Annotated in this window: 109 protein-coding genes and 1 pseudogene (1 of these 110 running past the window's edge); 69 read left to right on the top strand and 41 right to left on the bottom strand. The window is 57.2% G+C overall.

Annotated elements, in window-relative coordinates; translation table 11 throughout:
* The 4 genes from CMQ96_RS03035 to CMQ96_RS03020 all read right to left on the bottom strand — a co-directional run.
* Positions 1–117: the beginning of an MFS transporter gene (locus CMQ96_RS03035; protein ID WP_071830661.1), read on the bottom strand. It extends 1260 nt beyond the left edge of the window; only the first 117 of its 1377 coding nucleotides appear in the window; it begins with the start codon at positions 115–117; its stop codon lies off the left edge, out of view.
* Between the two features lie 46 nt (positions 118–163).
* The gene (locus CMQ96_RS03030; protein ID WP_024358039.1) at positions 164–1180 is read right to left on the bottom strand and encodes a Zn-dependent oxidoreductase; all 1017 of its coding nucleotides are present in this window, start codon (positions 1178–1180) and stop codon (positions 164–166) included.
* Positions 1181–1194: 14 nt separating this feature from the next.
* Positions 1195–2409 (bottom strand): starvation-sensing protein RspA, encoded by a 1215-nt coding sequence (gene rspA / locus CMQ96_RS03025; RefSeq protein ID WP_004119717.1) that lies wholly within the window; start codon positions 2407–2409, stop codon positions 1195–1197.
* Between the two features lie 208 nt (positions 2410–2617).
* Positions 2618–2944, bottom strand: coding sequence for a YnfA family protein (locus tag CMQ96_RS03020; protein ID WP_024358038.1), 327 nt, complete (start codon positions 2942–2944; stop codon positions 2618–2620).
* 136 nt (positions 2945–3080) lie between these two features.
* On the opposite strand from CMQ96_RS03020, the gene CMQ96_RS03015 reads away from it, so the two are divergent.
* Both CMQ96_RS03015 and speG read left to right on the top strand, forming a co-directional pair.
* Positions 3081–3422 carry a DUF1283 family protein gene (locus tag CMQ96_RS03015; RefSeq protein ID WP_004135642.1) on the top strand — a complete coding sequence of 114 codons (342 nt, stop codon included), beginning with the start codon at positions 3081–3083 and terminating at the stop codon, positions 3420–3422.
* Between the two features lie 60 nt (positions 3423–3482).
* Positions 3483–4043, top strand: a complete 561-nt coding sequence (gene speG, locus CMQ96_RS03010) for a spermidine N1-acetyltransferase (protein ID WP_024358037.1) — start codon at positions 3483–3485, stop codon at positions 4041–4043.
* Here speG and CMQ96_RS03005 read toward each other — a convergent pair.
* Entirely contained in the window at positions 4037–4747 is a 711-nt protein-coding gene (locus CMQ96_RS03005) for a YnfC family lipoprotein (RefSeq protein ID WP_098065853.1), read from the bottom strand. The genes speG and CMQ96_RS03005 overlap by 7 nt on opposite strands.
* A gap of 102 nt (positions 4748–4849) precedes the next feature.
* On the opposite strand from CMQ96_RS03005, the gene CMQ96_RS03000 reads away from it, so the two are divergent.
* From CMQ96_RS03000 to clcB, 6 genes and pseudogenes are all read left to right on the top strand, one after another.
* Positions 4850–5101, top strand: coding sequence for a DUF1161 domain-containing protein (locus tag CMQ96_RS03000; protein ID WP_004119709.1), 252 nt, complete (start codon positions 4850–4852; stop codon positions 5099–5101).
* A 148-nt stretch (positions 5102–5249) separates the two neighbouring features.
* Positions 5250–7684, top strand: a pseudogene (ynfE, locus tag CMQ96_RS02995) (selenate/tellurate reductase subunit YnfE).
* A 10-nt stretch (positions 7685–7694) separates the two neighbouring features.
* Positions 7695–8312 (top strand): DMSO/selenate family reductase complex B subunit, encoded by a 618-nt coding sequence (locus CMQ96_RS02990; protein ID WP_049103351.1) that lies wholly within the window; start codon positions 7695–7697, stop codon positions 8310–8312.
* A 1-nt stretch (position 8313) separates the two neighbouring features.
* Complete coding sequence (locus CMQ96_RS02985; RefSeq protein WP_004135637.1) at positions 8314–9171, top strand: DmsC/YnfH family molybdoenzyme membrane anchor subunit; 858 nt, start codon at positions 8314–8316, stop codon at positions 9169–9171.
* A 41-nt stretch (positions 9172–9212) separates the two neighbouring features.
* The gene (gene dmsD, locus CMQ96_RS02980) at positions 9213–9821 is read left to right on the top strand and encodes a Tat proofreading chaperone DmsD (protein WP_004135636.1); all 609 of its coding nucleotides are present in this window, start codon (positions 9213–9215) and stop codon (positions 9819–9821) included.
* A gap of 139 nt (positions 9822–9960) precedes the next feature.
* Positions 9961–11256 (top strand): voltage-gated ClC-type chloride channel ClcB, encoded by a 1296-nt coding sequence (gene clcB / locus CMQ96_RS02975; protein WP_024358033.1) that lies wholly within the window; start codon positions 9961–9963, stop codon positions 11254–11256.
* Here clcB and bioD read toward each other — a convergent pair.
* The 3 genes from bioD to CMQ96_RS02960 form a co-directional block, all read right to left on the bottom strand.
* Positions 11209–11904: a dethiobiotin synthase gene (gene bioD / locus CMQ96_RS02970; RefSeq protein ID WP_024358032.1), complete on the bottom strand. Its 696-nt coding sequence runs from the start codon at positions 11902–11904 to the stop codon at positions 11209–11211. The genes clcB and bioD overlap by 48 nt on opposite strands.
* Before the next feature lie 127 nt (positions 11905–12031).
* Positions 12032–13252 carry a sugar metabolism global transcriptional regulator Mlc gene (mlc, locus tag CMQ96_RS02965; RefSeq protein WP_004135633.1) on the bottom strand — a complete coding sequence of 407 codons (1221 nt, stop codon included), beginning with the start codon at positions 13250–13252 and terminating at the stop codon, positions 12032–12034.
* A gap of 133 nt (positions 13253–13385) precedes the next feature.
* Positions 13386–14279: a LysR family transcriptional regulator gene (locus tag CMQ96_RS02960; protein WP_004135628.1), complete on the bottom strand. Its 894-nt coding sequence runs from the start codon at positions 14277–14279 to the stop codon at positions 13386–13388.
* Between the two features lie 118 nt (positions 14280–14397).
* On the opposite strand from CMQ96_RS02960, the gene CMQ96_RS02955 reads away from it, so the two are divergent.
* The gene (locus tag CMQ96_RS02955) at positions 14398–15648 is read left to right on the top strand and encodes an MFS transporter (RefSeq protein ID WP_004135626.1); all 1251 of its coding nucleotides are present in this window, start codon (positions 14398–14400) and stop codon (positions 15646–15648) included.
* A gap of 35 nt (positions 15649–15683) precedes the next feature.
* On the opposite strand, the gene CMQ96_RS28765 is transcribed toward CMQ96_RS02955, so the two are convergent.
* Positions 15684–15776 carry a hypothetical protein gene (locus CMQ96_RS28765; protein ID WP_004119695.1) on the bottom strand — a complete coding sequence of 31 codons (93 nt, stop codon included), beginning with the start codon at positions 15774–15776 and terminating at the stop codon, positions 15684–15686.
* A 291-nt stretch (positions 15777–16067) separates the two neighbouring features.
* Here CMQ96_RS28765 and CMQ96_RS02950 point away from each other — a divergent pair, with 291 nt between their 5' ends.
* From CMQ96_RS02950 to CMQ96_RS02925, 5 genes are all read left to right on the top strand, one after another.
* Positions 16068–17555, top strand: a complete 1488-nt coding sequence (locus tag CMQ96_RS02950; RefSeq protein WP_004135623.1) for a carboxypeptidase M32 — start codon at positions 16068–16070, stop codon at positions 17553–17555.
* 176 nt (positions 17556–17731) lie between these two features.
* Positions 17732–18157, top strand: coding sequence for an acid resistance repetitive basic protein Asr (asr, locus tag CMQ96_RS02945; RefSeq protein ID WP_004135622.1), 426 nt, complete (start codon positions 17732–17734; stop codon positions 18155–18157).
* An 18-nt stretch (positions 18158–18175) separates the two neighbouring features.
* Positions 18176–18310, top strand: a complete 135-nt coding sequence (locus CMQ96_RS28805; RefSeq protein WP_255256974.1) for a hypothetical protein — start codon at positions 18176–18178, stop codon at positions 18308–18310.
* A gap of 246 nt (positions 18311–18556) precedes the next feature.
* Positions 18557–18775 (top strand): hypothetical protein, encoded by a 219-nt coding sequence (locus CMQ96_RS02930; RefSeq protein WP_224257058.1) that lies wholly within the window; start codon positions 18557–18559, stop codon positions 18773–18775.
* Between the two features lie 577 nt (positions 18776–19352).
* The gene (locus CMQ96_RS02925) at positions 19353–20165 is read left to right on the top strand and encodes a serine protease (RefSeq protein ID WP_004135618.1); all 813 of its coding nucleotides are present in this window, start codon (positions 19353–19355) and stop codon (positions 20163–20165) included.
* A gap of 4 nt (positions 20166–20169) precedes the next feature.
* Here CMQ96_RS02925 and CMQ96_RS02920 read toward each other — a convergent pair whose 3' ends face one another.
* The 3 genes from CMQ96_RS02920 to mdtJ all read right to left on the bottom strand — a co-directional run bounded on the left by CMQ96_RS02920 (position 20170) and on the right by mdtJ (position 23110).
* On the bottom strand, positions 20170–22326 hold the full coding sequence (locus CMQ96_RS02920; protein ID WP_049088932.1) for a bifunctional diguanylate cyclase/phosphodiesterase: 2157 nt from the start codon (positions 22324–22326) through the stop codon (positions 20170–20172).
* Between the two features lie 105 nt (positions 22327–22431).
* Positions 22432–22761, bottom strand: a complete 330-nt coding sequence (gene mdtI / locus CMQ96_RS02915) for a multidrug/spermidine efflux SMR transporter subunit MdtI (protein WP_049086380.1) — start codon at positions 22759–22761, stop codon at positions 22432–22434.
* A complete protein-coding gene (mdtJ, locus tag CMQ96_RS02910; RefSeq protein WP_004135616.1) occupies positions 22748–23110 on the bottom strand; it encodes a multidrug/spermidine efflux SMR transporter subunit MdtJ in 363 nt (120 codons plus the stop codon). Before mdtJ ends, mdtI begins: the two co-directional genes overlap by 14 nt.
* A gap of 525 nt (positions 23111–23635) precedes the next feature.
* Between mdtJ and CMQ96_RS02900 the strand changes: the two genes are divergently transcribed.
* From CMQ96_RS02900 to mdcH, 9 genes are all read left to right on the top strand, one after another.
* Complete coding sequence (locus CMQ96_RS02900) at positions 23636–24670, top strand: AI-2E family transporter (RefSeq protein ID WP_004135610.1); 1035 nt, start codon at positions 23636–23638, stop codon at positions 24668–24670.
* A 320-nt stretch (positions 24671–24990) separates the two neighbouring features.
* Complete coding sequence (gene mdcA, locus CMQ96_RS02895) at positions 24991–26646, top strand: malonate decarboxylase subunit alpha (RefSeq protein ID WP_004135607.1); 1656 nt, start codon at positions 24991–24993, stop codon at positions 26644–26646.
* Complete coding sequence (locus tag CMQ96_RS02890; RefSeq protein WP_098065851.1) at positions 26646–27488, top strand: triphosphoribosyl-dephospho-CoA synthase; 843 nt, start codon at positions 26646–26648, stop codon at positions 27486–27488. Before mdcA ends, CMQ96_RS02890 begins: the two co-directional genes overlap by 1 nt.
* A 17-nt stretch (positions 27489–27505) precedes the next feature.
* On the top strand, positions 27506–27805 hold the full coding sequence (mdcC, locus tag CMQ96_RS02885) for a malonate decarboxylase acyl carrier protein (protein ID WP_004135606.1): 300 nt from the start codon (positions 27506–27508) through the stop codon (positions 27803–27805).
* The gene (locus CMQ96_RS02880; RefSeq protein WP_024358027.1) at positions 27798–28631 is read left to right on the top strand and encodes a biotin-independent malonate decarboxylase subunit beta; all 834 of its coding nucleotides are present in this window, start codon (positions 27798–27800) and stop codon (positions 28629–28631) included. The genes mdcC and CMQ96_RS02880 overlap by 8 nt, the downstream gene beginning before the upstream one ends.
* Positions 28631–29431, top strand: coding sequence for a biotin-independent malonate decarboxylase subunit gamma (gene mdcE / locus CMQ96_RS02875; RefSeq protein WP_049086383.1), 801 nt, complete (start codon positions 28631–28633; stop codon positions 29429–29431). The genes CMQ96_RS02880 and mdcE overlap by 1 nt, the downstream gene beginning before the upstream one ends.
* A gap of 129 nt (positions 29432–29560) precedes the next feature.
* Positions 29561–30520 carry an AEC family transporter gene (locus CMQ96_RS02870; protein WP_024358025.1) on the top strand — a complete coding sequence of 320 codons (960 nt, stop codon included), beginning with the start codon at positions 29561–29563 and terminating at the stop codon, positions 30518–30520.
* Between the two features lie 2 nt (positions 30521–30522).
* The gene (locus tag CMQ96_RS02865) at positions 30523–31143 is read left to right on the top strand and encodes a malonate decarboxylase holo-ACP synthase (RefSeq protein WP_024358024.1); all 621 of its coding nucleotides are present in this window, start codon (positions 30523–30525) and stop codon (positions 31141–31143) included.
* Entirely contained in the window at positions 31140–32042 is a 903-nt protein-coding gene (gene mdcH / locus CMQ96_RS02860) for a malonate decarboxylase subunit epsilon (protein WP_064371788.1), read from the top strand. The genes CMQ96_RS02865 and mdcH overlap by 4 nt, the downstream gene beginning before the upstream one ends.
* Here mdcH and CMQ96_RS02855 read toward each other — a convergent pair.
* From CMQ96_RS02855 to CMQ96_RS02840, 4 genes are all read right to left on the bottom strand, one after another.
* Positions 32032–32958, bottom strand: a complete 927-nt coding sequence (locus tag CMQ96_RS02855) for a LysR substrate-binding domain-containing protein (RefSeq protein ID WP_004135593.1) — start codon at positions 32956–32958, stop codon at positions 32032–32034. The genes mdcH and CMQ96_RS02855 overlap by 11 nt on opposite strands.
* A 215-nt stretch (positions 32959–33173) precedes the next feature.
* On the bottom strand, positions 33174–34829 hold the full coding sequence (gene mqo / locus CMQ96_RS02850) for a malate dehydrogenase (quinone) (protein WP_098065849.1): 1656 nt from the start codon (positions 34827–34829) through the stop codon (positions 33174–33176).
* Positions 34830–35114: 285 nt separating this feature from the next.
* Positions 35115–36020: an N-acetylmuramic acid 6-phosphate etherase gene (locus CMQ96_RS02845; protein WP_082237099.1), complete on the bottom strand. Its 906-nt coding sequence runs from the start codon at positions 36018–36020 to the stop codon at positions 35115–35117.
* Between the two features lie 222 nt (positions 36021–36242).
* Positions 36243–36983 carry an SDR family oxidoreductase gene (locus CMQ96_RS02840; protein ID WP_049088930.1) on the bottom strand — a complete coding sequence of 247 codons (741 nt, stop codon included), beginning with the start codon at positions 36981–36983 and terminating at the stop codon, positions 36243–36245.
* Positions 36984–37090: 107 nt separating this feature from the next.
* On the opposite strand from CMQ96_RS02840, the gene CMQ96_RS02835 reads away from it, so the two are divergent.
* The 3 genes from CMQ96_RS02835 to dcuR all read left to right on the top strand — a co-directional run bounded on the left by CMQ96_RS02835 (position 37091) and on the right by dcuR (position 40430).
* Positions 37091–37987, top strand: a complete 897-nt coding sequence (locus CMQ96_RS02835; protein ID WP_098065847.1) for a LysR family transcriptional regulator — start codon at positions 37091–37093, stop codon at positions 37985–37987.
* A gap of 107 nt (positions 37988–38094) precedes the next feature.
* The gene (locus CMQ96_RS02830; protein ID WP_032711022.1) at positions 38095–39714 is read left to right on the top strand and encodes a sensor histidine kinase; all 1620 of its coding nucleotides are present in this window, start codon (positions 38095–38097) and stop codon (positions 39712–39714) included.
* Entirely contained in the window at positions 39711–40430 is a 720-nt protein-coding gene (dcuR, locus tag CMQ96_RS02825; RefSeq protein ID WP_004119659.1) for a two-component system response regulator DcuR, read from the top strand. The genes CMQ96_RS02830 and dcuR overlap by 4 nt, the downstream gene beginning before the upstream one ends.
* Here the strand turns inward: dcuR and CMQ96_RS02820 are convergent.
* Both CMQ96_RS02820 and CMQ96_RS02815 read right to left on the bottom strand, forming a co-directional pair.
* Entirely contained in the window at positions 40411–41361 is a 951-nt protein-coding gene (locus CMQ96_RS02820; RefSeq protein WP_024358018.1) for an FAD:protein FMN transferase, read from the bottom strand. The genes dcuR and CMQ96_RS02820 overlap by 20 nt on opposite strands.
* A 67-nt stretch (positions 41362–41428) precedes the next feature.
* Positions 41429–44206 carry a flavocytochrome c gene (locus CMQ96_RS02815; RefSeq protein WP_098066097.1) on the bottom strand — a complete coding sequence of 926 codons (2778 nt, stop codon included), beginning with the start codon at positions 44204–44206 and terminating at the stop codon, positions 41429–41431.
* Positions 44207–44833: 627 nt separating this feature from the next.
* Between CMQ96_RS02815 and CMQ96_RS02805 the strand changes: the two genes are divergently transcribed.
* On the top strand, positions 44834–46339 hold the full coding sequence (locus CMQ96_RS02805; RefSeq protein ID WP_024358016.1) for an anion permease: 1506 nt from the start codon (positions 44834–44836) through the stop codon (positions 46337–46339).
* Between the two features lie 52 nt (positions 46340–46391).
* Entirely contained in the window at positions 46392–48047 is a 1656-nt protein-coding gene (gene fumA / locus CMQ96_RS02800; RefSeq protein WP_049088928.1) for a class I fumarate hydratase FumA, read from the top strand.
* 83 nt (positions 48048–48130) lie between these two features.
* Here the strand turns inward: fumA (CMQ96_RS02800) and pcaC are convergent, their stop codons facing one another.
* From pcaC to CMQ96_RS02770, 6 genes are read right to left on the bottom strand one after another with little or no spacing between them, the layout of a single operon-like run.
* Positions 48131–48514 carry a 4-carboxymuconolactone decarboxylase gene (pcaC, locus tag CMQ96_RS02795; RefSeq protein WP_004135574.1) on the bottom strand — a complete coding sequence of 128 codons (384 nt, stop codon included), beginning with the start codon at positions 48512–48514 and terminating at the stop codon, positions 48131–48133.
* Entirely contained in the window at positions 48504–49271 is a 768-nt protein-coding gene (pcaD, locus tag CMQ96_RS02790; RefSeq protein ID WP_064371792.1) for a 3-oxoadipate enol-lactonase, read from the bottom strand. The genes pcaC and pcaD overlap by 11 nt, the downstream gene beginning before the upstream one ends.
* Positions 49261–50613 (bottom strand): 3-carboxy-cis,cis-muconate cycloisomerase, encoded by a 1353-nt coding sequence (locus tag CMQ96_RS02785; RefSeq protein WP_098065843.1) that lies wholly within the window; start codon positions 50611–50613, stop codon positions 49261–49263. The genes pcaD and CMQ96_RS02785 overlap by 11 nt, the downstream gene beginning before the upstream one ends.
* Positions 50614–50622: 9 nt before the next feature.
* The gene (pcaF, locus tag CMQ96_RS02780) at positions 50623–51825 is read right to left on the bottom strand and encodes a 3-oxoadipyl-CoA thiolase (protein WP_024358012.1); all 1203 of its coding nucleotides are present in this window, start codon (positions 51823–51825) and stop codon (positions 50623–50625) included.
* A 10-nt stretch (positions 51826–51835) separates the two neighbouring features.
* Positions 51836–52492 (bottom strand): 3-oxoacid CoA-transferase subunit B, encoded by a 657-nt coding sequence (locus CMQ96_RS02775; protein WP_004119648.1) that lies wholly within the window; start codon positions 52490–52492, stop codon positions 51836–51838.
* Positions 52493–52502: 10 nt separating this feature from the next.
* Entirely contained in the window at positions 52503–53189 is a 687-nt protein-coding gene (locus tag CMQ96_RS02770; RefSeq protein ID WP_098065841.1) for a 3-oxoacid CoA-transferase subunit A, read from the bottom strand.
* A gap of 167 nt (positions 53190–53356) precedes the next feature.
* Here CMQ96_RS02770 and CMQ96_RS02765 point away from each other — a divergent pair, with 167 nt between their 5' ends.
* Entirely contained in the window at positions 53357–54163 is an 807-nt protein-coding gene (locus CMQ96_RS02765; RefSeq protein ID WP_004135569.1) for an IclR family transcriptional regulator C-terminal domain-containing protein, read from the top strand.
* Here CMQ96_RS02765 and smrA read toward each other — a convergent pair.
* Together smrA and CMQ96_RS02755 are read right to left on the bottom strand one after the other, a co-directional pair.
* Complete coding sequence (gene smrA, locus CMQ96_RS02760) at positions 54160–54723, bottom strand: DNA endonuclease SmrA (RefSeq protein ID WP_004135568.1); 564 nt, start codon at positions 54721–54723, stop codon at positions 54160–54162. The genes CMQ96_RS02765 and smrA overlap by 4 nt on opposite strands.
* Before the next feature lie 101 nt (positions 54724–54824).
* Positions 54825–55733, bottom strand: a complete 909-nt coding sequence (locus CMQ96_RS02755) for a LysR family transcriptional regulator (protein WP_004135566.1) — start codon at positions 55731–55733, stop codon at positions 54825–54827.
* A 166-nt stretch (positions 55734–55899) separates the two neighbouring features.
* Here CMQ96_RS02755 and CMQ96_RS02750 point away from each other — a divergent pair, with 166 nt between their 5' ends.
* From CMQ96_RS02750 to uspE, 6 genes are all read left to right on the top strand, one after another.
* On the top strand, positions 55900–57210 hold the full coding sequence (locus tag CMQ96_RS02750) for a M20 family metallo-hydrolase (RefSeq protein ID WP_098065839.1): 1311 nt from the start codon (positions 55900–55902) through the stop codon (positions 57208–57210).
* Positions 57210–58655 carry a M20 family metallopeptidase gene (locus tag CMQ96_RS02745; RefSeq protein WP_024358007.1) on the top strand — a complete coding sequence of 482 codons (1446 nt, stop codon included), beginning with the start codon at positions 57210–57212 and terminating at the stop codon, positions 58653–58655. Before CMQ96_RS02750 ends, CMQ96_RS02745 begins: the two co-directional genes overlap by 1 nt.
* Positions 58656–58766: 111 nt before the next feature.
* Positions 58767–60293 carry a p-aminobenzoyl-glutamate transporter gene (gene abgT, locus CMQ96_RS02740; RefSeq protein ID WP_024358006.1) on the top strand — a complete coding sequence of 509 codons (1527 nt, stop codon included), beginning with the start codon at positions 58767–58769 and terminating at the stop codon, positions 60291–60293.
* A gap of 453 nt (positions 60294–60746) precedes the next feature.
* Positions 60747–61262, top strand: a complete 516-nt coding sequence (gene ogt / locus CMQ96_RS02735; protein ID WP_049085798.1) for a methylated-DNA--[protein]-cysteine S-methyltransferase — start codon at positions 60747–60749, stop codon at positions 61260–61262.
* Between the two features lie 194 nt (positions 61263–61456).
* Positions 61457–62209, top strand: a complete 753-nt coding sequence (fnr, locus tag CMQ96_RS02730; RefSeq protein WP_004102577.1) for a fumarate/nitrate reduction transcriptional regulator Fnr — start codon at positions 61457–61459, stop codon at positions 62207–62209.
* A gap of 138 nt (positions 62210–62347) precedes the next feature.
* Entirely contained in the window at positions 62348–63298 is a 951-nt protein-coding gene (gene uspE / locus CMQ96_RS02725) for a universal stress protein UspE (protein ID WP_024358004.1), read from the top strand.
* Between the two features lie 127 nt (positions 63299–63425).
* On the opposite strand, the gene CMQ96_RS02720 is transcribed toward uspE, so the two are convergent.
* From CMQ96_RS02720 to pntA, 3 genes are all read right to left on the bottom strand, one after another.
* Positions 63426–63614 (bottom strand): YdiH family protein, encoded by a 189-nt coding sequence (locus CMQ96_RS02720; RefSeq protein WP_004102581.1) that lies wholly within the window; start codon positions 63612–63614, stop codon positions 63426–63428.
* Between the two features lie 145 nt (positions 63615–63759).
* Positions 63760–65148: a Re/Si-specific NAD(P)(+) transhydrogenase subunit beta gene (pntB, locus tag CMQ96_RS02715; protein WP_024358003.1), complete on the bottom strand. Its 1389-nt coding sequence runs from the start codon at positions 65146–65148 to the stop codon at positions 63760–63762.
* Positions 65149–65158: 10 nt separating this feature from the next.
* Complete coding sequence (gene pntA, locus CMQ96_RS02710; RefSeq protein WP_004119626.1) at positions 65159–66688, bottom strand: Re/Si-specific NAD(P)(+) transhydrogenase subunit alpha; 1530 nt, start codon at positions 66686–66688, stop codon at positions 65159–65161.
* A gap of 522 nt (positions 66689–67210) precedes the next feature.
* On the opposite strand from pntA, the gene ydgH reads away from it, so the two are divergent.
* The 3 genes from ydgH to folM all read left to right on the top strand — a co-directional run bounded on the left by ydgH (position 67211) and on the right by folM (position 70485).
* Positions 67211–68161 carry a DUF1471 family protein YdgH gene (gene ydgH / locus CMQ96_RS02700; protein WP_004134413.1) on the top strand — a complete coding sequence of 317 codons (951 nt, stop codon included), beginning with the start codon at positions 67211–67213 and terminating at the stop codon, positions 68159–68161.
* Positions 68162–68340: 179 nt separating this feature from the next.
* A complete protein-coding gene (locus tag CMQ96_RS02690; protein WP_004134411.1) occupies positions 68341–69723 on the top strand; it encodes an amino acid permease in 1383 nt (460 codons plus the stop codon).
* A 36-nt stretch (positions 69724–69759) separates the two neighbouring features.
* Positions 69760–70485 (top strand): dihydromonapterin reductase, encoded by a 726-nt coding sequence (gene folM / locus CMQ96_RS02685; protein ID WP_004134410.1) that lies wholly within the window; start codon positions 69760–69762, stop codon positions 70483–70485.
* Here folM and CMQ96_RS02680 read toward each other — a convergent pair.
* Positions 70482–70817 carry a GlpM family protein gene (locus CMQ96_RS02680; RefSeq protein WP_004119621.1) on the bottom strand — a complete coding sequence of 112 codons (336 nt, stop codon included), beginning with the start codon at positions 70815–70817 and terminating at the stop codon, positions 70482–70484. The genes folM and CMQ96_RS02680 overlap by 4 nt on opposite strands.
* A gap of 992 nt (positions 70818–71809) precedes the next feature.
* Here CMQ96_RS02680 and iraM point away from each other — a divergent pair.
* The 5 genes from iraM to tus all read left to right on the top strand — a co-directional run bounded on the left by iraM (position 71810) and on the right by tus (position 78024).
* The gene (gene iraM, locus CMQ96_RS02675; protein WP_098065837.1) at positions 71810–72157 is read left to right on the top strand and encodes an anti-adapter protein IraM; all 348 of its coding nucleotides are present in this window, start codon (positions 71810–71812) and stop codon (positions 72155–72157) included.
* 338 nt (positions 72158–72495) lie between these two features.
* A complete protein-coding gene (gene rstA, locus CMQ96_RS02665) occupies positions 72496–73212 on the top strand; it encodes a two-component system response regulator RstA (RefSeq protein ID WP_004134406.1) in 717 nt (238 codons plus the stop codon).
* Positions 73213–73463: 251 nt separating this feature from the next.
* Positions 73464–75236 (top strand): GGDEF and EAL domain-containing protein, encoded by a 1773-nt coding sequence (locus tag CMQ96_RS02660; RefSeq protein WP_098065835.1) that lies wholly within the window; start codon positions 73464–73466, stop codon positions 75234–75236.
* A 479-nt stretch (positions 75237–75715) separates the two neighbouring features.
* Positions 75716–77017: a two-component system sensor histidine kinase RstB gene (gene rstB, locus CMQ96_RS02655; RefSeq protein ID WP_098065833.1), complete on the top strand. Its 1302-nt coding sequence runs from the start codon at positions 75716–75718 to the stop codon at positions 77015–77017.
* Positions 77018–77091: 74 nt separating this feature from the next.
* Positions 77092–78024, top strand: coding sequence for a DNA replication terminus site-binding protein (tus, locus tag CMQ96_RS02650; RefSeq protein WP_098065831.1), 933 nt, complete (start codon positions 77092–77094; stop codon positions 78022–78024).
* Here tus and fumC read toward each other — a convergent pair.
* Positions 78014–79414: a class II fumarate hydratase gene (fumC, locus tag CMQ96_RS02645; RefSeq protein ID WP_098065829.1), complete on the bottom strand. Its 1401-nt coding sequence runs from the start codon at positions 79412–79414 to the stop codon at positions 78014–78016. The genes tus and fumC overlap by 11 nt on opposite strands.
* 142 nt (positions 79415–79556) lie before the next feature.
* Positions 79557–81203, bottom strand: coding sequence for a class I fumarate hydratase FumA (fumA, locus tag CMQ96_RS02640; RefSeq protein WP_024357995.1), 1647 nt, complete (start codon positions 81201–81203; stop codon positions 79557–79559).
* Positions 81204–81400: 197 nt separating this feature from the next.
* Here fumA (CMQ96_RS02640) and manA point away from each other — a divergent pair, with 197 nt between their 5' ends.
* Both manA and CMQ96_RS02630 read left to right on the top strand, forming a co-directional pair.
* Positions 81401–82579: a mannose-6-phosphate isomerase gene (gene manA, locus CMQ96_RS02635; RefSeq protein WP_098065827.1), complete on the top strand. Its 1179-nt coding sequence runs from the start codon at positions 81401–81403 to the stop codon at positions 82577–82579.
* A 98-nt stretch (positions 82580–82677) separates the two neighbouring features.
* Positions 82678–84240, top strand: a complete 1563-nt coding sequence (locus tag CMQ96_RS02630; protein WP_024357993.1) for a YdgA family protein — start codon at positions 82678–82680, stop codon at positions 84238–84240.
* 25 nt (positions 84241–84265) lie between these two features.
* Here CMQ96_RS02630 and CMQ96_RS02625 read toward each other — a convergent pair whose 3' ends face one another.
* On the bottom strand, positions 84266–85294 hold the full coding sequence (locus tag CMQ96_RS02625; RefSeq protein WP_024357992.1) for a Mal regulon transcriptional regulator MalI: 1029 nt from the start codon (positions 85292–85294) through the stop codon (positions 84266–84268).
* Positions 85295–85468: 174 nt separating this feature from the next.
* Between CMQ96_RS02625 and malX the strand changes: the two genes are divergently transcribed.
* From malX to yedF, 5 genes are all read left to right on the top strand, one after another.
* On the top strand, positions 85469–87061 hold the full coding sequence (gene malX / locus CMQ96_RS02620; RefSeq protein ID WP_004134377.1) for a maltose/glucose-specific PTS transporter subunit IIBC: 1593 nt from the start codon (positions 85469–85471) through the stop codon (positions 87059–87061).
* A gap of 48 nt (positions 87062–87109) precedes the next feature.
* Positions 87110–88288, top strand: coding sequence for a MalY/PatB family protein (locus tag CMQ96_RS02615; protein WP_049086486.1), 1179 nt, complete (start codon positions 87110–87112; stop codon positions 88286–88288).
* A gap of 315 nt (positions 88289–88603) precedes the next feature.
* Positions 88604–88807, top strand: a complete 204-nt coding sequence (ydfZ, locus tag CMQ96_RS02610) for a putative selenium delivery protein YdfZ (RefSeq protein WP_004134374.1) — start codon at positions 88604–88606, stop codon at positions 88805–88807.
* 188 nt (positions 88808–88995) lie between these two features.
* Positions 88996–90207, top strand: coding sequence for a selenium metabolism membrane protein YedE/FdhT (yedE, locus tag CMQ96_RS02605; protein ID WP_004134371.1), 1212 nt, complete (start codon positions 88996–88998; stop codon positions 90205–90207).
* Positions 90204–90437 (top strand): sulfurtransferase-like selenium metabolism protein YedF, encoded by a 234-nt coding sequence (yedF, locus tag CMQ96_RS02600; protein WP_004134369.1) that lies wholly within the window; start codon positions 90204–90206, stop codon positions 90435–90437. Before yedE ends, yedF begins: the two co-directional genes overlap by 4 nt.
* A 77-nt stretch (positions 90438–90514) precedes the next feature.
* On the opposite strand, the gene metQ is transcribed toward yedF, so the two are convergent.
* Positions 90515–91327, bottom strand: coding sequence for a methionine ABC transporter substrate-binding lipoprotein MetQ (metQ, locus tag CMQ96_RS02595; protein ID WP_024357990.1), 813 nt, complete (start codon positions 91325–91327; stop codon positions 90515–90517).
* 272 nt (positions 91328–91599) lie between these two features.
* Between metQ and add the strand changes: the two genes are divergently transcribed.
* The gene (gene add, locus CMQ96_RS02590) at positions 91600–92601 is read left to right on the top strand and encodes an adenosine deaminase (RefSeq protein ID WP_098065824.1); all 1002 of its coding nucleotides are present in this window, start codon (positions 91600–91602) and stop codon (positions 92599–92601) included.
* Positions 92602–92657: 56 nt separating this feature from the next.
* On the opposite strand, the gene CMQ96_RS02585 is transcribed toward add, so the two are convergent.
* Complete coding sequence (locus CMQ96_RS02585) at positions 92658–93698, bottom strand: oxidoreductase (protein ID WP_024357988.1); 1041 nt, start codon at positions 93696–93698, stop codon at positions 92658–92660.
* A 177-nt stretch (positions 93699–93875) separates the two neighbouring features.
* Between CMQ96_RS02585 and blr the strand changes: the two genes are divergently transcribed.
* The 13 genes from blr to gstA all read left to right on the top strand — a co-directional run bounded on the left by blr (position 93876) and on the right by gstA (position 105695).
* Positions 93876–94025, top strand: a complete 150-nt coding sequence (gene blr / locus CMQ96_RS02580) for a division septum protein Blr (RefSeq protein WP_004119556.1) — start codon at positions 93876–93878, stop codon at positions 94023–94025.
* 103 nt (positions 94026–94128) lie between these two features.
* Positions 94129–95499, top strand: coding sequence for a GH1 family beta-glucosidase (locus tag CMQ96_RS02575; protein WP_024357987.1), 1371 nt, complete (start codon positions 94129–94131; stop codon positions 95497–95499).
* A gap of 220 nt (positions 95500–95719) precedes the next feature.
* Complete coding sequence (gene ydgT, locus CMQ96_RS02570; protein WP_004134363.1) at positions 95720–95935, top strand: transcription modulator YdgT; 216 nt, start codon at positions 95720–95722, stop codon at positions 95933–95935.
* 79 nt (positions 95936–96014) lie between these two features.
* Positions 96015–96455: a DUF2569 domain-containing protein gene (locus tag CMQ96_RS02565; protein ID WP_024357986.1), complete on the top strand. Its 441-nt coding sequence runs from the start codon at positions 96015–96017 to the stop codon at positions 96453–96455.
* Positions 96456–96532: 77 nt separating this feature from the next.
* Entirely contained in the window at positions 96533–97114 is a 582-nt protein-coding gene (gene rsxA / locus CMQ96_RS02560) for an electron transport complex subunit RsxA (protein WP_004102633.1), read from the top strand.
* Complete coding sequence (gene rsxB, locus CMQ96_RS02555; protein ID WP_024357985.1) at positions 97114–97692, top strand: electron transport complex subunit RsxB; 579 nt, start codon at positions 97114–97116, stop codon at positions 97690–97692. Before rsxA ends, rsxB begins: the two co-directional genes overlap by 1 nt.
* Positions 97685–99856: an electron transport complex subunit RsxC gene (gene rsxC, locus CMQ96_RS02550; protein WP_098065822.1), complete on the top strand. Its 2172-nt coding sequence runs from the start codon at positions 97685–97687 to the stop codon at positions 99854–99856. The genes rsxB and rsxC overlap by 8 nt, the downstream gene beginning before the upstream one ends.
* A complete protein-coding gene (gene rsxD, locus CMQ96_RS02545; protein ID WP_049086142.1) occupies positions 99857–100909 on the top strand; it encodes an electron transport complex subunit RsxD in 1053 nt (350 codons plus the stop codon).
* Positions 100910–100919: 10 nt separating this feature from the next.
* Positions 100920–101540, top strand: coding sequence for an electron transport complex subunit RsxG (rsxG, locus tag CMQ96_RS02540; protein WP_098065820.1), 621 nt, complete (start codon positions 100920–100922; stop codon positions 101538–101540).
* Positions 101541–101543: 3 nt separating this feature from the next.
* Positions 101544–102242 carry an electron transport complex subunit E gene (locus tag CMQ96_RS02535; RefSeq protein WP_004132319.1) on the top strand — a complete coding sequence of 233 codons (699 nt, stop codon included), beginning with the start codon at positions 101544–101546 and terminating at the stop codon, positions 102240–102242.
* A 1-nt stretch (position 102243) separates the two neighbouring features.
* Positions 102244–102879 carry an endonuclease III gene (gene nth / locus CMQ96_RS02530; protein WP_004132317.1) on the top strand — a complete coding sequence of 212 codons (636 nt, stop codon included), beginning with the start codon at positions 102244–102246 and terminating at the stop codon, positions 102877–102879.
* 596 nt (positions 102880–103475) lie between these two features.
* Entirely contained in the window at positions 103476–104981 is a 1506-nt protein-coding gene (gene dtpA / locus CMQ96_RS02525) for a dipeptide/tripeptide permease DtpA (protein ID WP_024357981.1), read from the top strand.
* A gap of 108 nt (positions 104982–105089) precedes the next feature.
* A complete protein-coding gene (gene gstA, locus CMQ96_RS02520; RefSeq protein WP_004136813.1) occupies positions 105090–105695 on the top strand; it encodes a glutathione transferase GstA in 606 nt (201 codons plus the stop codon).
* A 47-nt stretch (positions 105696–105742) separates the two neighbouring features.
* Here gstA and pdxY read toward each other — a convergent pair whose 3' ends face one another.
* The 5 genes from pdxY to anmK all read right to left on the bottom strand — a co-directional run bounded on the left by pdxY (position 105743) and on the right by anmK (position 110447).
* Positions 105743–106603 (bottom strand): pyridoxal kinase PdxY, encoded by an 861-nt coding sequence (pdxY, locus tag CMQ96_RS02515; protein ID WP_004136812.1) that lies wholly within the window; start codon positions 106601–106603, stop codon positions 105743–105745.
* A 61-nt stretch (positions 106604–106664) separates the two neighbouring features.
* Positions 106665–107939: a tyrosine--tRNA ligase gene (gene tyrS, locus CMQ96_RS02510; protein WP_024357979.1), complete on the bottom strand. Its 1275-nt coding sequence runs from the start codon at positions 107937–107939 to the stop codon at positions 106665–106667.
* 253 nt (positions 107940–108192) lie between these two features.
* Positions 108193–108849: a pyridoxamine 5'-phosphate oxidase gene (gene pdxH / locus CMQ96_RS02505; protein WP_098066095.1), complete on the bottom strand. Its 657-nt coding sequence runs from the start codon at positions 108847–108849 to the stop codon at positions 108193–108195.
* A 57-nt stretch (positions 108850–108906) separates the two neighbouring features.
* Positions 108907–109230 (bottom strand): C-type lysozyme inhibitor, encoded by a 324-nt coding sequence (gene mliC / locus CMQ96_RS02500; RefSeq protein ID WP_098066094.1) that lies wholly within the window; start codon positions 109228–109230, stop codon positions 108907–108909.
* Positions 109231–109322: 92 nt separating this feature from the next.
* Complete coding sequence (gene anmK / locus CMQ96_RS02495) at positions 109323–110447, bottom strand: anhydro-N-acetylmuramic acid kinase (RefSeq protein ID WP_004136807.1); 1125 nt, start codon at positions 110445–110447, stop codon at positions 109323–109325.
* 270 nt (positions 110448–110717) lie between these two features.
* Here anmK and slyB point away from each other — a divergent pair, with 270 nt between their 5' ends.
* Both slyB and CMQ96_RS02485 read left to right on the top strand, forming a co-directional pair.
* The gene (gene slyB, locus CMQ96_RS02490; protein ID WP_004851450.1) at positions 110718–111185 is read left to right on the top strand and encodes an outer membrane lipoprotein SlyB; all 468 of its coding nucleotides are present in this window, start codon (positions 110718–110720) and stop codon (positions 111183–111185) included.
* 225 nt (positions 111186–111410) lie between these two features.
* The gene (locus CMQ96_RS02485; protein WP_098065818.1) at positions 111411–112763 is read left to right on the top strand and encodes a GGDEF domain-containing protein; all 1353 of its coding nucleotides are present in this window, start codon (positions 111411–111413) and stop codon (positions 112761–112763) included.
* 41 nt (positions 112764–112804) lie between these two features.
* Here CMQ96_RS02485 and slyA read toward each other — a convergent pair whose 3' ends face one another.
* A complete protein-coding gene (gene slyA / locus CMQ96_RS02480) occupies positions 112805–113245 on the bottom strand; it encodes a transcriptional regulator SlyA (protein ID WP_029669661.1) in 441 nt (146 codons plus the stop codon).
* A 171-nt stretch (positions 113246–113416) separates the two neighbouring features.
* Here slyA and CMQ96_RS02475 point away from each other — a divergent pair, with 171 nt between their 5' ends.
* The 3 genes from CMQ96_RS02475 to CMQ96_RS02465 all read left to right on the top strand — a co-directional run.
* Entirely contained in the window at positions 113417–113653 is a 237-nt protein-coding gene (locus CMQ96_RS02475; RefSeq protein ID WP_004136799.1) for a DUF1656 domain-containing protein, read from the top strand.
* Between the two features lie 10 nt (positions 113654–113663).
* Entirely contained in the window at positions 113664–114560 is an 897-nt protein-coding gene (locus CMQ96_RS02470) for an HlyD family secretion protein (RefSeq protein ID WP_004136796.1), read from the top strand.
* Positions 114560–115343: FUSC family protein (locus tag CMQ96_RS02465; RefSeq protein ID WP_141522373.1), on the top strand; the 784-nt coding region annotated here is incomplete at its 3' end. The genes CMQ96_RS02470 and CMQ96_RS02465, both read left to right, overlap by 1 nt.

Below are 115343 nucleotides of genomic sequence, written 5' to 3'. Positions count from 1 at the left end.
CGCCGCCCCGAGGGAATAGAGTTGGAAATCCATAAACTCCAGTGCAGTGCCTAACCAACCAGATACGGCTGCACGAATGAGATCGGAAGTGGTTCTCTCATTTTTTACGGTAGTCATAATGATTATCTCTAATTGTAGAATACAGAGTCCGCACCTGTTGTTATTAGCTGAAGGTTAATAAAACCTTACAGCACCGTTTCCTGTCATTTTCAAAAAGCTCCAGCGCATCGATAACCTGTTGATACGCAAATTGGTGAGTAATCAACTCCTCCGGATTAATTAAACCTTGTTCCAGCCACTTGATGACGACCGGGAATTTATTGGCGTTAAGACGCGAGGAGAAAATAGAAAGCTCTTTCCCGGTAATCCCCTGCTGCGCAACCTGGGAAGGTTCCGTGGAGAATCCCATCAATACAATTCTCGCTGCCGGGGAGGCCAGGTTGACCGCCTCCTGGAGAATTGCGGGATGACAGGCGGCATCGATAATCAGCGTCGGCAGTATCCCCTTCGCCTTCAGCGTTTCCGCCAGAGGCTCATCGCTGTTGTTAATCACCCAGTCCGCGCCGTTACGCTGCGCCATCTGCAGGCGTTCATCAATGCGATCGACAACGATAACCTGCTTAACGCGATACACCCGCTTCAGCACCTGAATCGTCGTCAGGCCCATCGGCCCGGCGCCGTAGACCAGCGCGATATCCTGGTCGGTAGGCGAAACGTGCCCGGTCACGTTAGCCGCGATGGTAAAGGGCTCAATCATCACCGCGTGGCTGTCCGAAACGTTGTCCGGAACCTGCCAGGCATTTTTCGCCGGCACCACCGCGTACTCGCTGAAGCCGCCGTCGCGATGCACACCGAGCACCACCAGCGAGGTACAGACGTTCGGCTTGCCCACCGAGCAAGGGTAGCAATGACCGCAGCTAATGACCGGATCAACGCTAACCCGCTGGCCGACGGCTTTGTCGGTCACCCCTTCACCGATGGCGTCAATGACGCCAAAAAATTCATGGCCAATGACGCGCGGGTATTTGGCAAACGGATTGTGCCCGCGATAAATATGGCTATCGGAACCGCATATTCCCGCCAGCTTAATTTTTACCCGCACTTCGCCCGCGGCAGGCTGCGGGATCGGCCGCTCTTCAATCACCAGTTCATTGGGCTGACGAATCACAATACTTTTCATTTTGGCTTCCTTTTTTACCAGTTCCACAGCGTACCGTCTTCCAGACGCGCGACCGGCAGATAGGCCGGTTCATAGGGATATTTCGCGGCCAGTTTTTCATCAAACTCGATGCCCAGCCCCGGCTTTTCCCCCGGATGCATATAGCCGTTATCAAACGTCCAGCTGTGCGGGAAGACTTCCAGCATCTGTTCGGAATAGCCCATATATTCCTGGACGCCAAAATTCGGCACCCACAGGTCGAAATGCAGCGCGGCCGCCATGCAGACTGGAGACAGATCGGACGGCCCGTGCGAGCCGGTGCGTACCTGATAAAGCGAGGCAAAATCGGCGATCCGACGCATCCCCGTAATCCCGCCCGCGTGGGTAATGGTGGTGCGGATATAGTCGATCAGCTGCTCTTCAATCAGCTGTTTACAGTCCCAAATGCTGTTGAAGACTTCGCCGACGGCAATCGGCGTGACGGTATGCTGGCGAATTAACCGGAAGCACTCCTGATTCTCCGCCGGGGTCGGATCCTCCATCCAGAACAGGCGGTAATCTTCGATACTCTTGCCAAAACGCGCCGCTTCAATCGGCGTCAGGCGGTGATGCATGTCATGCAGCAGATGCTCGTTAAAGCCAAATTTTTCGCGTACGGCGGCAAACAGCTGTGGCGTAAAATCGAGATACTTCTCGGTAGACCACAGCTGCTCTTCCGGCCATTGACCTTTGGTTGCCGGTTCGTAGGCCTGGCCCTTACCTTTCGCCATCCCGTAGGTGGTCTTCATCCCCGGCACGCCGCACTGCACGCGAATCGCTTTAAACCCCATCTCTTTATGACGAGCGTAGTCGTCCAGGACTTCATCGATGGAGTGACCCGTGGTGTGGCAGTAAACCATCACCCCTTCCCGCGAAGCCCCGCCCAGCAGTTGGTATAGCGGCATGCCTGCGGCTTTCGCCTTAATATCCCAGAGCGCCATATCGATGGCGGAAATCGCCGACATCGTAACCGGACCACGACGCCAGTAGGCGCCCTTGTAGAAAAACTGCCAGATATCCTCAATGCGATGCGCATCGCGACCAATCAGTTGCGGACAGAGGTGATCCCGCAGATAGGATGCGACGGACAGCTCGCGACCATTTAGCGTCGCGTCACCCAGACCGACAATACCGTCATCGGTGGTGACTTTAAGGGTGACGAAGTTGCGCCCCGGACAGGTGACGAAAACTTCAGCGGCAACGATCTTCATTTCTCATTCCTTACTTCTATGCGGTTAGTGGGTAAAATTAAACCATCAGACCTACTACCATACAAGTATAACAATCGAAAAAGACGCGACAGATCACACTATCGCGCCGGACAGAAAGGAGGAATAAACAGAGAACGTGAACGCGAATGCCTTACCGCACAGGGGTGTGCTGGCGCCGCCTATCCCGACGCCATGCAGTAAAAAAGGTCTATGCGCGTCCCCAGCCGGCTACGATAATCAGCATGCCGCACAGCGCAACCAGCGCGCCGGCCCAATCATAGTGGCTGAGTTTGACGCCATCGATAAAGCGCAGCCACAGCAGCGCGGTGCAGACATATACCCCACCGTAAGCGGCATACACCCGTCCGCTTGCCTCCGGGTGCAGGCTCAGTAGCCAGACAAAAAGCGCCAGCGCAGCGGCGGCCGGAATCAATAGTAACGGCGTGGCCCCGCGTTTTAACCATAGCCAGGGAAGATAGCAGCCAATGATTTCGCACAGCGCGGTGGCAAAGAAAAGCAGCGTCGTTTTTAACATATAAAGCGTCGTGAGTTGAGCAAGCGTTAACGCATTCTACGCAATAATGGCCGTCGTTTACTCCGTTTTGTCGGGTATGCCGTCGAAAGGAGATGTAGTAAACTTAGTCCGAGGGAATCACTTAAAGGAAATCGTGATGAACACAACACTGAATAAACGCTGGTGCCTGACCGCTCTGCTGGCGCTGAGCGCGATGGTCTTTACCGCCTCGTCATTTGCCAAAACCGACAAGCTGGTGATTGAGTCCGGCGACAGCGCCCAGAGCCGCCAGCAGGCCGCAATGGAAAAAGAGCAGTGGAACGACACCCGCTCTTTACGCCAGAAGGTCAACACCCGTGCTGAAAAAGAGTGGGATAAAGCCGACGTGGCTTTTGATGCCCAGGATAACTGCCAGAAGAGCGCGAACGTCAACGCCTACTGGGAACCTAACACCCTGCGCTGCCTTGACCGCCGCACCGGACGCACCATTACCCCGTAATGTATGGCGCCCGCGGGCGCCACAACCTATAAAGCTCCGCAATCACTCACAGGTATTTCCATGACTGACGCATCTCACGTCAAACTCCGTCCGCTCGAGCGCGAAGACCTGCGCTTTGTCCACCAGCTCGACAACAATGCCAGCGTTATGCGTTACTGGTTTGAAGAACCCTATGAAGCCTTTGTCGAACTGTCCGACCTGTACGACAAACACATTCACGATCAGAGCGAACGCCGCTTTGTCATTGAATGCGCTGGTGAAAAGGCCGGACTGGTGGAACTGGTTGAAATCAACCATGTGCACCGCCGCGCCGAGTTTCAGATTATTATCTCGCCTGATTATCAGGGAAAAGGCCTGGCCACCCGCGCCGCAAAGCTGGCGATGGACTACGGTTTTATGGTGCTCAACCTGTATAAGCTGTACCTCATCGTCGATAAAGAAAATGAAAAAGCGATCCACATCTACCGCAAGCTCGGCTTTATGGTAGAAGGCGAGCTGATTCATGAATTCTTTATTAACGGCGAATACCGCAATACCATCCGTATGTGCTTGTTTCAGCACCAATACCTGGCCGAGCATAAAACGCCGGGCCAGACGCTGCTGAAACCTACGGCTCAATAATACTCAATGGTGCTTTTGATGGTGTAGTGCCGGGTTAGCGAAGGCTGCACGCTGTCGTCAACCACCTGAAGCTCACAGCTTACCGGGTTGTCGTGGCGGTCGTAATCGCAGGTCTGGCTGACGTTGCCCAGCGTGCGGTCATTTAAGGTGCTCACTGCGGTGTAGTCCATTTTTTTGCGCGGATCGGATGATGGCGTTGAGGCCACCGTAAAGCGTTCCCCTTTGGCGGTCGTCGTTTTGCCCAGCGGGTAGCCTTCTCTGTCGTAGCGGTATGTCGCGGTGCTTTCTTTACCGCGAGCGGTGACGACGAACCCGTGCTCATCGGTTTCCCACGACACGCCCGCCGAGGGCATTTCCGCCAGCTGGCATTTGCCCTGCACACGCAGGCGCTTTTCGTGGCTTTGCGCATCCAGGTAGTAGTTCGCGTCCAGCACCAGCGCCGCGCCGGTTTTGTTCTCCAGATCCTCAAACGCCAGCAGGTCGAAGCACCCTTCACTGGACAAACGCCCTTTGACCCACTTCACCACCTGGTCATGTTCGTCATACAGCGTCTGGCTAAACGCTTTTACCGGCCCGCGCAGCGGATCGAACTCAAATTCGTTAGAAAAGCTGGCCATTTCCGGGGTGAAGGCCTGCGGCGCGCCCTTTTCATCACAGGCGCTAAGCGCCCCAACTGCCAACAGCAGCAAAAACCGTTTTTTCACGCGCGATTCCTTTTGTGCATAGTGCAATCATATTAGCAAATACAATTGTTTACACCACTTCTGCTATGCTTAACTTTGGATAACGTTAATAAGGAGTTTATGATGAAACTATCACCCTGGCTATGTGCGGCTCTGCTACTGGGTTCGACAGCTGCTTTCGCGGCGCCGGATTCCTGCGAGCGGGTAAAAAGCGATATTCAGCAGAAAATCATCAACAACGGCGTCCCGGAATCGGGCTTCAGCCTGACCATTGTCCCGAACGACCAGCCCGATCAGCCCGGCGCGCAGGTTGTCGGCCACTGCGCCAACGACACCTTTAAAATCATCTACACCCGCGACAGCGGCGCGCAGTAATCTCGCCGCATGACTGGAGAAGTCTTATCCCTCGGTTGACCAGGGATAAGATCTCTCTACTCCATTTTAAGTATGATCCCTCACTCTCCACGCCGACCTTACGCAGGCGTTGGCATTACGCCATTATAACAAAATCATGGAGTGAGCTATGTCTAACCAGGAACATACCGGCGGCCTTAGCCGTCGAACGCTAATTAAATCATCCGCCCTCGGCTCGCTGGCTCTCGCGGCTGGCGGTTTATCCCTGCCTTTCAGCCTGCGCCGCGCCGCCGCCGCTGTACAAGAAGCGACCCACGGCGAGGAACGGATCGTCTGGGGCGCCTGTTCGGTCAACTGCGGCAGCCGCTGCGCGCTGCGTTCACACGTTCGCGATGACGAAGTGGTCTGGGTCGAAACCGACAATACCGGCACGGACAGCTATGGCGATCACCAGGTGCGCGCCTGCCTGCGCGGGCGTTCTATTCGTCGTCGTATTAACCACCCCGACCGCCTCAACTACCCGATGAAACGCGTCGGCAAACGCGGGGAAGGCAAGTTCGAACGTATCAGCTGGGACGAGGCGCTGGACGCCATCGCCGCCAGCCTGAAAAACGTGGTGGCAAAATACGGCAACGAAGCGGTCTACATTAACTACTCTTCCGGGATTGTCGGCGGCAATATCACCCGCTCCTCCCCTTACGCCTCGCTGGTGGCGCGTCTGATGAACTGCTACGGCGGTTTTTTAAGCCACTACGGTACCTATAGTACGGCGCAGATTTCCTGCGCGATGCCCTATACCTACGGCAGCAATGACGGCAACAGCACCTCCGATATTGAAAACAGCAAACTGGTGGTGATGTTCGGCAATAACCCGGCGGAAACGCGCATGAGCGGCGGCGGGATCACCTACTATCTCGAACAGGCGCGCGAGCGCTCTAATGCGCGGATGATCGTTATCGATCCGCGCTATACCGACACCGCCGCCGGGCGCGAGGACGAATGGATCCCGATTCGTCCGGGTACGGATGCGGCGCTGGTGGCCGGTATCGCCTGGGTTTTGATCGACGAAAACCTGGTCGACCAGGCGTTCCTTGATACCTACTGCGTCGGCTACGACGAGAAAACGCTGCCGGAAGGGGCCCCGGCCAACGGACACTACAAAGCGTATATTCTCGGCCAGGGCGACGATGCTACCGCCAAAACGCCCCAGTGGGCGTCACGCATCACCGGCATTCCGGCGGTCGCATCATTAAGCTTGCGCGCGAAATTGGCGCCGCAAAACCGGCCTACATCTGCCAGGGGTGGGGACCGCAGCGTCAGGCTAATGGCGAACTGACCTCCCGGGCGATCGCCATGCTGCCTATTTTGACCGGTAACGTGGGGATTAACGGCGGCAACAGCGGCGCGCGCGAGTCAACTTACACCATTACCATCGAACGCATGCCGCTGCCGGAAAACCCGGTGAAAACGCAGATCTCCTGCTTCAGTTGGACCGACGCCATCGATCGCGGCGCAGAAATGACCGCAACCCGCGACGGCGTGCGCGGCAAAGAGAAGCTGGACGTGCCGATTAAATTCATCTGGAACTACGCCGGCAACACCATCATCAACCAGCACTCTGATATCAATAAAACCCACGATATCCTGCAGGATGAAAGCAAGTGCGAAACGATCGTGGTTATCGACAACTTTATGACCTCATCGGCCAAATACGCCGATATTCTGCTGCCGGACCTGATGACCGTCGAGCAGGAAGATATTATTCCCAACGACTACGCCGGCAATATGGGCTATCTCATCTTTATTCAGCCGGTCACCTCCGCCAAATTCGAGCGCAAGCCGATCTACTGGATCCTCAGCGAAGTCGCAAAGCGCCTTGGCGATGATATCCACCAGAAGTTTACCGAAGGCCGTACCCAGGAGCAGTGGCTGCAGCATCTGTACGCGAAAATGCTGGCGAAAGACCCGGCGCTACCGAGCTACGACGAACTGAAAAAGATGGGGATTTATAAGCGTAAAGACCCCAACGGCCACTTTGTCGCCTATCGCGACTTCCGCAAAGACCCTGTCGCCAACCCGCTAAAAACCCCATCGGGTAAAATCGAGATCTACTCCAGCCGTCTGGCGGATATCGCTGGCAAATGGCAGTTGGAAAAGGACGAAACCATCAGTCCATTACCGGTATACGCGTCGACTTTCGAAGGCTGGGACGACCCGCTGCGCGAGAAATTCCCGCTGCAAATGTTCGGCTTCCACTATAAGGCGCGCACCCACTCCAGCTACGGCAACATCGATGTGTTACAGGCCGCCTGCCGCCAGGAGGTATGGCTTAACCCGCTGGATGCCGAGAAGCGCGGGATTAAAAATGGCGATATGGTACGCGTATTCAACGCCCGCGGCGAACTGCGCATTCCGGCTAAGGTGACCCCGCGCATCATGCCCGGCGTATCGGCGATGGGCCAGGGCGCCTGGCATGACGCCAATATGAACGGCGATCGCATCGATCGCGGCTCCTGTATCAATACTCTCACGACGCATCGTCCTTCGCCGCTGGCGAAAGGCAATCCCCAGCACACCAATCTGGTCGAAATCGAGAAGGTTTAAGGAGTAAACCATGAGCGCTCAGTATGGATTTTTTATCGATTCCGCCCGCTGCACCGGCTGTAAGACCTGCGAGCTGGCCTGTAAGGATTATAAAAACTTAACGCCTGACGTCAGCTTTCGCCGCATTTACGAATACGCGGGCGGCGACTGGCAGGAAGATAACGGCGTGTGGAATCAAAACGTTTTCGCCTATTACCTTTCCATTGCCTGCAACCACTGCGAAGACCCGGCCTGTACTAAAGTGTGCCCCAGCGGCGCCATGCATAAGCGCGATGATGGCTTTGTGGTGGTGAACGAAGAGGTATGCATCGGCTGTCGCTACTGCCATATGGCCTGCCCGTACGGCGCGCCGCAGTACAACGCGGCGAAAGGCCACATGACCAAATGCGACGGCTGCTACGACCGGGTTGCTGACGATAAAAAGCCGATTTGCGTCGAATCCTGCCCGCTGCGGGCGCTCGACTTTGGCCCCATCGAAGAGCTGCGCGAAAAGCACGGCCAGCTTGCCGCCGTCGCGCCGCTGCCGTCCGCGCACTTCACTAAACCGAGCATTGTGATTAAACCTAACGCCAACAGCCGTCCGACGGGTGATACCACCGGCTATCTGGCCAACCCGAAGGAGGTGTAACGTGGGAAATGGATGGCATGAATGGCCGCTGGTGCTGTTTACGGTGCTGGGGCAAAGCGTTGCAGGGGCGATTATCGTCAGCGGGCTGGGCTGGCTTTCGCTGAATAACAACTCCGAAGCCCGCCAGCGCCTGGTACGCGGTATGTTTTTTATCTGGCTGGTGATGGGGATTGGCTTTCTGGCGTCAATCATCCACCTCGGCTCGCCGCTGCGGGCGTTTAACTCGCTTAACCGGGTAGGCGCATCGGCGTTAAGTAACGAAATTGCCAGCGGCGCGCTGTTTTTCGCCGTGGGGGGTTTCTGGTGGCTGCTGACGATACTCGGCAAAATGCCGAATATGCTGGCCAAAGCCTGGCTCCTGCTCACCATGCTGCTCGGCTGCCTGTTCGTCCTTGAGATGACCCTGGTCTATCAAATTGATACCGTGCCGACCTGGTATAATGCCTACACCACCGCCGCCTTCTTTCTGACGATGGTGCTGTGCGGGCCGCTTTTCGCCGCCCTGCTGCTGCGGGTAGCCAACGTGCCTTTTAACGGCACCGTCTTCGCGTCGATGAGCGTCCTTGCGCTGCTGGCAAGCCTGGCGGTAGTCATTTTGCAGAACAGCGAACTGGCGGAGATCCGCAGCTCCGTGCAGCAGGCCAGCGCCCTGCTGCCAAACTACGGCTGGCTACAAATCCTGCGTTTAGTATTTTTGACGCTGGGCCTTGGCTGCTGGATCTGCCCGCTGGCAAGAAAGAAAAACCCGCGCATCGCCAGCCTGCTGCTCGGACTGATCCTGGTATTACTCGGCGAGTTTATCGGTCGCGGCCTGTTTTATGGCCTACATATGACCGTCGGTACGGCGATTGCTGGTTAATCAACGGGTGCCGCGGCACCCTCTGCTGTTAAGGAATAGGTATGATGCAAGCGCAAGACCGCGACGCCGTCGCACTCAGCGCCCGTACGCTGGGCGCGCTGTTTTCTTTTGCTCCGGATAGCGAGCAGGTGGCTCCGCTAATCGCGGCCCTGCGCGACGGCAGCTGGCAGAGTCAGTGGCCCTGGCCGGTCGCGGACGGCCTGGCGGCACAGTTCGCTATCGCAAGCGATGAACCGCTGGCGGAAGCCTGGCAGCGGCTGTTTATCGGCCCGTGGGCGCTGCCCGCGCCGCCGTGGGGCTCCGTCTGGCTGGACAAAGAAAGCGTGCTGTTCGGCGACTCGACGCTGGCGCTGCGCGAGTGGATGCGGGCAACCGGCATCAGCCTGTCTGAGCGCCGAGCCGAGCCGGAAGACCACTTCGGGACGCTGCTTCTGCTGGCGGCCTGGCTTTGTGAATCCGCTCAGGATGAGGCATTTAACCAGCTGCTGGCCTGGCATCTTCTCCCGTGGTCGGGGCGCTTTCTGAGCGTGTTTATCGCCGGGGCGGAAAATCCTTTTTATCAGGCTCTGGGCCAGCTGGCGCAAGAGACGCTGGCGCGCTGGCAGGCGCAGCTCCCCTGCGCGGTCGCCGATAAACCGCTCTACCGTTAACCCCTGACGCTATGCCCGCCCGGCGGGCATAGCCTATCGGTGACAACGTCACTTTCTGCCGTTTTCGCACTTATCGCTTTTGCGTCTATGCTTATACCCGGTAAAAATAAGCCATGTCCCCCGCTAATCGTATTCGCTGATGCATCGTCTTCACGCTTATCCTGATATTCAGGTTATGTTTCGCCGCCTGCTGATTGCCATGCTGGTCGGCGTCTTCGCCGCGCTCGCGGTTGCCCTGTTTCGCCACGCGATGGCCGGTCTGGAAAGCCTGTTTCTGAGCAATGACAGCGGAAGCCTGGTCAACGCCGCCGAGTCGATGGCCGGATGGCGTCGGTTATTGACGCCCGCGCTCGGCGGTTTTGCGGCTGGCGCCCTGCTCTGGCTCTGGCAGCGGCGCACCAGTGCACGACCCCATGCGCCAACCGACTATATGGAAGCCCTCGAGACCGGCGACGGCGTGTTTGATACGCCCGCCAGCCTGGTAAAATCGCTGGCTTCCCTGCTGGTGGTGACCACCGGCAGCGCCATAGGCCGCGAGGGAGCGATGATCCTGCTGGCCGCGCTGGCCGCGTCGCTGTTCGCCCGCTGCTTTACGCCCAAAGACGAGTGGAAGCTGTGGGTAGCCTGCGGCGCCGCCGCCGGGATGGCCAGCGCCTACCACGCTCCGCTGGCCGGAAGCCTGTTTATCGCCGAGATCTTATTCGGCACCCTGATGCTGGCGTCGCTAGGCCCGGTCGTGATTGCCGCGGTGGTCGCCCTGCTGCTGACCAATCTGCTGAACGGCGGTTCGGCCCCGCTGTATCACGTTGAATTGCACGAAACCCTGCGCGCGACGCACTATGCGCTGATGCTGGCGACGGCTCTGCTGGCCGGGCTTTGCGGGCCGCTGTTTATCTGGCTGATGGGCTATAGCCATGGCTGCTTTGTCCGGCTGCGCCTGTCGCCCCCCTGGCAGCTGGCGCTGGGCGGTCTCATTGTCGGGCTGCTGTCGCTGATCGCGCCAGCCGTCTGGGGGAATGGCTATAGCGTTGTCCAGAGCTATCTCCTGTCGCCGCCGCTGTTCAGCGCAATACTTACGGTGTTTGTCTGCAAGCTGCTTGCGGTACTCGCCAGCAGCGGCTCCGGGGCGCCGGGCGGCGTATTTACGCCAACGCTATTTATTGGGCTGGGGATCGGTATGCTGTTCGCCAGCCTGACCGGGCTGTGGCTGCCTGATGGCCAGGCGATCGCAATAGTGATTGGCTTAACCGGTATGGCGGCGTTTCTGGCGGCCACCACCCATGCGCCGATTATGTCAACGCTGATGATTTGTGAAATGACCGGACAGTACGTTTTACTGCCCGGTTTACTGATTGCCAGCGTGCTGGCATCGGTGCTATCGCGGACGCTACGCCGAGATTCTATCTACCGCCATCATCTCGCCGAGCATCGATAAGTCGATATACTGGCTTAGTTCGCGCTGTTCCGCGCGCGGCAAGTAAGGCAGTTCACCGATAAGCGGGGCCGGCAACTTTTTGCTCAGCACGTCGATGATTTCAGCATAATGCGCCAGGCCCGGATTAATGCGGTTGGCCACCCAGCCGATAAGCGGCAGGCCGTCGTTAGCAATCGCCTGCGCGGTCAGCAGGGCGTGGTTGATACAGCCTTCCTGAATCCCCACCACCATGAGCACCGGCAGCTGTTCCTGCACTACCCATTCCGAAAGCGGACGCAGGTCGTTCATCAGGCTGCGCCAGCCGCCGGTACCTTCAACCACTACATGCTCAACCTGGCCGCTGAGGCGCAGGAGGCCATCCGACAGCAGGCCGTAGTTGATCGGGCAACTGTGCGCCACGCTGCTTTCATCTTCGCTTAACGCGATGGGATTGACAGCTTCATACGGTAACACCAGCGATGACACGCTCTGTAAGACCAGCGCATCTTTGTTCCGCAGTCCGTCCGGCGTCTCTTTACTGCCCTTCGCCACAGGCTTGTATCCGGCGACGCTTTTGCCGCAGGCAGCCAGTGCCTGCAACAGCGCACGGGAAACCACCGTCTTGCCGACGGCAGTGTCAGTACCTGTTATGAAGAAACGCTTAAACATCACTAACCCCACAGTTATGTTGATGAAATATACGGGAGAGAAATAATCAACTGTGGAAAAAGTCTACGCGATGCCGCCGGAAGCCAGCTTGAGATAGCGCAATTTTTGGTGTGAATATGAAAAAATGTTAACCCTGTAACAGTCGTATCAGCAACGATCCGTTATAGAGGGCATCCTTAACCAGGGCCGCGCCAGCCATCGTTCCCCGGTTAGAAAACTGGGTGCTTTCCACGGCAATATGTCGGCTATAGGCTGGTAACGATTGTTGTCGAATACAATCAGATATTGCCGGAAACAGAATATCCGCGGCCAGGTTGAAGGGGGAGCCGATAAGAATTTTTTGCGGGTTAAAAAGGTTAACCATAATCGCCAGAATCCGCCCGACGTGGTTCCCGACGCCGCTGATAATGTCCCGCGCCAGCAAATCCCCCTGCAGCGCGGCCTGACATAGCCATTCAACGCTCAGCGGCTGCTGGTGCAGCATCGAGCTCATCGACTTCGCCATGCGGATCTGCGCCAGCTCCAGCACGCTCTCCACGCTGGCGATCGTTTCCAGACAGCCATGGTTGCCGCAATAGCAGCGTTTCCCATACGGGTCGACCTGGGTGTGGCCGATCTCGACCAGGCTACTGCTGCCCGCGTGCAATAGACGGCCGTCGGTGATCACCCCCGCGCCGACGTTATGGTCTATCACCACCTGAATGACATCCCGCGCGCCTCTCGAGGCGCCAAACAGCGATTCGGCCATGGTCCAGGCGCTGATATCGTGCTGAATATAGACCGATACGCCGGTATGGTTGGCTAAGATCTCGCCCAGCGGCATATCCTTAACGTCTTCATAAAAAGGCATCCGGTGGATGATACCGTGCTCGGTGTCGATGATCCCCGGCATGGTGACGGCGATGGCGGTTAATCGCTCCAGCTTCTTTTGGTGACGAATAAAGAACTGGTCAACATGATCGAGTAGCCGGGTCGCAAAAGGCTGAACGTGCTGTAACGCCAGTTCAAGCTGCTCTTCCACCACCAGCGCGCTGCTTAAATCCCGCAGCGCGAGGTGGAGCTCGCCGCGGCTGATGCGGATAGAGAGATAGTGCCAGGCTTCTGTTTCCACCATTAGGCCAACGGCAGGCCTTCCCCGGCTACCCGGCTCCTGGATTTCCGTCTCCTGGACCAGATGCGCTTCCAGCATTTCACGGACGATCTTGGTGATGCTGGCAGGCGCCAGCTGCGCGAAGCGCGAGAGGTCGATGCGCGACACCGGGCCAAGCTGATCAATGAGGCGATAAACCGCGCCCGCGTTGGTCTGCTTAATTTGATCGATATGGCCTGGCTGACTGTCCGCTACCACCGTTGACTCCCTTTATTTTCGCGCTTCGAAATAAACTGACGGCTATGGTGAAGCACTTCAACGGTAATCGTCAAATTTTTGCTTAGCCTTGTGATTTACCGCACATTTTTAGCCGTTATTTGTCCTAAATAACTCACGTGGCGCTGGCAAGCAGCGATTCGCGAAAACGCCGGGCCGCCTGCCCCTGTTCACGATGTTTCGACCACACCAGCCACATTTCCGATACCGCATCCTGCTCTTCGATGGGCAGCCAGCACATTTCCGATAGCTGAACCCGTCTGAACGACGCCGGCAAAATCGACACCCCAAGCCCGGCGGCAACCAGGCCGATAATCGTCATCGCTTCCCCCACTTCCTGGGCGATCGTTGGCGTCAGATCGTAGCGGCGCAGCAGGCCGAGAATATCGTCATACAGCCCGGTACCGACATGGGGATCGAAAAACACAAACGGCTCCCGCGCCAGTTCCCGCAGGCTGACGCGCGGCTGGCTCGCCAGCGGATGATCGCGCGGCACCATCGCCAGCAGCGGTTCGCGCAGCACTCTTTCCCAGACCAGGGTTTCCGGCAGTTGGGTATTACGCATCAGCCCCAGATCCAGCGCCCCCTCGTTCAGCGGCACAATCTGCTCGCGCGTGTTGGTTTCCCGCGTCTGAATATGCACATCGGGATAGCGGCGTCGGAAGGTCGATAGCGTGTCCGATACCGCCTTAATAAAGGGGGCCGAGGAGGTAAAACCAATGCGCAGTTCGCCGGTTTCGCCGTGATGAAGACGGGCTGCCCGCGCGGCGGCATCGTCCACCTGGGAGAGGATCTGCCGGCTATCGGCGAGAAACTGCCTCCCGGCTTCCGTCAGGCTGACGCTGCGGTTCGTCCGGGCAAACAGACGTGCGCCAATTTGCTGCTCAAGGATTTGAATCTGCTGGCTAAGCGGCGGCTGAGAGATATTTAACCGCGCCGCCGCGTGGCCAAAATGGAGCTCTTCCGCCACGGCAATAAAATAGCGCAGATGACGTAGTTCAATATTCATATCTAAAACGTCTTATTTGAGATTATTAATATATTAGACAGAATATTTACATTTTCCTACTCTGAATAAGTGGCCATTGCGGTCGCTCAACTCTCTGTTTATCACCAAGGATTTTTCCGTGAGTCGTACAACTACCGCTGACACCGTCCCGGCAAACGACGTCAGCGACATTATCGCTCCTCAGCCAAACCAGTTTATCAAACGCGGTACCCCGCAATTTATTCGCGTCACCCTCGCCCTCTTTTCCGCCGGACTGGCGACCTTTGCGCTGCTCTATTGTGTTCAGCCGATTCTGCCGGTGCTCTCCAGCGAATTCGGCGTCTCGCCGGCCAGCAGCAGTATCTCGCTGTCGATTTCCACGGCGATGCTGGCGGTCGGCCTGCTGTTTACCGGTCCGCTATCCGACGCCATCGGCCGCAAACAGGTGATGGTGACCGCGCTGGTGCTGGCTTCCTGCTGCTCCCTGCTGTCGACGATGATGTCCAGCTGGCATGGGATCCTGATTATGCGCGCCCTGATCGGCCTGTCGTTGAGCGGCGTGGCGGCGGTCGGCATGACCTATCTGAGCGAAGAGATCCACCCCAGCGTCGTGGCGTTCTCAATGGGGCTGTATATCAGCGGAAACTCGATTGGCGGCATGAGCGGCCGTCTGCTGACCGGGGTATTCACCGATTTCTTCGGCTGGCGTATCGCGCTGGCGGTCATTAGCGGCTTCGCCCTCGCAGCCGCGCTGATGTTCTGGCGCATCCTGCCGGCGTCGCGCCACTTCCGTCCAACGTCGCTGCGGCCAAAATCGCTGCTGATCAACTTCCGCCTGCACTGGCGCGATCGCGGACTGCCGCTGCTGTTTCTTGAAGGTTTCTTATTAATGGGGGCATTCGTAACGCTGTTTAACTATATCGGCTATCGTCTGATGCTCTCGCCGTGGTCGCTCAGCCAAGCGGTGGTTGGCCTGCTGTCGGTGGCCTATTTGACCGGAACCTGGAGTTCGCCGAAAGCCGGGGCGATGACCGTTCGCTACGGTCGCGGCCCGGTACTGCTGTTCTCCACGGCGGTAATGCTCGGCGGCCTGCTGCTGACCCTGTTCTCGTCGCTATGGCTAATTTTTATCGGCATGCTGCTGTTCTCCGCGGGCTTCTTCGCGGCACACTCGGTAGCCAGCAGTTGGATCGGCCCGCGCGCCCGTCGCGCCCGCGGTCAGGCGTCATCGCTCTATTTGTTTAGCTACTATCTGGGTTCCAGCATGGCGGGGACGTTAGGCGGCGTGTTCTGGCATCACTACGGTTGGAACGGCGTCGGCGGGTTTATCGCGCTGATGCTGCTGGCGGCGCTGCTCACCGGCGCGTGTTTGCATAAACGGCTGAAATAACGCGGGTTAACGTGGCCTGTCGCGGGCCACGCTATTCACCACATCCCCAGTACCGACGACATTCCTAACACCTCTCTAACGGCATCGATAGAAAGCAGAGCAATAAACAGCCAGGTAAACGGATTCATAATCCACCTCGCATAGGCGGGCTGTGCCTGCATTAAGTTTAGCCGCGGTTCAGAGAAAGCGTCTGTTACTTTACGCACATCCGGATTATTTCGAGCCAAACATAAAATACGCAATCGATTAATCCCTACATTATGCTAATGGCCGGCGAGCCGATGCGGGCGGCGATGTCCGATTGCCTCAGGAGATTTGTGGCGGAAGGCCCCGCATCCCTCGACCCCATCGGCGTATCACGATAGTGTAGAGGCCAACGAAAACCTCTTTTGTTCACTTGCCACCTTCAGAGTGTAAACATGACCGAAAACAAAAATTATCATCAGCTTACCCGCACCTTTCAGCGACTCTCCCGCTTCTCGCATCTCTCGGCCATCGCCGGCTGGGATATGTTCGCCATGATGCCGCCCGGCGGCAGCGCGGCCCGCGGCGCGGCGCTCGCCGAGCTCGGCGTTTTGCAGCATCAGATCCTCACCGACAAGAAAGTGGGTGAATGGCTACAGAACGCGCTTCAGGAAGAGCTAAATGATGTGGAACAGGCCAACCTGCGCGAAATGACTCGCCAGTACCAACAGGCGGCGCTGCTGCCGGAAAGCCTGGTGGAAGCGAAATCGCTGGCGGGTAGCCGCTGCGAGCACGCCTGGCGCAGCCAGCGTCCGGCGAACGACTGGCAGGGTTTTGCCGAGAACCTGCGTGAAGTCGTCAAACTGAGCCGCGAGGAGGCGCAGATTCGCGCGGCGGCGAAAGGCGGCTCCCGCTATGACGCTCTGCTGGATATTTTTGAACCGGATATGACCAGCGCCCGTCTGGACGTGCTGTTCGCGGACCTGAAATCCTGGCTTCCTTCGCTGCTGGAAAAAGCGGTTGAGAAGCAGGCACAGACGCCGCTCATCGAACCTCAGGGGCCGTTTCCGATTACCGACCAGCGCGAGCTGGGACTGGAAGCGATGCGCGTGCTAGGATTTGATTTTGACGGCGGACGCCTGGATATCAGCGCCCACCCATTCTGCGGCGGCGTCCCCGAGGATGTGCGTATCACCACGCGCTACAACGAAAACGACCTGCTCAGCGCGCTGTTTGGCGTGATTCACGAAACCGGCCACGCGCGCTATGAACAAAATCTGCCGCGTAACTGGCTCGATCAACCCATCGCCCTCGCCCGTTCTACGGCGATCCATGAGTCGCAAAGCCTGTTTTTCGAGATGCAGCTTGGCCGCAGCGACGCCTTTCTGCAGCGCCTGCTGCCAACGGTACGCCAGTACTTTGGCGAACAGCCGGCCTTTAGCCGCGAAAACTTCATCGCCTGGAATCAGCGCGTCAAGCCGGGCTTTATCCGCGTCGACGCGGATGAGGTGAGCTATCCGGCACACGTCATTCTGCGCTATGAAATTGAACGCGCGCTGATTGATGGCGACATCGAGGTCGATGATATTCCGGCGCTGTGGGACGAAAAAATGCAGCACTGGCTGGGACTTTCCACCACCGGCAACTACCGCGACGGCTGTATGCAGGATATCCACTGGACCGACGGCGGTTTTGGCTATTTCCCTTCCTATACGCTTGGCGCGATGTACGCCGCTCAGCTGATGGCTTCCGCCAGACGGGCGCTACCGCAGCTGGAAAGCGATATCGCCAACGGTAACTTCAGCGCCCTGTTTGACTGGCTGCGGCAAAATATCTGGCAGCACGGTAGCCGTTTTACCACCTCGCAGCTGATTCAGCATGCTACCGGAGAAGACCTTAACAGCGCCTATTTCCGCCAGCACCTTACCTCGCGTTATCTGTAAATCACCGGCGTCGGGCCCCGCTCCCGACGCCGTGTTCCACCTTGGCCGCAGCACGTTGTACATACGGTTACACGCCGATACCAAACACTCACGGAAACCTCGATAAGACAAGCATATAGTTCTTTCAACGGCCCCGCAGTGGGGTTGAAACAAGAAACCTTTTCGAGGATATCAGAATGAAAAAAGTATTAGCTCTGGTCGTTGCCGCTGCTATGGGTCTGTCTTCTGTTGCTTTCGCTGCCGATGCTGCCACCACCACAACTCCGGCGCCGGCTGCTGCAACTCACAGCACCACCGCTAAAGCGACCCACCATAAGAAACACCATACCGCCGCTGCCAAACCGGCTGCTGAGCAGAAAGCGCAGGCGGCTAAAAAGCACAAAAAAGCCGCAGCTAAACCTGCTGTAACCCAGAAAGCCCAGGCAGCTAAAAAGCACAAAAAAGCGGAAGCTAAACCGGCTGCCGCCCAGAAAGCCCAGGCCGCTAAGAAACACAAAAAAGCCGCTGCTAAACCTGTAGCTCAGAAAGCGCAGGCAGCTAAAAAACACCACAAAACCACTAAACATCATACCGCTAAACCAGCTGCACAACCGGCTGCTTAATCTCCCGGGTTAAGTTGTGTGATACGATATCGGCGCTGTCTTCAGCGCCGTTTTTTTCTGGAGAGCACCATGCTGCGGCGCTATCGTTTTGAGCTCATCCTGATCCTGCTGATTATCTGCGCGCTGGTCGCCAGCCGTTTTTTCCTTTACTAAAGATGTAGCTGCCACACGTTATATCCCAACCCATAGATCGCCAGAAGCAGCAGAAAAAGAGCCGAGACCCTCGTCAAGCGTTTGGCGCAACGCGCCGTTAACCAACGACGAACCGCCAGAATGAAAAGCGAAAGCACGCTCAGATCGATCGGCACCCACACCGCCGTCAATATCCCCAGACTGCAGCCGAAACTGTTGGTGAGATGAATAAGCTGCGGAAAAAAAGCGGCAAAAAAGAGAATATCTTTGGGATTGCCTAATCTGCCCGCGATCCGCGCGGGACTGCTGGCCTTGCCCTTCTCTACCGCGATAGCCACCGGCGAAGGCTACTATTTTGTCTGGCCGAAAAATACGCTCAGCCCGCAGCCGATCGCCCTATTGCAGCGTTTTTTAAACCAGCATATTCCCGGTCCGCTCCCCGCTGACGTTATCCGCCAGGGCGCGGCCCCGGATTACAGTACGTGAACCGCCGTCACCAGCAGATAGCCCGTGGCGCCCCAAATCATTGCTGACACCAGCGAAACGTAAACTAATGCGCGAATACCTTGCTTAGACATAAATCCTCCCGTATATCGGGTGTTTGATATTGCAGATATCATCGCCGGGATAACATCTCTGTTTGCTCAACAAGGTGGTAGCAATAACAACGTTTACGGTGAGAAAATGTTTCGCTTTGAAAGTAATTGATAAACAGGTAAAGAAGTGCGCTTATCCTGCAAAGAAATCTCTTTTTTCCCGCAATATTGGCGCTGTTTAGTCATTAGGGACTTGAGAAAAAGCTGAAGCGGGAATCATTTTATCGCTACCCGCTGGTTGTACGTTCGGATACACGATTTCTGTTGCTTCCGTTGCCCTTTTCTGCGGAAATAACGCCGCAGGAAAATGGTGTTAACATATTGAATTCACACCATTCATCCGTAAGCGACTGGCGATTTTAGCTGATTCCGCCCGCCGTCTGGCTTAATTAAAATTATTCTTAACTTTCATAAACTTAAATCTGCTGCTACTTTCAATAGACATAATTATCTCCCCAGAGAGTGATATGCGTAGAGACGTCCTGTTATTACTGTGTTCCATTTCCCTGTTTCCAGCGCTGGTCCAGGCCGATGATGATGGCATGAGTGCAAAAGATATTAAGACGCTGTTTTTTGGTCATGACGACCGAAAACCGGTCAGCAACCCCACGGACGATCCCTGGGATGCGATTGGGCAACTGGAAACCGCCAGCGGTAATCTCTGTACCGCGACGCTGATCGCCCCCAACCTGGCGCTCACCGCCGGTCACTGCCTGCTGACGCCGCCCAAAGGCAAGCCGGATAAACCCGTCGCGCTGCGCTTTATCTCGCGCAAAGGTGGCTGGGTGTACGAAATTCACGGTATTGAAGGCCGCGTGGACCCTTCGCTGGGCAAACGGCTTAAGGCCGACGGCGATGGCTGGATAGTTCCCAGCGCCGCGGCGCCGTGGGATTTTGGCCTGATCGTGCTGCGCTACGCCCCTTCCGGTATTACGCCGGTGCCGATTTTTAGCGGCAGCAAAGCCGATCTGACCGCGGCGCTCAAGACCGCAGAACGAAAAGTGACTCAGTCAGGCTATCCGGAAGATCATCTGGATAATCTCTACACCCACGAAGATTGCGTGGTCACCGGCTGGGCGCAAACATCGGTGCTCTCCCATCAATGCGATACGCTACCCGGCGATAGCGGCTCGCCGCTGCTGCTGAAAACCGACGACGGCTGGCAGGTGATCGCGGTACAGAGTTCGGCGCCGGGGGCAAAAGATCGCTGGCGGGCGGACAACCGCGCCATCTCGGTGACCGGCTTTCGCGATAAGCTTGAGGCGCTGGCCGCCCAGTAAGCGGTCAGCCTTGCTGCTGGCGCAGCTGCAATAACGATGCGACGGGCATCGGCTCGCTGAAGAAGAAGCCCTGCAATTTGTCGCATCCCGCCCGTCGCAGCAGCGCCAGCTGTTGCTGATTTTCAACGCCTTCCGCCACAACCGTAATCCCCAACGCCCCGGCAATGCGCACGGTACCGCGCACCAGCTCCGCCGCCTGGGTATCCACATCCACCAGCCCGGCCAGTGATTTATCGATTTTGAGACTGTCGAAGCTAAAGCTGCGTAAATAGCCGATGCTGGAGTAGCCGGTGCCAAAATCATCGAGCGCCACCGCGATCCCCAGCGACCTTAAATTTTCAATCGCCGCCCGCGCACGCTCGGGATTCTCCAGAACGTAGCTCTCCGTAACCTCAAGCTGTAACCGACGGGCCGGGAAATGGCAGCGGCCCAGCACCTGCACCACCCGCGACTCAAACTCCGGGTCGCGGAACTGCGCCGGAGAGATATTCACCGACAGCAGCAAATCGTCTAAAGGCTGCAGCTCGCTACAGGCGCGTTGCAGAACAAACTGACCAAGCGCGTAGATCAAACCGCTACTTTCGGCAATACCGATAAACGTGTCCGGCGGCAGCGCCCCCTGCGGACGTCGCGGCCAGCGCAGCAGCGCTTCCACGCCCTCCATAACCAGCGTATCGGCGTTGACTATCGGCTGGTACCAGACATCAAACTCTTCGTTCTCCAGCCCCTGGCGGATGCCGTTTTCGATATTCAGCTGATACTGCCGCGCGTCGCTGAGCGCTTCGTCATACCAGGTGGTGCGCCCTTTACCGGTTTTTTTCGAGTGGTACATGGCAATATCGGCGCGGCGAAAAAGCTCGGTGCTGGAACAGCTCGCCGGGACGCCGCTGGCGATGCCGATGCTGGCGCTGATATAAATTTTTCGTTCGTTGAGGATAACGGGGGCTTTTAACAGTTCCAGCACCGCCCAGGCAAAGGCCAACGCCTGATTTACCGCCTGTTCGCCGCTTACGGTCATCGCAAACTCGTCGCCGCCCATTCGCGCCAGCATCCCTTCGGGAGGCACGCGCTGCCGAAGCTCTTTAGCAATATGAATAATCAACGCATCGCCTACATCGTGGCCGTAGTTATCGTTAACATCCTTAAAGCCGTCGAGATCGATAAACACCACGCTTTGCGTCTGGTACTGCGCGTTTTCGCATACCTGATTAAGACGTTCGATCAGCGCCCGCCGGTTTGGCAAGCGGCTCAGCCAGTCGGTCATGGCAATATTGCGCGCCAGCTTTTCGCCGCGCGCCAGCTTGTAAAGCCCGAGGCAGCTGAAGAGAATAAACAGCAGGATCAGCCCCGCTGCCACGACGGCGATCAGCCGAATATTGTTTGATGCCGCCCGCGCGGCTTCAGCGCCGGGAAGTCCCGGCTGCCAGCTCAGATAGCCAACGATTTCCCCGGACTGGGTGCGGAGCGGGATACTGTATTCGCCGCCGCCTGGCGTGACGTGGAGGTTGCGGATCTGAAACGTATCGCCCAGCCGCTCAAGCATTTGCGGGTTAATATGACGGCTGATCACCAGATAGCGACGCGTATCATCATAAACCTGCAGCCGTCCTGTCGTCGGGCGAATCAGGCCAATGGCAATAAAGGCGATACCGGCGCGGGTTCGGGTGATGCCGGCATAAGCGCTTTTGCCGCTGCGTAGGGCGGCGGCATGCTGCGAGATGAGCGAATGAAAACCGTTGCCGAGAAATTGGGTATCCTGTTCGGTAAAGCTCTCACTGCGAAACGATCCCCACAGCACGCGATAGTGCTGGTCGAGCACGAAAGTGCCGTCATAAAGGTTATTGATCTTAAAGCCGGAGCCCCAGGAGTTATAGAGCCATTGCGGATCGAGCCGGTCGGTATAGGTCTGATGCACCGCATCGTCCCAGATAGCGTTATCCATCACCAGCGACAGCACGCGATTCACCGAGGTTTGCACCGCGCCATCCACCGATAGCACGGAACGATGCTTATCAATTTCGTTTGCTTTCAGGCCGATCAGGTGCTGGCTGAGGTAGAGGAGCGAAATAATGGACACGATTAAGCCAATCCCGGCGAGGACAATCATGATGGAAAGCGTTCTGGCGGAGGGAATATTGCGCCAGCCTGGCAAATGGATCATGTTCTGCCCTCATGTCGGCCGGTAGCGAAATACGCCGAACTGGCTCTTTTTTAAGAGTAATACAGAGAGCAGAATTTGCCGCCCGCATCCACAGGCGGCATCATATCAGGCGAGTTTAATTAACACCATGCCGACCACCAGCAGGAGCAGGCCGGCCCAGCCTTTATGATTCAGACGCTGGCCAAACAGCACCCAGCCGGCGGCAATGGTCGCCGCGATGCCGAAACCGCCCCACAGCGCATAGGCCACCGACAGGTCAATCCCTTTGACCGCCTGCGAAAGCGCGCTGAAGGCGCCAAGAACCGCCGCCAGCGACATAAGGCCAAAGAACTTACGTCGAAAACCGTCGGAAAACTTAAGAAAAACGTTGGCCATAATTTCCAGCGCGATAGCCAGCGCCAGCCAGGCGGCATGGACCCACTCAAACTGTTGCATGAGTTTTCTCCTTGCCCGGTTTCACCGTTTTCTGCGTTCCCGATTTAATCAATACAATCCCGGCGACCAGGGTGACCAGACCGGCAATTTTTATCGTCGACAGCGTTTCATCAAACAGCAGAACGCTGAAAATCGTGATCAGTAAAATGCCGATCCCTTCCCATAGGGCATAGGCCACGCCGAGGGCGATTTTTTTCACGGCGAAAGCCAGGAAAATATAGGAAAGCGCAATCATCACCAGCATTAAAATAAAACCAGTGTGGCCGCCGCTTACGCTTGCCCATTTCATCGACAAAGTGCCGGTAATTTCAGCAACGATTGCTAAAGCTAATAAAATCCAATAAAACATGATCCCTTCTCCTGCTTGAGAATATAATCCATTACGGCTTACAGCGAAGTAAACCGGAAAAATTCTGACGTTATTTTAGCCGTGCGCAGCGCGCCAGCTCAGGCAGAGAGAAGAAGACTAAAGCGCCGAGCGCCAGTGCTGCTCGCCGAGGAAGCGGGAGTTGGAGTGGGAGACTGCAGGGTGAAGCGAAATATACATCCTGAACTGATTGTCCATAAAATTACAATTATCCGCGGTATTGCTTCTCATCATTTGCGGATGAAAATTGTCCTCTGTAGTTATACACACGCAGATTTGTACCATAACACTACATTTAACTCAAAGACTTTGCAGTTCTTTACCTCTGCTATTTGATTTGGATTAGTTTTTTCCGATAGCAAACGCCATTATGATATCGTTCCAGTCATTATTTATTAATGGGTCGGTTTTTTTCATTTTAACTGAGGCGACGCGTTGAGACGCCGACTTTGCCAACGTCTACAATGACTCCTATTAGACCCCATTTTTTCTCGCGCAGGGAGCGGTATGGCCAAACCCATCATCACGCTTAACGGCTTAAAAATAGTCATCATGCTCGGCATGCTGGTTATCATCCTTACAGGCATCCGCTTCGCGGCGGATATTATCGTGCCTTTTGTGCTGGCGATCTTTCTGGCGGTGGTGATTAACCCGCTGGTTCAGCTGATGGTGCGCTGCCGGGTGCCGCGGGTACTGGCGATTTCGCTCCTGGTCGGGGTGATTGTCCTGCTGGCCGTGGTGCTGCTGGCCTCGCTCGGCACCTCGCTTAACGAGCTTGCGCGCACCCTGCCGCAGTATCGCAACTATCTCTATGAACCGATGCAGACCGTCGCGCCGTGGCTGCAGCGCTTCGGCTTTACCGTGTCGGTGGTGGAACTGAATAAATATATAGACCCCAACGCGGTGATGACCCTGGTAACCGGGCTGCTTACCCAGCTTTCCAACGCGATGTCCTCTATCTTCCTGCTGCTGCTGACGGTGGTGTTTATGCTGCTGGAAGTACCGCAGCTTCCCGCGAAGCTGCAGCAGCTGATGTCGCGGCCGGTGGAGGGAATGGGCGCGATTCAGCGCGCGCTGGATAGCGTCTCTCACTATCTGGTGCTCAAAACCGCCATCAGCCTGGTGACCGGGCTGGTGGTCTGGGGAATGCTGGTGCTGCTGGACGTCCGATTTGCCTTTATGTGGGGACTGCTGGCTTTTGCGCTCAACTACATTCCCAATATCGGTTCGGTTCTCGCGGCCATCCCGCCGATTTTGCAGGTGCTGGTATTTGGCGGTCTGTACGAAGCGCTGGTGGTGCTGGCGGGCTATCTGGCGATAAACCTGGTGTTCGGCAATATCCTTGAACCGCGCATTATGGGCCGCGGGCTGGGGCTATCGACGCTGGTGGTCTTCCTGTCATTGATTTTCTGGGGCTGGCTGCTGGGGCCGGTGGGGATGCTGCTCTCGGTACCGCTGACGATTATTGTCAAAATCGCCCTCGAACAGACGGTGGCCGGGCAAAGCATCGCCTTCCTGCTGAGTGATTTAAGTAAAAACTAACGAGATTGCTCGCAGTTCCCCCGGAGGCGATGCTGGCGCATCTGTCCCGGCTACCGGCCCGCAGACGACCTTTAACCTGTAGCCCGGCTAAACGCAGTGCGAGCCGGGAAGCCGCGTCAATGCCTCAACCCGGTACGTCCCCCACTCGTAGACCAATCATTCGCAATCATTATTGATCGTCATCACATCTCTGCCCCGCCAATCATTACTCTTACGCTAACGATTCGCCATCGGCCTTAATTGATGCCCGCCACCTCGGGACGCACACTTACTCCCACACCAGGGCAATCAAAACGATTTGTCGAATCAGGAGGTTAATAATGAATGCCGAACAAACGACGGGGCGAGTCTGGAACCGTCGCCGTACGGAAAAACAGCGGCGACTGGCCGAGGCGAAAATCTCGGGCAAAGTGATCCCCACTGACCAGCTGGTTGCCGTACTGGAACATCTGCTGGCCCCCGGCGACCGGGTGGTACTGGAAGGCAACAACCAGAAACAGGCAGATTTCCTCTCACGGATGCTGGCGGAGGTTAACCCGCAAAAAATTCACGACCTGCATATGATTATGCCGAGCGTCGGGCGCAGCGAGCACCTGGACCTTTTCGAAAAAGGCATCGCCCGCAAGCTCGATTTCTCCTTCTCCGGCACCCAAAGTCTGCGCATTTCGCAGCTGCTGGAAGATGGCCTGCTGGAAATCGGCGCGATTCACACCTATATCGAGCTTTACTCTCGTCTGTACGTCGACCTGTCGCCGAACGTCGCGCTGATCGCCGGTTATAAAGCCGACCGCAAGGGCAACCTCTACACCGGGCCGAGCACCGAAGACACTCCGGCGCTGGTGGAAGCCGCCGCGTTCCACGACGGCATCGTCATTGCGCAGGTCAACGAACTGGTTGATGACGAGTGCGATCTGCCGCGCGTGGATATCCCCGGTTCGTGGATTGACTATATCGTTGTCGCCGATAAACCGTTTTTTATCGAGCCGCTGTTTACCCGCGACCCGCGCCTGATTAAGCAGGAACATATCCTGATGGCGATGATGGCGATTAAAGGCATCTACGCCGAGCATCAGGTGCAATCCCTCAACCACGGGATCGGCTTCAACACCGCCGCCATCGAACTGCTGCTACCGACCTACGGCGAACAGCTCGGCCTGAAGGGCAAAATCTGTAAACACTGGACGCTGAACCCGCATCCGACCCTTATTCCGGCCATTGAAAGCGGTTGGGTCGAGAGCGTGCACTGCTTCGGCGGCGAACTGGGGATGGAAGAGTACATTCGCGCGCGCCCGGATATCTTCTTTACCGGCGCCGACGGCTCCATGCGTTCCAACCGCGCGTTCTGCCAGCTGGCGGGGCAGTATGCGGTGGATATGTTTATCGGCTCAACCCTCCAGGTGGATGGCTATGCCAACTCCTCTACCGTCACCCGTGGTCGTCTTTCCGGCTTCGGCGGCGCGCCGAATATGGGCCACGACCCGCACGGTCGCCGCCACGCCACCCCGGCATGGCTCAACATGATTACCGAACCGGACCCGATGCAGCGCGGTAAAAAGCTGGTCGTGCAGATGGTGGAAACCTTCCAGGCGGGCGTGAAGCCGACCTTCGTGGAAAAACTCGACGCCGTTGAGGTGGCCAAAACCTCCGGCATGCCGCTGGCGCCGGTAATGATTTACGGCGATGACGTCACCCACGTGCTGACCGAAGAAGGTATCGCTTACCTCTACCGCGCGGAAAGTCTCGAAGAGCGCCGGGCAATGGTCGCAGCGGTAGCGGGGATCACCGACATCGGCCTCGGCGTGGACGCCAAACGCGTGGCCGAACTGCGCCAAAGCGGTAAAGTCGTCTATCCGGAAGATATCGGTATCCGCCGCAGCGACGCCACCCGCTCCCTGCTCGCCGCCGGCAGCGTAGCCGACCTGGTTGAGTGGTCCGACGGGCTTTACAACCCACCGGCAAAATTCCGGAGCTGGTAATGAAAAAACTCTCTCCCCAAATTGCCGAAACCCGCGCCCGCTGGCTGGCCCAGACCGCCAGCGCCTGCCTGGTTGACGAAGCGCGACTCAGCCCCAAACCGGGTCTGGTCGACAGTCGCGGCAACGGCGCGCATCAGGACCTGAACCTGGCGCTGATGGAGCGCTCCGCCCGTACCCTGCAGCCAACGTTTCATGCGCTGGCACAGCAGAGCTGGCGGCGGCCAGCGGACATCGCCCTGCGCGAAACCATCGGCCGTCTGGGCCGCGAAGGCGAAGCGCAGATGATGCAGGCGACCTCGGGGGTCAATACCCACCGCGGCGCTATCTGGGCGCTGGGCCTGCTGGTGAGCGCGACGGCGATGCTGGGGGGAGAAAGTCATGCACAGAAGATTACGGAAACCGCCGCCGCCCTCGCCCGTCTGCCGGACGCCGGCGCGCCGAAGACCTTTAGTAAAGGCCTGCGCGCCAGCCGCCGCTGGCAGGTTCCGGGCGCGCGGGAAGAAGCGCAGCGCGCTTTTCCGCACATCACCACCCTGGCGCTGCCGCAGCTCTTGCGCAGCCGGGCCGAGGGGGCCAGCGAGGAGCAGGCCCGTCTTGACGCGCTGATGGCGATTATGACCTCGCTTAGCGATACCTGCGTGCTCTCCCGCGCCGGAATGGCGGGCCTTATCGCAATGCAACAAGGCGCTGGCGAGGTACTGGTGGCAGGAGGATGCGCGACCGCTCAGGGTCGGGCCGCGCTGGCGCGCCTTGATGCGCAGATGCTGGCGCAGAACGCCTCGCCGGGTGGCGCGGCGGACCTGCTTGCCGCCACCCTGTTTCTCGACCGGGTTTCCGCTTAACGCATTCAGAGGATGTTATGGAACAGATTAAATTGTCATTCCCTGCCAACCGCGCCCTCAGCGGCAAAGCGCTGGCAGGCGTAGTAGGCTCCGGCGATATGGAAGTGCTCTATACCGCCGGGCAGAGCAATACGCTCAATGTGGAGATCACCACCTCCGTGGACAACAGCCAGGCGCGCTGGAGCGCGCTGTTCGAACGGCTGAGCCTGATTAACGGTCTGCCCGGCGGAGATCTGGTGATCCACGACTTTGGCGCCACCCCCGGCGTCGCGCGGATCCGCATTGAACAGGTATTTGAGGAGGTGGCTCATGCGTAACGATCGCAGCTTTATTGAACTCCGCGCCCGCGAACGCGCCCGTTTCCTGCTGGATGACGGCAGCTATCGCGAACTGCTGGACCCGTTCGAAGGCATCATGTCGCCGTGGCTGGGCGCGCAGGGCATCGTCCCGCAGTCCGACGACGGCATGGTGGTTGCGAAAGGCACCATTAACGGCCAGCCGGCGGTGGTTATCGCCATCGAAGGCACCTTCCAGGGCGGCAGCATGGGCGAAGTCTCCGGCGCGAAAATGGCCGCCGCCCTTGAGCTGGCGGCGGAAGATAACCGCAACGGTATTCCTACCCAGGCGGTGCTGTGCCTGGAAACCGGCGGCGTGCGCCTGCAGGAGGCCAACCTGGGGCTTGCCGCCATCGCCGATATTCATGCCGCGATTGTCGACCTGCGCCGTTATACCCCGGTGGTCGGCATTGTCGCCGGTACCGTTGGCTGCTTCGGCGGGATGTCCATCGCCGCGGCGCTGTGCAGTTACCTGATTGTCACCCGCGAAGCGCGATTGGGGCTCAACGGACCGCAGGTTATCGAACAGGAGGCGGGGATTGAAGAGTACGACTCCCGCGACCGTCCGTTTATCTGGAGCATGACCGGCGGCGAAATTCGCTACGCCAGCGGCCTGGTGGATGCCCTGGTCGGCGACGGCGTTAACGCGGTGAAAAGCGCGATGAACGAAGCCATTGCCAAAGGCGTTCCCGCGCAGCATCGCAGCGACAAATATGAGGATTTCCTGACCCGTTTGACCCACTTCGATACCCGCCAGCAGGCGGACACCGCGCAGATCAAACGGCTATTCGCCCGGGAGGAGAAATAATGAGCCAGTTCACTCATCGCGCCGCGCTATGGCTAAACCAGCTGGCGCCGAACGCCCCACTAATGACCGGTCTGTGCCCCTCGGTGCAGGTTGCCGACGCCGATTTTAACGGTGAAACCGCGCGCTTTATCGCCGTGGTGCCGGATGCTAACAACCATTACCCGCGCGCCGCCAACGGCGAAGTCGGCCTGCTTGAAGGCTGGACGCTGGCGAAAGTGGTCAACGAAACCATCGACGCCGATGCGGATAAAACGGTAAAGCGCCCGATTATTGCGGTCATTGATGTACCCAGCCAGGCCTACGGCCGTCGTGAAGAAGCCTTTGGTATTCATCAGGCGCTGGCCGGCGCGGCGGGCGCGTATGCGAAGGCGCGTCTTGCCGGGCATCCGGTGATTGGCCTGATTGTCGGCAAAGCGATGTCCGGGGCGTTTCTGGCCCACGGCTACCAGGCCAATCGCCTGATCGCCTTTAACGACGCCGGCGTACTGGTGCACGCCATGGGCAAAGAATCCGCCGCGCGTATCACGCTACGTAGCGTTGAGGCGCTGGAGAAACTGGCGGCCACCATTCCGCCGATGGCCTATGACGTCAGCAACTACGCGACGCTCGGCCTGCTCTCCGCCCTGCTGGATATCAGCAATCCTGACGCGCCGGACGCCCGCGATCTGACGCTGGTCACCGACACCCTGCGCGACGCCATCGCTGACGCCCGCCGGGATGCCTCGCTGAAGTGCCGCCTTGGCGCGGCGAACCGCCGTAGTTCCCAACAGGTGCGCGATCGCATGCGCGCCAGCTGGTAGTCAGTCCCTAAGTAGAAGAAAACCTGCCGGAAGCGGCCGCCTGAGGCACCGATTGCGTGCCTCAGGAAGAGACCGCTTTTAGAAATTATAACAATCGCGCCAGTACTCTATTTTATTAACAGGTGATTTATGACTTATGTGATTATTCATGCCCTCGCGCCGATTTTTGTCATTATGCTGCTGGGCTTCTGGGCCGGTAAGGCCAAAATGGTCGATAACAAAAACGTCTCGTTACTCAACATTTTCGTAATGGATTTCGCCCTGCCCGCGACGCTGTTTAGCGCCACGGTGCAAACGCCGTGGAGCGGTATTGTCGCGCAATCGCCGCTGGTGCTGGTGCTCACCGGAGCGATGTGGATTACCTATGCGGCTATCTACTTCCTCGCCACCCGCGTCTTCAAGCGCTCGCCGCAGGATGCCGCCGTGCTAACCCTGACCGTCGCGCTGCCGAACTACGCCGCCCTTGGCCTGCCGATTCTGGGCAGCGTGCTCGGCGAAGGCGCGTCAACCTCCCTCTCCGTGGCCGTTTCCATCGCCTGCGGCTCGGTACTGATGACGCCGTTCTGCCTGCTGATTCTGGAGCGTGAAAAAGCGCTCGCCGCCGGAGAGAACAGCGGTTCGACGCTGGCGATGCTGCCGGTACTGATGTGGCGTTCGGTGAAAAAACCGATTGTCTGGGGTCCGCTGCTGGGGGTTGTGCTCTCGGCGATCGGTATCAAAATGCCGGATCTGCTGCTGGCCGCTATCAAGCCGCTGGGCCTGGCGGCGACCGCCGCGGCGCTGTTCCTCACCGGGGTAATCCTGTCAGCGCGCAAGCTGCAGCTCAATACGCTGATTGCCACCTCTACCGTGGTTAAACTGCTGGTGCAGCCGTTTATCGCCTGGGGTCTGGTGATGCTGCTGGGGCTGCACGGTTCAATCGCCATTACCGCGATTCTGATGATTGCCCTCGCGGCCGGTTTCTTCGGCGTGGTCTTCGGCAACCGCTTTGGCGTGCAGTCGCCGGATGCGGAAGCGGTGCTGCTGTTAAGCTCGGTTCTGTGTATCCTGTCGCTGCCGCTGTTTATCACTTTAACGTCAGGGATCTAACGATGTCATCAACGCCGCGTCCTCACGATTTAATCTGGTTGAATAATGCCGCCGCGCTGGAGGCGATTGAGGAGCCCTGGGTCGCACAGCACTGGCGTATTAGCCTGCCGGTGGTGGTACGACGCGACGTTGACGCCGACGCCCGCGTTCCGGTGGGCGTACGGGGTATGAAACGCGAGCAGCGGGCCGCAGGCTGGGTACAGAGGGAAAATATCGTCCGTACCGTCAGCCCGGAAGCCCTCGCCGACCGCCAGCTGCTCCTGCGCTCGCCGTTTGTCTCTCAGCCGCCGGTTCAGGCGGCGATATCACTGACCTTACATCCCTGGCCGTGGCGCTGGGGCATTACCGGCGGTACCGGCTACGCGCTGGCCACCGAAATTCCCGTGCTGCACGCCGCCAGCGATCTCGATCTGCTGATCCGCGCGCCGCTGCCGCTTCCCCGCGAGGCGCTGCTCGCCTGGCAGTCCCGCGTCGCGCAGCTGCCGTGCCGGGCGGATACCCAGGTCGAAACGCCCGTCGGGGCGTTTGCGCTAAATGAGTGGCTGCGCGATGGCCGCGTCCTGCTGAAAACGTCCCGCGGCGCGCGCCTGACCGCGTCGCCGTGGAACAGGGAGGAAGCATGAAAATTCTCTTTACCTTTCCCGGTCAGGGAAACCAGCGGCCTGATATGCTGGCCGACCTTCCCGACCGCCAGAATATTCTCGCCGAAGCGCGGACCGTGCTCGGCGAAGAAGTAGACCATTTAGATAGCGCCGCCGCGTTAAAACACACGCGCGCGGTGCAGCTGTGCCTGCTGATCGCAGGCGTCGCCTGGGCGCGAGAACTGCGGCGTCACGGAGTGAATCCGGACATGGTCAGCGGCCTGTCGATTGGGGCTTTCCCGGCGGCGGTGATTGCCGATGCGCTGGCGTTTAGCGACGCCCTGCGGCTGGTGGCGCTACGCGGCGATTTAATGGAGCAGGCTTATCCCCACGGCTACGGGCTCACCGCCATTATGGGCCTGACGCTCGACCGCGTGGAACAGCTGATTGCCGACAGCGACCTCTATATCGCCAACCTTAACGCTGAAACGCAGATTGTGATTGCCGGCCGCGACGACGAGATGGCGCGCGTGGCCCAGCTGGCGCTGGCGGCTGGGGCCAGTAAAGCTCAGCGGCTGGCGGTTAGCGTCCCTTCCCACTGCGCGCTGCTGAATGAACCGGCGGCTAAGCTGGCAAAAGCCTTCTCTGACGTCACGCTGCAACGACCGCGCTGCGCGTATCTGAGCGGCTCCACGGCGCGCGTGTTATGGGACCCGTTGCGAATAGCCGACGATCTGGCGCTGAATATGGCGCGAACCGTGCGCTGGCAGGAGGCCACGATCGCCGCCGATGAACGGGACGCGCGGCTGGCGATCGAGATGCCCCCCGGCGGCGTGCTGACCTGCCTCACCCGCCAGGCGGGCTGGCAGGGAGAGTGCATTTCGCTGGAGCGCAGCGGTATCGACGTCGCCCGTCACCTGGCGAACCGGCTTAACGGCTGAGGCTGCGGGCGTACATCCGCCCTTCAGCCGCCAGCGCCAGCAGGTCGGCGTCGCGCTCGCGATGGTGCGAGTAGACAATGGAGATCAGCTGGCGCATCTGATACGGCTCCGCCAGCTTCAGCAGCTGAACATCGTTTTCATAGACCTTTTTCATGCGGCCCGGCAGCAGGGCAAAGCCTACCCCCGCCTGCACCAGGCTAATCATCGAAAAGATATCATTCACTCGGGTGACGATTTCAGGCTCAAATCCGGCCACCTGAAAAGCGTCCTGAAATCCGGCATAGGTGGCGAAACCTTCCGCCAGCGAAACGAACTTACGCCGGGCGTAATCGCGTAGCTCGGCGGGGGCGGTGGTATCGAGCTGCTCCGTCGCCGGAGCGGCGAGGAAGATATCATCCTCAAACAGCGGGACCACATCAAACGCCGAATTATTGAATTCACCTTCATTGGTGGCGATCAGGATCGCATCGAGCGCGTCATCTTCGAGCATATCCAGCAGCATCTGATTGGAGCCCATGGTGAGATCGAGCTCCAGTTCCGGACGACGCAGCTTCATGCCCATAATAATGCGCGGCACGGTTTCAAGGGTCAGCGAGTACAGCGTACCGATCCGCAGCCGCCCCTGCCCGACGCCGGCTACTTTGCGCGTCGCCTCCAGCCCGCGGGTCATCAGGCTCATCACATCCTGGCAGTACTCCAGCAGCGTCCACGCCGCCGGCAGCGGCAGCAGATTGCGCCCTTTATGAATAAACAGCGGACAGCCGACGCCCTCTTCCAGGGTATGCAGCGCCCGGTGAACGCTGACGCCGCTCAGCTGCATAGCTTCAGCGGTTCTGGCGATATTGCCCTTAGCCATAAACATCATAAATACCGACAGCTTGCGGAAGGTGATGTCCTGATTAATGTCGTCTTTCATTGCCCTGCGCTCCGCATTTCGGTCTTCACCTGCATTTTCTTTCGTAATTTCAAGACAGTATAACCGCAATTAACGAATGAAGGATTAGCCGGAAGGGGGATATCAGCGCGAGGAGAGGGATAATGACAATGTATCGTTTTCGCCGGGACGGCGAAGGGAGGCCCGTGGGCCCGGTGAGGCATCAGCCGCCACCGGGCAATGTCAACGGCGCGGGCTTACAGCGCCATATCGTGCTGCGGCGACGTTTCCGCCTTCGGCTCTGCCGGTTTGGCGGTCATCACCGGCGCGGTGGCGTTCATCTCAATTACCGGCGGTTTGGTCAGCTGCAGCGCGGCCGCGGTGTCATCCCAAACCTGCTGGGTCAGCGCGACGTTGCCGTTCAGCTTCTGACCGTAGCTCGGTACGATATCGTGAATACGGCGCTGCCATTCCGCCGAATTAAACTGCTTAGGGAACATCTGCTTAATCACGTTCAGGGTAATCGGCGCGGCGGTAGAAGCCCCCGGCGAAGCGCCCAGCAGCGCGGAGATGGTTTTCTGCTCGTCGACCACCACTTCGGTGCCCAGCTTCAGCACGCCGCCCTTCTCTGCGTCTTTTTTGATGATCTGTACGCGCTGACCGGCCTGAATCAGCTTCCAGTCCTCTTTACGCGCGCTTGGGTAATACTCTTTCAGCGCCGCAAAACGATCGTCGTCGCTCAGCATCACCTGGCTGATGAGGTATTTCACCAGATCGAAGTTGTCCAGACCCACGTGGGTCATCGGCAGCACGTTATCGGTGGTGGTGGTGCTCAGCAGGTCGAGGAACGAACCGTTTTTCAGGAATTTGGTCGAGAAAGTGGCGAATGGCCCAAACAGCACCACGCGCTTGCCGTCGAGGAAACGGGCATCAAGGTGCGGAACCGACATCGGCGGCGCGCCCACCGAGGCCTGACCGTAAACTTTTTGCTGGTGCGCTTTGGTCACCGCCGGGTTTTCGGTCATCAGGAAGGAACCGCCTACCGGGAAGCCGGCGTAATTATCCGCTTCCGGAATACCCGTTTTTTGCAGTAATTTCAGCGCGCCGCCGCCGGCGCCGATAAATACGTATTTCGCATCGATCGCCTGCTCCTCGCCGCTATTCACGTTTTTAATCGTGACGTGCCAGGAATTATCGGCGTTGCGTTTAAAATCGGTGACTTCTGAAGAAGTTTGCAGCGTGAAGTTGTTATTTTTCTTCAGGCTACCGATCAGCTGGCGGGTTATTTCCCCATAGTTAACGTCGGTACCCACCGGGGTCCAGGTCGCCGCAACGCGCTGCTGCGGATCGCGCCCTTCCATCACCAGCGGCGCCCACTCTTTTATTTGCGCGTGGTCGGTAGAGAATTTCATCCCCTGGAATAACGTAGTCTGCTGCAGCGCAGCGTAGCGTTTTTGCAGATAATCGACGTTATCTCCCCAGACGAAACTCATGTGCGGGGTGGAGTTAATAAAGGAGTGCGGATCGTGCAAAATGCCGCGTTTGACCTGCGCCGTCCAGAACTGGCGGGAGATCATAAACTGTTCGTTAATATCCAGCGCTTTGCTGACGTCGATGGTGCCGTCCGGGCGTTCCGGCGTATAGTTCAGCTCCATATTCGCCGAGTGTCCGGTACCGGCGTTGTTCCAGCCGTTAGAGGACTCCAGCGCGACGCCATCCAGCTTCTCAACCATGACCTGCTTCCAGTCCGGCTGGAGTTCATGCAGCCAGGTCCCCAGCGACGCGCTCATAATGCCGCCGCCAATCAGCAGGAAATCGGTTTTTTTCGAGGTATCGTCATTTGCGAAAGTCGCCGTACTGACGAACATCGCTAATGCGGTCATAGATATAATCGTATTTTTAATTGCAGGCATAATAGAAATATCACATAGCACAAGTGTAATAAGAGCGGACATATTAACGCACTTTTACTTTATTTTAAAATATCATTTACACTTCCGCACACATAGCTAATTACCATTAACCTGGTTTTTTAACTTAAAAAAGCAAAAACAACGCCGACATGGAGAATAGGGAAAGCAATAGCGATTTACCCGCGCAGGAATAAAAAAATAAAAGGATAAAAGGTGGGGAATAACGCCAGCGCTATAGGCGAATTAAATTATCACCCGGCGCGAATACGCGCCGGGTGCGTTCATTCAGGCGACCGTCTGCGCCGCGCGCAGCGCAATCCGCAGATGGTCGTTATGCTCTGCCAGCCGCTCGCGCGCCTGCCAGGCATCCAGCCCGCTGAGTAACATGAATATCGCCGTCCGGCAGTGCTGATTGCAGCTGGCCAGCGCGGCTTTGGCCTCGCTGCGCGAGCACGCCGTCGCCGCCATCACGATGGCTATCTGCCGCTCGGCCTCGTGCGGGGTACTGGCCTGCAGATCGACCCGCAGATTTTGATATACCCGTCCCGCGCGAATCGCCAGCCCGGTGGTCAGCATGTTAAGGATCTGCCGCTGCGCGATTTGCGCTTTCGGATTACCAAAGCCCGCCACCGCCTCCGGCCCGGTTTGCGGGGCGATGATGATATCCGCCAGCTGCGCGGCTTCGCTCGCGGCCTGCTGCGTCACAACCGCAATCGGCGCGCCCAGCGACCAGGCGTGGCGCATCGCGCCCCAGACCCATGGCGTTTTACCGCTGACCGTCAGCGCCAGCAGCATATCCTGGTTGCTGAACTGCAGCGCCTGAAGTTCAAAAGCCCCAAGGTTGTAGTTATTCGCCGCGGCGTCCCGCTCCTGGCGGGCGGCGGTCGGCCCGCCGGCAATCAGCCCGACCAGCGAATGTTTTCCCTCCGGGGTAAATTCACTCACCGCCTGCACGGCGGCATGGCCCGATGCCCCGGCCCCCACAATCACCAGCCGCCCTCCCCGGCTGAGCGTCGCCGTCGCGTTATCAATCAGGCGCGCGATCGCCGGCAAACAGGCCTCAATGGCATCGGCAATCCGCTTATCATCCTTGTGCAGCAGCGTCAGCATATCGAGGGTGGCAAGACTATCAATATGGGTGGTTTCAGGGTGGCGTCGTTCCATCATTGAAGCGGTTGGCTTACTGCTCATAAAAACCTCCATTTAAACGCGAAAGAACCTTCTGGGACGAAAGCGCAGGCCTGAGGCAAACCCTTTCATTGACCATGGCTATTAATGGCAGTGTAAAGCTTAAGCGACGCGCTTTACCGCCACCGGAGTCACAGTTTTCGCCCCCCTGAAGCCATTCAGCTGCCGATTGGTCGTTATCCAACCACAGGCGCGACGAGGTTAAGCTAAGACGTCAAGGATGAATTAGCGCAGGGTCAGCCCGCCATCAACGGCGTACTGGCCTCCGCTGACGAATGACGCCGCGTCGGAAAGCAGAAACAGCGCCACTTCAGCCGCTTCAGCCGCCGTCCCCTGACGGTGAAGCGCCAGGCGACTGACCACCGAGGCTTCAAACTCGCGGCGCGCCTCATCGCGCATAAAATGACGAAAATCGGTATCAATCGGACCGGGAACCAGGGCGTTGACGCGGATATTTTTTTCCCCTAACGCCGATGCCCAGCAGCGGGTTAATGAAATCAGCGCCCCTTTTGTCGCCGAATAGAGGCTCGCCGCCGCGGCCCCCTCATAAGCGGAAGTGGATGCCGTCACCACCACCGAGGCCCCCGGATTAAGCTTCCCGGCGAGCGCCGCCATCTGAAGAACCGGCCCGCGCACGTTGGTCGCCATCATGTGATCAAAGGCCGCGGCATCAATCTGCGATAGCTCCCCAACGGCGGCATATCCAGCATTGAGCCACAGACCATCAAGCCCGCCGGAGGCGTGAATTTCCTCGGCCAGCGCCGCGCCGGTCAGGGGATCGCTGGCATCGTTGTCGATGACCCTGGCCCGATCCGAGAGCTGTCGGCGTAGCAGCGCCAGCCGCCGGGGATCGCGCCCGGTAGCAATCACCCAACCGCCTTCGCGATCGATACGCTGTGCTCCGGCAAGCCCGATCCCGCTGGTCGCGCCGGTGATAAGAACTCTTTTTGCGCTAAATCTCGCCATCGTCGTTTCCCCTGTCCGTTAAATGATATTCATCAGGATGGTAACCAGCGGGAGACTATTTGATAATATGCCTATTATCAACAAGACTGTTTGGGGTAATCGCCATAATGCGGGGAAGTGATTTTGCGGAATTAAAAGCCTTCGCGATGGTCGTTGAGCAAGGCAGCTTTACCCGGGCGGCGGCGCACCTCGGCGTTACGACCTCCACCTTAAGCGCAACCATCCGCCGACTTGAGGAGCGCATCGGCGTACGTTTATTACACCGAACCACGCGCAGCGTCGCGCCGAGCGAGGCCGGTAAACGCATGATGCAGCGGCTGGCCCCTGCGCTGGCGGCTCTCCAGGACGCGGTGACCGATGCCCAGACGGCCAGCGCGCCTGCGGGCCGCCTGCGCCTCAATGTTTCGCGCATCGCCGCGATTCATTATCTGGCGCCGGTACTGGGCGGCTTTATGCAGCGCTACCCCAAAATTGAGCTGGATATCGTCACTGATGACGCTTTGGTCGATATCGTTTCGGCAGGTTTCGATGCCGGAATTCGTCTCGGTGAAAAGCTCCATCAGGATATGGTTGCCGTCAGGCTGAGCGGTGACCTCGAAATGAAAGTCGTCGCCTCGCCGCGCTACCTGGCGCAGGCGCCGCAGCTTCATAAACCGCAGGATTTGCTGCAGCATCCCTGCCTGACCTATCGAAGGCCAAGCGACGCCAGCGTGTATCGCTGGGAGTTTCAGCGCGACGGCGAAAGCTGCGAGATTGCGGTCAAAGGCCCCATCGTGGTCGATGAGCCGGCCATGCTGACGCCATTGGCGCTCGCAGGCGCAGGCGTTGCGTATCAGTTTGCCCATCAGGTTGATCCCTGGCTGGCGACGGGCCAGCTGGTTCAGCGATTAAAAGAGTGGACCCCGGCTTTCCCCGGTTTTTACGTTTACTACCCCAGCCGTAGGCAAATGGCATCGCCGCTGCGGGCGTTTATCGACTATCTGCTGGCCGTCGGCGGCAGATAGCGACCGCCTGCTTGGCGATCAGGCTGATTTTGCTTTTATTACACGGCTTTATGAAAGGTGCTGGTTCAGCGATAATACCTGTCTAAACGTTTTGTCCTGGGGTGGGTATGAATGAATTCGCGCAGCCGGCATCGCCCGCGCGTAAACGCGCAATGAGTATGAAGCTGAGCACCGCCGTGACCTTAATGATCGGCAGCGTCATCGGTTCAGTACTGATTCTGGTCTATGCCCTGTGGTTTATGCAGATTAGCGGCGCAACCCGCGACGGCGTCAAAGATACGGCGCTGGCGGTGGCGCGGACGCTGGCCGACGCCCCGGAAGTCAAGCGCGGCCTGACGCTGCCGCCGGAGAGCGGCATTATCCAGCCGCTGGCGCTGGCCGTCGCCAGACGCAATGGCCTGCTGTTTGCCGTCGTCACCAATATGGACGGTATTCGCTACTCGCATCCCAATAGCCAGATTATCGGCAAACCCTTTATCGGCGAGGACATCCAGCCCACGCTGGCGGGCAAGGAGAACGTCGCCGTCAACCACGGCGTGCTGGCTCCGGCGCTGCGGGTCTTCACCCCGGTGTTTGACGACAGCCGCCGGCAAATCGGCGTGGTGGCGATTGGCATTTCGCTGAGCAAAGTGGATACACAGATCGCCGCCAGCCGCTGGGACGTGATCCTGACCGTGCTGTTCAGCGCGGTTGTGTGCGCCGTCGGCACCTGGAGCCTGGTCCGCGGCCTGAAGCGTGTTCTGCTGGGCCTCGAGCCGCAGGAGATCTCAACGCAGTTCCAGCAGCGCCAGGCGATGCTGCACTCTTTAAAAGAGGGCGTGGTGGCGGTGGACGCCGACGGCCAGGTGACGCTGATTAACCCCGCCGCGCGCGATATCCTGTTCAGCGGCCCCGATAGCGACATCGCGCAAACGCCGCTGCTGGCGGATTTGCAGGAGGTTCTGCAAACCGGCGAGCCGATTTACGATCGCGAGCTGGGGTGCAACGGTCTGCTGCTGATCAGCAACACGGTTCCCGTTCGCGACGAGGATGACGTGGTCGGCGCGATCAGCACCTTTCGTGACAAAACCGAAGTTAGCCAGCTGCTGCAGCGGCTCGACGGGATGGTGAACTATGTCGATGCCCTGCGCACCACGTCGCATGAATTTATGAATAAGCTGCACGTGATTCTCGGCCTGTTGAATATGAAAAGCTACGACAAGCTGGAGGAGTACGTGCTGCAGACCGCCCACACCTATCAGGCGGATATCGGCGAAATCCAGCACCGGATTAAATCACCGGTGGTGGCCGGCTTTTTGATCGGCAAAATTCAGCGCGCTAAGGAGCGGGGTTTTACCCTCACCCTCGCCGAAGAGAGCCTGGTGCCCGACTGCCCGAATGAAAAACAGATCACCGTGCTGGTCACGGTGCTGGGCAATTTAATCGAGAACGCGCTGGATGCCATGAGCGGGCAGGCCGAAGGCGAGGTCAGCCTGCTGCTGCACTATCAGAACGGCTGGCTAAGCGGCGAAGTCAGCGATGATGGTCCCGGTATCCCGGAAGCCTTTATCGATGATATTTTTAATAAGGGCTTCTCGACTAAAGGCGAAAACCGCGGCGTCGGGCTGTTTCTCGCCAGCCAGCAGCTTCGCGAACTCGGCGGATCGCTGGCCGTAGAATCCGAACCCGGCGTGTTTACCCAATTTTTCGTTCATCTCCCGTGGGACAGTAAAAGGAAAAGTGCGTGATAAATGTATTAATTGTTGACGATGATGCCATGGTTGCCGAACTGAACCGCCTGTACGTGGGGCGAGTCAGCGGCTTCCGCTGCAGCGGCACGGCGTCGACGCTGAGTAAAGCCAGGGAGATGGTTAACGACAAGGATCTGGAGATCGATCTGGTGCTGCTGGATGTCTACATGCAGCAGGATAGCGGTCTCGATCTGCTGCCCGCCATTCGCGCTTCCGGGCGGGCTATCGACGTGATAATGATTACCTCTGCCGCCGACGCCGCGACGGTTCAGGCTTCCATGCGCTACGGCGTGGTGGACTATCTGATCAAACCCTTCCAGTTTCCGCGTTTTGAAGAGGCGCTGACCGCCTGGCGCGAAAAACGCAAGTTGATGACCGGTCAACCCTATTATGAACAAGCGGACGTCGACCGGCTGCTCCACGGCGGCGTGCCGGAAGCCGCCGATTCGCGCAAGTTACCAAAAGGCCTGACGCCGCAGACGCTGCGTACCCTCTGTCAGTGGATTGATGCCCATCCGGATGTGGAGTTCTCCACCGACGAGCTGGCGGCAGCGGTAAATATATCCCGGGTATCATGCCGTAAATACCTGATTTGGCTGGCGCAAATTAACATTCTTTATACCAGCATTCACTATGGCGCCACCGGACGCCCGGTGTATCGCTACCACCTGATAGCCGAGCAGTACGGCCTGCTTAAGCAGTACAGCCAGTAAGCCGGTAGCCGTCATCCAGCAGTTGAAAGCGGAAACGGCGCTGTGAAGAGAGGATAACGTCGCGGTTTTTGGTGACGAAAATCGCTTCGATATCCTCGCGCTGGCGCAGCGCCGCGCATCCCTTCTCTACGCCGAGGCCGTAGATCAGGGTGGTCCAGATATCGCCGTCCAGCGAGTCGGCGGAAATAATCGTTACGCTTTCCAGCTCGTTATCCAGCGGGTAGCCGCTGCGCGGGTCGAGAATATGGTGCCAGCGTTTGCCGTCCTGCTCGAAGTAGCGTTCGTAAATGCCCGAGGTCACCACCGATTGCCCCGCCACCGCAATGCTGCCAATCAGCGCATCCGCCGCCGAGTACGGTTTTTTCAACCCGATAGACCATTCGCCCAGCGTGTGGACGTTGCCGCCGAGATTAATCAGCGCGGCGCTCACGCCCTGTTGCCGCAAATAATCGCGCACCCGGTCGGCGATATAGCCTTTCGCGATGGCCCCCAGGTCAATCTCCATTCCCGCGCGGGCAAGATAGACGCTGCCGGCGGCGTCATCGAGGATCACATCCTGCGGACGCGTTAACGTCAGGCGAGCGGCAATGTCCTGTGCGGCGGGCACGCTCTGCCCCTGGAAGCCGATGCGCCACAGCTTCACCAGCGGACCGATCGCCAGGTTAAAGGCGCTGTCCCGTACCATGCTAGCGGCTTTGGCGCATTTAATCAGCGCATACACCGGGCGGCTCACCGTCACCGGATGCCGCCCGGCGGCATGGTTGATATCCATCACCTGGGACTGCGCGCGGTTAACGGTGAAAAGATCTTCATAGCCTTTAATCAGCTGAAAGACGCGGGAGGCGAGCGGTTCATCGTGAACGTAGAGCTTGAGGAGAATGGGCGACCCCATCAGTACGGCGGAGTAGCTGTAGACGCGGTTGTCGGACATATCGCCCTCCTCAGAGAGATAAGAAGCCGGGCCGTCAATTTGCCAGCCCGGCGGGGGTCGCTGACGCTTAACTTCTGGCGCGTTTCGCCGCCTGATGGCCCGCGAGGGTCCCGAAGATAATGATATCGGCCACCGCGTTGCCGCCGATGCGGTTACCGCCGTGAATGCCGCCCACCACTTCGCCCGCGGCAAAAGCGCCCGCAATCACCTGATGACCGGCGTTTAGCACCGCGGTATCGGTGTTAACGGTCACGCCGCCCATCGTGTGGTGAACCCCCGGGGCGATACAAATCGCGTGGTAAGGGCCTTCATTGATCGGCGCGCGCAGCGCGGTGGTACGGCCAAAGTCATCGTCATGCTGTTTTTCAACGAAGCCGTTGTAGCGCTCCAGCGTATTGAGGAAAGCATGGTAATCCATCCCCAGTTTCTCCGCCAGCTGGCGCGGCGAGCTGGCGCTGGTGACGAAACCTTTGGCGATGTACTCGTCGGCGGCTTTGTTTTTCGCCCGCACGTGCTCGTCAAAGACGATATACGCGAAGTGTTCAGGCAGCGCGATAATCGCGGCGGAGACCTTATCGCGGGTCTCCATTTCGTTGAAGAAGCGGTTGCCCTGCGGGTTCACCAGAATCGCCCCGCCGCCGCGAATCGATTCGGAAATCAGATACGAGGTTTGCTGCTCGACGGTCGGGTGGATCTGGATTTCGCCCATATCCACGGTGCCCGCGCCGATGCGTTCAAGCAGCGCGATACCGCCGCCGGTGGCCCCTTTATGGTTGGTGGTCACAAAACCCGCCAGATCCGGGCGGTATTTCACCACCATCGCGCTGTTGGCGCTGAAGCCGCCGGTGGCCACCACAATGCTCTTCGTCTGTACCACAACCGATTCGTTTTCATCGGTGAGCAGGCGCACGCCGCTGACCTCATCGCCGCTCATCAGGATCTCTTCCACCGACGTATCCAGCAGGACATCGATACCGCGTTTGGTGATATTACGCACCAGGCCGCTGATCAGGTAGCCGCCGACCGCCGACCCGTCGCGCGGACGGTGGGTACGGTCGATGCTCATCCCGCCGGTGGTGGTGATATCGTTAAGCATAATGCCGCGACGCGCCAGCCACTCAATGGCTTCCGGCGCATTCTCCACGAAGCGGCGCAGCAGCTGCGGGTCGTTTTTGTTTTTGCCGCCTTTCAGCGTTTCCTGGTAGAACAGCTCTTTGCTGTCCTCGATGCCTTTTACGCGCTGGAAGCGGGTTTCTGCGGCGTTCATCCCGGCAGAGGCTTGGATGGTGTTGCCGCCGATGGTCGGCATTTTTTCAACGATCAGAACGCTCGCGCCTTCATCGTGCGCCTGGATCGCCGCCGCCAGACCGGCTCCGCCGCTGCCGACCACCACCACATCGTAGCTTTTCGGCGCCGCATCGCCCGCGCCTTCTTCGGCGGCCAGCGCTTTACTGGACTTCAGCATCGCTTTGGAAACCGCCTTTTTCACCGCTTCGCTCTGGCTGGTCGCGCCGGAAATCGCATCCACATGCGGGGTGTTGGCGCTGAGGATCCGCTCGCGGATCTCTTCAAAGCTGGTGGTGAACTCGATGGTCTGTACCGGGCTCGCCGCCAGGGCGATATCGGCGATGCGGTCGTTTTCCAGGCTGACGTTGATCACCAGTTCGTTGGCGTCGTCCTGAACGGTTTCGACGAACATCCCCGGTTTGAATTTGGCGTCGCCCATGCTCATATCGCGGATCATCGCCTCCACCAGCGAGAAGCGCCACAGCGGTTCCGGAATGTTCAGCGCTTCGCGCTGGGTGCTGTCAATAAATAGTTCCAGCTCTTCGCCGGCGGCAATGCGCGCGGTCCAGTCAGGATACGCGATACAGGCGCGGCCCACCGCCATCAGGTCGTAGCCGTGATCCAGCCCCTGCCCGGCATCGGCCGCGTTAACCACGCCGCCCACGCCCATCACCGGCACCTGCGCCAGGGTTTCAGAGCGCATGGCGCAGTATTTTTCAATCAGCGGCGTGGGATCGCTGGTATCCACGATAGAGGGGCGCAGCGTGGCGCCAACCGAGAAGTGGAGATAGTCCACGCCGCGGGCGGCCAGTTTTTCCAGCAGGTACATGGTGTCAGCAAAACGGATGCCGGGGACTTCCATCTCTTCCGGGGAGAAACGGTAGCCGATAATAAAGGCGTCGTCGGCGTACTGGCGGGCCATTTTGTGGGTGATGTCGAGCACCGCCAGCGGGAACCTGGCGCGATTATCGCGGCTGCCGCCCCACTCGTCGTCGCGCTGGTTAGAGTTTGGTGAATAAAACTGCTGGATCAGATAGGTGTTCGCGCCGTGAATTTCGACGCCGTCAAAACCGGCCTGAATGGCGCGGCGTACGCCTTCGCCAAACTTCGCGATCATACCTTCAACTTCTTCCCCGCTCAGAGCACGCGGCGTGGCTGCGCCATCGCGCGGCGCGGCAATTGCGCTCGGGGCGACCGGCTGGCGTCCGCCGATAAGCTGCGGGTCGACCATCCGGCCGCCGTGGTAGATCTGCAGAATCGCTTTTGAGCCTTCGGCCTTGATCGCCGCGGCGATTTTCGCCAGACCGGCCACTTTCTCATCATTATCGATACCGATAGCGCCGGGGAACGCCAGACCGTAATCATCGATAAAGCAGCATTCAACGATAATGGCGCCGATGCTGCCGGCGCGAGCGCGGTAGTACTCCACCAGTTCACTGGTCACGGTACCGTCAAAATAACCGGTGCAGGTGGTCATCGGCGCCATCAACAGGCGGTTTTTTAGCTCGGTGCCGTTCGGTAAAGTAAAAGGGTGTAAAATTCGTTGGTTACTGGTCATCATGACGCTCCAGATTTTAAATATTGAAAATTCAGAATTGGGTGACGGAATTATTTATACTTGTATTTAGCAATCCCTTAAGTCATGCCAATAATATAACGCTATTTTTAGTTACCAAAGTAATTACGTTAGTTAAAAAACTATTTAATACCAGCAATAACATCATTACCTCCTTTGTATTATTAATTAAAAATATTTTATTCACACAACAGAGATAAACGATAACAAACCGGAAACCATTGTTAACACATCCAGTTCAAGCAAAAGGAAATAAAAATATTACAATTCAAATAGATAAAATTAAAACTCATTATGCAAATCAATTAAAATTTAACATTTAGTCATATTTCCCACAAATTAACACCTCACTAAACAGGGTTATCCGCAATAATAAAAAAGTGTCTGACAACCCGCTTTTCTTGATCTCAATCAATTGCAACGGCGCATGAAAGCGCAATATATAAATAACCAAATATTTTAATTTAGCGCTCAGTAAACTGCGTTAAATAACGGTCAGCGCAATAACCACAACCGACAATTAATAATTAAAGAAACTTTCGAAGCTAAAGAAATCGGACGGTTAGCCGGTGACAAAACCTTATTTTTAACTACTTGCAGATACTCATTATGAAAGAGAAAAAGACAACCATACCGCCTGCCGGTGCAGCAAAAAATGCTGCTTATAAACGTCTGCTGATGATGGCGATGCCCATTATCGTTGCCGTTTTACTCTTATTCGTCCCGGTGCCTGAAGGGCTCCCCCCTTACGCCTGGCACTACTTTGCCATTTTCGTCGGCGTGATCGTCGGTCTGATCTTCGAACCGCTGCCCGGCGCGGTGATTGGTATTACCGGCGTCGTGGTCATCGCCCTGTGCAGCCAATGGCTACTCTTTAGCCCTGAACAGCTGGCCGCGCCGAACTTTAAGCTTGCCGGCGCCTCCTTCAAATGGGCGGTGAGCGGTTTCGGTAACTCCACCGTATGGCTTATCTTCGGTGCTTTCATGTTTGCCGCCGGCTACGATAAAACCCAGTTTGGCCGCCGTCTGGCGCTGATTCTGGTGAAATATCTCGGCCGCCGCAGCCTGACGCTGGGCTACGCCATTACCTTCGCCGACCTGCTGCTGGCGCCGTTCACGCCGTCCAATACCGCGCGCAGCGGCGGGACCATCTACCCGATTATCGCTAACCTGCCGCCGCTGTACGGCTCTAAACCTAACGACCCAAGCGCGCGCCGCATCGGCTCCTACCTGATGTGGGTGGCGATCACCGCCGCCTGTATCACCAGTTCGATGTTTCTCTCTGCGCTCGCGCCGAACCTGCTGGCGCTGGCGCTGGTGAAAAGCATCGTCGGCATTAATATCTCCTGGGGCACCTGGTTTATCGCCTTCCTGCCGCTGGGTATCCTGCTGATTCTGACGATGCCGCTGCTGGCCTACTGGTTCTACCCGCCGGAAGTAAAGGTCAACGATGAAGTGCCGCTGTGGGCCGCCCGCGAGCTGGAAAAACTGGGCCGCCTGTCGCGCAATGAAATCCTGCTGCTGGTCTTCGTCTGCTTCGCGCTGATGATGTGGATCTTCGCCGCCGAATGGATTGAACCAGCGCTGGCCGCCCTGCTGGTTATCGTGCTGATGCTGTGGACCGGCGTGCTCTCGTGGAACGATATCACCAGCAACAAAGCGGCGTGGAATACCTTTGCCTGGTTCGCCACTCTGGTGGCGCTGGCCGACGGCCTCTCCTCCACCGGTTTTATCGCCTGGCTGGGTAAAGAGGGCGGCGCGCTGATGAGCGGTATCTCCCCGGGCGTCGCGACCGTCGTCCTGCTGCTGGCGTTCTACCTGCTGCACTATCTGTTTGCCAGCACCACCGCGCACACCACCGCACTGCTGCCGGCGATGCTGACTATCGCCTCCACCATTCCGGGGATGAATATGCAGGTCTTCGTGCTGCTGATGGTGACCTCGCTCGGCGTGATGGGGATCATCACCCCTTACGGCACCGGCCCCAGCCCAATTTACTACGGCAGCGGCTATCTGCCGACCAAAGACTACTGGCGTCTCGGCACGATTTTCGGCGCCATCTTCCTGGCCGCCCTGCTGCTGATTGGCTATCCGTGGATGTCCATGATGTTCTGATTCATAACCGTCGGGCTGAACCCCGGCGGTTTTACTCTTAGGGAGCAAAGCAATGTCGACTAAACCGTTTGTCTATCAGGAAGCGTTTCCGCTGGCAAAAGATAAGACTGAATACTATCTGCTTAGCAAAGAGCACGTCTCCATCGCCGAATTCGAAGGCCAGGAGATCCTCAAAGTAGACCCTCAGGCCCTTACCCTACTGGCGCAGCAGGCTTTCCACGATGCGGCGTTTATGCTGCGCGTGTCCCACCAGAAACAGGTCGCGCAGATCCTTCTCGACCCTGAAGCCAGCGATAACGATAAGTATGTGGCGCTGCAGTTCCTGCGCAACTCTGACATCGCCGCCAAAGGCGTGCTGCCCACCTGCCAGGATACCGGCACGGCGATTATTATGGGCAAGAAAGGCCAGCGCGTGTGGACCGGCGGCGGCGATGAAGCGGCCCTCGCCCGCGGCGTCTATAACACCTATACCGAGGATAACCTGCGCTATTCGCAGAACGCTGCGCTGGATATGTACAAAGAGGTTAATACCGGGACTAACCTCCCCGCGCAGATCGACCTCTACAGCGTCGACGGCGACGAATATAAATTCCTCTGTATGGCCAAGGGCGGCGGCTCGGCCAACAAAACCTATCTGTATCAGGAAACCAAAGCGTTAATTACGCCGGCGAAGCTGAAAAACTACCTTGTCGAGAAGATGCGTAGCCTGGGAACCGCCGCCTGCCCGCCGTACCATATCGCCTTTGTGATTGGCGGTACCTCGGCAGAAGCGACGCTAAAAACGGTTAAGCTGGCCTCTACCCACTATTACGACGAACTGCCGACCGAAGGTAACGAGCACGGTCAGGCCTTCCGCGATATTCAGCTGGAGCAGGAACTGCTGGCGGAGGCGCAAAACCTCGGTCTTGGGGCGCAGTTCGGCGGCAAATACTTCGCCCACGATATCCGCGTCATCCGCCTGCCGCGCCACGGCGCGTCGTGCCCGGTGGGCATGGGCGTCTCCTGCTCGGCGGATCGCAATATCAAAGCCAAAATCAACCGCCACGGTATCTGGATTGAGAAACTGGAGAGCAACCCGGGACAGTATATCCCTGAACACCTGCGCCAGCAGGGTGAAGGCAGGGTCGTCAGCATCAATCTTAATCAGCCGATGAGCGAGATTCTGGCCCAGCTTTCCGCCCACCCGGTCTCGACGCGTCTGACCCTCAACGGCACCATTATTGTGGCCCGCGATATCGCCCATGCGAAGCTGAAGGAACTTATCGATAACGGTGAGGAACTGCCGCAGTACGTCAAAGATCACCCGATCTACTACGCGGGTCCGGCGAAAACCCCGGAAGGCTATGCGTCCGGCTCCCTTGGCCCCACCACCGCTGGCCGCATGGACTCTTACGTCGATTTGCTGCAATCCCACGGCGCAAGCATGGTGATGCTGGCCAAAGGCAACCGTAGCCAGCAGGTCACCGACGCCTGCCATAAGCACGGCGGTTTTTACCTCGGCAGCATCGGCGGCCCGGCGGCGGTGCTGGCGCAGCAGAGCATCAAGAGCCTGGAGTGCGTGGCCTATCCTGAACTGGGGATGGAAGCCATCTGGAAAATCGAAGTGGAAAACTTCCCGGCGTTTATCCTCGTGGATGACAAAGGCAATGACTTCTTCCAACAGATCCAGAATAAGCAGTGCGCGGGCTGTTCACAGCAAAGAGGGTGATATTAACCGCCCCTGGCGGCGGGTCACTGTCGAAGGCCGTCGCATGACGGCCTGAGATGAGCGACAAACCTGCCGGGTGGCGGCTAAACAGCATCCATCTCATCAAATACCTGCTGTGCCAGGTGCATCGTGGCGTTGGCGGCGGGCAGGCCGCAGTAGAGCGCGGAGTGCATAATCAGCTCTTTTAGCTCATCGCGGGTGACGCCGTTGTTAAACGCCGCGCGCAGGTGCATTTTTAGCTCAGCTTCGCGGTTCAGGGCGATCAGCATGGCGATGGTGATCATGCTGCGAGTATGGTGATCGAGCCCCGGCCGGGTCCAGGTCTCTCCCCAGGCGTAGCGGGTAATGAAATCCTGGAACTCTTCATTCAGCGGCGTCAGCTTTTGCAGCGTCTTATCGACATGGGCATCGCCGAGCACCTTGCGCCGTACCTCCATTCCCCGCTGATAACGCTGCTTATCGTCCATGCTTTTCCCCCTGAACAAAACCCAGCAGCGCCGAGCTAAACGCTTTCGGCGCTTCGATATTCGATAGATGCGATGCCGCCAGTACAACCACTTCAGAGACCGGGATCTGCTGATGCAGAAAATCGGCATCCGCCACCGTTGTGACAGGGTCACTTTCCCCGGCGACAATCAGCACCGGAATCGGGATCTGCGCGACTTCTGCGCGCAGATCGGCGGCGGCCAGCGCTTCACAGCAGGCCGCATAGCCTTCCGCATCGATATGGGTCAACTGGTGACAGAGCGCGGCCACCACTTCCGGCGTCTTCTGACGAAACGCGTGGGTAAACCAGCGATCCGCCGCGCCTGCGGCGACAACATCCATACCTTCCTGACGCACCGCGCGGGCGCGCGACAGCCAGCTTGCCTGGTCGCCAATACGCGCGGCGGTGTTGGCGACGACCAGCCCGTAAAAACGTTCCGGAGCAAAGCGTCCCAGCCACAGACCGGTCAGACCGCCCATAGAAATTCCGCAAAACCAGGCTTTGGCAATATTAAGATGATCGAGTAGCGCAACCACATCTTCGCCGAGCTGCGCCAGCGTCACTTTACCGTTTTTACGCGTGGCGCCATGACCGTGGGTATCGTAGCGCAGCACGCGAAAATGCTGCGTCAACGCCTCAAGCTGCGGCTGCCACATCGCCCGGGTGGTGCCCAGCGAGTTGGAGAGCACGATGACCGGCGCGTCTTGCGGCCCATCAATCTGATAATCAACATTCATGAAGTTGTTCCTTATAGCGCGCCACAACCTGGCGCACGAAGAGTGCCGAGCTGCCGGTCGCCGTCGTCGGATCCAGCAGTTGGGTTAAGCGGTCGGCGGAGAGATGTTCACTGACCTGCGGATCGTTTTCCAGTACGCTCTGCAGCGAACATGACGTATCCAGCGCCTGACGACACAGCGCCTCAATGCGATGATGAGCATCGGCTTTGCCGATAAACTCCGCCAGCGCCAGGGTCACGGCCTCCGCCATAATCAGGCCATGGGTGATCTCAAGGTCGGCGCGCATTTTAGGCGGGAAGACCTGCATATCGCGCACCAGCGCTTCGCTCTGCGCCAGCGCGCCGCCGACGAGGGTCATCAGCTCCGGCAGCGTTTCCCACTCCGCCTGCCAGCCGCCCAGCGCCCGCTCATGCTGCTGGATCTGCCCGGTATATAGCGTCGCCACCAGCCCCGGCGTACGCTGGGCGGCGGTCAAAATAGCGGCGCAGGCGATGGGATTGCGTTTGTGCGGCATGGTGGACGACCCGCCGCGCCCTTCAGCGACCGGCTCCGCCACTTCCGCCACTTCGCTTTGCATCAGCAGCGAAAAATCATTGGCGAATTTACCCAGCGTGCCGCAGACCCCCGCGTACCACGCTCCCACCTCCAGCAGCCGGTCACGCTGACTGTGCCAGGGTGTGTCCGGCAGCTGCAGGTCGAGGGTTTTCGCCAGCGCGATGGCGACCTGCGGCGCCTGGGTTTTAAGGGAGTCCAGGGTACCCGCTGCGCCGCCAAACTGCAGGGCCAGCACCCGCGAGCGCATCTCCCGCAGGCGAGTCTGCCAGCGCAGCAGCGCATCCAGCGTCCCGGCAAGCTTAAGGCCAAAGGTCACCGGTAGCGCGTGCTGCATCCAGGTCCGGCCCGGCATCACCGTATCCTGATATCGCTGTGCCTGGCTGGCCAACGCGTCGAGCAGACGCTGCAGCAGGGACTCCGTTTCCGCCAGCGCCCCGCGCAGCTGCAGGATAAAGCCGGTATCGATAGCGTCCTGGCTGGTCGCCCCCCAGTGAAGGTAGCGCGCCGCCGCTTCATCCCGTTCCCTGACCCGCGCGGTCAGCTGTTTGACCAGCGGGATCGCCAGATTTCCCGCGCTGGCGGCGGCCTGCCCCAGCGCGGCAAAATCGATGTTTTCGTGCCGGCAAGTCTCAAGAATCGGGGTCAGGGCCGCCTGCGGCACCAGGCCGCATTCGACCTGGGCGCGCGCCAGCGCGGCTTCAAAATCCAGCATCCCCTGCACCCGCTGCGCGTCGCTGAACCAGGCGGTCAGCGGACTGGTGCGCATCATCGGGGTCAACAAACTCATTGTGGCTCCTTAAACGCGTTCAATAATCAGCGCGATCCCCTGACCGACGCCGATACACATGGTGCACAGCGCATAGCGCCCGCCGGTACGGCGCAGCTGATACGCTGCGGTCATTGCCAGACGACCGCCGGAAGCCCCCAGCGGATGCCCAAGGGCAATCGCGCCGCCGTTAGGGTTGACGTGCGCCGCATCGTCGGGCAGGCCCAGATCGCGCGTCACCGCCAGCGCCTGAGCGGCAAAGGCTTCATTCAGTTCAATGACGTCCATCTGCCCAAGCGTTAGCCCGGTTTGCGCCAGCACCTTACGTACCGCCGGCGCCGGGCCAAATCCCATAATTCGCGGCGCAACGCCTGCCGTCGCGACGCCCACTACGCGCGCCAGCGGCTGTAAATCATTGGCGGCCAGCGCCTGCTCGCTGGCGAGCAGCAGCGCACAGGCGCCGTCGTTAACCCCGGAGGCGTTACCCGCCGTCACCGTACCGTCGGGGCGAACCACGCCGCGAAGCCTGGCCAGCGCTTCCGCCGTGGTGCTGCGCGGATGCTCATCGCGGCTAAAGAGCAGCGGTTCGCCCTTGCGCTGCGGCACCGAGACGGCGATCAGCTCGTCGGCAAAACGCCCCGCCTCCTGCGCCGCCGCCGTACGCAGCTGGCTACGCAGCGCAAACGCATCCTGATCCGCCCGCGAAATGGCGAAATCGTCCGCCACGTTTTCCGCCGTTTCCGGCATCGAATCCACGCCGTACAGCGCTTTCATCTGCGGGTTAATGAAGCGCCAGCCGATGGTGGTATCTTCCATCCGCATCGTGCGGCTAAAGGCGCTTTCGGCCTTGCCCATCACAAATGGCGCCCGCGACATGCTTTCTACGCCGCCGGCGATCATCAGTTGAGTTTCGCCGCTTTTAATCGCGCGCGCTGCGATGCCGATCGCATCAAGGCTGGAACCGCACAGGCGGTTAACGGTACTGCCCGGTACGCTTTCCGGCAGTCCGGCCAGCAGCAGCGCCATACGCGCGACGTTGCGGTTATCTTCCCCCGCCTGGTTGGCGCAGCCGTAAATCACATCATCAATACGCGCCGGATCGAGTCCCGGGTTGCGTTCCAGCAGCGCTTTCAGCGGCAGCGCCGCCAGATCGTCGGCGCGCAGGGTGGCCAGGGTACCGCCAAAGCGGCCGAACGGCGTGCGCACCGCATCACAGATAAATGCCTGATTCATCATAGGTTCCTTACGCGCTTTCCGCCAGTTGTGCAAAAGTCAGCGCCACCGGAGTGATGCGCTGCAGTTCCTCAAAAGAGAGGCCGTTGAAGATTTCCCGCACCACCGGGCCGCTTTCGCTGATATCGATGACCGCCAGGTCGGTGTAAATCCGGCTGACGCAGCCAACGCCGGTCAGCGGATAGGTGCAGTGCTCTACCAGCTTGCATTCCCCGTCGCGGGTCAGGTGATCCATCATCACGAAGACCTGACGAGCGCCAATGGCCAGATCCATCGCCCCGCCAACCGCCGGAATCGCGTCGGGCGCGCCGGTGCTCCAGTTCGCCAGATCGCCGCTGGCGGAAACCTGATAGGCGCCGAGCACGCAGATATCGAGATGGCCGCCGCGCATCATGGCGAAGGAGTCGCCGTGGTGGAAATAGCAGCCCCCCTGCAGCAGAGTCACATACTCTTTTCCGGCGTTAATCAGCTCCGGGTCCTCTTCGCCAGGCCGTGGCTTTGGCCCCATTCCCAGCAGGCCGTTTTCGCTGTGCAGGAAGATTTCTTTATCAGCGGGAAGATAGTTAGCAATGCGGGTAGGCAAGCCGATCCCCAGATTGACGTAAGCGCCTTCAGGTATATCGCGAGCCACGCGCTGGGCCATCTCATCGCGAGTCAGTTTTTGCATAATGGGGTCCTCAGGCGCTTTTAGCGGCAATCAGGTTTTCCAGGGAGTAGACGCGCTGAACAAAAATCCCCGGGGTAATGATGCTTTCCGGGTCAAGGCTACCGAGGGGCACCAGCTGCGAGACTTCCACGATAGTGGTTTTCGCGGCGGTCGCCATAATCGGGCCGAAGTTGCGCGCCGCCTTGCGGTATACCAGGTTTCCCCAGCGGTCGCCTTGATGGGCTTTGATCAACGCAAAGTCGGCCTTGATAGGATATTCGAGCACATAGTGACGCCCGTCGATCTCGCGAGTCTCTTTCCCTTCCGCCAGCGGCGTACCGTAGCCGGTTGGAGTGAAAACCGCGCCGAGGCCAGCCCCTGCCGCCTGAATACGCGCGGCGAGGTTCCCCTGCGGAACCAGCTCCAGCTCGACTTTGCCGCGGCGATAGAGATCGTCGAAAATCTGCGAGTCGACCTGACGCGGGAACGAGCAGATCATTTTGCGCACCCGCCCGGCCTTCAGCAGCGCCGCCAGGCCAACTTCGCCGTTGCCCGCATTATTGTTGATAATGGTTAAATCGCGGGCCCCCTGTTCTATCAGGGCATCTATCAGGTACGTCGGCTGCCCGGCGGGGCCAAAACCGCCAATCATTATGGTCGCTCCGTCGTGGATCCCAGCGATGGCATCACGTAGCGTCGACACGCTTTTATCAATCATCAGGTCGCTCCTGTATGTGCGGTAATCGCACTTTTATTCGTTGTTCGCACAAAATGTGACCCGCTTAACGATGTCGGTCAAGGGCGATAATCGAAATATGGTGCGATAATCGAACATCGTGTATGTTTAGCGAAAGAATGTGATCGGCGGCAAATATGGAGAAGAGCATGGAGAAACATCCAGACGATTTACTGACGGGCGATAGCGATCCGTTTAAGGGCGATCCGAACTTTATGGCTTCGCTGGCGCGCGGGCTGGAGGTGATCCAGGCGTTTACGCCGCAGCGCCCGCTGCTCTCTATTTCGCAAATCAGCCAAAAGACCGGCATTCCGCGCGCGGCGGTGCGCCGCTGCCTGTATACGCTGAGCAAACTGGGCTTTGTGTACGCCGAAGATGGTAAAAATTTCCAGCTGCGGCCGAAAATTCTGGCGCTGGGCCACGCGTGGCTGGCCTCCACGCCGCTGGCGCGCTCGGCGCAGCCGGTGCTGAAGCATTTAAGCGAAATGCTCAATGAGTCTTGCTCAATCGCCACTCTCGACGGCGACGATATTCTTTATATCGCTCGCGCATCCAGCTCGCGCATTATGACCATCGATCTCGATATCGGCAGCCGTCTGCCCGCCTGGGCGACCTCGATGGGGCGCGTACTGCTGAGCTATCAGCCGGAGGAGAAGCTGAACGATATGCTGGGCCGGGTCACCATGATTCGCTATACCCCGCAAACCGTCGATTCCGTCGCGAAGCTGCGCGCCGAGCTTAAACGCGTCCATCAGCAGGGGTACGCGCTTAACGATCAGGAGCTGGAGATGGGGCTGCGCTCGCTGGCGGTGCCACTGTTTAACCCCCAGGGGCAGATTCAGGCGGCGCTTAACGTCGGCGTGCATGCCGGACAGGTTTCCGCGCAAGAGATGCTGGCGCGGGTGTTACCCGAGCTACAAAAAGCAGCCCGGGAACTGACGCTGCTGATGCGCTAGCGGCTATGTTTAGCGTGGCGCTCCCAGTTTTCCTGCTTAGCCTCCGCCGATTTACGCAGCGCCACGTAGCAGGCGCCGCTGCCGCCGTGGTGCGGTAACGCTGCGCAGAACGCCTGGACTTCCGGGAGTTCCACCAGCCAGCGCGCCAGGTAGCTGCGAATAATATTGGCGTGGGCGTTATCGTCGCGCCCTTTGCCATGAACGATCAGCACATTGCGCAGCCCCTCCTTTCGCGCCTGAACCACAAAAGCAAACAGCATTTGTCGGCACTTTTCGACCGGCTGGCGCAGCAGATTGAGGCTTGCCTGCTGGCCGTACTTGCCGCGCCGGAGTTTCTCCAGCACGCCGCTTTGCAGGCCTTCGCGCTTGAATTCCAGGGCGGTTGCCAGCGGCACGATATCGAGATAGCCGGTGGTCAGGAAGTTATCAAGCTGCAGGGTGTCAACCCGCTGCACGGCGCGGGTCTTGCGCTCGGGATGCCAGTGAACGTCGTTATGACGTTTCAGAGGCTGAACGTCCTCCATGGCGCCAAGAAATAGGGATTTGTCGTCAAGGTTCATGCGCGCTCCTCCAGCTACAACCGGGAAGTTACTATAGCCGCCTCGCGCTTACCCCTCAACGCGTTTAACACCTTCCGCCGGTAAATCGGGCGTCGACGCGATCAGGGAAACAGTTGACGGCTTTGACGACGAAACAGCGTGATTAATGACGCCGTTAAGGGCGTCTGCCGCGTATCGCGGCGCTGAATCAGATAATAGGTGGCTTTGGGTAACGCTTCGCGAATGGGGATCATCACCAGCTTATCCGCCATCATCGGGTCATTGCCAAGTTCGACCGGCAAAATGCTGAGAAAATCACTTTTCACCACCAGGCTAATACACGAAGAGAAGGTCTCGCAAACGATATCCACCTTTGGCGCCAGTCCGGCCTGGTTAAACATCTCCTGCAGCTGTTTGAAGTAGCTGCCGCGCGGCGTCGGCATCGTCCAGTGGCGATCGAGCAATGCCGTCAGTGAAGTGGCTTTTGCCGCCGGGTGACCGGCGCGGGCGAATACCGCGAAGGGTTTCTCAAATAGCTTTTCAAAACTGAATTCATGATCGTACGGGCCGGGATAGTAAGTATTGATGGTGAAATCCAGCTCACCCTGGCGCAGTTCATTAATCATCGCCAGCAGTTGTCCTTCCATAATCCGCACCTTCACCAGCGGATGCTGCTGGTGAAAGCGGCAAATGACCGACGGCATCAGCGAGCGCGCTACGCTGGCGCCAAGACCGATATTAATCTGCCCCGCCTGCTCGCCCTGACGCTGCAGCAATTCATCCTGCGCCGCCCGCAGCTCTTCGAGGATCAGGCTCGCATGTTGATAAAAGCTTTCGCCGTTTTCAGTCAGCGCCACCCCCTGGCTACGGCGCACAAACAGCTGCGCGGAGAGGCCCTCTTCCAGCTCTTTGATCGCTTTGGTCAACGCCGGCTGCGAAATCGCCAACGCCCGGCTGGCGCCACGAATGCTCCCTTCACGCGCAACCTCAACGAAGGCGCGAATGTGATGAAATTTGATCTGAAATGACATATCGCAAGTGATAACCAGTGTTTATCAGACAGAAGAAAATGACATCTACTGTAATCGATCGTGCTGTGGCAGGTTAAGGATGAGAGCGCATGAAATACGGCAGTGATAAGCAAAAGCTATCACTTCGTGAACACCATCACAGTTTTTGATTATGACAGGAAAGGTTATGCCGCAACTTTATGATTTCATCAACCAGCTGGCGCCAAAGATGACCGAATGGCGTCGCGATTTTCACCTGCATGCGGAATCCGGCTGGCTGGAGTTCCGCACCGCCAGCAAAGTGGCGGAGATACTTGACGATCTGGGTTATCAACTGGCGCTGGGTCGCGACGTTATCGATGCCGATAGCCGTATGGGCCTGCCTGATGAAGAGACCCTGGCGCAGGCGTTCCAGCGCGCCCGCGCGCAGGGTGCGCCGGAGCGCTGGCTGCCGGCGTTTGAAGGGGGCTTCGCCGGGGTAGTGGCGACGCTTGACACCGGGCGGCCGGGGCCGACGCTGGCGTTTCGCGTCGATATGGATGCGCTCGATCTCAACGAGCAGCATGACGATAGCCACCGTCCGCATCGCGATCGTTTTGCCTCCTGCAACGAAGGCATGATGCATGCCTGCGGCCACGACGGTCATACCGCAATCGGCCTGGGGCTGGCGCACGTGCTCAAGGAATATGCCGCGCAGCTCAACGGGACGATCAAGCTGATTTTCCAGCCGGCTGAAGAAGGTACCCGCGGCGCGCGCGCCATGGTGGCTGCGGGCGTACTTGATGACGTGGACTACTTCACCGCCATTCATATCGGTACCGGCGTCCCTGCCGGCACCGTCGTTTGCGGTGGCGATAACTTTATGGCCACCACCAAATTCGATGTGCAGTTCAGCGGCGTCGCCGCCCACGCTGGCGGTAAACCTGAAGATGGACGTAATGCGCTGCTGGCAGCGGCCCAGGCCGCCCTTGCCCTGCATGCCATCGCGCCGCACAGCGCCGGGGCGTCAAGGGTTAACGTCGGGGTCATGCAGGCCGGTACCGGGCGTAACGTGGTTCCCTCTTCCGCGCTATTAAAAGTCGAAACCCGGGGCGAAACCGACGCTATTAACCAGTACGTCTTTGAGCGGGCCAAACAGGCGATCGCCGGCGCGGCGACGATGTATGAAGCCAGCTACCAGCTGCACCTGATGGGCGCAGCCACCTCCAGCGCCCCGTCGCCGGCGTGGGTGGACTATCTGCGCCAGCAGACGGCCCAGGTCCCCGGCGTTAAACAGGCCGTCGATCGTATCGCTGCCCCGGCGGGCTCCGAGGATGCCACCCTGATGATGGCCCGGGTCCTGGAACGCGGCGGTCTCGCTTCATACATGATTTTCGGCACCGAACTGAGCGCCGGCCACCACAACGAAAAATTCGATTTCGACGAAAGCGTGATGACCCAGGCCGTCGCCACGTTAGCGCGCATCGCCCTGAACTTTCCCTGGCAGCGAGGTGTGTAATGGAACAGGTTTATCAATTTGTCGATGACGTTATTGAGGGGCGGCGCAACGATTTTTGCGCCATTGCCGATGATATCTGGGATCATCCGGAAACCCGCTTCCAGGAGTTCTGGTCCGCCGCGCGTTTGGCCGATGCGCTGGAAGCGGAAGGTTTTCAATTGACCCGCAATGCCGGCGGGATCCCCAACGCCTTTATCGCCAGCTTCGGCGCAGGCCAGCCGGTGATTGCCCTGCTCGGCGAATTTGACGCCCTGGCGGGGCTCAGCCAACAGGCTCACTGCGCAGCGCCCGCGTCTCCAACGCCGGGGGAAAACGGCCACGGGTGCGGGCATAATCTGCTCGGTACGGCGGCGTTCGCCGCCGCGGTCGCCGCCAGGAACTGGCTGCAGCAGCACGGCGGCACCGGCACCCTGCGCTTCTACGGTTGTCCCGGTGAGGAAGGCGGCTCCGGCAAGACCTTTATGGTTCGCGAGGGATTATTCGACGACGTCGATGCCGCCCTGACCTGGCACCCGGAAGCCTGGGCCGGGATGTTCAGCACCAGCACCCTTGCCAACATTCAGGCGGCATGGCGGTTTACCGGCACCGCGGCGCACGCGGCGAACTCGCCGCATTTGGGCCGCAGCGCGCTGGATGCCGTGACGCTGATGACCACCGGCAGCAACTTCCTTAACGAACATATTATCGAAAAGGCGCGGGTGCACTACGCCATCACCGATACCGGCGGCGTCTCTCCTAACGTTGTCCAGGCGCAGGCGGAAGTGCTGTATCTCATTCGCGCCCCGGAAATGGCCGACGCCCAGCAAATCTTCGCCCGGATCGAAAAAATCGCCCAGGGCGCCGCGTTGATGACCGAGACCAGCGTTAGCTGCCGCTTCGAAAAGGCCTGTTCCAGCTATCTCCCCAACCGCACGCTGGAAGCGGCGATGTATCAGGCGGTATGCCATTACGGCACGCCGCACTGGAGCGAGGAAGAGCGGGCTTTCGCCGCCGAAATTCGCGCCACCCTGAGCGCGAACGATATCAATAACAGCCTGAAAAACATTGCCGGCACCGGTGACGAAGAAGGGAAAGCGTTCGCCCGCCGCCACCGCGAGACGATCCTGATCGATGAAGTGGCGCCCTGGTCGGCTACCGATAACATCCTTGCGGGCTCTACCGACGTCGGCGACGTAAGCTGGAAAGCTCCCGTAGCCCAATGCTTCAGCCCCTGCTTTGCCGTCGGGACGCCGCTGCATAGCTGGCAACTGGTGAGCCAGGGCAGAACCTCCATCGCTCACAAAGGGATGCTTCTGGCCGGGAAAATACTGGCGGCAACGGCCATTCGTTTGTTCAGCGACAGACCGTTACTGACAGCCAGCCGGCGGGAACTGGCGCAGGTCTTAGCCGAAAGGCCCTACCGGTGCCCCATCCCGCAGGACGTCAAGCCTTCGATTTTAAAATAATAAAAGCCCTTTGGACGGAGTACAGCAACGCGGTCATCGCCAAAAAACAATGGCTGACACGCCCTGGGGTCAAGAGACAACCAACACAACAACGACAACTGAGGAACGCCCATGAGTATGTCATCCATACCCTCGCCTTCCCCCAGCGGTAAGCTCTATGGCTGGGTTGAAAAAATAGGTAACAAGGTCCCGCATCCGTTTTTACTGTTTATCTACCTGATTGTGGCGTTGATGGTCGCCACCGCCATCCTGTCGGCGCTGAACGTTGGCGTACAGAACCCCACCGATGGCTCGCGAGTGGTGGTGAAAAATTTGCTTAGCGTCGAAGGGTTGCACTGGTTTTTGCCGAACGTCATTAAGAACTTCAGCGGTTTCGCGCCGCTGGGGGCCATTCTGGCGCTGGTGCTGGGGGCCGGATTTGCGGAACGCGTGGGCCTGCTGCCTTCGCTGATGGTGAAAATGTCATCGCACGTTAGCGCCCGTTACGCCAGCTATATGGTGCTGTTTATCGCCTTCTTCAGCCACATCTCCTCCGATGCCGCGCTGGTGATTATGCCGCCGCTGGGCGCCCTGATGTTTCTCGCCGTCGGCCGCCACCCGGTTGCCGGGCTGCTGGCGGCCATCGCCGGCGTCGGCTGCGGCTTCACGGCCAATCTGCTCATCGTCACCACCGATGTCCTGCTCTCCGGCATCAGCACCGAAGCAGCCAAAACCCTTGACGCCTCGCTCCACGTCAGCGTGATTGATAACTGGTATTTTATGGCAACCTCGGTGATCGTTCTCACGCTGGTTGGCGGATTGATTACCGATAAACTGGTGGAACCGCGATTAGGTCAGTGGCAAGGCGGCAGCGATGAAACGCTGCAGATGTTGACGGCTGAACAGCGCTTCGGCCTGCGCGTGGCCGGTGTGGCCGCGCTGTTATTCGTGGCGGTTATCGCGCTGATGGTCATACCGGAAAACGGTATCCTGCGCGATCCCATCAAGCATACCGTGATGCCTTCGCCGTTTATAAAAGGGATCGTCCCGCTCATTATCTTTTTCTTCTTTGTCGTTTCACTGGCTTACGGCATTGCCACCGGCAAAATTCGCCGTCAGGCCGATCTGCCGCAGCTGATGATTGAGCCGATGAAGGAGATGGCAGGCTTTATCGTGATGGTCTTCCCGCTGGCCCAGTTCGTCGCCATGTTTAACTGGAGCAACATGGGGAAATTTATGGCCGTCGGCTTGACGGATCTGCTGGAGAGCGCGGGAATGAACGGCGTACCGGCGTTTGTCGGCCTCGCGCTGCTATCCGCCTTTTTATGCATGTTTATCGCCAGCGGCTCGGCAATCTGGTCGATTCTGGCGCCGATTTTCGTGCCGATGTTTATGCTGCTGGGCTTTCACCCGGCATTTGCGCAGATTCTGTTCCGTATCGCCGATTCATCGGTGCTGCCGCTGGCGCCGGTATCGCCGTTTGTGCCGCTGTTTCTCGGCTTCTTACAGCGCTACCGGCCCGAGGCTAAACTGGGAACCTACTACTCGCTGGTCTTGCCTTATCCGTTAATATTCCTGGCCGTCTGGCTACTGTTGCTGGTGGGCTGGTATCTGGTGGGGCTGCCTATCGGGCCGGGTATTTATCCACGATTACCATAATGTCGCCACCGGCCAGGGAAGGCCATGAAACCGTTAACGCCATGTCGTTCGGTTACTGATCTTTTTATACAACCCTTCAATCGCCAAAGAGACCAGATGAATCACTAAGCCGCTGATAATCACGATTACAACGCCAGTCATCATATATTGCATATCACCACCTTTGTTGGTAAGAACCCGCACAGCAACGCCGGGAAATCATTGACTCAAGAAAAGCCAGTCTGTTTATCTGCGGCGTCGGATGCTTACCGCTGAATTCGCCGCCGGTTGAAGGTAGCAAAATCGCTTTGCCGCCGCGCCTGCGAGTGAATACAAAAATAAACATCGCTACCCCACTCCATAATTAATAGTCCATGCTGGCCCGGTTTGTTGACCTTTTCGGGGTATAGTTTGCTAACCTCGCGTCGTGGTATGGTGATGCCCTGCCAATATAACCGCGATGAAGGATTACCGATGCTGACGCTGTTGCAGGATAAAATTGACACCCCGCTGGGGCCGCTGTGGGTAATTTGTGATGAGCAGTTCAACCTGCGGGCCGTTGAGTGGGATCAGCACCGCGACCGCATGGAGCAACTGCTGGATATCCATTATCGGGGTGAAGGCTACGAACGCGTTGATTCCAGTAACCCGGGAGGGCTGAGCAGTAAGCTCAGCGATTACTTCGCCGGGGATCTCGCCATTATCGACACCTTACCGACCGCCACCGGCGGCACGCCGTTTCAGCGGCAGGTCTGGCAAGCGCTGCGCACCATCCCCTGCGGCCAGGTCATGCACTACGGTCAGCTCGCGGAGACGCTGGGGCGTCCGGGCGCCGCGCGCGCCGTGGGTGCCGCCAACGGTTCAAATCCGGTCAGTATTGTGGTGCCCTGCCATCGCGTGATCGGGCGTAACGGTACCATGACCGGTTATGCCGGCGGCGTGCAGCGTAAAGAGTGGCTGTTGCGCCACGAAGGCTATCTGCTCCTTTGACTGTAAGTGCCTTTTTTGGAATCTTCCGGTAATTTTACAATCATTTCTCGCCAGATAAACCTATTATAATCAATTGGATAAATCAGGTAACTGATTTACCCTTTTAATATTACGTGTTTCAGGGGTTCGAGACTTACCTGCTCACCAAAAAGATGTTAAAATTGACCAATATCAATTAAAGCCTGAGCAGACTTATGATCCCGGAAAAGCGAATTATACGACGCATTCAGTCTGGCGGTTGTGCAATCCATTGCCAGGATTGCAGCATTAGCCAGCTTTGCATCCCTTTTACTCTGAACGAGCATGAGCTTGATCAGCTTGATAACATTATCGAGCGGAAAAAGCCTATCCAGAAAGGACAAACCTTGTTCAAAGCCGGTGATGAGCTGAAATCGCTGTATGCAATTCGTTCTGGCACCATTAAAAGCTACACCATCACCGAACAGGGCGATGAGCAAATCACCGGTTTTCATCTGGCGGGCGATCTGGTCGGCTTTGACGCCATCGGCACCGGCCACCACCCAAGCTTTGCCCAGGCGCTGGAAACCTCAATGGTCTGCGAGATTCCTTTTGAAACGCTGGACGATCTCTCCGGTAAGATGCCGAATCTGCGTCAGCAGATGATGCGTCTGATGAGCGGCGAGATTAAAGGCGATCAGGATATGATTCTGCTGCTTTCCAAAAAGAACGCAGAGGAGCGCCTGGCGGCCTTTATCTACAACCTGTCCCGCCGTTTTGCGCAGCGCGGCTTCTCTCCGCGTGAGTTCCGCCTCACCATGACCCGTGGCGATATCGGCAACTATCTGGGCCTGACGGTGGAAACCATCAGCCGCCTGCTGGGGCGTTTCCAGAAAAGCGGTATGCTGGCGGTTAAAGGTAAATATATCACCATTGAAAACAGCGACCTGCTGGCGCAGCTTGCTGGCCAGGCCCGCAACGTCGCCTGATAGTCCCTCTGTATCCGGCCGGATCGCGAATTTTTTTCTAATTTGTTGATCTGGCCAGGCTCCTCCCCTGTTTCATTTCATCCATATAGGTTATCTTTTTAAGGACAAACTGTAGTTACAGTTGTAAGGAGACCCTGTATGGCGAAGTATCAGAACATGCTGGTAGTAATCGACCCCAATCAGGACGACCAGCCTGCATTGCGGCGCGCGGTGTATCTGCACCAACGGATTGGTGGACGCATCAAAGCCTTTTTGCCGATCTATGATTTTTCTTATGAAATGACCACCCTGCTGTCTCCTGACGAACGCACGGCCATGCGCCAGGGCGTCATCGGCCAGCGTACCGCCTGGATCCGCGAGCAGGCAAAATTTTATATTGAATCCGGCGTGCCCATTGATATCAAAGTGGTGTGGCACAATCGTCCCTTCGAAGCCATTATCCAGGAAATCATTAGCGACAAGCATGATTTAGTGCTGAAAATGGCGCACCAGCACGACAAGCTGGAAGCGGTGATTTTCACCCCAACGGACTGGCACCTGCTGCGCAAATGCCCGTGCCCGGTATGGATGGTCAAAGATCAGCCGTGGCCGGAAGGGGGTAAAGCGCTGGTGGCGGTCAATCTCGCCAGCGAAGAGAACTACCACAACGCGCTCAATGAAAAGCTGGTACGCGAAGCGATTGAGCTGGCGGAACAGGTTAACCATACCGAGGTCCATCTGGTGGGCGCCTATCCCGTCACGCCCATCAATATCGCGATTGAGCTCCCTGATTTTGACCCCAGCGTTTATAACGACGCCATTCGCGGTCAGCATTTGCTGGCCATGAAAGCGCTGCGGCAGAAATTCGGCATCGATGAAGGCCGCACCCACGTTGAAAAAGGTCTTCCTGAAGAGGTGATCCCCGATCTGTCTGAACATCTGCAGGCGGGCATCGTGGTGCTGGGCACCGTGGGTCGTACCGGCCTATCGGCGGCCTTCCTCGGCAATACCGCCGAGCAGGTGATTGACCACCTGCGCTGCGACCTGCTGGCGCTGAAGCCGGATCAATACCAGACGCCGGTTGAGCTGGACGACGAAGAAGACGATTAGTCACTCGCCTTCAGTAAGAGTAAAAAACTTCATCCCCCGCCCGCGCGGGGGATTTTTTTGCATTTTATAAACAAAATAAAGGGCCGCCCGGCCCTTATCTTCTATCGCTTTATCGGTAACGAAAACGTTAGTGGATACCTAAACGCCAGGCGTGATCGATCTCTTCTTTCAGCTCCATGGACGAAAGCGCCATTAAGTCAGCAAACTCAAGTTCCAGTAGTTTCAGCTTTTTCAGATACTGCGCGGGGGTTAAAGCAGCGGGGTCACGGCGCAGAAATTCGATGGCCAGTTGCGTGGGGGTTAACTCGGTATCCATAATATCCTCAGTTTGAGTGAAAAACAGGCCTATTATAACACTCTCGCCTGATTATTTTATGAGCAAATAATCACTTGATAACCTATATAAAAAAGCCGTCTCACAGGAGACGGCTTAAGAAGCACAGGTTTTAAAAGACCAGGCTCTACAGTGCTTTCAGAATCGCATCGACGCTGGCTTTGGCATCGCCAAACAGCATGTGGGTGTTCTCTTTAAAGAACAGCGGGTTCTGTACGCCGGCGTAGCCAGTGTTCATCGAACGCTTAAATACAATCACATTCTGCGCTTTCCACACTTCCAGCACCGGCATACCGGCGATCGGGCTGCCCGGATCGTCCTGCGCGGCCGGGTTAACGGTGTCGTTAGCGCCGATCACCAGCACGGTGTCGGTATCGGAGAAATCATCGTTGATCTCATCCATCTCCAGCACGATGTCATACGGGACTTTCGCTTCCGCCAGCAGTACGTTCATATGGCCCGGCAGACGCCCGGCAACCGGGTGAATACCGAAACGCACTTTGATTCCGCGCGCGCGCAGTCGCTCGGTGATTTCCGCGACCGGATACTGGGCCTGCGCCACCGCCATGCCGTAGCCCGGGGTGATGATCACCGACTGCGAACCTTTCAGCATCTCTGCGGTTTCTTCGGCGCTGATTTCACGGTGCTCGCCCACTTCTTCATCCGCCGCGGAGGCCGTGCCGTCAGAACCAAAGCCACCGGCAATCACGCTGAAGAACGAACGGTTCATCGCCTTACACATGATGTACGACAGAATCGCACCGGAAGAACCTACCAGCGCGCCAGTTACGATAAGCAGGTCGTTGCTGAGCATAAAGCCCGCTGCTGCTGCCGCCCAACCGGAGTAGGAGTTCAGCATTGACACCACGACCGGCATATCCGCGCCGCCGATGGAGGCCACCAGGTGCCAGCCAAACGCCAGGGCGATAACGGTCATCACCAGCAGGCACAGTACCTGCATGCCGATGCTGTCGGTACGTACGAAAACGATCAGCAGCAGGAAAGAAACCACCAGCGCCGCCAGGTTCAGCTTATGACGGTTCGGCAGCATCAGCGGCTTTGAAGACATCTTGCCGCACAGTTTGCCAAACGCCACGACGGAGCCGGTGAAGGTCACCGCACCGATGAAGATGCCGAGGAACACTTCGGTCAGATGAATATTGACCAGAATCTGTTCCATCCCTGTTTCATGCTGCAGATAGCTGTTAAAGCCTACCAGCACCGCCGCCAGGCCCACGAAGCTGTGCAGAATCGCCACCAGCTCCGGCATTTCGGTCATTTCAACTTTCTTCGCCAGACGAATACCGATAGCGCCGCCGATAACCATCGCCAGCAGGATCCACGCGACGTTGCTGCTGTCCGGCCCCAGAATGGTCGCCACCAGGGCAATCGCCATCCCGGCAATACCGTAGTAGTTGCCCTGTTGCGAGGTTTCGTGTTTAGAAAGCCCCGCCAGGCTAAAAATAAATAGAATCGCGGCAACAATGTATGCAGCTGTAACTAATCCACCAGACATTTGTTACCCCTTATCCTTTGCGGAACATTTTCAGCATGCGCTGAGTGACGGTGAAACCACCAAAAATATTAATGCTGGCGATCAGCACCGCGATAAAGCTCAGGAAGCTGACCCAGCCGCCGTGGCCTATCTGTAACAATGCCCCGACCACAATAATGCCGGAAATGGCGTTAGTGACCGACATCAGCGGCGTATGCAGCGCGTGGGATACGTTCCAGACGACGTAGTAACCGACCACGCAGGAGAGCGCAAAGACGGTAAAGTGGCCGAGGAACTCTTTTGGCGCCACGCTGGCCAGCCAGCCAAACAGAATAATCGCCAGCGCCATCAGCGCATACTTGCGCAGCGGCGAGCTCGGTTTCGCTTCAGCTTTTGGCGCTTCAACCTTTTTCGCTGCCGCCTGCGGCTGAGCAGATACCTGAATGGGTGGCGCGGGCCAGGTGATTTCACCTTCGCGAACCACGGTAACGCCGCGGATAACGACATCATCAAAATCGATAACGACATTGCCGTCTTTCTCTTTGCACAGCAGCTTGAGCAGGTTGACCAGATTGGTACCGTACAGCTGCGAAGACTGCGTTGGCAGACGGCCAGGGAGATCGGTATAACCGATAATCTTCACGCCGTTGGCGGTGGTGACTACCTGACCCGGCACGGTGTATTCACAGTTGCCGCCGTTTTGCGACGCCAGATCAACCACCACGCTGCCGGGCTTCATGGAGTCGACCATTTCGCGGGTAATCAGCTTCGGCGCCGGTTTACCCGGAATCAGCGCGGTGGTGACGATGATGTCGACATCTTTCGCCTGGGCGGCAAAGAGCGCCATCTCGGCTTTAATAAAGGCTTCAGACATGACTTTGGCATAGCCGTCGCCGCTGCCCGCTTCCTCTTTAAAATCCAGCTCAAGGAACTCGGCGCCCATACTCTGCACCTGTTCTTTCACTTCCGGACGGGTATCAAACGCGCGGACGATTGCCCCGAGGCTATTGGCCGCGCCGATGGCCGCCAGACCAGCAACCCCGGCGCCGATCACCATCACCTTCGCGGGCGGTACCTTACCTGCCGCGGTGATCTGCCCGGTGAAGAAACGGCCAAACTCGTGGGCGGCTTCCACGATCGCGCGGTAGCCGGCGATGTTAGCCATTGAACTTAACGCATCCAGCGACTGCGCGCGCGAAATACGCGGCACCGAATCCATCGCCATCACGTTGATGTTGCGCGCCGCCAGTTTTTCCATCAGCTGCGGGTTTTGCGCCGGCCAGATAAAGCTGATAAGCGTCGTGCCGGGATTAAGCAGCAGGATTTCATCGTCATCGGGCGCGTTCACTTTCAGAATGACGTCAGACTGCCATACGTCATCACCGCTCACGATCTCCGCTCCAGCCTGAACGAAGGCTTCATCGTCGAAACTGGCCAACTTACCGGCACCGCTTTCTACCGCGACGCTGAACCCAAGCTTTAGCAGCTGCTCCACCGTTTTCGGCGTGGCGGCGGCCCGGGTTTCCTGGGCGAGTCTCTCTTTTGGTACACCAATACGCATAGTTTTCCCTTCCATCGGTTTTTGATGATGGTTTACTTTTCTTACAAGCGACCGTCGCAAAGGCGGATGAACGCGCCCCCCAACATATGTCTGAAAAAATAAAACAGTAACAAACTTTTTATAACCTACTGAAAATACCGATTGTGATCTACAGCAATAAAACAGAAATTTTGATTTTATTGGTAAAACGCCCGGCTTACCGTGTCAGGCAGCAATATTTACCTTATTTTTATGCCAGCGCCTGATAATCCGCTTGGCAGAAGGGTTAATTCACCATTTATCGCCGTCTGGATCAGCGTGTTAACATTATGTTAACTTATGAAAGTGATATCGATTATCGATTTTGCTGGTCAAGCGGCTGTTTTTTCAACATATCGAAAAATGTTATATTTCTGCAGTATACGTTTAGAGCGGCAAGTGAAAATTGACGCAGACAGTCACTCACGATAAATGCAATAATCAAATGTTTTCAGTCAACAACAATACCCGTACATGGTTTGCGCAAGGCAAAGGATTATTTTTATGAAGCTTAAGAACTCACTCCTGGCGTCTGCTCTTCTGGCTACCACCGCGTTGTCTGCCCATGCAGCGACCGAGCTGACTCCGGAGCAGGCGGCAGCGCTGAAGCCCTACGATCGCGTTGTGGTGACCGGTCGTTTTAACGCCATTGGCGATGCGGTGCAGGCAGTTTCCCGTAAAGCGGACAAAGAAGGCGCAGCTTCCTTTTATGTTGTCGACACCTCCGATTTTGGCAGCGGCGGCAACCTGCGCGTAACGGCCGATTTTTATAAAGAAAATGCCCCGCAGGCCGACGCGCCAAAAAACCGCATTATCAACGGCATAATGGAATTACCGAAGGATCAGGCCGTTGAGCTGGAGCCGTTTGATACCGTCACCGTACAGGGCTTCTACCGCAGCCAGCCGGAAGTCAACGACGCCATTACCAAAGCCGCGAAAGCCAAGGGCGCAGCCTCTTTCTTTATCGTACGCCAGGTTGATGCCAACCAGGGCGGCAACCAGCGCATCACCGCCTATATCTACAAAGCGGATGCCAAAAAACGCGTTCTGCAAAGCCCGGATGCGATCCCGGCAGATTCAGAAGCCGGTCGCGCAGCGCTGGCCGAAGGCGGAGAAGCTGCTAAGAAAGTTGAAATTCCTGGCGTGGCAACGACCGCAGCGGTCGGTTCCGGCACCGGCGTAGGCCGTTTCTTTGAAACGCAATCGTCTAAAGGCGGGCGTTACACCGTCACGCTGCCGGACGGCACCAGGGTCGAGGAAGTGAATAAAATCACCGCCGCGCAGATGGTTCCTTACGACAGCATCAAGTTCACCGGTAACTACGGTAACATGACGGAAATCTCCTACCAGACGGCTAAGCGCGCCGCGAAGAAAGGCGCGAAGTACTACCACATTACCCGTCAGTGGCAGGAACGAGGCGGCAACATCACCATCAGCGCCGACCTGTATAAATAACGGTAGCTGAGCTGAACAAAAAGGCGGCGATTAGTCGCCTTTTTTCTTTTTTTCATTTCTCTCCATTGCATGCATACAAAACACTCCGTAAAATCCCGCGCCTTAGCGCAATCCTCCATTTTTATGCGATTTCGCCAAATAAATATTCTTAGCTTGATGATTATCACCTCGGGAATGCAATGGAAAAGAAACTGGGCCTTAGCGCCCTGACCGCGCTGGTACTTAGCTCGATGCTGGGGGCGGGTGTATTCAGTCTGCCGCAGAACATGGCAGCCGTTGCCAGCCCTTCCGCGCTGCTTATCGGCTGGGGCATCACCGGCGTGGGGATCCTGTTCCTCGCCTTTGCCATGCTGCTGCTCACGCGGATTCGCCCCGACCTCGACGGCGGTATTTTCACCTACGCCCGGGAAGGTTTCGGCGAGCTGATTGGCTTCTGCTCCGCCTGGGGCTACTGGCTGTGCGCGGTTGTCGCCAACGTCTCCTACCTGGTTATCGTCTTCTCGGCGCTCAGCTTCTTTACCGATACGCCCGAACTGCGCCTGTTCGGCGATGGCAATACCTGGCAATCCATCATCGGCGCCTCGGTCCTGCTGTGGATTGTCCATTTCCTGGTTCTGCGCGGCGTTCAAACGGCGGCCGGTATCAACCTGGCCGCGACGCTGGCCAAGCTGCTGCCTCTCGGGGCGTTTATCGCGCTGGCCGCTATGGCGTTTCGTATGGAGACATTTCGCCTCGATTTTAGCGGCCTGGCGCTGGGCGTACCGGTATGGGAGCAGGTGAAAAACACCATGCTGATCACCCTGTGGGTGTTTATCGGCGTCGAAGGCGCGGTCGTGGTTTCCGCCCGCGCGCGTAATAAACAGGATGTCGGGCGCGCGACGCTGCTGGCGGTACTCTCCGCGCTGGCGGTCTATTTGCTGGTGACGCTTCTCTCGTTAGGGGTTGTGCCGCGTAGCGAACTGGCGGAAATCCGCAACCCGTCAATGGCCGGCCTGATGGTCAACATGATGGGCTCCTGGGGCGAAATTGTGATCGCTGCCGGGCTGATTATCTCCGTCTGCGGCGCGTATCTGAGCTGGACGATTATGGCGGCGGAGGTGCCCTATCTGGCAGCGACGCATAAAGCATTCCCGCGCCTGTTTGCCCGAACCAATAAAAACAACGCGCCGTCGTCTTCGCTGTGGCTCACCAATATCAGCGTACAGGCTTCGCTGGTGTTGATTTGGCTTACCGGCTCAGATTACAGCACGCTGCTAACCATCGCCTCAGAGATGATCCTGGTCCCCTACTTTCTCGTCGGCGCCTTTCTGCTGAAGATTGCCCGGCGCCCGCTGCACAAGGCGGTCGGTGTCGGCGCCTGCATTTATGGCTTATGGTTATTATATGCGTCCGGCCCTGTGCATTTATTGTTGTCGGTGATACTTTACGCTCCGGGTCTTCTGGTTTTCCTGTATGCCCGTCGTACACACCAGCACGATCGCCCGCTCAAACGCCGTGACCTGGCATTAATTGGTTTTTTGCTGGTTGCCGCCGTACCGGCAACGTGGATGTTGGTAGGGTAAGCGGTTACCCTGCCGCTGAACTCAAAGGAGATCTCCATGGCTGACATCCAGCCTCGCCCGATCCTGATTACCGGCGGGGGCCGTCGCATCGGCCTCGCCCTGGCCCGCCATTTTGTGGCCCGCCAGCAGCCCGTTATCATCAGCTATCGCACCTGGTATCCGGCCATCGACGCGCTGCGTGAAGCGGGAGCCGTTTGCCTGCACGCGGATTTCAGCACGGATGAAAGCATTCTGGCGTTCGCCGCAGAGGTGGAAGCGCACGCCAGCGGCGGTCTGCGCGCCATCATTCATAACGCCAGCGGCTGGATGGCGGAAAAGCCCGGGATCCCGTTAACCACGGTGCTCGCCAGCATGATGCAAATTCACGTCAACGCCCCCTACCTGCTCAACCATGCCCTGGAGAGCCTGCTGCGCGGCCACGGTCATGCCGCCAGTGATATTATCCATATCACCGACTACGTCGTGGAGCGCGGCAGCGACAAACATATCGCCTACGCCGCCAGCAAAGCGGCGCTGGATAATATGAGCCGCTCGTTCGCCCGCAAGCTGGCGCCGGAAATTAAGGTTAACGCCATCGCCCCCTCGCTGATTTTATTTAATGAAGGGGATGACGCGGAGTACCGCAGGCAGGCGCTCGATAAATCGCTGATGAAAATCGCCCCAGGCGAAAAAGAGATCATTGACCTGACTGAATACCTGTTCAGCAGTAGCTACGTGACCGGGCGCTCATTTGCCGTCGACGGCGGCCGCCATCTGCGCTAGTGGAAACGGCTCCAGCCAATAATGAGTAGCCACGCGCATAAGCTCCAGCACACCACTGCGCCTGCCAGGGCAAACGGCAGGCGCATAACGCCGGTGAAATACCATAGCGAAAGCAAGTAGATAAAGTACGGAATGATAGACCACATCCCAAAGACGATGGTGGTGCGTAGCGCTTCGATACCCCGCTCGCTGGCGACGATGTAGTGCGCAATCAGGGCGAAAGTGGGAAAAAGCGGAATTAACCCGGCGATATAGTAATTTTTCGTTTTGGACAGCACGCCGATCAGGACGACAACCAGTGCCCCGAGCAGCGCTTTTATCAACAGCCCCATTCCTTTTTGCCTTAACATTTAAACAACATGTATTCGCAGCATAACGGAAGCGCGGGAATTTATAAATGCGCAAAAGCGGCGAGCAGACTGAACAGGCGAAAGACCTATTTGACTACTCCATAACGGTGGTTATGGCAGGTGATGATATCCCCTGACAAAGACCGTGCTATTTGAAATCAATTAACCCTATTTTGAACATCTTTTGCACAAACGCATTTGTTTTTACTGCGAAAAGCATCTGCATGCTCTAATTACCTGGTTATACGTATAACATTTTTTATATCGTTATTTTTGACGTTATCACCACAGTATATTTTTCCTGCACATCACCTTTAAGGGTTTACACATATTTTAAAGCGCAACATGGACGCCTGAATGATATTTAGCAGATGTTAACTCAATAATCTCATCAGTTTACTCGCACCATTAATCCGCAGTAAGTGATGCAAATCAATACTGATAAAATAGCCTGACAACGGTTAATTGATATAGGCGGTTTTTAGCATAACTGATGACTTTAAATCTATTCTTTCTGCACTCATTCGCAATAAGCGCGCGTAGACACTTTTTAGAAAAACAGCAGAATAAAGTCCGTTATATTGATTTATATCAAAATAAAACCGATTTCATAAAGAAGCATACTTTGCCATTAATGACATGCAGCGTAGTAGATATGATCGTAATTATATGATTTTACGATCTTTCGATCTAATCTTGATATCCAGCGCGGAATTTTATTCTATTCACAACCAACAATGCAGCTTATTAGTTCATCTCCGGTCGGTTTTTCGAATCTTTTACTTGTTGCTATTATCAATATCAGTATTAGACACTCATGTAAGTGCAATTATTCCATATTAAACTAAGTCAGCGTCAGCTAAAGGAACCTCCATGTTTGGACCCGCTTCAGGCACAATAAAAAGCCCCTTAAACCTTATCAAACTATATACATCAACGCGAAAATGCTCATAAATTACTGGAGCGCATTAAGCATGCAGTGGAATATTGAAAATAGCCTTGTATGTCCTGTAACCGGAACAGGATTTTCAGTTGCGGCAAGTGCTAAAAATCTCAAATTAATCATATGGTATAATGGTGATTATTTTTTGAACACTGGTTCGGTTATTAACATCACTCAAAATGAAGTGCTCATTAACGGCGAGCCCGGCGATTTACAGGTTATTCACGCTTTCCCCTATACGGAAATCCTGTGGTCAACGTTTGCCCGGTATATCGATTGTCCGGGCAATGAGAATCCTATGTTGCTCATCTGCAATCGAAGAAGTCTCTGCAAATTCGCCTTGTGCCCCTACGGTGCGAGGCAAAAGAGGCCAGAATAAGGCTCTCCCCTGACTCAAGCTCAGCCTATTTCTCTACGGGCAGAGGCTGTTCTGACAGACGCTGCCCACCTTCTGCCGCACCCCATGACCATAATACGCAGAACTTTCGTCATTAACGCAATCATTGTCTGGTCACGTGAAAGCATAGCTCTGAACCACAAGTCCGGGAAGCATAGCGAATTTCGTCACCAATACATAGCTCATATTAATGCCCGAATGGTTTACAATGGCGATAGCGATGAATGGGCTGCTGACCTTATGATGCCTCATGCGCCGTCTCAGCCGCGATTCCGGCAAAGCGATTCAAACGATGATAGATGAGTACAAGCATACACAATATGAATAAAATTGTTTTCGTTGAGGACGATGCCGAGGTCGGCGCACTGATTGCCGCCTACCTTGGCAAACACGATATGGACGTGGTGGTAGAACCGCGCGGCGACCGGGCGGAAGAGGTTATCGCGCGCGAAAAGCCCGATCTGGTGCTGCTGGATATCATGCTGCCGGGTAAAGACGGTATGACGCTGTGCCGCGATTTGCGCGGCCAATGGCAGGGCCCCATCGTCCTGCTCACTTCGCTGGACAGCGATATGAACCATATTCTCTCTCTCGAAATGGGCGCCAGCGATTATATCCTGAAAACCACGCCGCCCGCGGTGCTGTTAGCCCGCCTGCGCCTGCATTTGCGTCAGCACGTCGCCGTGCCGGAAGGTAGCGTCCCTTCCTCCCTCACCCCGCATAAAGCCATCACCTTTGGCTCCCTGAGCATCGATCCGGTCAATCGCCAGGTCATGCTCAGCGGCGAAAGCGTCGCGTTATCCACCGCGGATTTCGATCTGCTGTGGGAGCTGGCGACGCACGCCGGACAAATTATGGATCGCGACGCGCTATTAAAAAACCTGCGCGGCGTCAGCTACGATGGTATGGACCGCAGCGTCGACGTTGCCATTTCGCGGCTGCGCAAAAAGCTTCTCGACAATGCGACCGAGCCCTATCGCATCAAAACGGTACGCAATAAAGGCTATCTGTTCGCCCCCCACGCCTGGGACAATTAATTCACGGGTCAGCTGTGAGTGCGGGTTAAGTCGCCACAGTCACTGCACCCTCCTGTTAATGATTAACTATTCTTAAAACAAGCGTTGCGCTTAATGCAAAACTGGCGAATCCGGAACCGATCGGCGCAAAACATTCTAATGTGGTGGTAACCATGGCGATTGTGCCACTATCGATACCCGCCGTGAGTATAGAGCTTCACACCATCAGTGGGTTGGGATGACCGAAATATCTACTGTACGGGGGTATTTAAATGTTGAGCGATCTCAGCAACGATGAAAGTAAAAGACGCGCGGCGATTGACCTGTTAAAAAATCCCGACGAGGGACGGGACGAAGCATTAAAGAAGTATACGCATCTGGTCTGCCAGTTGCTGAAAATGCCGATGAGTTTTGTCTCGGTGCTGGATGATGAAAAGCAATATATCAAATCCGCTCAGAATATCGCCGCCACGGAAACCCGCCTGGGCGACGCATTTTGCGAACAGACCTTGAAACAGGGTAAAACGTTCATTTGTCGTGATACGCATCAGCACCCGGTTTTTCAGCGCGATCGCGCCGTCAGACAAGCGCCGTTCATTCGTTTTTATGCGGGATGCCCGCTGACAACCCGGGATGGGGTGGCCGTGGGTACCTTGAGTATCCTGGATACGCAACCCAGGGAACTTTCCGACGAGCAGGTCGCTATCTTTAACACGCTGGCCGAGCTGGTATCGGACTTCTTAGCCTCCTGGCACTCGGTAGGCTATACCGACGTCGTCACGCTATTACCCAATCGTCAGCGCCTGCTGAAGGACATTGAGGTGTCGGCGGTGAGCGCCTTCCGGCTGGTCATCATTGACTGCATTGATATGCCCTTTGCCTACGAGATGGCCCGCTCATTGGGGATGATTGCCGTAGAAAACTTACTTCGCGACATGACCGCTCAGCTGCAGGCACGTCTGCCTCTCGCGGGCCAGCTTTACGCCGTGGCGGTCGGACGATTTGCTTTTTTAACGCCTGAGCCAACGGCTCTGTCGCTGGAAAACATTGCCCAAAACCTTCAGGGAACCCAGGCCAGGATTGGCCCTGAAGTTCCCCTGGATTTGGATATTCACATGGGTGACTCCGGGCTGTGCGACAGCACCCTGACGCCGAATGAAATTCTGCGTCGTGCGGTGAGCGCCTTGCATGAGGCGATAAGCCAGGGGCACCGTTTTACCACCTATAATGACGCCCTGGATACCCGCAAAAAGAGGGATTTCAGCCTGCTGACCGAACTCAGACAAACGCTGCAGGGAAACCAGGGCTTATATCTGGTCTATCAGCCGAAAATCTCGCTGGCGACCGGGCGCGTGACGGGTGCTGAAGCGCTGGTCAGATGGAAGCATCCGACAAACGGCGAAGTCCTGCCCGGCGAATTTATCCCGCTGGTCGAAAAGACCAGCCTGATGCGTGAGCTCACGGCCTGGGTTATCGATCGCACTATCGCGCAGCTGAGCGAGTGGCGGGACCAGGGACTGACTCTGCCGGTGTCAATTAATCTGGCCGCCAGTGACTTTTCTCGGCCCGATTTCGCTGAGGAGCTTGAACAGAAACTGCGGAATGCGTCTCTTGAGCCGGCGCTGCTGGGGTTGGAGTGTCTGGAAACAGAGAAGATGCTTGAAAGTCCGGCCGCGCTTAACGGGTTGAACATGCTCAAAAAACGTGGATTTAAAATTTCTCTGGATGACTTTGGTTCGGGATACAGCAACATTAATTACCTGCGGCAAATGCCCCTGGACATCATCAAACTCGACCGGTCTATTGTGAGTCATATTGTCGACGAAAAAGCCAGCCGCATTATTGTGCGTAACGTTATCAAGCTTCTCAAGCAGCTCGATTACATCGTCCTGGCCGAAGGCGTCGAGGATCGCAAAACGGTCGAGATCTTGCGAAGCCTCGGCTGCGATGAGGTTCAGGGCTATTTCTATGCCAGGCCAATGGTTTCTGCAGATTTTGCAGCATGGTCCCGCGCCAGAAACGCAGCGCCGGAAATAACCCCCTGAAGGGCATCGCCGTTTTCGTAGCAAATGATCGGACGCATCGGCGGTTACGCAAGGTTCTTGCTGACCAAAATGCCCCACGTTCAGTCGCGCTAACCGTACCAGCCAGCTGGTTTCTAGCCGAAATTGCCATATAAAGTCCAGCAGAGATGAGAAAAGGTGTTATATCAAGTTGAACCCTCCTCACCTATAACCACTTTCTTATAATGGTTTTTTGACAAGCTTACGCGACGGCGTCAGCACTCGCTTGCTATGGCCTCCTCGAGTGGGCGCAATCAAGATTGCCGGGTGTGTCGACTGCCCGCCGCATAACTTATGCAGAGCGGATGTTGTCAGCCGGTGCGAACCCTGCTTTCATAGCGAATCCAGCGGCGGATGAAAATGCAGAAAGGGGTTTTCACGAAGTTTCTGCCGGGGAAAATGCCCTCATGATGCCTCTGAGGGTATGAGAAAGGCATTTAACCTTTTTTAAGTGAGATTTAATGAAAAAGCTGTTTGTGCAGTTTTACCTGCTGCTGTTCGTCTGCTTCCTGGTGATGACCATGATGGTTGGCCTGGTGTACAAATTCACCGCCGAACGCGCCGGGCGTCAGTCTCTGGACGATTTAATGAAAAGCTCGCTGTATCTGATGCGCAGCGAGCTGCGGGAGATCCCGCCGCGCGACTGGAGCAAAACGCTTAAAGAGCTGGATCTCAATCTCTCTTTCGATCTGCATATCGAACCCATCAGCAAATTCAAGCTGTCGGAGAACTCGATGCAGCATCTGCGCGCCGGGGATATCGTCGCTCTCGACGATCAGTACACCTTTATCCAGCGCATCCCGCGCAGCCACTACGTGCTTTCCGTCGGCCCGGTGCCCTATCTCTATTTTTTGCACGAGATGCGCCTGCTCGATCTGGCCCTGATGGCTTTTATCGCCATCTCGCTGGCCTTCCCGGTATTTATCTGGATGCGTCCGCACTGGCAGGACATGCTGCGTATTGAAACCGCCGCCCAGCGCTTCGGCGACGGACATCTTAGCGAACGCATTCATTTCGACAGCATGTCCAGCTTCGAACGGCTGGGCGTGGCGTTTAATCAGATGGCCGATAATATCAACGCGCTTATCGCCAGCAAAAAACAGCTGATCGATGGTATCGCCCATGAGCTGCGAACCCCGCTGGTGCGTCTGCGCTATCGACTCGAGATGAGCGAGAACCTCACCGAAGCCGAATCTCTGGCGTTGAACCGCGACATCGGCCAGTTGGAAGCGCTGATTGAAGAGCTGCTGACCTACGCGCGGCTTGACCGTCCGCAGAACGAACTGAAGCTGACGACCCCCGATTTCCCGGCGTGGATCCGCGATCATGTGGAAGATATTCAAACGGTTAATCCCCAGCGCGAGGTCGCGCCAGGCGACATTTTGGCCGGCAATTACGGCGCGCTGGATATGCGCCTGATGGAACGGGTGCTGGATAATCTGGTGAACAACGCCCTGCGCTACAGCAATCGGCGTATTCAGGTCGGCCTGACGCTGCAGGGTTCGCGGGCGACGCTGCGGGTCGAAGATGATGGTCCCGGTATCGCGCCTGCTGAGCGCGCGAGAGTTTTCGAGCCTTTCGTACGCCTCGACCCCAGCCGCGATCGCGCCACCGGCGGCTGTGGCCTCGGTTTAGCTATCGTTCACAGTATCGCCCAGGCTATGGCCGGGGAGGTCCATTGCGAAGAGAGCGCGCTGGGCGGAGCCTGTTTTTGCTTTAGCTGGCCGGTCTATCATCAGTTGCCGAGTTTTACCTCCGCCTGATGAGCCTTTGCGCAGATGCTGAGGTCTGCTATAGTTAAAAAAACGTCAAGCATGTTGTAACTAAGGTGGGAAATATGGCCAGCTATGACCTCGTTGAACGTCTGAACGGCACCTTTCGCCAGCTCGAGCGCGAACTGCAAGAGCTGAAACAGTCCCTGAGCCAATGCCGCCTGCTGGCCGCCCGCGTCTTTGAGCTGCCGCCGGTAAGCAAGGATGCGGAACACCAGCCGCTCGACAGCATCAATGTGGTTCAGCATACCGGCAAAACCGCGCTGGAGATGGCGCTCAGGCACTACAGCCATCTGTTTATCCAGCAGCAGTCGGAAACCCGCAGCAGTAAGGCCGCCGTGCGCTTGCCCGGCGCGATTTGCCTGCAAACTGACGCCAACCAACAGGCTGAGCTGGCAGGCAAAATTGCCCATATCAACGCCCTCAAAGCAACCTTTGAGAAGATTATTACCGTCGATTCCGGCCTGCCTGCCGCCGCGCGGTTTGAGTGGGTCCATCGCCACCTGCCGGGGCTTATCACGCTTAGCGCCTACCGTACCCTGACCCCGCTGCTCGATCCGAGCACCATTCGCTTTGGCTGGGCCAATAAGCACGTGATTAAAAACCTCACCCGTGACCGGGTGCTGATGCAGCTGGAAAAAAGCCTGCTGTCGCCGCGGGCGGTGCCGCCGTGGACGCGCGAGCAGTGGCAAAGCAAGCTGGAGCGAGAGTATCAGGATATTGCCGCCCTGCCGCAGCGGGCAAAGCTGAAGATAAAGCGGCCGGTGAAGGTGCAGCCCATCGCCCGGGTCTGGTACAGCGGCGAACAAAAACAGGTGCAATACGCCTGTCCGGGACCGATGATTGCGCTGATATCCGGCACGAAGGGGGTCAGCGTGCCGGACCTCGGTGAGTTACTGAACTATGACGCCGAGAACGTACAGTATCGCTATAAACCGCAGGCGCAGTCGCTCAGGCTTCTGATCCCGCGGCTGCACCTGTGGCTGGCTAGCGAGTAGGCAGACTGCCCACCATCTCTTGCGGGCGAACCCACCGGTCAAACTCGTCCTCCGTCAGGTAGCCGAGCGCCAGCGCGGATGCCTTCAGGGTCAACCCCTCTTTGTGCGCCTTTTTGGCAATTTCCGCCGCTTTGTCATAGCCAATATGGGTGTTCAGCGCGGTGACCAGCATCAGCGACTCATTGAGCAGCTGGCTGATGCGTTCACGATTCGGTTCAATCCCCACCGCGCAGTGCTCGTTAAAGCTCTCCATCCCATCCGCCAGCAGCCGCACCGATTGCAGGAAGTTGTGGATCACCAGCGGGCGGTAGACGTTGAGCTCAAAGTTGCCCGATGCGCCGCCAATATTTACCGCGACATCGTTACCCATCACCTGGCAGCACAGCATAGTCAGGGCTTCGCACTGGGTCGGGTTGACTTTGCCGGGCATAATCGACGATCCCGGTTCATTTTCCGGGATCGCAATTTCGCCAATCCCGCAGCGCGGGCCGGAAGCCAGCCAGCGTACATCGTTGGCGATTTTCATCAGCGAGGCGGCCAGGCCTTTCAGCGCCCCGTGGGCGTGCACCAGGGCATCCACGGTCGCCAGCGCTTCAAATTTATTCGGCGCGGTGACAAACGGCTGGCCGCTTAAGGCCGCGAGCTCGGCGGCGACGCGTACCGCGTATTGCGGATGGGTGTTGAGCCCGGTTCCCACCGCCGTCCCGCCCAGCGCCAGCTCCGCCAGATGCGGCAGGCTATGGTCGATATGTTTTAAATTATGCTCCAGCATCGCTACCCAGCCGGAGATCTCCTGGCCGAGGGTCAGCGGCGTGGCGTCCTGCAGGTGGGTGCGGCCGATTTTGACGATGTCGCTGAAGGCAACGGCTTTGTCGTTCAGGGTCTGCTTTAGCACGTTGAGCTGCGGAATCAGCTTCTCCCGCAGGGCAATTATCGCCGCCACGTGCATCGCCGTCGGGAAAACGTCGTTAGAGCTCTGGCTCTTGTTGACATCATCGTTCGGGTGCACCTTACGCTCCATCCCGCGCGCCCCGCCCAGCAGCTCACTCGCGCGGTTGGCCAGCACCTCATTCATATTCATATTGCTTTGCGTGCCGGAGCCGGTTTGCCAGATAGCCAGCGGAAAGGCGTCCGGATGTTGGCCTGCCAGCACTTCATCCGCGGCCTGAATAATCGCATGCGCTTTCTCCGCGGCCAGCAGGCCGAGATCGTTATTCACCTTCGCCGCCGCGCGCTTGGTCAGCGCCAGCGCGTGGATAAGCTCGACCGGCATTTTTTCCGTCGAAATGCGGAAATGTTCCAGCGAGCGCTGGGTTTGCGCGCCCCATAGCTTGTCAGCAGGCACGTCGATGGCGCCCATTGAGTCTTTTTCACTGCGATACGTTGTCATGACTGTCTCCTTGGATTCAAAGTGCGAAATCGCGACAAAGCTCACCTGCTTAAAGCGTAAAGTATGGGTCAGATTTATATGTTGTTTTAGTCGTTCGTGCCGCTAAGCGGCATAAAAAAACCGCCCCGAAGGGCGGCTGGGATTATTTCACGCAGCGGGCGCACTGCGAGCTTTGGATTTGCTGGAAGAAATCGTTGCCCTTGTCATCCACAAGGATAAACGCCGGGAAGTCTTCCACTTCGATTTTCCAGATAGCTTCCATCCCCAGCTCCGGATACGCCACGCACTCCAGGCTACGGATACTCTGCTGCGCCAGTACCGCCGCCGGACCGCCGATGCTGCCGAGGTAGAAACCGCCGTGCTTATGGCAGGCGTCGGTGACCTGCTGACTGCGATTGCCTTTGGCCAGCATTACCATACTTGCGCCGTGGGATTGCAGTAAATCGACGTAGGAGTCCATACGGCCAGCGGTGGTGGGACCAAGAGAGCCGGAAGCGTAACCGTCAGGCGTTTTCGCCGGACCCGCGTAGTAGATCGGGTGATCTTTGACGTACTGCGGCAGTTCTTCACCGCTATCGATAAGCTCTTTCAGCTTCGCGTGAGCAATATCGCGGGCCACGATAATCGTACCGCTCAGCGATAGACGCGTTGACACCGGGTACTGCGACAGCAGCGCCAGAATATCGCTCATCGGCTGGTTGAGGTTGACCTTGACCGCCTCGCCCTCACCGGCCTGACGCAGATGTTCGGGAATATACTTGCCCGGGTTGCTCTCCAGTTTCTCCAGCCAGATCCCTTCGCGGTTGATTTTGGCTTTGATATTACGATCCGCCGAGCAGGAGACGCCCATGCCCACCGGGCACGACGCGCCGTGGCGCGGCAGGCGGATAACGCGGATATCGTGGGCGAAGTATTTGCCGCCGAACTGCGCCCCAAGACCGAGGTTTTGCGCCTCCACCAGCAGTTCCTGCTCTAGCTGAATATCGCGAAAGGCCTGGCCGTGCTCGTTGCCTTCGGTCGGCAGGCCGTCGTAATACTTGGTTGAGGCCAGCTTAACGGTTTTTAGGGTGGACTCCGCCGAAGTGCCGCCAATGACGAACGCAATATGGTACGGCGGGCAGGCGGCGGTTCCCAGGGTGCGCATCTTCTCGACGAGGTAGTTTTTCAGCTTCGCCGGCGTAATTAATGCTTTGGTTTCCTGGTACAGATAGGTTTTATTCGCCGAGCCGCCGCCCTTGGCGATGCAGAGGAATTTGTACTCCTCGCCGTCGGTAGCGTAGAGGTCGATTTGCGCAGGCAGGTTAGTGCCGGTGTTGACCTCTTTATACATATCCAGCGGCGCATTCTGCGAATAGCGCAGGTTATCCTGGATATAGGTGTTATAAACGCCCTGCGCCAGCGCGGCTTCATCGCCGCCGCCGGTCCACACGCGCTGGCCTTTCTTGCCGGTAATAATCGCCGTGCCGGTATCCTGGCAGGTCGGCAGCACGCCTTTAGCGGCAATATCCGAGTTACGCAGGAACTGTAGCGCCACGTACTTATCGTTTTCGCTGGCTTCCGGGTCGTTGAGAATATCGGCGACCTGCTGCTGATGCGCCGGGCGAAGCATAAAGGAGGCGTCGTGGAAAGCGTGTTGTGCCAGTAAAGTTAGCGCCTGAGGTTCAACTTTCAGCACTTCCTGGCCGGCGAATTCGGCGACGGAGACGTAATCACTGCTGAGGAGGTAATACTCGGTATCGTCCTTTTTCAGTGGAAAAGGATCCTGATATACAAACGGTTTATTCGACATTGTGCTCTCACTTACTGCTTAGCTGATTATATTTCAGGCAGACACTCCATTTGCCCGTGGAAAAGCGAGTCGATCGATTTTACACAATTTTTTAACAAAAACTGAGACAAGGACGACTTTTTCTTCGCGCCGGTTGCTTATCGGTCGATTGCTGGTTTAATAGTGCCATGACTATTAAGTGGAAACAGGGATTGAGAATGCAAAAGCTCATTAACTCAGTGCAAAACTACGCCTGGGGAAGCCATACCGCCTTAACCGAACTTTATGGGATTGCTAATCCGAACAACCTGCCGATGGCGGAGCTGTGGATGGGCGCGCATCCGAAGAGCAGCTCGCAGATTCTGGACAATAGCGGAACTCCGCGTTCTCTGCGCGACGCGATCGACAGCGATAAAGCGACCCTGCTTGGCGAGAAAGTCGCCGGGCGTTTCGGCGAACTGCCGTTCCTGTTCAAAGTCCTGTGCGCCGCGCAGCCGCTCTCTATCCAGGTGCACCCGAACAAGCAGGCCTCGGAAATCGGTTTTGCCAAAGAGAACGCCGCCGGGATCCCGCTTGATGCCGCCGAACGTAACTATAAAGATCCGAACCACAAGCCTGAGCTGGTTTTCGCCTTAACGCCGTTCCTCGCCATGAACGCCTTCCGTGAGTTTTCCGATATCGTCAATCTGCTGCAGCCGGTCGCCGATGCCCATCCGGCAATTGCGCAATTCCTCGCGCAGCCGAACGGCGAGCATCTGAGCCAGCTGTTTGCCAGCCTGCTGAATATGAAGGGCGAAGAAAAAGCGCACGCCCTGCGCGTGCTGCAGGCGGCGCTGGACAGCGAGCAGGGTGAGCCCTGGCAGACTATCCGCCTGATCGCCGAGTTCTACCCGGACGATAGCGGACTCTTCTCTCCGCTGCTGCTCAACGTGGTCAAACTGAATCCCGGCGAGGCGATGTTCCTGTTTGCGGAAACGCCGCACGCCTACCTGCAGGGCGTGGCGCTGGAGGTGATGGCCAACTCGGACAACGTGCTCCGCGCGGGTCTGACGCCGAAGTACATCGATATTCCGGAACTGGTGGCGAACGTCAAATTTACGCCCAAACCCGCGGGCGAGCTGCTGACCCAGCCGGTCAGCCGCGGCGCGGAGCTGGACTTCCCGATCCCGGTTGATGATTTTGCCTTCTCTCTGCACGACCTGTCGGCGCAGGCGTCAACCATCGCCCAGGATAGCGCGGCGATCCTGTTCTGCGTCGAGGGCGAAGCGGTCATCACCAAAGACAAGCACAGCCTGACGCTGAAGCCGGGTGAATCCGCGTTTATCGGCTGTAATGAATCTCCGGTGCAGGTCAGCGGCCGCGGCCGCGTCGCGCGCGTGTTTAATAAGCTCCAGTAAGTTACTGAACTTTTTAGCCACAGTTGCTAGACTTTCACCCATCATGACAACACAACCAGGCGGCCCGATCCGCCTGGTTTCATTTATGGACAAATGCTATGAAAAAATCGCTGGTCGCAGCAGGAGTTATCATCGCGCTGGGCGTCGTCTGGTCTGGCGGCGCGTGGTACACAGGGAAGCAGCTGGAAAGCCGCATTGCCGACATGGTGCAGCAGGCTAATGCTCAGCTGCAAAGCAGCGCGCCGCAGGCTGGCGTGGAGCTGACATATCAGGGCTATCAGCGCGGACTGTTCCGCAGCCATTTACAGCTGGTGCTGAAGCCCATTGCCGGCAAAGAGCCCCGCTGGCTCGCCGCCGGGCAATCGCTGGTGTTTGATGAAGTCGTCGATCACGGTCCTTTCCCGCTGGCTTCGCTGAAATCCTTTAACCTCGCTCCGGCGATGGCGTCCGTCAAAACCACGCTGACCAATAACGACGCCAGCAAGGCGTTGTTCGACATCGCTAAAGGCGAAACGCCGTTCACCATTGATACCCGTATCGCTTATAGCGGCGACAACCAATCCGCTATCGTGCTCAACCCGCTTGATTACGCGAAAGGCGATGAGAAAGTGACGTTTAGCGGCGGGCAGTTCCAGCTGAATGCCGACCGCGAGGGGAAAACCCTCAGCCTGAGCGGCGAAGCCGGTAGCGGGCAGATTAACGCCGTCAACGAGTACAACCAGAAAGTTCAGCTCACCTTTAATAATCTGAAAACCGATGGCTCCACCGAAATGGCCAGCTTCAACGAACGTATCGGTAAACAGGCTATCTCGCTGGACAAACTGGCGATTGGCGTGGAAGGCAAAGAGCTGGCGCTGTTCGAAGGGATGAAAATTGACGGTAACTCCTCGCTGACTGCCGACGGTAAAGGCATTAACAGCCAGCTGGACTACACCGTCAACAGCCTGAAGCTGCAAAATCAGGATATCGGTAGCGGCCGGCTGACCCTGAAACTGGATAACATTGACGGCGCAGCCTTCCATCAGTTCAGTCAAAAATACAACGCCGAAGCGCAGGCGCTGATGGCGGATCCGCAGCTGGCGCAGAATCCTGAGCTCTATCAGCAGGCGCTGACGCAGACCTTCTTTAGCGCGCTGCCGATGATGCTGAAAGGCAGCCCGTCCCTGACCATTTCGCCGCTGAGCTGGCGCAATGCGAAAGGCGAAACCACCCTTAACCTGTCGATTCTGCTGAAAGACCCGTCGCTGACCACTACCCCGCCGCAGACGCTGGCGGATGAAGTGGATCGTAGCGTTAAATCTCTCGACGGCAAGCTGGTGATCCCGGTCGATATGGCGACGGCGTTTATGACCCAGATTGCCGGGCTGGAAGGTTATCAGCCCGCCGACGCCGCTAAGCTTGCGGATCAGCAGGTGAAAGGCCTGGCGGCGATGGGCCAGATGTTCCGCATCACGACCATGGAAGATAACGCGATCACCTCAAGCCTGCAGTACGCTGACGGCCAGGTCACGCTGAACGGGCAGAAAATGCCGCTGGATGAGTTTGCCGGAATGTTCGGTTTAGCGCTCCCCGCCGTCGCTGAACCCGCAGCGCCGCAGGAAACTCAGCCGCAAGATGACGCGCCGCAAGACGTAGTTCCACCCGCAGCGCCACAGCAGTAAACGACAAATAGCCCCTTACCAGGGGCTATTTTCGGGTAATCAGTCGCGGAGAAATGATCTGGTTTCTCGCCGCGCCCTGGCCCTCTTCCATTCGGCGTAAAATGCACTCCGCCAGGCTTTGCCCCAGCTCCCGGGCGGGTGTCGTCACCCAGGTCAGCGGCAGGTCGTCCAGCGCATCCTCGGGCAGTTCCGCAAATGCCGCCAGCGCTATCCGCTGTTCAAAATAGCTTTCGACGCCAGCTTCGCCGCTCTGCCGCCCGGCGCGCATCAGCCCAAACCACGCCCCGGTGGCGATCACGCTGTTGTAGCACAGCACGGCGCTAATTGTCGGGTTTTGCCGCAGCAGCGCCGCCATCGCCTCCGCCGCCTGCTTCTGGCTCGACTCGCATTCGAGCACCCACTCGCTATGAAACGGCAGGCCATACTTCAGTAAGGTGGCGCAGTAGCCGCCCACCCGTTCGGCGCGCGTCAGGGACGAGCTCTGCCCTCCCAGCCAGGCAATGCGCTGATGGCCGCGGCGGATCAGGTGTTCGGTGACAATCTGCGCCGCCTGCATATTATCCGGGCGGATCAGGTCAACATCGTCGAGATAGCTGGCGCGGGAAGCAAACACCAGCGGCATCCCGGCCTGCGCCGCGCGATCGCGCAGCTCCGCTCCCTGGTCGATCGCTCCGGCAATCACTACGCCGTCGACCCCTTGCGCCACCAGGGTATCAAAACGCTGAAGCATTTTTTCACCGCTGTGTCCCCCCTGAGTGAGGAACACCATTCGCCCCTGCGACTCAAGCGCGTCGGTCAATCCGGCGGTCATCTCGGCGTAGAAAGGCTTCGATAGGTCGCTGACGATCAGACCGATCACCCCGCTCTGCCCGCCGCGCAGAGACGCCGCCTGACGGTTACGCACGAAGCCCAGTTGCTCAATAGCGTGATTGACGCGCTCGCCGGTGGCCGAGGAAATACGCCCCTTGCCGCTCAGTACCAGCGATACCGTACTGACCGATACCCCCGCCGCCTGGGCGACATCATTAATGGTGATTTTTTTCGCGATAGCCATAACTGCAGGCTGGCTCCCTTTGGCTGTCGATAAAACGTTTTATCAAGATACTCTCTTTATAAACGTTATTATCGCCGGAATATGTGATTTTTATCGCACTAAAATTAGGTAAAACGTTTTATCTTTCCGTTGCGCTTCATCCTACCGCTAACTTTAAGAACCAGGATTCATGTTATGACGGCGAAAACAGCAAGCAAAATTACCTTATGGGAGTTTTTCCAGCAGTTAGGGAAAACCTTCATGTTACCCGTGGCGTTGCTCTCCTTTTGCGGGATCATGCTGGGGATCGGCAGCTCTCTGAGCAGCCATGATGTCCTGACGCTTCTGCCGTGGCTGGACGTGCCGCTGCTGCAGGCCGTTTTCATCTGGATGGGCAAAGTCGGCTCTTTTGCCTTCAGCTTTCTGCCGGTGATGTTTTGTATCGCCATTCCGCTGGGCCTGGCCCGGGAAAACAAGGGCGTCGCCGCGTTTGCCGGTTTTGTCGGCTACGCCGTGATGAATCTGGCGGTTAACTTCTGGCTGACGGCCAAAGGCATTCTGCCGACCACCGATGCCGCCGTCCTCAAAGCGAATAACATTCAGAATATTATCGGTATTCAGTCTATCGATACCGGGATCCTTGGCGCGGTGATCGCCGGGATCATCGTCTGGATGCTGCATGAGCGTTTTCACAATATCCGCCTGCCCGACGCGCTGGCCTTTTTTGGCGGCACCCGCTTTGTTCCAATTATTACTACCGTGGTTCTCGGCCTGGTCGGTCTGGTGATCCCGTTGATCTGGCCTGTTTTCGCCATGGGAATTAATGCCCTCGGCCAGGTCATCAATAGCGCCGGGGATTTCGGACCGATGATCTTCGGCACCGGAGAACGCCTGCTGCTGCCGTTCGGCCTGCACCATATTTTGGTGGCGCTGATCCGCTTTACCGAGGCGGGCGGCACCATGGACGTTTGCGGTCATAGCGTTAGCGGCGCGCTGACGATTTTCCAGGCCCAGCTCAGCTGTCCGACCACCCACGGCTTCTCCGAAAGCGCGACCCGTTTCCTTTCGCAGGGGAAAATGCCGGCATTTCTCGGCGGCCTGCCGGGCGCGGCGCTGGCGATGTACCACTGCGCGCGTCCGGAAAACCGGCATAAAATTAAGGGACTGCTGATTTCCGGCGTTATCGCCTGCGTGGTGGGCGGTACCACGGAACCGCTGGAGTTCTTGTTCCTGTTCGTCGCACCGGTGCTGTACGTTATCCACGCGCTGCTGACCGGGCTGGGCTTCACCATGATGGCTATCCTCGGCGTGACTATCGGCAACACCGACGGCAACGTTATCGACTTTGTGGTGTTCGGCATTCTGCACGGTCTGTCCACCAAGTGGTATCTGGTGCCGGTGGTCGCGGCTATCTGGTTCGCGGTTTACTACGGCATCTTCCGTTTCGCTATCACCCGTTTTAACCTGAAAACCCCGGGACGCGATATTGAAACTAATAGCGCTTTCGAAAAGGCCGTCACCGGCGTGACCGGAAAATCAGGCTATAACGTTCCGGCGATTCTGGCCGCGCTCGGCGGCGCCGAAAATATCGTTTCGCTCGATAACTGCATCACCCGCCTGCGTCTGTCGGTTAACGACATGAGCAAAGTCGACAGCGCCGCGCTGAAAGCGAATCGCGCCATCGGCGTGGTGCAGCTCAACCAGCACAACCTGCAGGTGGTGATTGGCCCGCAGGTGCAGTCGGTAAAAGATGAAATGGCTGTCCTGATGAATACCGTCGAGGCATAAGCTCCGCCCCCTCCCTACGGGAGGGGGTTCATAATGAAGGAAGTGCAGATGTTTGATTTTTCAACGCCGGTCGACCGTCATGGCACCTGGTGTACCCAGTGGGATTACGTCGCCGACCGCTTTGGCGCAGCCGACCTGCTGCCATTTACTATCTCCGATATGGATTTCGCCACCGCCCCCTGCATTCTTGATGCCGTCAGCAAACGCCTGGCACACGGCGTTTTTGGCTATAGCCGTTGGAAAAACGACGAGTTCCTCGGCGCGGTGAGCCACTGGTTCGCCAGCCGTTTTCATAGCTCAATCGATCGCGAAGCGCTGGTGTACGGCCCGTCGGTTATCTATATGGTCGCGGAGATGATTCGCCAGTGGTCGGCAGTGGGAGACGGCATTGTGGTCCACGCTCCGGCCTATGACGCCTTTTATAAAACTATCGAAGGCAATCAGCGGCGCGTCGCCCCCGTCCCGCTCACCCTCGACAGCGGCCAGTGGCGCTGCGATATGGCGCAGCTGGAACAGGCGCTGGCCGAGCCGCGCAATACCGTTTTGCTGCTATGCAGCCCGCATAACCCCACCGGCAAGGTCTGGACCCGTGAAGAGCTGGAAACCATGGCGCGGCTGTGTGAAAAACACGGCGTGAAGGCGATCAGCGACGAGATCCATATGGATATGGCGTGGGATGGGCATCAGCACATCCCGTGGTGCGAGGTGGCGCGCAGCCCCTGGGCGCTCTTTACCTCCGGTTCGAAAAGCTTCAACATTCCGGCGTTTACCGGCGCATACGGGCTGATTGACGACGCCGCCGCACGCGAAAGCTATCTGCACGCTCTGAAGAGCCGCGATGGCCTCTCTTCCCCTTCCGTGCCGGCGCTGGTGGCGCATATCGCCGCCTATCGCGAGGGGGCGGCCTGGCTGGATGCCCTGCGCGGCTATCTGCAGGAGAATATGCGCTACATCGCCGATGAGCTGAACCAGGCGTTTCCCGAGCTTAACTGGCAGCCGCCGCAGGCGACTTACCTGGCATGGATTGATCTGCGGCCGCTGGCGATTGACGATCGCGCCCTGCAAAAAGCGCTCATCGAGGAGCAAAAGATCGCCATTATGCCCGGCGATACCTACGGCGAAGCGGGTAAAGGCTTTGTCCGCCTGAACGCCGGCTGTCCGCGCGAGAAGCTGGAAAAAGGCGTACAGGGGTTAATCGCCGCGTTGCGCCGATCGCCAACGCGCTAGCGGCCTGTCCGCTAGCTCAGAGGTCAATATCGCCGCCGGTTTTTCGCGGCTAAAAAATTAAGCCGGAAATATCATCATCCCGCGCTATTTTTCCGCGCCGCCGGAGTACACGATCTATTTAGCACACGGCGGCGCGGCATCGCGGGATTATTTACCGCCGCTGCCTTCGCTTAATTGCCGACTCCCCGCTCGCTCATCCGTCCTCCGGGCATAATTAGCCGATATTTTGACGAGACTCAAAAAAAACCGTTTCACAAAGGTGTATTTAAATGCCGTTTTTAATTCCCGTCAAAGCATTCATCAGGAGGAAAAAAAATGAACACCTACGATCGTAACCGTAACGCTATCTCTACCGGCAGCATGGTTATGGTGGCCGACAGCGGCGCGACGGGCGTCATCAAAGCCATCCACGCCGAGGGTAAAACGGCGGAGCAGATCCGTCGCGCCGATTGCGTGGAAATAGACGGCCATCAGGGATTATATTGCCCGTTGAATCTTATTCGCCTGGGCTTTAACTAATCGCCAAAACCGTCACCGGGAGCTGACCGCGGTTCGGCGGGCGTGAAAGGCCACTCTGGTGTGGCCTTTTGTATTCTCTTTATCGGTCAATTTGATCCCATCGAGCGTTTTCAGCGAATAAGCCGCGTATTATCGCTGCTCTTTAACCCGCTACGGGTAATATACCTTCTGAGTTCAGAGGCATCTTCATGACATGGCAACAGTTCAAACAGGCGTGGCTGATTAAATTCTGGTCGCCGGTACCCGCCGTTATCGCCGCGGGTATTCTCTCAACCTACTACTTCGGTATTACCGGCACTTTCTGGGCCGTCACCGGCGAATTCACCCGCTGGGGCGGGCAATTACTGCAGCTCGTCGGCGTGCACAGCGAAGAGTGGGGCTACTATAAACTCATTCATCTCGAGGGCACCCCGCTCACCCGTATCGACGGCATGATGATCATCGGCATGTTCGGCGGCTGTTTCGCCGCCGCGCTGTGGGCGAATAACGTGAAGCTGCGCTTCCCTCGCAGCCGGATCCGCATTCTGCAGGCCGTCGCCGGGGGAATTATTGCTGGTTTCGGTGCGCGCCTGGCGATGGGCTGCAATCTGGCCGCGTTCTTTACCGGTATCCCGCAGTTTTCTCTGCACGCCTGGTTCTTCGCCATCGCTACTGCTATCGGCACCTGGTTCGGCGCGCGCTTTACCTTACTGCCCATCTTTCGTATTCCGGTAAAAATGCAGAAAGTGTCGCAGGCGTCGCCGCTGACGCAAAAACCTGACCAGGCGCGGCGCCGGTTCCGTCTCGGGATGGTGGTCTTTTTCGCCATGATCGCCTGGGGCCTGCTCACCGCGGCGAACCAGCCGAAGCTCGGCCTGGCGCTGCTGTTTGGCGTGGGGTTTGGCCTGCTTATCGAACGGGCGCAGATCTGCTTTACCTCCGCCTTTCGCGATATGTGGATAACCGGACGCACCAATATGGCGAAGGCGATTATCTTCGGTATGGCCGCCAGCGCCATTGGCATCTTCAGCTACGTGCAGCTGGGTATGGAGCCGAAAATCATGTGGGCGGGCCCTAACGCGGTTATCGGCGGCCTGCTGTTTGGCTTTGGCATCGTCCTGGCGGGCGGCTGCGAAACCGGCTGGATGTACCGCGCGGTGGAGGGTCAGGTGCACTACTGGTGGGTCGGGCTGGGCAACGTGATCGGTTCAACGATCCTCGCATACTACTGGGACGGGCTCTCCCCGGCGCTGGCCACAAGCTGGGATAAAATCAACCTGCTGGCGACCTTCGGGCCATTCGGCGGCCTGCTGGCGACCTATCTCCTGCTGCTGCTCGCGCTGGTTCTGGTGATAGGCTGGGAAAAACGTTTCTTCCGCCGTCAATCTCTCGCCGCCTCGACCGTTAAGGAAAGCGCATGAAAACTTTCGTTCCCGATTATCGCCTCGATATGGTTGGCGAACCCTGCCCCTATCCGGCCATCGCCACGCTGGAAGCCATGCCTTCGCTGAAGAAAGGCGAGATACTTGAAGTGGTCAGCGACTGTCCGCAGTCGATTAACAATATCCCGCTGGATGCCAAAAACCACGGCTACACCGTGCTCGACATTCAGCAGGATGGGCCAACCATCCGCTATTTGATTCAAAAGTAGCCAGAAAAAAGCCGGTAGTGGGTCGCTACCGGCTGCAATGATCGTGACTGCACGCGATCAGAGTTGGCCGAGCGTCTCTACCAGCCCTTCACCGCATCGCCTTTGTATAGCCGTTCAGCCGCCGCGGCGACCTCATCGCTCTGGTAGGCCTTCACCAGGTTTTTCACCTTCTCGCTGTCTTTGTTTTCGATACGGCTGGCAAAGATATTAACGTAAGGCGAATCTTTGCTTTCCACAAACAGGCCGTTGCGCGACGGCGACAGCCCAACCTGGCTGGAGAAAGTGGTATTGATGATCGCCATGGTTATCTGCTGGTCGTCCAGCGCGCGGGTCAGCTGCGGCGCTTCAATTTCGACGATTTTTAGCTTTTTCGGATTGTTGATAATATCCAGCGAAGTGGGCAGCAGACCCACGCCGTCCTTCAGCGTAATCAGCCCCTGTTTTTGTAACAACAGCAGAGAACGACCGAGGTTAGTTGGATCGTTGGGGACCGCCACCTGCGCGCCATCGGGCAGCTGAGCGACCGATGTGATTTTCTTTGAATAGGCCGCTATCGGATAAACGAAAGTGGTGCCAACCTGAACCAGCTTATAGCCGCGCTCCTGAATCTGTTTGTCCAGATAGGGCCTGTGCTGGAAAGCATTGGCATCCAGATCGCCGTTATTCAGCGCCTCGTTAGGCAGAACGAAATCATTAAACGTCACCACCTCAACGTCGAGGTTGTATTTCTCTTTCGCCACTTTTTGCGCCACCGCCCACACTTCCTGATCGACGCCCGCGCTAATGCCCACCTTGATGTGGTTGGGGTCCTCGCCAGGTTTGCAGGCGGCCAGCAGCAGTGAACTTGCGACAATCAGCGGTACCGCGATTTTTTTTAACGTGAAAACCATATTCCCAGGGTCCTTTTAAAAATTGCCTGCCATTCATTGCAGGAAAATCAGCGCCAGAGACTATAGAAAATCTCACGGGCGAAATTAAATACTGATTGACTATGATTAATAGCGTTTTGCTATGAGCGATTTGGTCATTCCTCTATTTGACAGGGTAATCCTCCCTCCTCTCAACGTTTTCCCCTGGATTGTTCGGTATTTTTCTCCCCTTTAAACCATTTATCGTTCTGATGTACAATGACGCGCACTTTAACTAAAAAAAGAGTGCGACCATGATTGATTTAACTTTGCCATTAACCGACATCCATCGCCACCTCGATGGCAATATCCGGGCCCAAACTATTCTCGATCTTGGCCGTCAGTTTAATCTCGCACTCCCGGCAGACACCCTCGATACTTTACGTCCTCATGTGCAGGTCACCAGCAATGAGCCCAACCTGGTCAGCTTCCTCGCTAAGCTCGACTGGGGGGTAAAAGTGCTGGCCTCGCTGGAGGCCTGCCGCCGCGTCGCCTATGAAAACCTCGAAGATGCCGCGCGCAACGGCCTGCACTACGTCGAACTGCGTTTCTCTCCACGCTATATGGCGATGACTCACCAGTTGCCCGTTGCCGGCGTTGTCGAGGCGGTGATCGCCGGAGTGAAAGAAGGCAGCCGCGACTTTAACGTCGAAGCCCGCCTGATCGGCATCCTGAGCCGCACCTTCGGCGAGGCGGCCTGTGAGGAAGAGCTTGAGGCTCTGCTCGCCCACCGCGACGGCATCACCGCCCTCGACCTCGCCGGGGATGAGCTGGGCTTCCCGGGAAACCTGTTTATGGATCACTTCCGCCGCGCGCGCGATGCCGGCTGGCGCATCACCGTTCATGCGGGCGAAGCCGCTGGCCCGGAAAGCATCTGGCAGGCGATTCGCGAACTGGGTGCCGAGCGTATCGGCCACGGCGTGAAGGCGGTGCAGGATCCGGCGCTGATGGATTATCTCGCCGCGCAGCGAATCGGTATTGAGTCCTGTCTGACATCCAATATTCAGACCAGTACCGTGCCATCCCTGGCCGAGCATCCGTTGAAAACGTTCCTCGAACACGGCGTGCTGGCCTGTATCAACACCGACGACCCCGCCGTTCAGGGCGTCGATATTATCCACGAATACACCTTCGCCGCCCCGGCTGCCGGCTTAAGCCGGGAGCAAATTCGCCAGGCGCAGAAAAATGGTCTGGAGCTCGCCTTTTTAAGCGCCCAGGAGAAAGCGGCGCTGATTCAGCGCGTACAGCAGGCTTAATGTTTACCCCCGCGGCAACGCGGGGTTCTGCTACCGCCTCGTTTCGTCAGGGCGATCTAATTCAGAGACAGCGTCGCCCGATGCCTGGCCGACTCCAGCCCCAGCTCAATCAGTTCCATTATCTGAATCGCCTGGCTTGCCGGGACCGGATTAACGCCGACCCCGTTAAGCGCATCGCGAATGGCGGCATAATAGGCCGGATAGTTGCCCGGTAGCGTCAGCCACGACGCTTCGGTTATTTCCTCGCCTTCGGCCCGCGTCAGCAGCCCGTCGCGCATATCGTATCCCCAGTCCTCCTGCGGCAGGCGCTCGCCGCTTTTCAGCCGTTCTTCCTGCGGATCAAGGCCGTATTTCACGTAGCTTCCGCGCGAGCCGTGGATGATAAAGCGCGCCGTTTCCGCGGCGGCCACCAGGGTTCCGTGTAATACCACCCGGCGCTGCGGCCAGGTTAATACCGCGTGAAAATAGTCAGTGGACTGCGAGCCCGGACGTAATTGCGCCAGATCGACCTGCATGCTAACCGGAAGTCCGAAGAGATTTACCACCTGGTCCAGCAGATGCGGGGCAAGATCGTACCAGATGCCGCTGCCCGGCCCGCCCTGCTCGCGCCAGCGTTGCCGCACCTGCGGTCGATAGCGGTCGAAATGTGACTCAAAATAGACCACTTCTCCCAGCAGCCCTTCATTAATCAACGATTTCACCGTCAGAAAATCGCTGTCCCAGCGGCGGTTGTGAAACACCGAAAGCAAGCGCCCCTCGCTTTTGGCAATCGCTTCAAGCTCGCGCGCCTGCGCCAGCGTCACGGTAAAAGGTTTATCCACCACCACATGCTTGCCCGCTTCCAGCGCGGCTTTGGCCAGCGGAAAATGGGTGTCGTTTGGGGTGGGGATCGCCACCAGGTCGATATTGGGATCGCTAAAGAGCGCTTGCGGCGCGGCCACCACCTGCACCGCAGGCCAGTCGGCCAGCACTTTCTTTTCATCGCTGCTCGACACCGCCGCCAGCGTCATCCCCGGCGTACCGCTGATGAGCGGCGCATGAAAGGTTTTGCTCGCATAGCCGTAACCGATTAATCCTACCCGGATAGCGTCACTCATTTTTCTGCCCTCTTAACGAGAAGATGGTGGCCGCGTTGATGCCGCGGCTTGCTCACTCTTTTAACCCGCAATGTTGCTCAGCTTTACGCCATTTGCGTCGCTAAGATCATGTAACACTTGCGTTACTTCAGTCGTTGAGTACCATTTCAGTCTGGTTTCACAATTTGCAGTAGTGTTATGGAAAACGTTTTTAACCGTATTGTAGAACTTATTGGCTGGATTGTTTTGGGCGTTTCGGCCCTGCTTTTAGTTATCGCTCATCATATTGATAACTACCAGTCCCCGCCTTCCGTTGATGTTGTTCAGACGAAGCCGCTGTCGAAATAAACAGTGACCCGCTTCGCAACTATGCAACCGGTTTCTGAAACCGGTTGCATAGTTGCACACGCATTGATTACACTCTCTTTATCAATCGATAAGGAGTTTTTTCATGTCCGGATTTCCGCAACACTTTTTATGGGGCGCCGCTACCGCAGCCTGGCAGGTTGAAGGCGGACACGATGCCGACGGCAAAGGCCCTTCTATCTGGGATACTTATTCCCATCTTCCTGGCACTACCTATCAGGGGACGACCGGTGACGTCGCCGTTGACCACTACCATCGTTTTCGCGAAGACGTGGCGCTGATGGCGGAAATGGGTTTGCAAAGCTATCGCTTCTCTATTTCCTGGCCCCGCCTGTTGCCCACCGGCCGCGGCGAGGTGAATGAAGCAGGGGTGCAATTCTACAGCGACCTGATTGACGAGCTGCTGGCGCATAACATTGAACCGATGATCACCCTGTACCACTGGGATCTCCCCCAGGCGCTACAGGATGAAGGCGGCTGGGAGGCGCGCAGTACGGCGCAAGCCTTCGCTGAGTACGCGCGTCTTTGCTATCAACGCTTTGGCTCTCGCGTCAAACTGTGGGCCACCTTTAACGAGACGATCGTTTTTATTGGCCACGGTTATATTAACGGCATTCATCCCCCTGCGGTGCGGGACCCGGCGCGGGCCATTCAGGCCTGCCACCACGTCTTTATCGCCCATGCGCTGGCGGTTAAAGCGTTTCGTGAAATGGGCGTCGCGGGAGAGATAGGGTTTGTCAACGTGCTGCAACCGCACACTGCATTAACCGACAGTGAAGCAGATAAGCAAGCGACGGAGATGGCGGACGCTATCCATACCCACTGGCTCTACGATCCGGTATTAAAAGGCGGCTATCCTGCGGAGCTGCTGCAGAAAACTCAGGCGCTGTGGGGCGTTCCGGCCTTTGAACCGGGTGACGATGCGCTGCTGCGTGACAACCGCTGTGATTTTATCGGCCTGAACTACTACCGTCGTGAAACCGTGTCGGCGCAGCCTCCTGAAGTCGCGACCGGCGGCGAGCCGGGAGTTGACGGACTCTTTTACTTCGTGCGCAACCCGCAAAGCACCTATACCGAATGGGGCTGGGAAATTTGGCCTCAGGGCTTAACCGACGGGATCATGATGATTAAAGCGCGCTACGGTGATATTCCGATCTATATCACCGAAAACGGGCTGGGGGCGGTAGACCCGATTATCAATGGCGAAATCGTCGACGACCCGCGAATTGACTACCTCAGCAGCCATATCACGGCGCTGGAAAAAGCGCTGGAGCTGGGTGCCGACGTGCGCGGTTACTACCCCTGGTCCTTTATTGATCTGCTGAGCTGGCTGAACGGTTATAAAAAACAGTACGGGTTCGTTTATGTCGATCACCAGCAAAATCTGGCGCGTAAACGGAAAAAGAGCTTTTTCTGGTATCAAAACGTTATTGCCAGCCGAGGCGAACAGCGTTAATCTTCTCTCCCAGGCGCCTTCCGGCGCCTGATTTAGTTCTGGAATACTCCTAAATTTCTTTTTACCAGGCCGGAAACATCGTCTGTTCTTGTCACAGGTATTTACAACCGAAATAACTCCATACAGTTTATCTTAAAAAGGAACTGCCGGTTGAGAACAGGTTTACTCAATATGGGTATATTCAACTTAATTTATTCCGATTATAAAATGGATACGCAAAATGACCGTTCAGGACTACTTATTAAAATTTCGTAAAATCAGTTCGCTGGAAAGTCTGGAAAAACTTTTTGATCACCTTAACTATTCTCTGACCGATAACGAAGAGATCGTCAACATGTATCGCGCGGCCGACCATCGCCGGGCGGAACTGGTTTCCGGCGGCAAATTGTTCAACATCGGCGAAGTGCCCAAGTCCGTGTGGCGCTACGTGCAATAAAGACTGTCATCATTCACGCCAGTTGCTTATACTTCCGCCCTGCTTTTATTGATAACTGGCGTTGAATTTGGGAGTAATAATGTCCTCTGACTCTGTGGAACGTATTGGCGGATGGCTTTTGGCGCCGCTGGCATGGCTCCTGGTGGCCCTGCTTAGCGCCTCATTGTCGCTGCTATTTTTTGCTAAGGCTTTGATGTCTTCCCAGACTTATACATTGTTGGGCAATATGAGTGCCGAACATCTCGCCCTGTGGATTGCTTCCTTAGCTTTTGCTATCGCCATGTGGTACTACACGCTGTGGTTGACCATCGCCTTTTTTAAGCGGCGGAAAGGGGTACCGAAACACTACATCATCTGGCTGCTGATCACGCTGCTGTTGGCGGTGAAAGCCTTTGCCTTTTCCCCGATTTCTGACGCGCTCGCGCTGCGCCAGCTGCTTTTCCCTCTTCTCGCCGCTGCGCTGCTTGCACCCTATTTCAGGCGTTCTGCTCGGGTTAAACGGACCTTTGTGAATCCGTAATAACCACACAGTTAACCTGTTGTCGCCGGTATCGATTTATTCGATAATAGACGGCTTTTTCTATTTCAGGTCGAATGATGGCTGATTATTTACTGCTCTTTGTTGGCACTGTCCTTGTTAACAACTTCGTGCTGGTGAAGTTTCTAGGACTGTGCCCGTTTATGGGGGTTTCCAAAAAGTTGGAAGCCGCTATGGGGATGGGGCTCGCCACCACCTTCGTGATGACGCTGGCCTCTATTTGCGCCTGGCTAATTGATACCTGGATCCTTATCCCACTGGATCTGGTCTATTTGCGCACGCTGGCCTTTATCCTGGTCATCGCCGTGGTGGTGCAGTTTACCGAGATGGTCGTGCGTAAAACCAGCCCGGCGCTGTATCGCCTGCTGGGGATTTTCCTGCCGCTGATCACCACCAACTGCGCGGTGCTCGGCGTGGCGCTGCTAAACATTAACCTTGGGCATAATTTCCTGCAATCGGCGCTGTACGGTTTTGCCGCCGCGGTCGGTTTTTCGCTGGTGATGGTGCTTTTCGCTTCTATTCGCGAGCGCCTGGTGGTCGCGGATGTGCCGGCGCCGTTTCGCGGTAACGCCATTGCGCTGGTCACCGCAGGTTTAATGTCTCTTGCCTTTATGGGCTTTAGTGGTTTGGTGAAGTTGTAATGAACGCTGTCTGGATAGCCGTGGTCGCCATTAGCCTGCTGGGGCTGATTTTCGGCTTAATTCTGGGGTACGCCTCCCGCCGCTTTGCGGTAGAAGATGACCCGGTGGTGGAAAAAATAGATGCCCTGCTTCCGCAGAGCCAGTGCGGCCAGTGCGGCTACCCCGGCTGTCGCCCCTACGCGGAAGCGGTCGGGACCCAGGGTGAGAAAATCAACTGCTGCGCCCCCGGCGGCGAAGCGGTAATGCTTAAAATCGCCGAGCTGTTGAACGTCGATCCGCAGCCGACAGACGGCGACGCGCAAGAAGCCGAACCTGCACGAATGCTGGCGACGATCGACGAAGCGAACTGCATCGGCTGCACAAAATGCATCCAGGCCTGCCCGGTCGACGCCATCATCGGCGCCACCCGCGCCATGCATACGGTGATGAGCGATCTCTGTACCGGCTGTAATCTCTGCGTCGCGCCTTGTCCAACGCAATGTATTGAACTGCGCCCGGTGGCGGCGACGACAGAAACCTGGAAATGGGATCTTCAGACCATCCCGGTACGCATTATTCCCGTGGAACAACATGTTTAAGTTATTTTCCGCTTTTCGCAAAGATAAAGTCTGGGACTTCAACGGCGGCATCCATCCGCCAGAGATGAAAACCCAGTCCAACGGTACCCCGCTGCGTCAGGTGTCGCTGCCGCAGCGTTTCGTCATCCCGCTAAAGCAGCATATCGGCGCGGAAGGTGAGCTGTGCGTGCAGCCGGGCGATCGCGTCCTGCGCGGCCAGCCGTTGACGCGCGGCTGGGGCCGAATGTTGCCGGTGCATGCCCCAACATCCGGGATCGTGGCGGCCATCGCCCCCCACTCTACCGCCCACCCTTCCGCGCTGGCGGAAATGAGCGTCATTATTGATGCCGATGGCGAAGATCGCTGGATTGAGCGCGATGGCTGGTACGATTATCAGAATAAATCCCGCGAAGCGCTGATTGAGCGTATTCACCAGTTTGGCGTGGCCGGACTGGGCGGCGCGGGTTTCCCGACCGGCGCCAAGCTGCGCGGCGGCGGCGACAAAATCGACACACTCATTATCAACGCCGCCGAGTGCGAGCCCTACATCACCGCCGATGACCGTCTGATGCAGGATTGCGCGGCGCAGATCGTTGAGGGTATTCGTATCCTTGCCCATATTCTGCAGCCGGGTCAGGTCCTGATCGGCATCGAGGATAATAAACCGCAGGCGATTTCGATGCTGCGCGCGGTATTAGCCGACACGCACGGTATTTCCCTGCGAGTGATCCCCACCAAATATCCCTCCGGCGGCGCGAAACAGCTCACGCAGATCCTCACCGGCAAGCAGGTGCCTCACGGCGGACGCTCCTCTGACATCGGCGTGCTGATGCAGAACGTCGGCACCGCCTATGCGGTGAAACGCGCGGTAATCGACGGCGAGCCGCTGACGGAGCGCGTCGTCACCCTGACCGGCGAAGCGGTCTCGCGTCCGGGTAACGTCTGGGCGCGCCTCGGCACCCCGGTCAGCCATTTGCTAAAGGATGCCGGTTTCTGCCCGAGCGCTGACCCGATGGTGATTATGGGCGGCCCGTTGATGGGCTTCACCCTGCCGTGGCTCGACGTGCCGGTCGTGAAAATTACCAACTGCCTGCTGGCGCCGTCGGCGAGCGAAATGGGCGAGCCGGAAGAGGAAAAAGGCTGCATCCGCTGCAGCGCCTGTGCGGACGCCTGCCCGGCCGATCTTCTGCCGCAGCAGCTTTATTGGTTCAGCAAAGGCCAGCAGCACGACAAAGCCACCAGCCATAATCTCGCAGATTGCATTGAGTGCGGCGCCTGCGCCTGGGTTTGCCCAAGCAATATTCCGCTGGTGCAGTACTTCCGCCAGGAGAAAGCCGAGATCTCCGCGATCGCGCAAGAAGAGAAACGCGCCGCGGAGGCCAAAATTCGCTTTGAGGCGCGTCAGGCTCGCCTGGAGCGCGATAAAGCGGCGCGTCTGGAACGTCATAAGCAGGCCGCGGTCCAGCCTGCGGCGAAAGATCAGGACGCCATTAACGCCGCCCTTGCCCGGGTGCGTGAAAAACAGCGTGACGCGGCGCAGCCGATTATCGTGCTCTCCGGCGCCAAACCGGATAACAGCGAAGCCATTGCCGCCCGCGAAGCCCGCAAGGCCGAGGCGCGGGCGCGCAAAGCCGAACAGCAGACGGCTCCGGCGGTAGATGCCGCAGCCGATCCGCGCAAAGCCGCCGTTGAAGCCGCGATCGCCCGAGCGAAAGCGCGTAAAGCTGAACAGCAGATGGCTCCCGCGGTAGATGCCGCCGCCGGACAACCGGCAGCCGCCGATCCGCGCAAAGCCGCCGTTGAGGCCGCTATCGCCCGAGCGAAAGCGCGTAAAGCCGAACAGCAGACGGCTCCGGCAGTAGATGCCGCCGCCGAACAACCGGCAGCCGCCGATCCGCGCAAAGCCGCCGTTGAGGCCGCTATCGCCCGAGCGAAAGCGCGCAAAGCCGAACAGCAGACGGCTCCCGCGGTAGATGCCGCCGCCGAACAACCGGCAGCCGCCGATCCGCGCAGGGCCGCCGTTGAGGCCGCTATCGCCCGAGCGAAAGCGCGCAAAGCAGAACAACAGCAACAAGCAGTTCCCCCGTCGGCAGCCAATGACGACGCCCGCAAAGCGGCAGTCGCTGAAGCAATCGCCCGCGTTCAGGCCCGGAAAGCATCCCGGCAGGCAGTTAACGAGGATTAAATGGTTTTCAGAATCGCAAGTTCCCCTTATACCCACAATCAGCGCCAGACTTCGCGGATTATGCTGCTGGTGCTGCTCGCCGCGGTACCCGGCATCGTGGTGCAGACCTGGTTTTTCGGCTGGGGTACCGTGTTGCAGATTATCCTTGCCGCCCTCACGGCGTGGGGGGCCGAAGCGGCCATCCTTAGACTGCGCAAACAAAATATTCCCGCGATCCTCGCCGATAACTCAGCGCTGCTCACCGGCCTGCTGCTGGCCGTCAGTATCCCGCCTTTCGCCCCGTGGTGGATGGTCGTGTTGGGCACTGCGTTTGCGGTGATTATCGCCAAACAGCTGTACGGTGGACTGGGTCACAATCCTTTTAACCCGGCAATGATTGGCTACGTGGTGCTACTGATCTCTTTCCCGGTGCAGATGACCTCCTGGCTTCCGCCCCATGAAATAGCCGCCCATGTTCCAGGTTTTAGCGACGCGCTGCGGATGATTTTCACCGGCCATACGGCGACCGGTGGGGACATGAATAGCCTGCGAATTGGCATTGACGGTATCAGTCAGGCCACGCCGCTGGATACCTTTAAAACGTCGCTTCACGCCGGCCATCCGGTTAGCGAGATCCTGCAGTATCCAATCTACGGCGGCGAGCTCGCCGGTCTCGGCTGGCAGTGGGTGAACGTGGCCTGGCTCGCGGGCGGTCTGTTCCTGCTGTGGCAGAAGGCTATCCGCTGGCATATTCCGCTGAGCTTCCTGCTGAGCCTCGCCGTTTGCGCTACCCTGGGATGGCTGTTCTCCCCGGAAAGCCTCGCCTCGCCGCAGATGCATCTGCTTTCCGGCGCCACCATGCTCGGCGCCTTCTTTATCCTGACGGACCCGGTGACCGCCTCCACCACCAATCGCGGACGCCTGATCTTCGGCGCGCTGGCGGGATTACTGGTATGGTTGATTCGCAGCTTTGGCGGCTACCCGGATGGCGTGGCCTTTGCCGTCCTGCTGGCCAATATCACCGTTCCGTTGATCGATTACTACACGCGCCCGCGCGCGTACGGCCACCGCTGAGGACCCGAACATGTTACAAAGCATGCGCAAACACGGTATCACGCTGGCACTCTTCGCCGCAGGTTCTACCGGGCTGACGGCGGCGATTAACGAGCTGACCAAAAGTACCATTGAAGACCAGGCCGCCCAGCAGCAAAAAGCCCTATTCGACCAGGTGATGCCAGCCGCTCTCTACAATAACGATTTGCTGAAAAGCTGTTATCAGGTTAGCGCGCCGGAGCTGGGCAAGGGCCAGCACAAGGTATGGATCGCGCAGGACGGCGAGAAGCCGGTTGCTGCGGTGATGGAAGCTACCGCGCCGGACGGCTATTCCGGCGCCATTCAGCTGCTGGTAGCCGCCGATTTTAAAGGCACCATGCTGGGTACCCGCGTTACCGAACATCATGAGACGCCGGGCCTGGGCGACAAAATCGAGCTCCGAATTTCCGACTGGATCACCCTCTTTGCCGGTAAAACGATCCATGGGCAAGACGACAGCCACTGGGCCGTGAAAAAAGACGGCGGCGATTTCGACCAGTTTACCGGGGCCACCATTACCCCTCGCGCGGTGGTCAACGCCGTCAAACGCGCGGGCCTGTACGCCCAAACGCTGCCCGCGCAGATTTCCGCATTCACTCCCTGTGGAGACTAGACCATGAGCGAAGTTAAAGACGTTATTGTTCAGGGGTTGTGGAAAAACAACTCCGCGCTGGTTCAGCTGCTGGGGATGTGTCCCCTGCTCGCCGTGACTTCTACCGCCACCAACGCTCTCGGTCTTGGGCTGGCGACGACGCTGGTTTTGACCCTGACGAACCTGACCATTTCCAGCCTGCGTCGCTGGACGCCGGCGGAAATCCGTATCCCGATTTACGTGATGATCATCGCGTCGGTAGTGAGCGTCGTGCAGATGCTGATTAACGCCTACGCGTTCGGCCTTTATCAGTCTCTGGGGATTTTTATCCCGCTGATCGTCACCAACTGTATCGTGGTTGGCCGCGCGGAAGCCTTTGCGGCGAAAAAAGGCCCGGCGCTCTCGGCGCTGGATGGATTCTCCATCGGGATGGGGGCGACATGCGCAATGTTTGTGCTCGGTTCGATGCGCGAAATCCTCGGCAACGGCACCCTGTTTGACGGTGCCGATAGCCTGCTCGGCGGCTGGGCTAAAGTTCTGCGCATTGAAGTATTCCATACCGATACGCCGTTCCTGCTGGCGATGCTGCCACCGGGCGCATTTATTGGCCTCGGCATGATGTTGGCGGTAAAATACCTCATCGATGAACGTAGCAAACAGCGCAAAGCCAAAGCGGCGCAAGCCGATCTCATTGCGCCGTCTGATGTGACGGGAAAAGCATAGGATGAATAAGAGTAAACGCCTGGAGATCCTCACCAGGCTCAGGGATAACGACCCGCACCCCACCACGGAGCTGCATTTTAACTCGCCGTTTGAACTGCTGATCGCCGTTCTGCTCTCGGCGCAGGCCACCGACGTCAGCGTCAACAAAGCCACGGCAAAACTCTATCCGGTCGCCAATACGCCAGCAGCCATGCTGGCGCTGGGCGTTGAGGGCGTGAAGGCGTATATCAAAACCATCGGTCTGTTTAACAGTAAAGCCGAAAACGTTATCAAGACCTGCCGGATCCTGCTTGAACAGCACAATGGCGAAGTTCCGGAAGATCGGGCGGCCCTTGAGGCGCTTCCCGGCGTGGGACGCAAAACGGCAAACGTGGTGCTGAATACCGCCTTCGGCTGGCCGACAATCGCCGTCGATACGCATATCTTCCGCGTTTGTAATCGAACACAATTTGCGCCCGGTAAAAACGTGGAACAGGTGGAAGAAAAGCTGTTAAAGGTGGTTCCGGCGGAATTTAAAGTCGACTGCCATCACTGGTTAATCCTGCATGGTCGTTATACGTGTATTGCCCGTAAACCGCGCTGCGGCTCCTGTCTGATAGAAGATCTTTGCGAGTATAAAGAGAAGGTCTATTCCTGACGACGCGCAGAGTCATTGTCCTCCCAAAGAGATGACTCTGCCTCCCCCAGCTTTATCGACATTCACGCCATGGTTTTGCCCCGGCTGCGGGTGATTATGCGGTTATATAATCATCATCCAGGGTATTCATTTTTTTTAGAGTCAAAATTTCTATACATTTGTGATCAGGATCACCTGGTCATTTTGTTGTTGGTTAATTGTTAACGTAATTGTACCCAAACCTGCTGATTCAAATACCCTCAACTTAAATATCAACACAATAACCCATCAATTTTTAGGATTATGGGCTATATCACTGGATGCAAGCGCACTCAGCAGAACATATCGCCATTATACGAAAAATTTTCCATTGCGGCAGATAAAAACGCTCCCATTCACCAAAGCTTGAAATTTAACTCTGAATAACATTTGTGTATGCGGTGTATTATTCCGCACAAAATATGTGTAACAGATTATTGCAAAGCTATTGCCTGAAGGGACAGGATAGTGAACATTACCTGCCGTTTTCCCTCCAGAATAACTATAAAGGCGGCGGTCTGAGAAGATTGCGCCCCGAGCACCCCCCGTTAATATGGGATGTAAAAAAAGAGGTATTTGTGTCGACTGCAAACAATAAACCAACAGAAAGCGTCAGCTTGAACGCTTTCAAACAACCACGATCGTTCTATCTCATCTTCTCGATTGAGCTATGGGAGCGTTTTGGTTTCTACGGCCTGCAAGGGATCATGGCCGTTTACCTGGTTAAACAGCTGGGTATGTCAGAAGCGGATTCTATCACCCTGTTCTCCTCCTTTAGCGCCCTGGTCTACGGCCTGGTGGCGATTGGCGGCTGGCTGGGCGACAAGGTGCTGGGCACCAAGCGCGTCATTATGCTCGGTGCCATTGTTCTGGCCATCGGCTATGGCCTGGTAGCGTGGTCCGGGCACGATGCGGGCATCGTCTATATAGGTATGGCGACGATTGCCGTCGGTAACGGCCTGTTTAAGGCTAACCCCTCTTCCCTGCTCTCAACCTGCTATGAAAAGAACGACCCGCGTCTGGACGGTGCATTTACCATGTACTATATGTCCATCAACATCGGTTCCTTCTTCTCTATGCTGGCCACGCCGTGGCTGGCGGCGAAGTTCGGCTGGAGCGTCGCTTTCGCCCTGAGCTTTGTCGGCCTGGTGATCACCATTGTCAACTTCACTTTCTGCCAGCGCTGGGTTAAACAGTACGGCTCGAAGCCTGACTTCGCCCCGCTGCAGGTAGGCAAGCTGCTGGCGACAATCGTTGGCGTGGTGGTTCTCATCGCGATTGCAACCTGGCTGCTGCACAACCAGGGTGTTGCACGTATGGCGCTGGGCGTGGTTGCGCTGGGTATTATCGTTATCTTCGCTAAAGAAGCCTTCGCGATGCAGGGCGCCGCGCGGCGCAAAATGATCGTCGCGTTCATCCTGATGCTGCAGGCGATTATCTTCTTTGTTCTGTACAGCCAGATGCCGACCTCCCTTAACTTCTTTGCGATTCGCAACGTTGAACACTCTCTGCTTGGCATCGCTTTCGAGCCTGAGCAGTACCAGGCGCTGAACCCATTCTGGATCATTATCGGTAGCCCGATTCTGGCCGCTATCTACAACAAAATGGGCGATACCCTGCCGATGCCGATGAAGTTTGCTATTGGTATGGTCCTCTGTTCCGGCGCCTTCCTCGTACTGCCGCTGGGCGCTAAGTTTGCCAGCGACGCGGGTATCGTGAACGTCAGTTGGCTGGTTATCAGCTACGGCCTGCAAAGTATCGGTGAACTGATGATCTCCGGCCTGGGTCTGGCGATGGTTGCGCAACTGGTTCCTCAGCGTCTGATGGGCTTCATCATGGGCAGCTGGTTCCTGACTACCGCTGGCGCCAACCTGATCGGCGGCTACGTCGCGAACATGATGGCGGTGCCGGATAACGTGACTGACCCGCTGATGTCGCTGGAAGTTTACGGTCGCGTATTCCTGCATATTGGTGTCGCCACCGGCATTATCGCCATCCTGATGCTGCTGACGGCGCCTAAGCTGAACCGCATGACCCAGGACGATGATAAAACGGCAAAAGCCCGCGATACCGCTACGGCCTAAGCTCCCCGGGAAAACCCATAAATTTAAACCGCTAACGCGCTGTTAGCGGTTTTTTTTTGCCCCTGGGCGGACTAACATACAGAAAACCGCAGCCACGAGGAGTTACCGATGAAACTGTTCTACAAATCCGGCGCTTGTTCTCTTGCTTCGCATATCGCGCTACGCGAGAGCGGCCTGGACTTCACCCTGCAGGGCGTTGACGTGATGAAAAAACGTCTCGAAAACGGGGATGATTATCTGCTGGTAAACCCGAAAGGTCAGGTGCCGGCGCTGCTGCTGGACGATGATGTGCTGCTGACGGAAGGTGTGGCCATTATGCAATATATCGCCGATCGCGTGCCGGATCGCCAGCTGCTGGCACCGGTGGGAAGCATCGCGCGCTATCAGACGCTGGAGTGGCTAAACTACGTGGCGACGGAACTGCATAAAGGTTTTACCCCGCTGTTTCGTCCTGATACGCCGGAGGATTACAAACCTGTCGCTCGCGCGCTGCTGGACAAAAAAATGCAGTACGTTAACGAATGCCTGGAAGATAAAGAGTGGATTAACGGGCACCGTTTCACTATCGCCGATGGCTACCTGTTCACCGTGCTGCGCTGGGCGTACGCCGTGAAGCTGGATATGGCAGGCTATAGCAATATTGCGGTCTGGATGAAGCGCGTTGCCGCGCGGCCTGCCGTAGCCGCCGCCCTCGAGGCTGAAGGGCTGAAGTAACGCCGATCCTTGCCCGACGCAGGTCGGGCAAGTTGTTCTCACGCCTCTTAAAGCTGCGTGGCGCTGAAGTAGTGCTCCGGCTGGGCAATACGATCCTGAGCCGCCACAACCTGTAGCTCATACTCCTGCATATTTTTTGTCGCCAGCATGATTTCATACACCGCGGCGGTGACGTGCTCCAGCGCATCGCGCAAACTCGCGCCCTGCAGCAGCTTAACCAGCAGCAGCCCGCTGGTGACATCGCCGACGCCCACCGGCTGGCGCATGCCAAAATCCACCAGCGGACGGCTGATGTGCCAGGCCTCTTGCCCGGTGACCAGCAGCATTTCAAAACGATCCATGCTCAGCCCGGCGCGTGAGAGATGCTTCACCAGCACCACTTCCGGCCCCTGAGCAATCAGCTCGCGGGCGGCCAAAACCGCTTCGTTAACGTTTGCCACCGGGTGCCCGCAGAGGATCTCCAGCTCAACCAGGTTTGGCGCAATAATATCGCTCGCCGGCAGCGCATAGCGCACGTGAAACTCCGCGACGCCAGGCGCCACGATGCAGCCCTTTTCAGGATGCCCCATCACCGGGTCACAGAAATATTTCGCGGCCGGATTGGCGCTTTTCACCTGACGCACGATGCCAAGAATATGTTCGCCCTGCTCCGCCGACCCCAGGTATCCGCTTAATACCGCGTCGCAGCGCTGCAGCTGGTTAATATCGGCTATCCCCTGCACAATCTCCGTTAAATGCGCCGGCGGCATGACGCAGCCGGTCCACTTTCCGTATTGGGTATGGTTGGAGAATTGTACGGTGTTAAGCGGCCAGACGTTGGCGCCAAGGCGGCGCATCGGAAATTCAGCGGCGCTGTTGCCCGCATGGCCAAACACAACGTGGGACTGGATGGCGAGGATATTCTTCATCTTGATTACCTGAGAGCAAAAAATAAGGGGCGCGGTTTCCCACGCCCCTGCCTTTACGCAATTACTTCCAGCAGACCAGACAGTAATTTTTCTTACCGCGGCGCAGTAAGGTGTAGCGCCCGAAGAGGCGGTCGCCATCGACAAACACATATTCCGGGTCGGACTGTTTTTCGCCGTTAATGGTCACCGCGTTGGAGGCGATGGTTTTACGCGCCTGGCCGCGGGACGGCTGCAGCTCAGAATCCACCAGCGCCTGCATCAGATCGGCACCCTTTTCCATTTCGATCATCGGCACGCCATCCTGCGCTAACTGCTCGAAATCGGCTTCGCTCAGATCGCTCAGGTTACCGTTGAACAGGCTCTCGGTAATGCGTTTTGCCGCCACCAGTCCTTCTTCGCCGTGCACCAGACGAGTCACCTGCTCGGCCAGCACATACTGGGCGCGCGGCGCTTTACCGCTGTTTTTGTCTTCTTCTTCCAGGGCGTTGATTTCAGCCATGTCCATAAAGGTGAAGAACTTCAGGAAGCGATAAACGTCAGCATCCGCGGTGTTGATCCAGAACTGGTAGAACTTGTACGGGCTGGTTTTCTTCGGATCCAGCCACACCGCGCCGCCTTCAGTTTTACCAAATTTGGTGCCGTCGGCTTTGGTGATCAGCGGTACGGTCAGGCCAAAGACCTGGTTCTGGTGCAAACGACGGGTCAGGTCGATACCGGAGGTAATGTTGCCCCACTGGTCAGAACCGCCGATTTGCAGCGCCACGCCGTGCAGCTTGTTCAGGCAGGCAAAGTCGTAACCCTGCAGCAGGTTGTAGGAAAACTCGGTAAAAGAGATGCCCTGGTCGTCGCGGTTGAGACGCTGCTTCACCGCTTCTTTGTTGATCATCTGGTTTACAGAGAAGTGCTTGCCGATATCACGCAGGAAGGTCAGCACGTTCATGCTGCCAAACCAGTCGTAGTTATTCGCGGCAATGGCCGAGTTATCCCCGCAATCAAAGTCGAGGAAAGGCGCGACCTGTTTGCGGATTTTATCCACCCACTCCTGCACGGTATCTTCAGTGTTCAGTTTACGCTCAGCGGCTTTAAAGCTCGGGTCGCCAATCAGCCCCGTCGCGCCGCCCACCAGCGCAACCGGCTTGTGGCCAGCCTGCTGGAAGCGTTTCAGGCATAACAATGGAACAAGATGCCCCAAGTGCAAGCTGTCGGCGGTAGGGTCGAAGCCGCAATAGAGCGCGATCGGGCCTTGCGCCAGTCGCTCTGCTAACGCTTCCTCGTCCGTCACCTGGGCTACCAGCCCCCGCTCCTGCAATTGTTTAATCAAGTTACTGCTTGCCATCAAATTCTCCATCTATAAACGACTGCACCTCTGCCGGTACACGACTTTTCGCCAGACGCGAAAAAAAACATCTACGCAAAATTATTCAAGCTGCATCGCGGCGGCAAGCATGTAAAAGCCCAGGGAACTTACTCAGGTAAGCGACAGAGCCAGACAGGCGCGGCTAACAAAGATGCAGCTTGAAAAATGAAGCGTATAGAATAAAGCGCCGGGCCACGATGCACCAGCGCTTAACACAACATTTTTGCGTGCTTTATGGCGCCAGTCGGTCGATTTGCCAGCCGCCGTTTTGCCGCTGGTAGAGAAAACGATCGTGCAGACGATGCTCGCCGCCCTGCCAGAACTCCATCTGTTCGATGCTGACGCGGAATCCGCCCCAGAAGCTCGGCAGCGGAACTTCGCCCTGCTGGAACTTTTGCTTAAGCTCGAGGAACTTACTCTCAAGGATGCCGCGCGCCGAGATACGGCTGGACTGCTGCGACACCCAGGCGCCAATCTGGCTATCGCGCGGACGGCTGTGGAAATATTTAACCACTTCCAGCGTTGAAAGGCGTTCTGCTTTGCCGATAACCATCACCTGGCGCTCCAGCATATGCCATGGGAACAGCAGGCTGATGCGGGGATTTTTTTCAATCTGGTGGGCTTTGCGGCTGCCAAGGTTGGTGTAAAACACCAAGCCTTTTTCATCATAGTGCTTAAGCAAAACGATGCGCTGGTAAGGCTGGGCGTTTTCATCAACGGTGGCGACCACCATCGCCGTTGGATCGGCGAGCTTCGCATCGCAGGCCTGACGCAGCCAGCGTTCAAATAGCACCAGAGGTTCGGCGGGAAGGTCGTGGCGACGCAGGCCGCCACGGGTGTACTCGCGGCGCAGGTGCGCGATTTGCTGCAATTCGTCGTTATCAGACATGGCAATTGAGAAAATAATCAAAGGGTAGCGTCATTGTGCGCCCCCATGACCGAAATCTCAACGTTTGGCGGTTTGCAGCTGACAGTTTTCCAGCACGATACGGTCGCGTTTATAGACCGTCGCGTTATCACCCTTCGACCAGAAGACGTAAACGCCGTCGGTATAGCGCGATCCGGATGCGGATAACCCCTGCTGCAAGTTGAGCTGCTGGTTATCGTAGATAAAGCTGACCTGCTGGCGAGTATGATTAAGATGGACGGTCAACGGCTTCTGGTCGCACTGGTACTCCAGAGTGTCCGTATTCATCCGCTCGACAAACTGATTGTAGTAGCTACAGCCCGCGAGCATAAAAGGTACCGCAAGAATAAGTATTTTTTTCATTAATTTGCCTTCGACTTTCCCGGTCCGGGAAGGCATAACGCCCTCCCTCAACGCTGTCCAGTCTACGAAGAAACCGGCGCGGGTGATTTCAGTTAACTCTGATTTTGCGGCGGATTTGCCGGGAAAATCGCGCCAAGCACGGAAGCCTGCGACGCGCCGGTTACCGAAGGGAGATTACCGGGTAATCCGGCAAGCGTCCGCCACGCCAGCCATGCGAAAGCCAGCGCCTCCATATCATCACCGCTGATCCCCGCCTCATCGGTGGTCGACACTTCCGTTCCCGGCAGCAGCGCCGCCAGACGCGCCATCAGCAGCGGATTACGCGCGCCGCCGCCGCAGACCAGCAGACGTTCGCATCCCCCGCTGAGCAGCACCTGTTCACTGATGCTGACGGCGGTCAGCTCCGCCAGGGTGGTCTGCACGTCCTGGGCGCGAAGCCCCGGATAACGCGCCAGATGCTGCGATAGCCAGCCGTAGTTAAAGTATTCGCGACCGGTACTCTTCGGCGCCGGTAGCGCAAACCACGGATCGCTTAGCATATCCTGCAGCAGCGGCAGCACCACTTTACCCTCGCTGGCCCACTGCGCGTCTTTATCGTAGGGTTTACCACACTGTCGCCAGATCCACGCGTCCATCAGCATGTTGCCAGGCCCGGTGTCGTAGCCGCGCACCGGTACCCCCGGCGCCAGCAGGGAGAGGTTGGCGATACCGCCAATATTAAGAACCATTCGACGCTCTACCGGATGCGCCAGCAGCGCGTGGTGGAATGCCGGAACCAGCGGTGCGCCCTGCCCGCCGAGCGCCATATCGCGACGACGAAAGTCGCCGACGACCGTCACGCCGGTACGCGCGGCAATCTGGTTATTGTCGCCAATCTGTAGGGTATGCGGCGCGTCGCCCGTAGGCTCATGCCAGACCGTTTGGCCATGACAGCCGATGGCGATAATGTCAGCCGCCTGTAACTTTTCCTGCGTCATCAACGCCTGAACCGCATCGGCAAACAGCCGTCCCAGACGCGTATCAAGCCGCCCCAGCTGCGATAGCGTAAGCTGCTGGCCCTGACAGATGGCCAGAATGTCTTCTTTAATAGCAATGGGGATGGGATAGGTCAGGCTGGCCTGCTGGGCGACCATATTTTCATTAATTGCTGCGAGGACAACATCAACACCATCAAGGCTGGTGCCGGACATTACGCCGATAAAGCGGCCTGATTTCATACGCTTTCCTTCATTCCATGACTCTCGTATATCCCCACACTCCACCATAAACGAGGGGGCAATGCTATGCTGCTATAATACTTTTTAACAATACAAGCAGCGCTGTCGTTCGTAGGGTAAAGAACTTGTGTTTAGTTTAGGTTGAGACGACTCTGATTATTATTTTTTGTATAGTCACTGCATCTGCTATGCCAGCAGACGCTTAAATGCCATATAATTGGCTACAAGGAAGTTCAACAGAACGCTTCTTGGTGAACAGGAGATTCATAAATGATTTTACGTGTTTTGGCTGTCTCGATGATTGGTTTTACGCTTGCAGGCTGCGTCAGCAGCAGCGGTCTGTCCGGCGATGTTTACTCCGCATCCGAAGCCAAACAGGTCCAGAGCGTGACCTACGGCACTATTGTCCATACCCGCGCGGTGCAGATTCAGGGCGGAGATGACAGCAATGCTATCGGCGCCATCGGCGGCGCGGTTCTCGGCGGCTTCCTGGGTAACACCATTGGCGGCGGCACGGGCCGCTCACTGGCAACGGCGGCAGGCGCTGTCGCCGGCGGCGTAGCCGGTCAGGGCGTACAGGGTGCGATGAACAAAACCCAGGGCGTTGAGCTGGAAATCCGTAAAGATGACGGTAACACCATCATGGTGGTGCAGAAGCAAGGCAGCACGCCGTTCTCGGTTGGCCAGCGCGTGGCCATTGCCGGCAGCGGCAGCCAGGTTACGGTATCCCCACGCTAAACCTTATCCCTGCGGCCCTGACGGGCCGCTTATTTATATAAAAGATGTATCATTTACCAACATAAATAAACGATATAAATATATTTATATTTTCCTGCCGCACCTCAACTCTTTGCGCCCGCGCAATATCCCCCCTGCTGCCATCAAGTAATCTTCAATGAGTACTATTTAAATCATTTACGACAACCTCGTCGTTTATCCTCGCATTTTTCAGGGATGTTGACTATGCGCGCTAATATAAAAAGCTTACCCCAACGGATATTTCTTTACGCTGCCGTGTGTATCCTTGCGATTACCATGCTTAATTACCTCAGCGACTCGTTAATTCATCGTATACCTACAACATCATCCATGCTTTTTCCTGTACTGACGATTTCGCTGATGACTTTTCATATTATGATTGCCTGTTTTATGGGAATGAAATATCTGTGCGATAAAAAACGGCTGTACCTGGTTCCGATTACCTTCGCCTTTGCCTGCTCGGCCATGCTGATGCTGGGAACGATAGGCAGCTATCCCGACTGGTTGATTTGCGGACAGGGTCGCGCCATTAACCAAAATGACGCGCTGATTTTTTATTTTTTCCGCAACGTGATGATGGCCATTTTATTTATAACATCGATTGTTTTATACCGTTTTCGCAACATCACCCTCAGCTCAGGTAAAATTCACCGAACGGTACTGACAGGTTGCTTTGTTTTTATTGCCGCAGTGCTTATATTATCGTGGATTCATTCCAGCAACTCCCCGCTGCTGAGTATTGAATTCCTTGACAATCTGACCTACACTTTTACGCCGCTGTGGCATAATCGTATTGGCTGGTTATTAATTGTCATATGGTCAGTAACGCTGATTTTACTGATTAGCCTGACTCAATTGCGTAATATATTCTGGTACAGCGGGGCCTTTTTTTGTACCGCCTATATATTTACGTTAATGGTTCTACTCTCAACCGCAGGTGATAGCAGTCACGCCTGGAACCAGGCGCGATTCTTTGAAACGCTTAGCACCCTGTTTCTGATTTTAGTCCTGCTGTGCGATGTTTTTATGCTCTATCGCGAATCGAACGAAAGATACGTCCGCTCTTACCAGAACTCGATTCGCGATCCCCTGACCCGGCTGTATAACCGCAGCTATTTTTATGACACCCTGAATCAACGATTGCCGAAGGTTTCCGCTTCACAACCGCTATCGGTGATCGTCTGCGACCTCGATCGCTTCAAGCGCATCAACGACACCTACGGTCACGTGCAGGGCGATAAGGTGATCCAATTTGCTGCCAGCGTGTTGCAGAACAACGTGCGCCAGGACGACGCCGCCGCGCGTATCGGCGGGGAAGAGTTTGCCCTGCTGCTGGTCAATATCGGCGCAAAGGAAGCGCTGGCTGTCGCCGAACGCATCCGCCTCTCCGTCAGCGAGAAGCAGGAAGGATTACCCGAAAGAATGACTATCAGCATGGGGGTTTTCACGACGCAGGATACGCGTGTTTCGGCAGAAGAGTGCGTTAAGTGCGCGGATACCGCGATGTACGAGGCGAAAAACAGCGGTCGTAACCGCGTTGTGGTCTGGCATGAATAGATAAAAAAGAGGCCTTGAGTTTCTTCAAGGCCCCGTTAAGGTCAATCTTTTGCCTGGAGATCGAGGATGTTGTGTTCAAGTTTACGAATTAAATTAAGCAACGTTTCCACTTCTTCTCTGGAAACGCCTGCCAGAATCTCATCACGCGTTTTGCCAATAACCTCTTCCATTTCATTGATCAGAGGCTCGGCCTTTTCCGTAAGCTTGATACGTTTTGCCCGCCGATCGTTTGCACAGGTCTGGCGAGAAATAAGCCCTTTCTCCTCCAGCTGGTCGAGCGTGCGAACCAGCGACGGCTGCTCAATACCAATGGCTTTCGCCAGCTGAATCTGCGACTGTTCAGGCGGCAGCTGGTGAATGTTATGCAGCGTGACCCAGTGCGTCTGCGTTAACTCCAGAGGTTTCAGGCGATGGTCGATTAGCGCGCGCCAGACGCGTACCAAACGTGCCAGATCAGAACCAAGTGGCGATTCCAATTTCATCTCCTTATAATTAGCTTGCTAAGTTATTATACTGATTTTAGAATAGTGTGCAGCATTTAAATTACCAAAACAAATGAATTACCTGATTCACTAGAATCAGAACAATGATTTACAATGTGAATAATCGCATCACCTGAACATTCTTCCTGCAACGGCAAAGGATTTTTGCTTGTGAAACTGAGTCTTAACACTGCCGGATTGTCGCTCCAGGACCTGGTGTTCGGCGCTTCTGTCTATTTCCCTCCTGTCTTTAAAGCGGTTCTGCTGGGCTTTTTTATCTGGCTGATTGTCCATCACCAGCTGCGGGACTGGATGTACGCAGGCGAGATCTGGCATCCCCTGTTAATGGACCTCTCCTTCTTTGCGCTTTCCGTCTGTCTGGCGCTGGTTTTACTGACTATCTGGTAATGTTCATTCCATGAAGAAACTAAAATACTTATCCACGCTGCTGGTCGCCGCGCTGGCCATTATTGCCGCCTGGCTGGTCTGGAATTACTACACGCAATCCCCGTGGACCCGCGACGGCAAGGTGCGCGCCGAACAGGTTGGCGTTACGCCGCAGGTTTCCGGCAGCATCCTGCAGCTAAACGTGCGCGATAACCAGCTGGTGAAGGCCGGAGAGGTGCTGTTCAGAATCGACGACACGCCGTATAAAATTGCCCTGCTCAACGCCCGCGCGCAGCTCGCTAAAGCCAAAGCAGAAGTCGCCCGCGCGCAGGCGGAACAGAAAAAAGCCGCCAGCGATGCTAACCGCCGGCGTCATCTTTCCCAGAATTTCATCTCAGCAGAAGATTTAGAAAACGCCAATACCGCGCTGAATACCGCGACGACCAACCTCGAAGCCGCTAAGGCGGTGGTTGGCGTGGCGCAGGCCACGCTCGATCATGCCCAATGGCAGCTCACGCAGACGGAAATCAAAGCGCCGGTTGACGGCTGGGTCACCAATCTCTCGACCCGCGTTGGCGACTACGCCGCCGTTGGCCACCCGGTTTTCGCCCTCGTCGACAGCCACTCCTTCTACGTGGTGGGTTATTTTGAAGAAACGAAACTGCGTCATATTCGTCCCGGCGATAGCGCGCAGATTATTCTTTATAGCAGCAAGCAAAAGTTACAGGGTCACGTTGGCAGCATCGGACGCGCGATAGTCGACCAGAGCGTGGAGAGCAGCGGCGGGCTAGTGGCGAATATTAAACCGAATATTCCCTGGGTCCGCCTTGCTCAGCGCGTCCCGGTACGCATTGAGTTTGACCATCTGCCGCCGGATACCACCCTGGTCTCCGGTACCACCTGTACCGTTGCCATCGGCGCGCAGTAATGAAGCTGCAGGCCCTGTCGTGGCGCGCGCTCCCGTGGATTAAGGCCAGCCGTCCGCAGTGGCGCTATGCCCTGCGCAACGGGATTGCCATGTGCCTGGCGCTGAGCGTCGCCTACTGGCTGAATCTTGACGAACCCTACTGGGCAATGACCTCCGCCGCGGTGGTCAGCTTTCCCACCGTCGGCGGCGTGATCAGCAAAAGCTTCGGGCGTATTGCCGGCAGCCTGCTCGGCGCCTGCGCGGCGCTGCTGCTGGCCGGGCACACGCTCAACGATCCGTGGCTGTTTCTCTTCAGCATTTCAGCGTGGATAGCCCTCTGTACCTGGGCCTGCGCGATGTTCACCAATAACGTCGCCTACGCTTTCCAGCTCGCGGGCTATACCTGCGCGATCATCGCTTTTCCGGTTATCAATATCACTGACGCCAACGAACTGTGGACTATCGCCCAGTCGCGCGTCTGCGAGGTTATCGTCGGTATTTTGTGCGGCGGGCTGATGATGATGATTTTACCGAGCACGTCCGATGGCGCTACGCTGCTGACGGCGCTGAAAAACATGCACGCGCGCCTGCTGGAACACGCCAGCCTGCTGTGGGTGCCGGAAACTACCGATGCGATCCGCACCGCGCACGAGAGCGTGATTGGGCAAATCCTGACCATGAATTTGCTGCGTATCCAGGCCTTCTGGAGCCACTATCGCTTTCGTCGGCAAAACCCGCTGCTGAACTATCTGCTGCATCAGCAGCTGCGAATGACCAGCGTGATTTCGAGCCTGCGGCGGATGC

The sequence above is a fragment of the Klebsiella sp. MBT K-1 genome, assembly GCF_002556465.1.
Classification (GTDB): domain Bacteria; phylum Pseudomonadota; class Gammaproteobacteria; order Enterobacterales; family Enterobacteriaceae; genus Klebsiella; species Klebsiella grimontii.
The sequence above is the reverse complement of the archived record's forward strand: the minus strand, read 5'-3'. Positions and strand labels throughout refer to the sequence as shown.

Excerpts from the sequence above, each read along its gene's own strand:
- CMQ96_RS03030 (WP_024358039.1), bottom strand. The coding sequence starts at position 1,180 with ATGAAAAGTATTGTGATTCGTCAGCCCAATGAACTGGTGATTGAAGAG.
- rspA (WP_004119717.1), bottom strand. The coding sequence starts at position 2,409 with ATGAAGATCGTTGCCGCTGAAGTTTTCGTCACCTGTCCGGGGCGCAAC.
- CMQ96_RS03020 (WP_024358038.1), bottom strand. The coding sequence starts at position 2,944 with ATGTTAAAAACGACGCTGCTTTTCTTTGCCACCGCGCTGTGCGAAATC.
- CMQ96_RS03015 (WP_004135642.1), top strand. The coding sequence starts at position 3,081 with ATGAACACAACACTGAATAAACGCTGGTGCCTGACCGCTCTGCTGGCG.
- speG (WP_024358037.1), top strand. The coding sequence starts at position 3,483 with ATGACTGACGCATCTCACGTCAAACTCCGTCCGCTCGAGCGCGAAGAC.
- CMQ96_RS03000 (WP_004119709.1), top strand. The coding sequence starts at position 4,850 with ATGAAACTATCACCCTGGCTATGTGCGGCTCTGCTACTGGGTTCGACA.
- CMQ96_RS02990 (WP_049103351.1), top strand. The coding sequence starts at position 7,695 with ATGAGCGCTCAGTATGGATTTTTTATCGATTCCGCCCGCTGCACCGGC.
- dmsD (WP_004135636.1), top strand. The coding sequence starts at position 9,213 with ATGATGCAAGCGCAAGACCGCGACGCCGTCGCACTCAGCGCCCGTACG.
- clcB (WP_024358033.1), top strand. The coding sequence starts at position 9,961 with ATGCATCGTCTTCACGCTTATCCTGATATTCAGGTTATGTTTCGCCGC.
- bioD (WP_024358032.1), bottom strand. The coding sequence starts at position 11,904 with ATGTTTAAGCGTTTCTTCATAACAGGTACTGACACTGCCGTCGGCAAG.
- CMQ96_RS02960 (WP_004135628.1), bottom strand. The coding sequence starts at position 14,279 with ATGAATATTGAACTACGTCATCTGCGCTATTTTATTGCCGTGGCGGAA.
- CMQ96_RS28765 (WP_004119695.1), bottom strand. The coding sequence starts at position 15,776 with ATGAATCCGTTTACCTGGCTGTTTATTGCTCTGCTTTCTATCGATGCC.
- CMQ96_RS02950 (WP_004135623.1), top strand. The coding sequence starts at position 16,068 with ATGACCGAAAACAAAAATTATCATCAGCTTACCCGCACCTTTCAGCGA.
- asr (WP_004135622.1), top strand. The coding sequence starts at position 17,732 with ATGAAAAAAGTATTAGCTCTGGTCGTTGCCGCTGCTATGGGTCTGTCT.
- CMQ96_RS02925 (WP_004135618.1), top strand. The coding sequence starts at position 19,353 with ATGCGTAGAGACGTCCTGTTATTACTGTGTTCCATTTCCCTGTTTCCA.
- CMQ96_RS02920 (WP_049088932.1), bottom strand. The coding sequence starts at position 22,326 with ATGATCCATTTGCCAGGCTGGCGCAATATTCCCTCCGCCAGAACGCTT.
- mdtI (WP_049086380.1), bottom strand. The coding sequence starts at position 22,761 with ATGCAACAGTTTGAGTGGGTCCATGCCGCCTGGCTGGCGCTGGCTATC.
- mdtJ (WP_004135616.1), bottom strand. The coding sequence starts at position 23,110 with ATGTTTTATTGGATTTTATTAGCTTTAGCAATCGTTGCTGAAATTACC.
- CMQ96_RS02900 (WP_004135610.1), top strand. The coding sequence starts at position 23,636 with ATGGCCAAACCCATCATCACGCTTAACGGCTTAAAAATAGTCATCATG.
- mdcA (WP_004135607.1), top strand. The coding sequence starts at position 24,991 with ATGAATGCCGAACAAACGACGGGGCGAGTCTGGAACCGTCGCCGTACG.
- CMQ96_RS02890 (WP_098065851.1), top strand. The coding sequence starts at position 26,646 with ATGAAAAAACTCTCTCCCCAAATTGCCGAAACCCGCGCCCGCTGGCTG.
- mdcC (WP_004135606.1), top strand. The coding sequence starts at position 27,506 with ATGGAACAGATTAAATTGTCATTCCCTGCCAACCGCGCCCTCAGCGGC.
- CMQ96_RS02880 (WP_024358027.1), top strand. The coding sequence starts at position 27,798 with ATGCGTAACGATCGCAGCTTTATTGAACTCCGCGCCCGCGAACGCGCC.
- mdcE (WP_049086383.1), top strand. The coding sequence starts at position 28,631 with ATGAGCCAGTTCACTCATCGCGCCGCGCTATGGCTAAACCAGCTGGCG.
- CMQ96_RS02870 (WP_024358025.1), top strand. The coding sequence starts at position 29,561 with ATGACTTATGTGATTATTCATGCCCTCGCGCCGATTTTTGTCATTATG.
- CMQ96_RS02865 (WP_024358024.1), top strand. The coding sequence starts at position 30,523 with ATGTCATCAACGCCGCGTCCTCACGATTTAATCTGGTTGAATAATGCC.
- mdcH (WP_064371788.1), top strand. The coding sequence starts at position 31,140 with ATGAAAATTCTCTTTACCTTTCCCGGTCAGGGAAACCAGCGGCCTGAT.
- CMQ96_RS02855 (WP_004135593.1), bottom strand. The coding sequence starts at position 32,958 with ATGAAAGACGACATTAATCAGGACATCACCTTCCGCAAGCTGTCGGTA.
- mqo (WP_098065849.1), bottom strand. The coding sequence starts at position 34,829 with ATGCCTGCAATTAAAAATACGATTATATCTATGACCGCATTAGCGATG.
- CMQ96_RS02845 (WP_082237099.1), bottom strand. The coding sequence starts at position 36,020 with ATGAGCAGTAAGCCAACCGCTTCAATGATGGAACGACGCCACCCTGAA.
- CMQ96_RS02840 (WP_049088930.1), bottom strand. The coding sequence starts at position 36,983 with ATGGCGAGATTTAGCGCAAAAAGAGTTCTTATCACCGGCGCGACCAGC.
- CMQ96_RS02835 (WP_098065847.1), top strand. The coding sequence starts at position 37,091 with ATGCGGGGAAGTGATTTTGCGGAATTAAAAGCCTTCGCGATGGTCGTT.
- CMQ96_RS02830 (WP_032711022.1), top strand. The coding sequence starts at position 38,095 with ATGAATGAATTCGCGCAGCCGGCATCGCCCGCGCGTAAACGCGCAATG.
- CMQ96_RS02820 (WP_024358018.1), bottom strand. The coding sequence starts at position 41,361 with ATGTCCGACAACCGCGTCTACAGCTACTCCGCCGTACTGATGGGGTCG.
- CMQ96_RS02815 (WP_098066097.1), bottom strand. The coding sequence starts at position 44,206 with ATGACCAGTAACCAACGAATTTTACACCCTTTTACTTTACCGAACGGC.
- CMQ96_RS02805 (WP_024358016.1), top strand. The coding sequence starts at position 44,834 with ATGAAAGAGAAAAAGACAACCATACCGCCTGCCGGTGCAGCAAAAAAT.
- fumA (WP_049088928.1), top strand. The coding sequence starts at position 46,392 with ATGTCGACTAAACCGTTTGTCTATCAGGAAGCGTTTCCGCTGGCAAAA.
- pcaC (WP_004135574.1), bottom strand. The coding sequence starts at position 48,514 with ATGGACGATAAGCAGCGTTATCAGCGGGGAATGGAGGTACGGCGCAAG.
- pcaD (WP_064371792.1), bottom strand. The coding sequence starts at position 49,271 with ATGAATGTTGATTATCAGATTGATGGGCCGCAAGACGCGCCGGTCATC.
- CMQ96_RS02785 (WP_098065843.1), bottom strand. The coding sequence starts at position 50,613 with ATGAGTTTGTTGACCCCGATGATGCGCACCAGTCCGCTGACCGCCTGG.
- pcaF (WP_024358012.1), bottom strand. The coding sequence starts at position 51,825 with ATGAATCAGGCATTTATCTGTGATGCGGTGCGCACGCCGTTCGGCCGC.
- CMQ96_RS02775 (WP_004119648.1), bottom strand. The coding sequence starts at position 52,492 with ATGCAAAAACTGACTCGCGATGAGATGGCCCAGCGCGTGGCTCGCGAT.
- CMQ96_RS02770 (WP_098065841.1), bottom strand. The coding sequence starts at position 53,189 with ATGATTGATAAAAGCGTGTCGACGCTACGTGATGCCATCGCTGGGATC.
- CMQ96_RS02765 (WP_004135569.1), top strand. The coding sequence starts at position 53,357 with ATGGAGAAACATCCAGACGATTTACTGACGGGCGATAGCGATCCGTTT.
- smrA (WP_004135568.1), bottom strand. The coding sequence starts at position 54,723 with ATGAACCTTGACGACAAATCCCTATTTCTTGGCGCCATGGAGGACGTT.
- CMQ96_RS02755 (WP_004135566.1), bottom strand. The coding sequence starts at position 55,733 with ATGTCATTTCAGATCAAATTTCATCACATTCGCGCCTTCGTTGAGGTT.
- CMQ96_RS02750 (WP_098065839.1), top strand. The coding sequence starts at position 55,900 with ATGCCGCAACTTTATGATTTCATCAACCAGCTGGCGCCAAAGATGACC.
- CMQ96_RS02745 (WP_024358007.1), top strand. The coding sequence starts at position 57,210 with ATGGAACAGGTTTATCAATTTGTCGATGACGTTATTGAGGGGCGGCGC.
- abgT (WP_024358006.1), top strand. The coding sequence starts at position 58,767 with ATGAGTATGTCATCCATACCCTCGCCTTCCCCCAGCGGTAAGCTCTAT.
- ogt (WP_049085798.1), top strand. The coding sequence starts at position 60,747 with ATGCTGACGCTGTTGCAGGATAAAATTGACACCCCGCTGGGGCCGCTG.
- fnr (WP_004102577.1), top strand. The coding sequence starts at position 61,457 with ATGATCCCGGAAAAGCGAATTATACGACGCATTCAGTCTGGCGGTTGT.
- uspE (WP_024358004.1), top strand. The coding sequence starts at position 62,348 with ATGGCGAAGTATCAGAACATGCTGGTAGTAATCGACCCCAATCAGGAC.
- CMQ96_RS02720 (WP_004102581.1), bottom strand. The coding sequence starts at position 63,614 with ATGGATACCGAGTTAACCCCCACGCAACTGGCCATCGAATTTCTGCGC.
- pntB (WP_024358003.1), bottom strand. The coding sequence starts at position 65,148 with ATGTCTGGTGGATTAGTTACAGCTGCATACATTGTTGCCGCGATTCTA.
- pntA (WP_004119626.1), bottom strand. The coding sequence starts at position 66,688 with ATGCGTATTGGTGTACCAAAAGAGAGACTCGCCCAGGAAACCCGGGCC.
- ydgH (WP_004134413.1), top strand. The coding sequence starts at position 67,211 with ATGAAGCTTAAGAACTCACTCCTGGCGTCTGCTCTTCTGGCTACCACC.
- CMQ96_RS02690 (WP_004134411.1), top strand. The coding sequence starts at position 68,341 with ATGGAAAAGAAACTGGGCCTTAGCGCCCTGACCGCGCTGGTACTTAGC.
- folM (WP_004134410.1), top strand. The coding sequence starts at position 69,760 with ATGGCTGACATCCAGCCTCGCCCGATCCTGATTACCGGCGGGGGCCGT.
- CMQ96_RS02680 (WP_004119621.1), bottom strand. The coding sequence starts at position 70,817 with ATGGGGCTGTTGATAAAAGCGCTGCTCGGGGCACTGGTTGTCGTCCTG.
- iraM (WP_098065837.1), top strand. The coding sequence starts at position 71,810 with ATGCAGTGGAATATTGAAAATAGCCTTGTATGTCCTGTAACCGGAACA.
- rstA (WP_004134406.1), top strand. The coding sequence starts at position 72,496 with ATGAATAAAATTGTTTTCGTTGAGGACGATGCCGAGGTCGGCGCACTG.
- CMQ96_RS02660 (WP_098065835.1), top strand. The coding sequence starts at position 73,464 with ATGTTGAGCGATCTCAGCAACGATGAAAGTAAAAGACGCGCGGCGATT.
- rstB (WP_098065833.1), top strand. The coding sequence starts at position 75,716 with ATGAAAAAGCTGTTTGTGCAGTTTTACCTGCTGCTGTTCGTCTGCTTC.
- tus (WP_098065831.1), top strand. The coding sequence starts at position 77,092 with ATGGCCAGCTATGACCTCGTTGAACGTCTGAACGGCACCTTTCGCCAG.
- fumC (WP_098065829.1), bottom strand. The coding sequence starts at position 79,414 with ATGACAACGTATCGCAGTGAAAAAGACTCAATGGGCGCCATCGACGTG.
- fumA (WP_024357995.1), bottom strand. The coding sequence starts at position 81,203 with ATGTCGAATAAACCGTTTGTATATCAGGATCCTTTTCCACTGAAAAAG.
- manA (WP_098065827.1), top strand. The coding sequence starts at position 81,401 with ATGCAAAAGCTCATTAACTCAGTGCAAAACTACGCCTGGGGAAGCCAT.
- CMQ96_RS02630 (WP_024357993.1), top strand. The coding sequence starts at position 82,678 with ATGAAAAAATCGCTGGTCGCAGCAGGAGTTATCATCGCGCTGGGCGTC.
- CMQ96_RS02625 (WP_024357992.1), bottom strand. The coding sequence starts at position 85,294 with ATGGCTATCGCGAAAAAAATCACCATTAATGATGTCGCCCAGGCGGCG.
- malX (WP_004134377.1), top strand. The coding sequence starts at position 85,469 with ATGACGGCGAAAACAGCAAGCAAAATTACCTTATGGGAGTTTTTCCAG.
- CMQ96_RS02615 (WP_049086486.1), top strand. The coding sequence starts at position 87,110 with ATGTTTGATTTTTCAACGCCGGTCGACCGTCATGGCACCTGGTGTACC.
- ydfZ (WP_004134374.1), top strand. The coding sequence starts at position 88,604 with ATGAACACCTACGATCGTAACCGTAACGCTATCTCTACCGGCAGCATG.
- yedE (WP_004134371.1), top strand. The coding sequence starts at position 88,996 with ATGACATGGCAACAGTTCAAACAGGCGTGGCTGATTAAATTCTGGTCG.
- yedF (WP_004134369.1), top strand. The coding sequence starts at position 90,204 with ATGAAAACTTTCGTTCCCGATTATCGCCTCGATATGGTTGGCGAACCC.
- metQ (WP_024357990.1), bottom strand. The coding sequence starts at position 91,327 with ATGGTTTTCACGTTAAAAAAAATCGCGGTACCGCTGATTGTCGCAAGT.
- add (WP_098065824.1), top strand. The coding sequence starts at position 91,600 with ATGATTGATTTAACTTTGCCATTAACCGACATCCATCGCCACCTCGAT.
- CMQ96_RS02585 (WP_024357988.1), bottom strand. The coding sequence starts at position 93,698 with ATGAGTGACGCTATCCGGGTAGGATTAATCGGTTACGGCTATGCGAGC.
- blr (WP_004119556.1), top strand. The coding sequence starts at position 93,876 with ATGGAAAACGTTTTTAACCGTATTGTAGAACTTATTGGCTGGATTGTT.
- CMQ96_RS02575 (WP_024357987.1), top strand. The coding sequence starts at position 94,129 with ATGTCCGGATTTCCGCAACACTTTTTATGGGGCGCCGCTACCGCAGCC.
- ydgT (WP_004134363.1), top strand. The coding sequence starts at position 95,720 with ATGACCGTTCAGGACTACTTATTAAAATTTCGTAAAATCAGTTCGCTG.
- CMQ96_RS02565 (WP_024357986.1), top strand. The coding sequence starts at position 96,015 with ATGTCCTCTGACTCTGTGGAACGTATTGGCGGATGGCTTTTGGCGCCG.
- rsxA (WP_004102633.1), top strand. The coding sequence starts at position 96,533 with ATGGCTGATTATTTACTGCTCTTTGTTGGCACTGTCCTTGTTAACAAC.
- rsxB (WP_024357985.1), top strand. The coding sequence starts at position 97,114 with ATGAACGCTGTCTGGATAGCCGTGGTCGCCATTAGCCTGCTGGGGCTG.
- rsxC (WP_098065822.1), top strand. The coding sequence starts at position 97,685 with ATGTTTAAGTTATTTTCCGCTTTTCGCAAAGATAAAGTCTGGGACTTC.
- rsxD (WP_049086142.1), top strand. The coding sequence starts at position 99,857 with ATGGTTTTCAGAATCGCAAGTTCCCCTTATACCCACAATCAGCGCCAG.
- rsxG (WP_098065820.1), top strand. The coding sequence starts at position 100,920 with ATGTTACAAAGCATGCGCAAACACGGTATCACGCTGGCACTCTTCGCC.
- CMQ96_RS02535 (WP_004132319.1), top strand. The coding sequence starts at position 101,544 with ATGAGCGAAGTTAAAGACGTTATTGTTCAGGGGTTGTGGAAAAACAAC.
- nth (WP_004132317.1), top strand. The coding sequence starts at position 102,244 with ATGAATAAGAGTAAACGCCTGGAGATCCTCACCAGGCTCAGGGATAAC.
- gstA (WP_004136813.1), top strand. The coding sequence starts at position 105,090 with ATGAAACTGTTCTACAAATCCGGCGCTTGTTCTCTTGCTTCGCATATC.
- pdxY (WP_004136812.1), bottom strand. The coding sequence starts at position 106,603 with ATGAAGAATATCCTCGCCATCCAGTCCCACGTTGTGTTTGGCCATGCG.
- tyrS (WP_024357979.1), bottom strand. The coding sequence starts at position 107,939 with ATGGCAAGCAGTAACTTGATTAAACAATTGCAGGAGCGGGGGCTGGTA.
- pdxH (WP_098066095.1), bottom strand. The coding sequence starts at position 108,849 with ATGTCTGATAACGACGAATTGCAGCAAATCGCGCACCTGCGCCGCGAG.
- mliC (WP_098066094.1), bottom strand. The coding sequence starts at position 109,230 with ATGAAAAAAATACTTATTCTTGCGGTACCTTTTATGCTCGCGGGCTGT.
- anmK (WP_004136807.1), bottom strand. The coding sequence starts at position 110,447 with ATGAAATCAGGCCGCTTTATCGGCGTAATGTCCGGCACCAGCCTTGAT.
- slyB (WP_004851450.1), top strand. The coding sequence starts at position 110,718 with ATGATTTTACGTGTTTTGGCTGTCTCGATGATTGGTTTTACGCTTGCA.
- CMQ96_RS02485 (WP_098065818.1), top strand. The coding sequence starts at position 111,411 with ATGCGCGCTAATATAAAAAGCTTACCCCAACGGATATTTCTTTACGCT.
- slyA (WP_029669661.1), bottom strand. The coding sequence starts at position 113,245 with ATGAAATTGGAATCGCCACTTGGTTCTGATCTGGCACGTTTGGTACGC.
- CMQ96_RS02470 (WP_004136796.1), top strand. The coding sequence starts at position 113,664 with ATGAAGAAACTAAAATACTTATCCACGCTGCTGGTCGCCGCGCTGGCC.